This is a genomic window from Methylococcus sp. S1M (genome assembly GCF_051295855.1).
GTDB classification, from domain to species: domain Bacteria; phylum Pseudomonadota; class Gammaproteobacteria; order Methylococcales; family Methylococcaceae; genus Methylococcus; species Methylococcus capsulatus.
This window is the reverse complement of sequence record NZ_JBPDXO010000006.1, coordinates 1-113455: the sequence shown is the minus strand read 5'-3', so window position 1 is coordinate 113455 and position 113455 is coordinate 1. Positions and strand designations below refer to the sequence as shown.

The window sequence follows — 113455 nt, the reverse complement described above, 5'->3', positions numbered from 1 at the left end:
CGCGTTCTAGGCGGGCGGAGCCGCCCATGCCCGGCACCGTGCCGTACTGGCGGCTCTCCGGCCTGTACCTCTGGTATTTCGCGGCACTGGGCACCTTTCTGCCATATTGGCCGCTTTATCTGCAGGCGCGGGGGTTCGGCCCGCAGGACATCGGCGTCATCATGGCCGTCATGGCGGCTACCCGCATCGTGGCGCCCAACGGCTGGGGCTGGCTGGCCGACCATACCGGGCGCGACCTGTTCCTCATCCGCCTGGCTTGTCTGCTCACTTTCCTTGGATTCGGCCTGATCTTCGTGCTGCCGGGCTACTGGGGGCTGTTCGTCGCGGTGGCGCTGTCGGGTTTCTTCTGGAATGCCTTCCTGCCCACCCTGGAGTCGCTGAATCTGGCTTTGCTCAGGGGCGATGCCCGGGGCTACAGCCGGATCCGGCTGTGGGGTTCGGTCGGGTTCATCCTGGGCGTGCTCGCCGTGGGCGCGGCGCTCGAAGCGCGGCTTGCGATCGGCTGTCTGCCGCAGGTGCTGGCCTTTCTGTTCGCGCTGATGGGGCTGTCCAGTCTCGCCATTCCGGGCGGCGCGCGGGTGATACACGTGCCTGCCCAGGATACCTTGTGGCGGGTCGTCAGGCGGCCCGAGGTCATCGGCCTGTTGCTCACCTGTTTGCTGATTCAGATGGCCCACGGCCCCTATTACAGCTTCTATTCCGTACATCTGGAGAACCACGGCTTCGACCGCTCCCGCACCGGCCAGTTCTGGGCCTTGGGGGTCTTGTCGGAGATCGTCCTGTTCCTGGTCCTGCCAGCGATCCAGGCCAGGATTTCACTGCGTCCCATCCTGCTCGCGAGCATCGCTTTGACGGTCTTGCGCTGGCTGCTGATCGGGCGCTACGCCGATCGGCCGGGAATCCTGGTGTTCGCCCAGACGCTGCATGCCGCCAGCTTCGGCGCGTTTCACGCCGTCTCGATCGCCCTGGTGCACCGCTATTTCCAGGGACGCAACCGCAATCGCGGCCAGGCGCTGTTCACCAGCCTGAGCTATGGTGCGGGCGGTGCGCTGGGAAGTTTCGCCAGCGGCTACGCCTGGGCCGATTTCGGCGCCGAGACGGTTTATGCCGGCGCGGCGGTCGTATCCTTCATCGCCCTGATCATCGCCTGGCGGCTGGTGGATCGGCGGCGCTAGTGTTCGGTTGCTGCGGAAGTACTTCCCAATCCGCCACCGGTCCCGGAACGATGCGGAACGACGGGTGCGGTTCCGGCCGCTTCAGCGTCTCCATGGGTTCAAGCCAGGCGGGTGCGCGTATCCGCAGCTTCGCCTTGAGATGCGCCCATTCGTAGGTGAGTTGGCCGTCCGTGGCCGTCATTGGGGTCGGTACCGGGCAGGGGGCGATCTTGCCCGCGTCGAAGCGGTAGCCTCGGCGCTCGGCTTCGGCGTGGACGGCCCGCAGGTAGTGCGCGATCGCCGCTTCGGGGTCGGGCAATTCCCGGAACCGGCTCAACTGGGGATGATGGGTATAGCCGCGCGTCTGCCCTCGCAGCACGGCTTGTGCCAGCAGGGCTTCGCGCCAGAGCGCGACCAGGCCTTTGGCGTCCAGGTAGCAGGGATGCAGGGTCCAAAGCCGCATGACCGGACTCGTCTCAATCCCGCTGCAGCCGCAGGGCGTTCAGCACCACGCCGACCGAGCTTGCCGCCATCGCGGCGGAGGCGGCCATCGGGTGCAGCTTGCCGAAGGCGGCCAGCGGAATGGCGACGAGGTTGTAACCGAAGGCCCAGGACAGGTTCTGGCGGATCACCCGCAGAGTGCGGGCACTGAGTTCCATGGCCTCCGCCGCCTTGGAAATGTCGCCGGTGAGCAAGGTCAGATCGGCGCTCTGTTTGGCGATGTCGGTGCCGTGACCGACCGCCAGTCCGACGTCGGCCGCGGCCAGGGCCGGGGCGTCGTTGATGCCGTCGCCGATCATGCCGACCCGCTCGCCGCGGTTCTGCAACTGGCGGATGATTTCCAGCTTGCGGCCCGGACGGGCGCCGGCCTCGATCCGGTCGATGCCGACCAGGGCGGCGATGTGCTCGGCGGCGGGCGCGACGTCGCCCGTCACCATGAGCGTATGCACGCCCCGCCGGTGCAGGCTGGCCACGGCCTCCGCGGCATCGGGTCGGGGCGGGTCGGCGACGCCGAGCACGGCGGCGGCGTGCCCGTCCAGTGCGACGAATACCGGCGTCTTGCCCTGCGCGCCCAGCTTCCGCGCCGCGTCGCCCAGGTTCCGGCCGCTCTCGATCTTGTGCCTGTCGAGCCAGCGCTGGTTGCCGATCAGCACTTCGTGACCCTCGACGATGGCGGCGATGCCCAGGCCGGGTTCGAGCCGGAACTCGGCCGGTTCGGGCCAGGCCAGACCCAATGTGGCGGCGTGCGCGAGGATGGCCTTGCCGATGAAGTGCTCGGAATGCGACTCCGCGGACGCAGCCAGCCGCAGCAGTCCGGCATCGTCCAGATCCGAGACGTTGGCGATGTCGGTGATTCTCGGCCTGCCCTCGGTGAGGGTGCCGGTCTTGTCGAACACGATGACGGTCAGGCCCGCTGCGGTTTCCAGGCTCTCGGCGTTACGGATGAAGATGCCGCGCCGCGCCGCTTGCCCGGTGCCGACCATCACGGCGGCCGGTGTCGCCAGCCCCAGCGCGCAAGGACAGGCCACCAGCAGCACGGTGACGGCATGGATGAGCGCGGTGCCGAATCCCGCGCCTGCCGCCATCCAGCCGAAGAAGGTGGCGCCGGATACCGCCATCACGGCGGGCACGAAAAAGGCCGACAGACGGTCGACCATGCGCTGAACGGGCAGCCGGCCGGTCTGCGCCTCGTCCAGGGTGTGCAGGAGACCCGCCAGGACGGTGTCCGCGCCCACCGCGCTGACCCGGATCTGCAGGGCTCCATCGCCATTGATGCTGCCGCCGGTGACGCGATGGCCGGTCCCTTTCACCACCGGCAGGCTCTCGCCCGTCACCATCGATTCGTCCACCGCCGACAGGCCGTGAACGACTTCGCCGTCGGCGGGGATGCGCTCGCCGGGTCGCACCAGCAGCCGGTCGCCGACCCGGATCTCCTCGATGGGGAGGCTCACCGGCCGCCCGCTCTGCAGCACCGTCGCCGTCAGCGGTTGCAGTTCCACCAGCTGGCGGATGGCCTGACCCGCTTGGCTGCGGGCCTTCTCTTCCAGATAGCGGCCCATGAGTACGAAGGACATCACACCTGCCGCGGCTTCGAAGTAATAGCCGCCGCGTCCGCTCGCCAGGGAGAAAAAGCTGTACGCGTAGGCCGCACCGACGCCGGCGGCGACCAGCGTGTCTGTGCTGACGGAACGGCGCCTCGCCGTTTGCCAGGCCCGGTCGAAGAACCCCCTTCCGCCTCCCAGCAGCAGCGGCGCCGACACCGCGAGCTGCACCCAGCCCATCAGCCGCGAGCGCGGTGCGAACAGGCCGATCAGGAAGGTCGGCAGGCTGAACACCAGAGACCAGAAGCAGTGCTGCCAGGTCTTGCCGATGCGGGTCGTCTCCCGCGCCAGCCAAACCCGGCGTTGCGCGACGCTGTCCATCGGCCGGGCCTGGTAGCCCCGCCGGCGCAAGGTCCCGGACAGTTCGTCCCAGCTCATCGACGTCAGCACCTGGGCGGTTTCCGTCGCGAAATTGACGCTGGCCGAAGCCACTCGCGGGTCACGGCGGAGCAGCATCTCGATCAGCAGCGCGCACGATACGCAAGTCATGCCTTCGACCGCAACATGGAATTCGTGCAGCGGCGCCGCAGGATTCGTCCCGGACCGGACGGCGGAGGGAAGCGTCGGCGACGATCCCAGGTTGTCCAGCAGCTTGCCGAAAAAGGACTGGAGATCGGCCGTCGTCACCGCCGTGGGATCGAAATGCACCGTCACCGATCCCAATGCCGGTACCACCCGGACCCGCCTCACCGCCGGGTGTTTCTGCAGCAGCACGCCGAAAATCCGGGTCCGCTCGACCTGCTTGCGCAGCGCGGGGACCACGATGCGCAGGCGGGAACGGGTCCGGTGGGCGACCTGGAAGCATTCGGGCGTCTTCGGTTCGGCGGCCATGCGTTGCGGGACCGAGGGCTGGAAGGGGAACCATTATAGCCCGGCAATACCTGAATCCGGCCACGCCACCATGAGGGCCGGGGGTATCCCCGCCGCTTGACACCCTCCCATCCGCCGCTATCATTTGGCACTCACTTCAAGTGAGTGCTAACAGCCTCGTCGTGGGCACCCTTGAGGGTTTCAGCCGATTTCATTTGGAAATTCAGGAGATTACCGTGAAAATTCGTCCTTTGCACGACCGAGTCATCATCAAACGTCTGGAAGAGGAACGCACCAGCGCAGGCGGAATCGTGATTCCCGACAGCGCTGCGGAAAAGCCCATGCGCGGCGAGATCCTGGCCGTTGGCAACGGCAAGGTGCTCGACAACGGTGAGGTGCGCGCACTGCAGGTCAAGGTGGGCGACAAGGTCCTGTTCGGCAAGTATGCCGGTACCGAGGTCAAGGTCGATGGCGAAGACGTGGTGGTGATGCGGGAGGACGACATCCTGGCCGTCCTCGAGAGCTGATCTCAAAGCTCCGCCCGCCCATTCCCAAGCCCTCATCAATCATCAATCGCAGGTAAATCCAAATGGCAGCTAAAGAAGTAAAGTTCAGCGACGATGCACGCACCCGCATGCTGCGCGGTGTCAACATTCTGGCGCACGCGGTGAAAGTCACCCTGGGTCCGAAAGGCCGTAACGTGGTGCTGGAAAAGAGCTTCGGTGCGCCCACCGTCACCAAGGACGGCGTGTCCGTGGCGAAGGAAATCGAGCTGTCCGACAAGTTCGAGAACATGGGGGCGCAGATGGTGAAAGAAGTCGCTTCGCAGACTTCTGACGTGGCCGGTGACGGCACCACCACGGCCACCGTGCTGGCGCAGTCGATCCTGACCGAGGGCCTGAAAGCCGTCGCCGCCGGCATGAATCCGATGGACCTCAAGCGCGGCATCGACAAGGCCGTCGCTGCGGCGGTCGACGAAATCCACGCCATGTCCGTGCCCTGCACCGACAGCAACGCGATCGCCCAGGTCGGCACCATTTCCGCCAACGCCGACGAATCCATCGGCAAGATCATCGCCGAGGCGATGGACAAGGTGGGCAAGGAAGGCGTCATCACGGTCGAGGATGGATCGGGGCTGGAGAACCAGCTCGACATCGTCGAGGGTATGCAGTTCGACCGCGGCTACCTGTCCCCCTATTTCATCAACAATCAGCAGAGCATGAGTGCCGAGCTGGAGAATCCCTTCATTCTCATCAACGAGAAGAAGATCTCCAATATCCGCGAACTGCTGCCGGTGCTGGAAGGGGTGGCGAAGGCCGGGCGCCCGTTGGTGATCGTCGCCGAGGACGTCGAAGGCGAGGCCCTGGCCACCCTGGTGGTCAACAACATGCGCGGCATCCTGAAGGTCGCAGCGGTGAAAGCGCCGGGCTTCGGTGACCGTCGTAAAGCCATGCTGGAAGACATCGCCGTACTGACCGGCGGCACCGTCATCTCCGAAGACATCGGCCTCAGCCTGGAGAAGGCGACCCTGGCCGATCTGGGTACCGCGAAGAAGGTCCAGATCACGAAGGAAAACACCACCATCATCGACGGCGCGGGTTCCAGCGAGGCCATCCAGGGCCGCGTGGCGCAGATCCGCAAGCAGATCGAGGACACCACCTCCGACTATGACCGTGAAAAACTGCAGGAACGTCTGGCCAAGCTGGCCGGCGGCGTCGCGGTCATCAAGGTCGGTGCGGCCACCGAAGTCGAAATGAAGGAAAAGAAGGCGCGCGTGGAAGATGCGCTGCACGCGACCCGGGCCGCCGTCGAAGAAGGCATCGTACCGGGCGGCGGCGTGGCCCTGATCCGGGCGCTGGCCAAGCTGCGCGACCTCAAGGGCGCGAACCACGACCAGGACGTCGGTATCAGCATCGCCCGCCGCGCGATGGAGGAACCGCTGCGGCAGATCGTCGCCAATGCGGGTGACGAGCCGTCGGTGGTGTTGAACAAGGTCGCGGAAGGTGCTGGCAACTTCGGTTACAACGCCGCGACTGGGGAGTATGGCGACATGGTGGCCATGGGCATTCTCGACCCGGCCAAGGTGACCCGTTCCGCGCTGCAGAACGCAGCCTCCGTCGCCTCCCTGATGATCACCACCGAGGCCATGGTCGCCGAGGAGCCGAAGGAGGAGGCGCCGATGCCGGGCGGCATGGGCGGCATGGGCGGCATGGGCGACATGATGTAGGACAAGCCCCGCCACCCTCGTTCCAAGGCTGATGGAAAAGGCCCCACCCCGCCGGGTGGGGCCTTTTCCTTTTTGGGGAACGGGCATTGAGCTTCCGGCCCCGGCGGTTCTGCCTTACTATCACGACGGGCCGCATTGCCGGGCCGATCTTTACTGCGAGGCAAGAGGATGGGTCACGATTTGGACAGGTTCGATGATAGAGGGGTGCCCGAGCCGCTGCCTCTGTCGCCGTGGCGTGAGTCGCTCTACCAATACCTGGCGACCCTCGCCCTTGTTCTTGGCGCCTGGTATCTGGGCTGGCGCTGGACGGCATCCCTGAACCAGCACGCGTTGTGGTTCTCGGTGCCGGTGGTTGTCGCCGAAAGCTGCGCTTATCTCGCCTGGGCCTTGTTCGCCTACAATCTGTGGCGGACCGCCGCCCGGCCCTCGCGGTCTGCGCCTCACTGGATCTCCGAGTGCGTTTCCGAACTCGCTGCACCCCACCGGCCGCTGGCCGTGGACGTGTGTGTCGTGACCTGTGACGAGGAGGCGGCGCTGGTCCGCCAAAGCTTGGAATGTGCGAAGAGGCTGGTCTATCCCTATCGGATCGAGATAAGGCTGCACCTTTACGATGCCGGCCACCGCCCGGCCATGAAACAGCTCGCAGACTCATTGGATGTCGCCTACCTCGTGCCGGAGGAGCAGGATGGCCTGGGGACGCACAATCTGCGCCGCATCGTCGAGGAGATGCAAGGGGATTTCATCGTATTCTGCGATGCCGATACCCGGATGTTTCCATCCTTCCTGGAGCATACCCTGGGGTATTTCCGCGACCCGGCCGTGGCCTGGGTGCAGACCCCGCAGTGGTATGACGACGTCCCCCAGGGCATCCCGCTGGGCGATGTCCTGGGATACCGTTTCGGCCCCACGGGCAGGGCCGTGGCAAAGGTGTGCGAAGCCGTGGCAGGACCGGTATGGATCGGCAGAGACCCGTACGGCAGCGACCCGGCGCTGTTTTTCGATGTGATCCAGCGACGGCGCGACCGGGCCGATGCGGCCTGTTCGTGCGGAGCGGGCGCGGTGTACCGCAGTGACGCGCTCGCGGAGGCCGTGGATCTGGTGTGCGTCAGACGGGTCGGCAAAGCGGTTGGCCGGTTCGCAAAGGGGATCCGCGACCAGGAATGCCGCGCCGATTTCGTCGAATCGGTGACGCGCCAAGCGGCCGCGGATGCCGGGGTGGCGCCGTATCACTTGCGCGAATCCGAACATTTTTATGCGTCCATGGTGCTCCACGGTTGCCGTGGCCGACGTTGGCGGTCGGTGCTGCATCCCCGCGTCGAGTGTAGGATGTCATCGCCGCAGACTCCGCGGGAAGCGGTCGTCCGGCGTTTCCGCCGTACCCTGGGTCTCATGGAGATCGCGCTACGCGACAATCCAGTTTTTTCCCGCGGGTTGAGCCTGCCCCAGCGGCTCCTGTACGTCCAGACGCTGTGGTCCAGCTTCGGCTGCCTGTGGCACTCGGTGTTCCTCTTGGCGCCGATCGTGTTTCTCTACACCGGTATCGCACCGGTCGCCGCTTATTCGCCGCAGTTTTTCATCCATCTCCTGCCGTTTCTTCTGACTGCGGAGCTGGCCATGATGACGGGTACCTGGGGCGTGTCTTGTTTCCGGCACCGGGCCGCCTCGCTGGCCCTGTTGCCGGTGGATCTGCACGCCTTGTGGGCGGTGATGCGGGGACGGCGGTTTCCCATGGTTGCGAAAAGCAAGCGGGCGCGCGACCTGTCCCGGCTGGCCGAATTCCGCATCGCGGCCACCGCCTTGACGCTGGGCGGAATGTTTTTCGCCGTGGCCCGCTTCGCCTTCGGCAGCCACCCGGATCCGTCTGGTCTGCTCGTCAACGGTCTGTGGGGACTTTACAACGTCGTTCTGCTGTCGGGCACCGTCAGTCTCTCGGCGCGGAACGTTTCCGTCGAATCCCCTTCTGCGCAAGAGGTCCAGGCATGAGCTATCCGAAGGCGTTACTCGCTGCCCGCCAGCATCTGGTGGTGATCCTCGGGCTCCTGAGCGCGGCCGCACTGGTGTCATGGTTGGAGATGCCTTCCTGTCCCGTGCCGCCGCCGTTGCCCGCCGGGGAGATACCCGGTGCCCTCCACGGCGCCCTGTCCGAGGAAGAGACCCGTTGGGCCCAGGCTGCCTGGCGCTATTTCCAGCGCAATTCCCAGGAGGAGACGGGGTTGGTCAATGCGGCCGACGGCCGTTCCGTCACCACCTTGTGGGATACGGGTTCCCATCTGCTCGCCATGATTGCCGCCCACCGCCTTGGCGTCATCGACCGCAGCGAGTTCGACCAGCGCCTGGGCCGGGTTCTAAACGCTCTCGCAAGGATCCCTTTGTTCCAGGGCGAACTCCCCAACCGGTTCTATCTCACCGAAACGCTCGGGATGGCGGATGCGGAGGGGCTGCCTTCGGATCGGGGCGTCGGCTGGTCCGCGGTCGATATCGCCCGGGTGCTGGTACCGCTCGATGTCATCGTCTGGAACTATCCAGCCCATGCCGCCGAGGCGAGCGCCGTGGTGCGGCGTTGGCGGCTCGACCGGCTGGTGCGGGAAGGCGTGCTGACCGGCGCGGTCGTCGATGCGCAGGGGCAGGTCGAGTATTCCCAGGAAGGACGCGGAGCCTATGAGGCCTACGCGGCGAAGGCCCTTGCGCTGATGGGAATCGCCGCGCCGGCGGTCGCTGTGTCCCATGGCTATGCCAAGGTCCAAGGCGTTGAGGTACCATTCGATCCGCGGCCGCCAGAACGATTTTCCACCCGCAACTACACCGTCGGCGAGCCCTATGTCATCGAAGGGCTGGAATTCGGCTGGGACCGTGACGGTCGGGAGGAAGCATGGCGGGTGTTCCGCGCCCAGGAAAACCGGTTCAAGGCGACCGGCAGGCTGACGGCGGCCAGTTCCGGCCCCGTCGACGAGGCGCCGTATTTCGTCTACAACGCCGTTTATGCCGGGACCCGGTCGTGGCAGACGCTGGCGACGGATGGGAGGGAGGTTTCGGACTTCCGTTTCCTTAACGCCGGTGATGCCGTCGGCTGGCATGTCCTGTACGATACGGAGTATGGCCGGCAACTGGCGGAAAAGGCCGCGGGCTTGTTCGATCCGGAACGGGGGTGGTACGCCGGCTGGTATGAGACCAAGGACCGAGTCAACCGGGCGATGAGCGCCGGCACCAATGCCATGGTATTGGAGGCCATGCATTTCCGGCAGTTCGGCGCACTGGTGGCGGTTCAGCCGCCGCTGGAACTCGCCGAGCCAGCGCCTTCCACCCGGCCGCAAGCGGCCCAGCCGCCCGATGGCCGCGGGGCGGCGGCCCGGGCCAAGCCGGCGGCCAAATCCGGGCCGGTCCTCAGGGCCAAGACCGGGATGGCCGGCTCACGGAAAGGGAAGGGCGCCTCCGCCGCCCCCAAGACTTCCACCGGGCACGGCGCGAAGACCCGGAAAACGGACGCCAGATCGGCAGGGAAACACCGCTGACGGGCGGCTCCCGGCGGCTTCGGTCCGGATCCCATGAAGAAGACATTCGTGCTGGGTTTGCTGCTCCTGGCGGGCTGCGCCGCCGCGCCACCCCGTAATCCCGCCGACATCTGCGCCATCTTTACCGAAAAGGACGACTGGTATGAAGGGGCCCGCCAGGCAGAGCTGAAATGGGGGCTGCCCATTCCGGTGCAGATGGCGATCATCAGGCATGAGTCGGATTTCGTGGAAGACGCGCGGCCGCCGAAGGTCCGGTTCCTGGGCATACCGCTTTGGCATCCGACCTCGGCTTATGGCTACGGCCAGGTGTTGGATGGAACCTGGGAGCTTTACACCGAAAGGAGCGGCAACGCCGGCGGCGATCGGGACGATCTGGCGGATGTGGCCGATTTCCTCGGCTGGTATGCGCATCAGTCGCAGAACCGGCTGGGCGTCTCCAAGCGCGACGCCTACAACCTGTATCTCGCCTACCATGAGGGCTGGGGCGGGTGGCAGCGCCGCAGCTATCTGTCCAAGCCTTGGCTGATGAACATCGCCAGAAAAGTGGCGGCCACCGCCCAAACGTACGAACGGCAACTGTACCGCTGTCGGCCCGATCGGGAGGCGGCGGATTGAGACATTCGACTTTTTTGCAATGAACCTCCCCTACCGGCGACCGGTCCGCGACATGTACGAGCCGGTACGCCGCGGCTTGACCCTCGTTCTGCGCTGCGCGGTCGCGCTGGCGGGCGAAATCCGCGCCGGCGGGCTGGATTACCGTGCCATGAGTTTGGTTTACACCAGCCTGCTGGCGCTGATTCCTTTGCTCGCCGTGGCGTTTTCCGTGCTCAAGGCGTTCGGTGCGCACACCGGGCTCGAGCCTTTGTTGTCGGAACTGCTCGATCCGTTGGGAGCCAACGCGGAGCAGGTGAAGGATGCCATCATCGACTCGGTCAAGCGGATGAAGGTTGGGGTGCTCGGTTTTCTGGGCTTCCTGTTTTTGTTTTACGTCAGCATCACCATGCTGGACAAGATCGAGGAGTCCTTCAACCATGTCTGGCGTACCCGCACTTCCCGCAACCTCTGGCGCCGGCTCGGCGATTACCTGAGCTTCACCCTGGTCGGCCCGCTGCTGCTGCTCTCGGCCTTCGGCAGCATGACCGGACTCCTGGGTCGCCATTCCGGTCGAGGTACGGCCGGCTGGGCCTGGAGTCTTGCGGAACATGTGCTGCCCTATGCGGCGATCATCCTGGCCTTCACCTTGTTCTACTGGGTCATTCCCAGCGCTCGGGTCAAGCTGCGTTCGGCCCTGTTCGGCGGTGTGGTCGCGGGTGCGATGTGGGAATTGGCCGGCTGGGTGTTCGGGGAGTTCGTCGCGGGGTCGTCGCAATATCACGCGGTGTATTCCAGCTTCGCCATCCTGGTGCTGTTCATGGTATGGCTGTACGTGAGCTGGCTGATCGTCCTGCTGGGCGCGCAGTGCAGTTTTTTCTTCCAGAATCCCCAATGCATCGGCCAGTCGACGGGGAGGACGAGGGCGGACAACCGGTTGTGGGAGCACGGAGGGCTGGCGCTCATGTACCTGATCGTCCGGCGTTTCATGGCCGGACAATCTCCGCCCGGTCTCCCGGATCTGGCCGAATCGCTCAACCTTCCGGAAGTCCTCACCGGGGAATTGCTGTCGCTGCTGCAGCAGACCGGCCTCATCGTTGCCATCGACCACGGCCGTCCGGGTTTCCTCCCCGCCCGTGATCCGGGGACGATCGCTGTGCTCGAGGTGTTCGAAGCCTTGCGCGGAAAGGCAGACGGTCTGCCGGTTCCGGAGCCGGTCGCCCTGGGGCTGGCCGCTGCGGAGACTTCCCTGTCAGCCGCCCTGGCCGGCGTGAGCCTGCGCGACTGGGCCGGCCCGGCCCCTTCCTGCTAATTCGATCGATTCATCATGCCCATGACCCGAGATTTCTTCGCTACGGCTCCCAAGGGCCTGGAACCTTTGCTCGTCCGTGAACTGGACGGGCTGGGGGCCGAATCCATCAAGGAAACCCGCGCCGGGGTGGAATTCCGCGGTACGCTGGAAACGGCTTATCGCGTCTGTCTGTGGTCGCGGCTGGCCAACCGGATACTGATGTCCTTGGACCGCTTCGCCGCCGCGACGCCGGAGGCGCTCTACGACGGCGTGCAGCGCACCGACTGGGGCCGGCATTTCGGGCCCGGTGCTACGCTCGCCGTCGATTTTTCCTCGCGCCGTTCGGCTATCACCCACACCTTGTTCGGTGCCCAGAAGGTCAAGGATGCGATCGCCGATCAGTTTCTCGAACACTGCGGACGGCGGCCCTCGGTCCGGCTCGAACGGCCGGACATTCGCATCAATGTGCACCTGGATGCCGATCAGGCGGTCATCGGTCTGGATCTTTCGGGCGACAGCTTGCACCGGCGCGGCTATCGCACCGAGGCCGGGCCGGCGCCACTCAAGGAGAACCTGGCGGCGGCGGTCCTGATCCGTGCCGGCTGGCCGGACATCGCGGCCCGGGGCGGCAGTCTGATCGATCCCATGTGCGGTTCCGCCACCCTGCTGATCGAAGGTGCGTTGCTCGCGGCAGACATCGCTCCCGGCTCGTTCCGCGAGTATTTCGGTTTTCTCGCCTGGAAGGGCCACGACCTCGAACTCTGGCGGAAGCTGTTGACCGAGGCCCGTGAGCGGGCCGAGGCCGGGCTCGCGCGGTTGCCACCCATCCTCGGCTACGACCTGGACCGCCGCGCCATCCATCTGGCGCTCGACAACATCGATCGGGCCGGCCTGCGCGGCAGGATCCACGTCGAACGCAAGGTCGCCGCCGATGTACGCCCGAAAGGACGGCCGGGGCTGGTCGTGGTCAATCCGCCGTACGGCGAAAGGCTGGGCGACGTTGAGAGTCTGATCCCGGTCTACCGCGAATTCGGCGAAACCCTGCAGCGGCATTTCCGGGGTTGGAACGCTGCCCTCTTGACCGGCAACTTTGAACTGGCGTTCCAGATCGGGATAAGGGCGGGGCGCTACCATACCCTCTACAACGGCGCGCTGGAGTGCCGGCTGTTCCTGTTCGACATCGCGCCCGAACGGTTCTTCACCCCGCGCTCCGGCGTTCCCGAGACCGAAGGCCAGAAGAAGTTGCGGCAGATCGTGGAAAAAGCCAGGCGCGGCGCCATCCCTGCGGAACAGTCCGAAATGTTCGCCAACCGCCTGCGCAAGAACCTGCGCAACCTGGGGACCTGGGCGCGCAGGAACGGCGTGAGTTGCTACCGGCTGTACGACGCCGACCTGCCCGAATTCGCCGTGGCGGTGGATATCTACCAGGGTGAGAAGCTCTGGGTCCATGTGCAGGAATACGAGGCGCCTGCCAGCGTCGATCCGGCGAAGGCGCAAAGCCGCTTGGCCGGCGCGGTCGCCATGATTCCGGAGGTGCTGGAAGTGCCGCGTGAGCAGATTTTCCTCAAGGTGCGGCGGCGTCAGAAGGGCGATGCGCAGTACGTCAAACAGGGCCAGACCGCACATTTCCATGTGGTGGAGGAGGGGGGCTGGCGCTTCTGGGTCAACTTCGAGGACTACTTGGACACCGGCTTGTTCCTCGACCACCGCATCACCCGCGGTCTGATCCAGCAGGTGGCACGCAATCGCCATTTCCTCAACCTGTTCGCCTATACCGGGACGGCGACGGTGTACGCGGCCGGTGGCGGCGCGGCCTCGACCACCACGGTCGACATGTCGCACACCTATCTCGACTGGGCGGGTCGCAACCTGGCCCTGAACGGCTTCGGCGAGCGCGATCACCTGCGCATCCAGGCCGATTGCCTGGACTGGCTGGAGCAGGCGGTTGACCGCAGACGCCGCTATGGCCTGATTTTCCTCGATCCGCCGACGTTCTCCAATTCCAAGCGGATGACGGGCAGCTTCGACATTCAGCGCGACCAAGGGCCGCTGCTGAAAAAGGTCGTGTCCCTGCTCGAACCCGGCGGTCTGCTGATTTTTTCCACCAACCGCCGCCGGTTCAGACTCGACGAGACGGCCCTGGCGGGCTGCGCGGTCGAGGACGTCAGCCGCCTCACCTTGCCGAAGGATTTCGAGCGTAACCCCAGAATCCATGCATGCTGGCGTATCCTCGCGCCGGACCGTCAGCGGTGAAAGATCAGGAGCGAGTGGAAAGATGAAGCGGGTTCATGTCCTCGTCGCAGGACGGGTGCAAGGCGTCTGGTACCGAGCGTCGGCGGCCCGGAAGGCCTCGGAGCTGGGGCTGACCGGGTGGGTGCGCAACCTGCCGGATGGGCGGGTGGAGCTGGTCGCCGAGGGCGATGCGGAAAGCGTAGACGCCTTGTTGGCCTGGTGCCGGCGCGGTCCGCCCCTGGCGCGAGTCACGGGGCTCGATGTCCGGGAAATGGCGGTCACCGGCGAGTTCACCGAGTTCGCGGTGTTGCGCGACGTCTGAGACCCGTCAGGATGCTGAGGACAAGTCCCGCAGCAGCTTGACGAACGGTTCGGGCCGCACCCCCAGTTCGCCCGCCAGGGGGTTGTTCATGGACAACACCAGGATCAGTACCAACGACAGCATGCTCGTCACGATGCCGGTCAGCAGGAGCTGGACCTTCTGGTTTTCGGCACCGAAGAACCAGAGGAAAGCGATGGTGAAAGCAGCCCCCACCCATAGCACGAACCGGAGTAAGTCGCTCAGATTGTCGTTCGCTACGGAGATCCGCTCGTAGCGGGCTTCCGCCAGGTTTTCCAGCATCGACACCGTGGTGTCGTAAAGAGCCTGGCCGCGCGGCCCGTTCGGGTCGATCGCCTTGCTGATCCGCCACAACTGTTCCAGCGGCGCGCGTTTGATCCGCCCGCCCTGGTGTTCGGCCAGCAGTGGCCATTCTTCATCGATGACGGCGCTCGCATAGCCGATCGCAGCGGTGTGCACGGCGCGCCCAACCTCGTCGTCATAGGCTTGCGCCACATTGACCAGGTCCATGAGGATGGCGGCTTCATGCACGGCGGCCGAGGAAATGTCCCCCCGCCGCTCTTCCCCCTGGCCGATCAGGATTCCCAGGATCAGGCTGAACAGCACGCCGAAATTGGTATACACGGCCGCCGCCACGTCGTTGAGGTTGCGCAGTCTGCGGTGGTCCACCCATCGCTGGATCAGGCCGTGGATGCCCATGCTCGCCAGGCCGGTAACGAGGGTGATCAGTGTGATGCCGAGGATGGTCATGGCGGGCGTTCCGGTCGATGAGTGTGTCGGACTCGGGCAAGGCCGCGCCATTTTGCCATCGAGCGACTGCGGTAGCGTAGAGGAGACCGCGGGAAAGACCGGACTGGAGGCATCCTTGCCTCCGGGAGAAGGGCGGCCCCGCCGGAGCGGGGCCGGGAGGAACGCTCTCGTTATGCGCTCAGGCAGGGGCCGTACAGTTTGTCGACTTTGGGGATGTGGTTGACCAGCCAGTCCCGTACGAAGCGCGTGGTGTCCTGGTTCACCTCGGCCTCCCCGGCGTGGAACTTCTTCTGCAGATCGGCGCAGACGCCAACGAGCTTGTCGTGTTCGGCCTTGTGCGCGGCGAAGTCGGCGTAGCCTTTCTTCTGCATCTCGGTTTCTTCGGATTTGAAGTGCATCACGACGTAATCGATCAGCGCGTCCAGTTGCTTACCGATTTCGCTGCGATTGCCCGTAGCGGCGGTGTCATGCAGCTTGTTGACCATGTCGAAGATGGTCTTGTGCTGGTCGTCGGCGAAGCCTACGTTGGTGCCGAATTCTGCTGCGGTCCACGTCATTAATGCCATGGATTTTTTCCTCCTCGTTTTAGTGTGTGATACTGGACGCGGTCTCGTGGGCCAGATTGGGGCATGAGACCCGGAGCAGGACTATACGGATTCTGGTGCGGCGAAATTTGATCCAGATCAAAACTTTAACGGTTTGGCTGCAAGTGATGCCTGCCTTTTCCGGCGGCCTGCGCCGCCCTGTCCCTGCCAGGATCGGGGCGGATGGGTCCGCGGCCGGTGGCGCCGTGTCTTGAATGGGCGGGGGGCGATGTTTTCAAGGTTGTGGTGTCTCGTGGTCGTGGTGGTGAGTGTCGCTGGAATACCGGGCGAGGCGCCGGCGGCTGAGGTTCCCGGTGTGCCGCGGTGTGAGTCCACGGACTCCGGCGCTTCGATCCGGGTCTCGCCGCGCATTCCCGTGCCGGGCGAGCCACTGAAGATAATGGCGGTTTCCGCCGATGTGCCGATCCAGAACCTGTCGGTGCGCGCTCCCGATGGAACCAGCCTGCCGCTCGAGCCGGAGCGCCGGGGCGGTCCGCCCTGGAGCCTGGCGGCAGAGATCGGCCGGGCTGAGCCGGGTAACTATCGGATGGAGGCGCGCGGCGCGGAGGGGACCGTGGCATGCCTGGACCTGAACGTGGACGGCGGTACGGCGGCCATCCGCCCGGGCCGGTGGGATCGCGCCACCGAGGCTTTTTTTTCCGCCTGGGTCGAAACACTGTTCGACTATCCGCTCGAGGACAGCGTCAACCTCCCCTCGCTCAAGCCGGTGCTGACGGACCCGTCCCGCAATTTTCTGTACGACCATTTCGGCGCGGGTGAGGACCGGCACATTCCGACCGATCCCGATTGCGCCGATCTGCCGTATTACCTGCGCGCCTATTTCGCCTGGAAAACCGGTCTGCCCATGGCCTACCGCGCCTGCAGCCGGGGTACGGCCAGCCAGCCGCCGCGCTGCGGTGCGGCCACCGTCGCCGATGGCTTCGCGCGGGGCCCTGTGTCGGCGGGTATGTTCACGGCGGTCGTTCGCAAGGTGATGGATACGGTGCATTCGGGCAGCGCCCGCACCGGCCTCCGGGACGGTGCCACGGATTTCTACCCGGTGCCGCTCAAGCGGGAGTATCTGTGGCCGGGGACGGTCTACGCCGACCCCTACGGTCACGTGCTCATGATCGCCCAATGGGTCCCGCAGTCGGCGGACCGGAGCGGCATGTTGCTCGCCGTGGACGCCCAGCCCGACAATTCCATCAGCCGCAAGCGGTTCTGGGAAGGGACGTTTCTCTTCGCCGACGATGTGGCTGGCGCGGGGCCGGGCTTCAAGGCCTTCCGGCCGCTCCTGTCTGCGGGTGCGGCCGTCCGGATTCCCGGCAACGCGGAACTGACGCACTCCGCCTTGATTGCACCGTTTTCGGACCAACAGGGCGATCTGTCGCCCGAGGACTTTTATGCCGACATGGGGCGGCTGATCAACCCGCAAGGGCTGGATCCGCGGCAGGCCTACGAGGCCATGTTCGAGGCATTGATGGAACAACTGGAGACGCGGGTGGCTTCGGTGGAAAATGGCGAGGCGTACTTCCGCAAGCATCCCCGTGCCGTCATCCCCATGCCCGCCGGCGGCGCGGTTTTCGAGACCATCGGTCCATGGGAGGACTACTCCACGCCGTCGCGCGACATGCGCCTGCTCATCGCACTCAAGGTCATGTCGCAGCTTCCCGACCAGGTGGTGCGCTATCCGGAACTGTTCGTCCTGCATGGTCAGTCGCCGTCGGAGGTCAAGACGCAACTGGAGCGGTTGGATGCCGAGCGCCTACGCGATGCGTCCATCGTCTACCACCGCAGCGACGGCAGTCCCTGGCGGCTTTCGCTCGCCGAGCTGTTTGCGCGCCGGAAAGCCCTGGAAGTTGCGTATAATCCGAACGACTGCGTGGAAGTGCGCTGGGGAGCCGAACGCGGAACCGAAGAGTACTCCACCTGCACCCGGCATGCGCCGGCGGATCAGGCTGCGCGCATGGAGCAGTACCGGGTCTGGTTCCGGGAGACCCGGCGCCCGCCGCGTTGAGGTGAAACGGCGCGAAGCGGTGACTTAGGGGCCGGTCTGGAAAAAGCGGGTCCATCGGGAAACCTTGTTGTAACATCGGGATGAATCGCTTGAATCAGGGATATCGTCGGTGGCGTACCGGGCGGTGGGACCTCGGCGTTTTGGCGTTGTGCATCGCCCTCGCCGGTTGCAGTGGCGCGAAGAAGGCACCGACCCAGCCCGAGCCCGCTGCTGGGCCGGTGGCGTCGGCCGAAAAGCCCGCCGCGAGGGAACCGACCCTGTCGGCGATCAAGCGCCGGATACTGGCGCTAGCCAACGCCGAGTGGGAATTCTTCGGTTCCCAGCGGGTCGTCTACGACGGCGGGGAGGAAAGCATTCCGCATGTGGGCTACTGGGAGGACGAGGACGCACCCCATATCCAGCGCATCAGCCGCTACTGGCAGGCGGTGAACAAGCCGGGGTTGTCCGGGCTCAATTGTTCCCAGCCCTGGTCGGCCGCCTTCGTGAGTTGGGTGATGGAAATGGCAGGCGTGCCGGAAAGCCAGTTCCCCCCCGCCAGCGCCCATTGGGTCTATCTGAGCCAGATCATCCGCAAGTCCGACGGGCCATATTCCTCCTTCGTTCCTCATGCGATCAAGGAATACAGTCCCCGGCCGGGCGACCTCATCTGCGCCAGCCGGGAGCGCTATGGGCTGCCCAGCGTGACCCGGCCGCTGGAAACCTACATGCTGGAAGATACCAAACTGCACTGCGACATCGTGGTGCAACGCAATAGTGGAAGCGTGGAAGCGATCGGGGGCAACGTTCGTAACTCGGTTTCGCGCAGCACGGTCGCGCTGAACAAGGACGGCATGCTCGTCCCCACCCGCCAGCGTCCATGGTTTCTGGTGTTGGAAAACCGGTTGTGACCGTCCGGCACCGCGCCATGGGCTCTTCTCTTGCTCGTTTCAGGTGAATTAGGAGTCATGCCGTCGCCAGACAGAGGGCCACAGGAGCTTAGGCGTGTCCTGGGCTGGACCAGCGCGGGCGCGATCATGGCGGGTTCCGTGATCGGTACTGCCATATTCCTGGTACCTTCGACCATCGTCCGCGAACTCGACTCGGTGGGCTGGACATTTTTCGTCTGGGTGTTGGGTGGCTTGTTGTCGCTGGGCGGGGCGCTCAGCTACGCCGAATTGGGCGCCGCCTTCCCCGAAGCAGGGGGCGAGTACGCCTTTCTCCGCCGCGCCTATGGCCCGTTGTGGGGCTTTCTGTTCGGCTGGCAGCAGGTCGTCATCGGCAAGACCGGTTCCATCGCCACCATCGCGACCGGCTTCGCCCTGTTCCTCGGGTTTTTCGTCGACGGCTTGCAGCGGGAATGGCTGCATCTGTCCTGGGGCGAGGTCGGCTGGGGCGTGACGGGCCTCCAATTCGTCGCGATGACGGCGGTTGCATCGTTCTCCCTGATCAACTGTTTCGGTGTCGGCCGCGGCGGTGCGGTGCAGAGTTTCCTGACGGTACTGAAGGTCGCGGCCATTGTGGCTTTGGCCGTGCTGGTGCTCGGCGCCGGCGGGGGTTCCTGGGACCATTTCCGGCAGGCTCCGGAACACCCTGCATGGACCGGCTGGGGTGCTTTCGCTGCCGCATTGGCCGCAGTGCTTTGGGCCTACGACGGCTGGAACAACCTGACCCTGGTGGGCTCGGAAATCCGCGACCCTGATCGCACCATTCCGAAGGTGTTCCTGTTGGGCTTGCTGGGCGTGATGGGGGTTTATCTGCTGGCCAATTTGGCCTATTTCTATGCCCTACCGCCGGAAGCCTTGAAGCGCTCGGAGCGGGTGGCGCAGGACGTGGCGCAGCTGGTGTTCGGTGACTTCGGGGGCGCCGCGATCACCGCCGCCGCCGTCGTATCGACCCTGGCGGCGCTCAACGGCTCGATCCTGTCGGGCGCCCGGGTGTCTTACGCGATGGCGCGGGACGGGCTGTTCTTCAGCCCGCTGGCGCGCCTCCATCCGGTCCACCGGACGCCGGTCAATGCCCTGATCGTCCAGGCGTCGTTCGCGAGTTTCCTGATTCTGCTGTTCGGGCAGGACCGTGCCGGTTTCGACCGGCTGTTCAACTATGCAGTGTTCGGGCTCTGGGCGTTTTATGGCATCACCGCGCTCGCCGTCATCGTACTAAGGCGCACCTCGCCGGAGGTGGTTCGGCCTTACCGTGTGGCGGGATATCCGTGGGTCCCGCTGATTTTCTTTGCGGTGGCCGGTTTGTTCTGCCTCGGCATGATCTTCCAGAATCCCTCAGAAACCGCCATCGGCCTGGTTTTCCTGCTGCTGGGCATCCCTTTCTATCTTTACTGGTGCTCCGGCGGCAAGGCCGAGGCTCATCGTAAGTCGAGTCCAGGGGAATGAGTGAAACCGAACCGACCGTATACGCCTATACCGATGGCGCCTGTCGCGGCAATCCCGGACCCGGCGGCTGGGGCGTGCTGCTGCGCTATGGCAGCAAGACCCGCGAGATCTACGGCGGCGAGCGCGAGACCACCAACAATCGTATGGAACTGATGGCCGCCATCCGGGCGCTGGAGACCCTCAGCCGGCCCTGCAAGGTGAAAATCGTCACCGACTCGCAGTATGTGAAGAAAGGCATCACCGAATGGGTCGCCCAGTGGGAGAAGCGTGGCTGGAAAACCGCAGGGCGCTCCCCGGTCAAGAACATCGATCTATGGCAGCGTCTGATCCAGGCGGAGCAGCGCCACCAGGTGAGCTGGGGCTGGATCAAGGGTCATTCCGGCCATCCCGAAAACGAAGCGGCGGACCGCCTCGCCAACCGCGGTATCGACGAACTGCTGCAATCCGACAAAATACCGGCCTGAAGGGCAGACCATGCGTCAAATCGTACTGGACACCGAAACCACCGGCCTCGATCCCAAAGCCGGCCACCGTATCATCGAAATCGGCTGCGTGGAGCTGCTCGACCGGCGGATCACCCAGAACCGCTTCCACGTCTATATCAACCCCGAACGGGAAATCGATGCCGGCGCGATCGAAGTACACGGCCTGACCAATGAGTTCCTGGCCGGTATGCCGGTGTTCAGGAACATCGCGGACGATTTCCTGAACTTCATCAGCGGCGCCGAACTCATCATCCATAACGCAGCTTTCGACGTCGGCTTCCTCGACCACGAACTCTCGCTCCTGGGCGAAAACCGGGGTCGGATCGCGGACTATTGCGGCATCTGCGACACCCTGGCGATGGCGCGCAAGAACCACCCGGGCCAGCGCAACAGCCTGGATGCCCTGTGCAAACGCTACAATGTCGACAACAGCCGCCGGGAACTGCACGGTGCCTTGCTCGACGCAGAAATCCTCGCCGACGTCTACCTGGCGATGACCGGCGGACAGATCACCATGCTGCTGGAGGCTGACGCCGAGTCCGGGGGGGCTCGCGGGTCCGATGGAGGGTTCGAACGGCTTGTGGTGACCCCCTCTGCTGGCTCCGTTCATGCTCAGCCCGGGCCGCTCGGGGCAAATTCCGTCGAACGGGAGCAAGCCGCGCCTCGGTCGGTCGACACCGCCCGCCCGCGGCTGCGGGTCATCCGCAGCACGCCCGAGGAGGCCGAAGCCCACGCCGCTCGCCTGGATGCCATCGCCAAGGCGAGCTCCGGCAACTGCCTGTGGTCCCGCTAGCATGTGGCCCCTGCATCGGGTATCCTACGCCGCTTGATCGGGCTGGCGGCTGGACCCGCAAACTCCGATTCTCGTCTTTCACGGAAGCGTGGCCGAGTGGTTGAAGGCACCGGTCTTGAAAACCGGCAACGGGAAACCGTTCGTGAGTTCGAATCTCACCGCTTCCGCCAATCGAGCTCCTGATGAAGCCCCGGGGCGCCCATGAGCAATATGGCCCGGCGGGTTTTTGTCGACCAAAGAAATCCATCGATCGCTACACACAGGCGCCAGTAACGTCATCGGTTCTATCACCGGCTTCTCCCGCGAGACGTCGGGGGCGCCATCGGTCGAGTCACATTGCCGATGTCGCGCCTGTCATGTTGCCGCTTGGAAAACGACCGTGTTGAATACAGAGACGGCCACAGATTTATCGGGGACTCCGCAACACTTGGTCGAAGTAGGGCTCAAGACCGTCGAGACGGCTGCCTGTCCCTCGCGCGGCGATGACTTGATCGGGACGGACGAGAACCCATCCAGAACCATCGAGATGAAACCGGTCGCGTGCTGCGCCGCCGGGATCGGATCGTTCGTCGAGGCGAACGATCCTTAGCCGATCGCCGGTTCCTTCCATGATGCCATCGACGGGGATCGGATGGCGCGAATCCTCGAAAAGCAAGAGACTGTGGTGAGGTTCCGAAAGCAGTGACCATAGCCGGCGCGGGGGATCCGCCAGGGCGGCGTCTCGTGCCCGCGCGCCGACGCCGGTGCGCCTGGGCTTGTGCGGCGGCGATCCTAGGGCGACCAGCGGGCCTTCGCGATAGACGATCTCGGTTTCCGACAATTCAACCTGCAGCATTTTTTGCACGGCGGACATATTGCCGAAGACGGTGACAGCCACGTCTCTGAGTATGGTGTCGAGCCTGCCGCCTCCGAATGCCAGATGAAGTTTCCGTGCTGCCGCCTTGACCACACTGCGGGCGATCGGCCGGCGTTCGGCCTCGTAGCTGTCAAGCAGAAGATCGGCATTGCCGATGCCATTCGCTGCATAGGCGAGTTTCCAGCCGAGATTGACGGCATCCTGGATGCCCGTATTCATGCCCTGCCCGCCGGCGGGACTGTGGATGTGTGCGGCATCGCCGACGAGAAAGCACCGTCCGGCGCGATAGCGCTCGGCGAGGCGCTCGTTGATGCGGAACGCCGATAGCCAGCTTGCATCGTGCAGGCGCAAGCCACTCGGGCCATGGCGGTCTATGTGCTCTTGCAATTCGGCGATCGTCGTCGCCTCGTCGCCCGCTCCAGGCTTTCGCACGGCGAAAACTCGCCAGGTCGCTTCCTCAAAGGGGAACAGTGCGACGGTGCCGCCGTTGTGCCACCAGAGATAGATGCTGTTGTGGTCTAGCCCGCCACCGTCGATCAGGACGTCGCCGAGCAGATAGGTCTGAGGTTCCGTATAGCCCTGGAACTCGATGCCGAGAGCTTGGCGCACGGTGCTGCGGGCGCCGTCGCAGCCCGCAAGATAAGGGGTACGCTGGATTTCCACCCGGCCATTGGGATGTTTTAGCTCGGCGGTGACGCCTTCCTGATCCTGGGAAAGCTGTGTCAGCTCGACGCCGCGCTCGATTTCAACGCCCAGCTCAGCGAGCTTGGCGGCCAGAATCCGTTCGGTGCGGGCCTGCGACAGCAACAGAGGAAAGGGATAGGGGCTATCGATACCGTCGCCGATGGCCATTGCCGCAAGTTCGCGGGGACCGCTGCCGATGCGCAGTGAATGCAGCCTCGCGCCTTCGGCGAGCAGTGCGTCCATGACCCCCATGCCTTCCAGTACTTCCATGCTCGCGCTCCAGACCGCCAGCGCCTTGGACACACCGGCAGGTTCTGGTTTGCGCTCGACAAGGCGCACGGGGACGCCATAGCGGCGAAGGGTGATGGCAAGCGACAACCCGGTCGGTCCTGCACCGACCACCAAAATCTCGCGGTTCATGATTGACTCCGACGTTGGCTTGAGTGGGTTAGAGAGCGAGACCTAGCGCGTCCAAGCGCTCGAGCTGCATGTAGTCTTCATAGACTCCGATCATACTGCCGGGAACGACCTCGATCAGAGTGCGGTTTTCGACCCAGACTTCAATGACGTTGAATGCCGGTGGCAGGCCCGGCGCGGCGCGGCCGAACAGCTTGGTGCGCCAACCGGCTCGAATGCCGATTGCCTCGATTTCGGCGTGCTCGAGAGGCGTCGACAGCATGACGTGAAACGGCACGAATTGGCGGTCCGCCGGACTCTGGGCGTAGCTGACGGGCGCGTCACCTTCACCCGGCATCATGATTACCGTGTCGGGATAGACCTCGATCATGGTACCGTGGGGGTCGCCGCTGACGGCCATCGCTGCGTCAGCCAAGGGGCCGGGAAAGCGGAAAGCCCGCCCGCCAAGCATTTCGGCCAGAATCCCGGCGACGTGGAGGGGATCGCGCGCGGGGAGGGAGACATGGTGAATCATGGCTTGAACTCGTCGTCCGGATCGGGGGATGGAAGTGTGTTCGAGGGCGACCCGTCCAGGCTGGACGGGTCCTTCTTCAAGGCATCTATCAGTACGCGGATCGCCCACCCGGCGACCAGGCGTGTCTCCTCGGGCGTGAAACCGCAGGTATCCCTCAGCCAGCGCCACAGCGCGGGTGTCCAGAAGGCGGCGACGACAAGGCCGCCCCTGCGGAGCTGTTCGGGCGTGTGATCGGGGAGCTCAGCACTGATCGCATCCAGCCACCCGCCATGTCGGCGGTCCCGGTCGGCCAGACGCTGACGGTCCCAGGAAGGCTTGTTCATGAGATTTCTCAAGAGAGGGCCGTACTCCTCGTAACGCGGGAATAGGCGGTCAGGCAGGGTCGCCAGTTCTCTGAGGGAGGGTAAGGGTTGATCCAGCCCCAATCGAGGTTTCAGCCACTGAAAAAAAGCCGCGATCAGGTCGTCCATGGTCGGAAAGTGGGCGTAGACCGTCGGCGGCGACACGCCGGAAAGTTCGGCAACGCGTCGCAAAGTCAGTCTCTCGATGTCATTTTTTTCCAGGTAATCCTTCGCTGCCATCAGGATGCGTTCACGCGTCATGGCCGATTGGGCTTCGCGCAACGGGCTTTGATACGGTCGGGATGTCGACATTGTGCTATTTGGTGTGTCTGACGATAATTGATATTTTTAATGTAAATACAATTGGTCAAGACGTGTTGAAATGTGACGACATTCTTCGGTCCGGTTGTAAGCCTTCCCGTCAAGCGGATTGAGTCCGTAAACTGCTGTAAATCGGGTGGGGAGGTAGTCACCGCTTCGGATCGGTAAATTGACGGTGTCGAATCGTTGATCAACCGAAGGAGCAGAGGCGGTGGCCGGGGTTGATGTTAGAGCCTGTTCACGATCTTCCATCCATCCGAGAATGCTGGGCTGTGCGGAAGAAAAACGACCCCAGCGACATCAGGCGGGAACGGTTCGAACAGAACAGGGGTTTGCTGGAGGGGCCTTGAAAAAATCAGGTTGGCGCGGTCCTTACCGGCCGGGGGCGCTTGGCTGGCCTGCCCAGATTCTTCGTGCCACTCATTCCTGGAGAATGGCCTCGGTTTCAGCGGTCTTCCCTCCCAATAACCTGAACGCCGTCGGCGTCAGATTCCCCAGACTCGAATGCGGGCGCACTTCGTTGTAATGACGCCGCCAGCTTTCGATCACCACCTTGGCTTCCGCCCGTGAGCGGAACCATTCCATCGACAGGCATTCATCGCGGAACTTGCCGTTGAAGCTTTCCGCCACACCGTTCTGCCATGGCTTGCCCGGCTCGATCAGCGCCATGTCCAGACCGTGATTCGTGGCCCAGCGCAACAGCGCATTGGAAACGAACTCCGGGCCGTTGTCCGAGCGCAGGATCTTCGGTACGCCGCGCACGCTCATCAACTGCGACAGCACTTCAATCACGCGGCTGGAGCGGATCGATCCGGCGACGTCGATTGCCAACGATTCGCGCGTGTATTCATCCACGACCGTCAGGCACTTCAACTGCTGTCCGCTGGCCGTGGTGTCGAACACAAAATCATAGGCCCATACCTGGTTCGCCATCGCGGGTGTCTGTGGGCGTGGCCGGCTTCCTGCAATCCTGCGCCGCGGTCGTTTCCTCGGTACTTGCAGCCCGGACTGGCTCCATAGCCGCCAGGCACGTCCGACGCTCATCTGATGCCCTTGGCGATCCAGGAATACATGAATGCGCCGGTAACCGAAGCGCGGGTACTGGGCAGACAGGATGGCCATGCTGGCCAGCGCCGGTGCATCCTTGACCGCCTTCACCGATTCATAATGCAGCGCGGAACGCGCGACATTCAGCAGCGTACACGCTCGCCGCTCGGACAGGCCGCGCATCCTGGCGTAGGCCACCTGTTTGCGGCGGGCGGGTACGCTCACCATTTTTTTACGGCGATCTCCTTCATCACTTCGATTTCGAGATCGCGATCCGCCAGCAACTTGCGTAGCTGGGTATTCTCCCGCTCCAACTGGCGCAGTCGCTTCACGTCACTGGCACCCTGCCGCCGAACCGTTGGCGCCACGTGTACAACGTCTGCTCGCTGACGCCGTGGGCCTTGGCCACGGCAGCCACCGAGGTCCGGTCGGCCTCCCGCAGCATGCCGACCATCTGTTCTTCCGTAAATCTGCTCTTCTTCATGACTTCCTTCTTTCCAAGGAAGCCATTCTCTCAAGTTTTATCTGGTCCGAAAAACCGGAAGCAGGTAATGCCTCTCCATTTCTCGCAACACATCGCCCAGCCGGTCCAGCCTGGCTTCACGTTCCTCGGCGGCGAATAGGCTCTCTTCGATCATGGCGCTTCAGCCAGGAAATTCAGGTCCGGTATTCTCACATGACCCCGGTTTTTCGATGTGCCCTTCAAGGGGTGACCAAACACTTCCCGGAGAACGCTCCAGGCTTCGAACAGAGCATAACTCCTTGCAGGAATATTACCACTCGGGACGTACCAGTTATGCTGAAGCATAACAATTATTTTTTAACTGTTATAAAGCTAGCCGCATCCTGAGTAACATATAGTTTTCATGCTATTACAATCCAGGCTTGATGATATTGTGTTTATGCTGGCCTGAACAATTCCTGGCATATATTTGTTTATTCCTGCGTACATTGTTTGTCTTGTGCCCTGCACTAATGCCGATGCCTGGCATGTATTGTATCTTGAATCACATTGCGATTTACAGTCACGAAGTCTTTCATTGCGGGCTTCTATAGCTGACGCAGTACGTTTCTCTTGTTCCTGGAGCGCCTCCTTCTTCTCCTTGGTCTGATTTTTTCTATCTTCTTCGGTTGTTAACATCATCTGTTTTTGCATCTGTGACAGATGATTTCTGGCCAGCTCCGAGAAAAACCCATTTGGATATATTCGCAAATATGATGAATAGTCCTCGGCATGACCGGCCTGCAATACAGCCTGCCAATAATCTTTTTCTTTGGATAGTAATTGAGACCCCCTAGCCGACCTGTGCGGGGGGGCATCCTCAGAATTATAAGGATCTGCAGGGGAAAAAATTGAAGCAAGCGGCTTCGTGATGTCCTTCTTTATGAAACCGCCTGTTATTTCATTCTCGGCAGCGACATTAATTGTTATTTCATTGTATTCGTTATTAAGCTCTTTATTGGATAGCTCCTTGGATATATCTAATATGGCTGCTCCGTCTTTTGTGGATGTGGTGCAACCACTGGCGCACACAATATCTGAATACCAAACTATTTTTGTGCCGTCTCTGACTGGAACATCAATCCACTCGGCACCGATCTTTGTTGTCAGTCTATCTTGATAGGTGCTGGTGCTGTGCTTACCCGTTAACATCTTATAGGCTAAGGGCCCGTCGCTGATCCAAACAATTGGGTTCCAGACGCCCAGCAGAAGCCATAATAATGGGTCTCGACAACATGTCGTAGTTTCGCTAACATTGTTTATCTTTATTTGATTTACTGGGATCAAATGCTTTTCATGAAACGTTGCCTTGATAATGCCATCAGATGTGCTGGCGAGGTTGAGTTCTTGTTGAATTTGTTCCGGCCGATCGAAACTTTTTTCGGTTACAGTTTCACCTGGAGTAACCTTTTTTTCTGTCTTTGTCGGCAGGCTGCAGCCAGCACATGTAAATAACAAAGATATTGCTATTAAAGCGACTATAGTTTTCATGCGGTTATCCAGTAATAATATTAATTATCAGTGCTGTAGTTACTTGTCTATCACAAAATAAACCGTCGCGATGCGCTTAGTGTTTGTTCAAAAAGCATGCTTCGCTTTCATTACAAGTTCCTGTAATGCCACGCTACTCCGTCAGCATAAAATCTATTTATGCCGGGACACATCTGGTTCAAATCATAATTTGAATAGCAGCCTCCCCCAGGCGCTGCACTGCCGGGTTGCTGCGTACCCAAAACAAAGCATATTTGCGCATTATTGGCGCTCGTCACCCTTAAGAAAGAGCAACCAGAGTTCAGAGGCCTAACCAGCGTAATTTGTTTTCCCAAAGATGGCTGTGGCAGAACAATATTTGACGGACCTCCTCCTGTCTGAAATACAAACTCCTCCGTAGTGTCTGATTCTTGGATGGCGTAAGTCCCACCACTCGTAGGGAGAAGACTGTATGGATGGATATTCGTAATAGGCCCTGGCGCGCCAGCCGGACCGGGCGGACCCTGGGGACCGGTTTCCCCTACAGGCCCTTGGGGTCCCACTGAACCAGGGGCGCCGTCTTGGCCGGGAACGCCTTGTGGACCCGCTGGCCCCATAGGTCCCGTTGCCCCCACGGGGCCGACCGACCCCTGGGGCCCGGCGGGCCCTTGAGGACCGGCCGCGCCGTCCGCTCCGGCTGGACCCTGCGGCCCCGCGTCACCCTTGGCCGCCAGCACTTCCCACTCCGTGTTCAGACTGCTGGAAGGCGCCAATCCTGACGTGCACCCCGCATTGAGGGTACAGCGCCAACTGGAGCCCGATTCAGTCACCACATCATTTAGCATGTATTGCGCAAGCACCGAGTCGCTCCATGGTCCGCGAGCGACCAGTCCGGGTGTGCCTGCTGGTCCCTGCGGTCCGGTCGGGCCAACCGTGCCTGCCGGGCCTTGCGGTCCTTCGGCACCTTGAGGTCCCGCCGGACCGGTTGCTCCCATCGGTCCTACAGGGCCGGTCGGACCAGTAGGGCCACCAGGACCTTGCGGCCCGGCGGGGCCGTGGAGGGTGATCTGAAGCATCGCGGAATGGCTCGTGTCCTTCGATTCCTTGCTGTCGAAGGTGATCGACGTATCGGTGTTCGTAGCCGCCGGAGCAATCTGTATGCCGAAATTGCCGGCCGGTGCCGCTACCCAGCTTTGCACCATATCGGTCAAATCCACCGTGACAAACTGGTTAGCCATGCCAGCAGATACGGGAATCGAGGTGAAATTAGGGCCAATCGTTGGCGCGGCCTCAACGCCTGTATAGTTTTCGCTCCACGCCGATTGAACTGGCGCAATCGCTATGGCACCGGTTTTGCTGACCTTGTTGACGTAAAACACCAACGTCGCCTTGGCAATATCCGTGGCGACTACATTATCGGGCAATGAAGACAAATCGAACCGAAGCAGGCTCCGAGCTTTGCTGTTGACAAAGAGATTCGGATTGAACCCTGAAGCTTCGTCTTTATCATCTGATGACTTCTTGTCTGGTGATTGTTTGGTGGATATATCGGCCGTGACCACCGCTTCTGTCGCTGAAGCGCTCATGGATATGCTGGTAAATAATCCTGCAGCGATTCCATACAACCTGCTGGCAAGAGCTGATCGCCCGACCCTTCCGCATTCGTCTGCATTCATGGCATCTCTCCGATCGTCTTTATAGGTATGTTATTAATTAGCCTACTGGTGGTCTGGCGGTCGTTCCGCTTATTGTTATTTTAAGTGGCCTCCGCAGCATGGTGCTGGACTACGGTTGCACGAACAGGAGCTTCGTTGTTGCGATTTTTCACTGCCTCGACAAATACGATATTTTTGTCGGGGTCGAACGTTGTGATGAGACTTTCCACTTTGTTCTGGGGCAGCGAGTCAAAAAGTCGCAAGAGTTCGTCGGCGCTGCGAAAGATCAGGTGCCAATCCATGTAGCTCTCCATGTAGCCTATATCCGGTATTTGGGGCAGGAAATTAGCCACAAGCATCCGTCCGCCCGGCTTCAAGAAGCTGAACATGTGCTCGATGAGTCGCTGAGCGATATTGTCGGGTAGATAGTCGAATAGCCCGGCAGCATAGACGAGCGACAATCCATTGAATTTGATCTTTCCATTGAGAATTTGACGGACAGAGCCAACCGACGCGGACACGTTGTAACGACCGTACTCGCGCTGAATGAGGGCGACACTTTCCTTGTCCTGGTCGATCGCATAGAGACGGCCGATCTGTCCGTTCAGCGCCGCCTGACTCAATTCGATCTCACGCAGATGTCCTGCGGCTATGGAAAGGATCAAGGGCTCGTTTTCTTGGGCGGCTGTTTCATCAATATAACGGGCGAGCAACTCGCGCCGGTAACGCACCGCTCGTGCGGCTGGGGCGTTCAGTGTAAATTTGGCGATCTCTTCTGCTATTCCGTCGAGCTCGATGTTTCGCGCACTGATCCCGTGGTAAATAAGATCGATCAATCCAGCATCGCCCGCATACCCTCTGGGTTTGGTGAAGGAATGCCGGGTGAACGGGCAAGAGTGCACGGCCTCCTTGACCGGGTGGGTTAGCGCTTCTGCAGCGACGAACTTGCGCCAGTCCTCGGGAGGCATCGCCATGCGTTTTGCGAACAATCCCTTGAACACCGTAGCAATGCCATCCGTGATTTCGCCTTGAGAAATGAGTGAGTGGGCGTCATCCAAGAACGTGTCGATATTGACGTTAGCCATCATCGATTTGCCTCCTTCTCCGGTTCTTTTAAGTTCTTATCGTCGATCTCGCCAGGGCCACGGATTTAGCCTCAGCCACGGATCCGCGATTGACCGCTTGCGAACTGAATCTACAGTCCTCGGTACGACAAAAACATCACCCATCTTGATGATGTTTTTTCTGGCGATTTGTGGTAAGGGCCGCCCGAAATGCCGTATGCTTCGCGAGGACTTTCTTTCGGAGCATTCGTCGTGACGCGGGAAGAGGAGTTGGATGAGCAGATCGGAACGCTGTACGAAGCGGCGTTGGAGCCGGAATTGTGGCGAGAGGCGATCGAAGGCCTATTGCGGATGGTGGACGCGCAAATCGGGCATTTGTACTTCTTGGAACGGAAGAGCGGACGGGTCACCAGCTCGATCATACCGGGGCCGGGATATCAAAGGGAGGAGATCGAACAGATCGATGCGGATTATTCCGCCTACTATCGAACCATCGATCCGCGGCAGGCGGTCGCGGGGTAATCCCCCCGGCCAATGAAGGGGTTCAGAAGTGGAATTTTCTCGTTAACGGGGAGTTCTGCATGAAGAAGCCGAAGTTTTCGGACAGCCAGATCATCGAGGCGCTGAAGCGGGTTGAAGCTGGGCTGCCGGCGCCGGCGTCGTGCCGGGAATTGGGGATCAGCACGGCGACGTTTTACAAGTGGCGAGCGAAGCATGGCGGCCTGGACGTGTCGATGATGGCCCGGATGAAGGAACTGGAAGCCGAGAATGCCCGGCTGAAGAAGATGTACGCGGAGGAGCGCCTGAAGGCCGACATTCTTCAGGAGGCGATTTCAAAAAAGTGGTGAGGCCATCTCACCTCCGTGAGATGGCCAAGCGTGCCGTCAGCGGGCACAGGGTGTCAATCCGCCTTGCCTGCGCGACATTTCAGGTCAGCGAAACCTGTTATCGGTACAGCGCCAAGCGCAATGCCGAGAACGAAGAAATCGCCGACTGGCTGCTACGGCTGACGGATAATCACCGCAACTGAGGATTCGGGCTGTGCTTCCTGTATTTGCGCAACGTGAAAGGATTCGGATGGAACCACAAACGGGTGTACCGGATATACCGCGAACTGGAACTGAATCTTCGCATCAAGCCGAGGAAACGGCTGAAACGGGACAAGCCTGAACCGCTCACGGTGCCGACACGAATCAACCAAGTCTGGTCGATGGACTTCATGCATGATCAGCTCGCCGATGGAAGGAAGTTCAGGTTGTTCAATGTGATTGATGACTTCAACCGCGCGTCGCTAGGGATGGAGGTGGACTTCTCGCTGCCGTCCGAGCGCGTCATCCGCGCCCTGGAGCAAGTGATGGAATGGCGGGGGCGACCACGGGTGATCCGCTGCGACAACGGGCCGGAGAATATCAGTGCGAAGGTCCAGGCCTTGGGCGGCATCACGCCAAAACAGCGGTTGGCCAGGGCCGCATAGCTCTACTTCTGATCTCCCCTAATTCCGGGAGGATTACCTTGGAAAACTTATCGCACTGTCGGCGGGGCATAAAAAGATTATTCTGTATTCCGCTCCTGGCAAGGAACCTTTTTATCGCAGCCTGGGCTTCAAACGCATGACGACAGCAATGGCCATTTTCGAAAATCAGTCACAGGCTCTCGGATGGGGTTTGGTCAACGAAACCTAACATCCATCAGGCGGAGCGCTGGGCGAACGCGCTCCGCTCCTTATTGTGAGATGTCATGCTGTCTGTCACTAAGCGTAAATAAATGAATGCCGCATCGCTCGTCATTCCGGCATGGACTCACGGCTGGCCATCCTGCCTGCCGCCCTTCGGGGAAATGCAAATCCGCTCCCGGCGGATTTGTGCCGGAATCGAGAAGCCAGGGATGGCAAGGCTGATACATCCATGTAACCTGGATCTCGACACTCGTCAGAGCGCGTAGCGAATCCATGCCGAGGTGACGCATGACTTTTCTTTCTTAACGCTTAGTATGAGCTTGAGGATTTTTCGGCCATCCCGTTTGTTGGCGCCTTTTGTCTCGGCGTTTTGGGATTATGAGGATTTGCTGGGCGGCGATAACCTCGCGCTCTCTATTCTTCCGGATACCGCAACCTATTTGTGCTTTTTGTACGCCGATTTGCTCACTACGAAGCACAAGGGGCAAACTTATACGACACGTAGCGGACTCGCCGGTTTCCAGAGTTTTCGAAGCGACCTCGGTGCGTCAGGTAAGGTATCTGGGGTTTCGGCGCGGCTGACTCCTTGGGGGTTGAATGTGTTCTGCCGGGGTGTTGCGAGAGATTGCGCGGAAAGGCGGGTCGATTGCCGGGATATTTTTCCTAAATATTCGATAGAGGAAATCGAGGACCAGTTGGCTCTCAAGACGGCGGCGAGTGAACGCGTTCAATGCGTCGAGCAGTTCCTGCTCTCCCGTTTGAATGTCGGTAATGATGACGTGCTGGTTCAAACCGCATGCAAGGCGCTCGATGAATCCGGCGGAAGCTGTCGTATTTCTATGGTTGCCCGTACCCTGGGCTTGAGTGAGCGCACGCTCGAACGGCGGTTTCAGGCTCATATCGGCGCTACGCCTAAGAAATACGCCCGCATAGTCCGTCTGCGGAGCGCGATATTACAGACCGGAAAATATTCGAGTTGGGCCGATCTCGCGTACGCGGCAGGCTACTACGATCAAAGCCATATGATTCACGAGTTCCGGGAGTTTTACGGGATGCCGCCAGAGTCCATTTATCCTCAAGTGAAGGCGTCCGGGACTATACGATGCTCCGGATTGCTGAATTTAAATGTGGCCGGATATCACAGCGATTAGCCGGTTTTCCCATAAAAGTTATTTCCAGACGCAGTCCATGCGTCTTCTCGCCGGTCGGCGGATTGGCGCCGCGATGCGCGTCGCGCCGTTCTGCTCTGTCGGATTTTTCCAATACGGGTTCCAGGCGGTGCTGAGACAGTGTGCAGGGGGGGCCATAGGCGATCGGGATTCGACGGAGTCGGCGCCGCCAGTGCAATCGTTGTGTTGTCCAAATTGATCGAGGAGATATCTGTGCTTACCAAGCAACCCATTGCAAAAAAACTGAACGTATCCGCGGATGTGGTCTGGAAAGTGGTCCGAAACATAGGGCGGCTCGATGTCTGGTTTCCGATCATCGAGACGTGCAGGGTGGAGGGCGAGGGAGCCGGTGCATTGCGGTACATGACCGTGGCGGGCGGCGGTGAGATCAGGGACACCATCGAAGAGATCGACGATGTCACCATGAGGCTGACCTATCTCCGGCCCTTGTCTCCGTTTCCCGTCACCTACTACAAAGGCACGGTGGAAGTATTCAAGTCTTACGATGGCTTAGCGATCGTGGTTTGGACCATCGATTTCGAGTCGGAGCCGGAGGATGCCGCATCGGTGGCGGAACTGGTGCGCAGCGCCATAAGCGACGGCATCGATGGCATGGAAAGGGATCTGCGCGGCGCGTAACGACAAATACTCAGAGCACCAGGCGGTCCAGCGTCAGTTCGTAGCCGGGCACGAATACGGCCATGAAATAGTCGACTTCCGGCAACTCCAGTTGCCGGATTTTTTCCCGGATTTCTTGTTCCGCGTTGACGAATTCGGTGTTGCCGGCCCGCCGTTCGGCGCCGCATTTCAGGTAGGCGGCGATGCGGTCGGCGGCTTTGATGAGGACACGGAACTCTTCCGGGATGGCTTCGGGCAGCAGTATCCGGGCGAACGCCGGTTTCAGCGTTTCCGGCAGCAGGGCCAGCAGTTCCTGCGAGGCTTTTTGCTCCAGATCCTTGTAGGCGTCGCGGATGGCGGGGGAGTGGTATTTGATCGGGGTGGGCAGGTCGCCGGTGATGGCTTCGCTCACGTCGTGGTAAAGCGCGGCGGCTGCGACCCGGTCGGCGTCGATGGGCCGGTGGAAGATTTCGCTGCGGATCACCGCCAGGGCGTGGGCGATGACGGCCACTTCCCAGCCGTGCTCCATGACGTTTTCTTCGTAGGCGTTGCGCATGAGGCCCCAGCGCTTGATCCAGCGCAGGCGGCCCAGATGGGCGAAAAACGGGCTTTGCTTCATGGGGTTGCGGGTTCCATGGGGTCGTGAAGGAGGTCCGACGAAGTATCGGCGGCGGTCTGGCGGGAGATCGCGGCATGCAGAAAAATGCGCGGGCCGGTATGATCTTTGGCCTATGTTGCTCGTACCCTTCCAGATCGGCGGTGAGCATTATGCACTGCCCGCCGCCGATGTCTTCACGGTGACGCAGGTGCCCAGACTGCGTCCGCTGCCGCAGGCGCCGGCCTGGGTGGCGGGGGTGTTCCGTTATCGCGGTGCCGTTTTGCCGGCGGTCGATCTGACCCAGCTGATCGCGGGGCGGCCCTCCCGCCGCCTCCTCAGCACGCGTCTGCTTTTGGTCGGACATGCCAGAGGCGGGGAGGTCGGGCCCGAACTGGGTCTGCTGGCCGAGCGGGTGACCGGTACCGAGACAGTCGATCGGGACGCGCTCCGCGAGACCGGCGTCGGCATACCCGGCGCCGAGTGGCTGGGCGAGGTGGCGGGACTGGAGCAGGCTCTGCTGCAGCTTATCCGCTGGCAGCCGCTGGCGACGGAGGAACTGGCCCGGTTGTGCGCCGAGGTGGAGCGGTGCGGCTGAATGGCGACGTCGGCTGGTTGTGGGACTGGCTGGCGGCGGCCGGGCTCGAGCCGCGCGCCCTGGGCGAGGCCGCTGTCCTGTGCGCCCTGAAACGGCGGCTCGATGCCGCCGGCTGTACCGCCGCCGCCTACCCGGCGCGGCTGGCGGCGGATGCCGAGGAACGGGCACGTCTGCTGGACGCGGTCTTGGTGCCCGAGACCTGGTTTTTTCGGGAGCCGCCGGCTTTCGAAGCGCTGGCCGAGTCCGCCGCCCGGCACCGCCTGCAGCGGCGAAGCGTGCCGTTCCATGTGCTCAGCCTGGGCTGTTCGACGGGCGAGGAGCCCTGGTCCATCGTCATCGCTTTGCGGGAGGCCGGGATGAGGAAGGGAGACTTCCGGGTCGAAGCCCTGGATATCAGCGCCAGGGCCATCGAGGCGGCCAGGGCGGGAATCTACGGTGGACGCTCGTTCCGGAGCCCAGGTGACGGCACCTGGCGCAGCCGCTATTTCGACGAACTCGGGGATGGTCGCTATCGAGTGAAGGACGGACTGCGGGGCGACGTCGAGTACCGGGTCGCCCATCTGGGTGACCCCGGCTGGGGTCGCGGCCGCCGCTACCAGGCGGTGTTTTGCCGCAACGTGCTCATCTATTTGAGGGCCGAGCTGAGGGCTCGGATCATCGACCAGTGCCGTGACGCGCTCGATCCGGGCGGACTGCTGGTGCTGGGGCACGCCGACGGCATCGGGGGGCCAGACCGGGGTTTCCGGCGCCACGGCGTGGCGGGGGCATTTTCGTGGATACGGCAGGACGCGGCCGAAGCGGAGCCACCTCCCGCCCGTTCCTCCCGGCCGTTGGCCGCTGAGGCGGTCAGGCGCGATGCGCCGAGGGAGGCGAAGCCTTCGGGGCCGGATTTGCTCTCTGGTGGCAGGGAAACCGGGCGTGCCGCGCCGTTCGACGAGGGTGCGGTGCTGGGTACTGCGCGTGCCCTGGCGGACGGTGGGAACTACCAGGCGGCCGAGCGCCTCTGTCAGAGCCATCTGGCATCGCATCCCCATGATCCGGAGGTCCATGCCTTGCTCGGGATCGTCATGTCGGCCGCCAACCGGGATGACGAAGCGCTGAGATATTTCCGCCAGGCGCTTTATCTCGCTCCCTCGCACAATGAAAGCCTGTTGCACCTGGCCGCCCTTTACGAGCGGCGGGGGGATGAGGAGCGCGCCCGCCACTTCCGCAACCGCTCCGCCGCTGCCGAGGGTGAGCCATGACGGAGGCCGGAATCCAGGAGGGACAATGCTGGAACCGGATCGGCATCTATGGCAGCCGCGCATGCTCCCGCCTCACCGAGGTGATCCACTGCCGCAGTTGCGACGTTTATCAGGTTGCGGGCCGGGCGTTGTTCGACCGTCCGCCCGGCGAGGACAGCATCGATCGCTGGACCGAACAGCTCTCGGCCGTGCCGGACGACGACGCCGCGGAACGGACGCCGCTGGTGGTCTTCCGGTTGGGGGAGGAATGGTTCGCCCTGCCGGCGGAGTGGGTGCGGGAGGGCGCCGCGCCGGGCCCTTGGCGGCGCGTTCCGCATCGCAGCGGGACGGAATTTCTGGGCATCATGAGCGTGCGCGGAGAACTGATTCCGTATTTTTCCCTCGCCGCCGTCCTGGGTATCGAAAGCGAAGCCGATTCCGCTGCCGAACGGGTTCTTGTCTGCGGTGGAGAGGGGCACCGGCTGGTATTCCCGGTCGGCGCCATCCTGGGTTTGAGGCGTCTGGTCCTGGACGAGACGAGCCGGCCGCCGGCGACGGTCGGTAAGGCTGCCGACGCTTACACCCGCTGGCTGGTCAGGCATGCCGTGGGCAGCATAGCGGTGCTGGATGCCGAACGTCTGTCCAGTGCGCTGGAGGCCCTGCTGCGATGAGCGATTTCGCCTTGTTGGATTTGTTCCGGGAGGAAGTCGAGGCCCATACCGGCGTCCTGACCGCCGGCCTGATCGCGCTGGAAACAGGGCCGGCCGACTCCGGGCGGATCGAACCGCTCATGCGAGCGGCCCATTCGCTCAAGGGAGCGGCGCGGGTCCTGGGGCTGGATGCGGCGGTCGGTATCGCCCACGCCATGGAGGACGCCCTGCTGGCGGCCAAGGAAGGCAGGCTGGCGCTGACGCCGGCGCGGGTGGACGTCCTGCTCGAGGGCGTCGACTGGATCGTCGTCCTGGCGCAGGTGGATGAGCCGGACTTGCCGGCCTGGCTGGCAACGCAGGCGGACGCAGCGGAGAATCTGGAACGCCGCCTACGGCATCTCGACCAGGTGGCGGCCACGGCCGCCAGCAATTCCGCCACGGCGGCTGCGACGCCAGTTCCGGAGCCGACCGCCGAGTCGAAGGGCGGTGGAGCCGAAGCTGCCCTGTCCGATGCCGAAACAGAGGCTGCGGCGGTGCCCGCGCCGGGACCGGAAGCCGCGGCTGCCGCGGCGCCGGACCGCGCCGTCAAGATCAGTGCCGAGGTACTCAACCGCATCATCAGCTTGGCCTCCGAATCACTGGTCGATACCCACCGCATGGAGGACACCCTCGACGGCCTGGAGGCCACCCGCCGGGGACTGGACCGGCTGGCGGCCGTGCTGGCCAAGGAGGGACCGAGCGGCAGCGCGCTCCGGCTACTGGAAGAGATACGCGGCAGACTGGGGCGAACCCTCGAGGCGCTGGATGCCCATCTGCGCCGCGCGGCGTCGACCGCCGAATCCCAGTTCAGGGAGGTGGTGGCCGGCCGGATGCGTCCTTTCGAGGAGGGGGCGCGTTCGTTTCCCCGCCAGGTTCGCGATCTGGCCAGGGAACTCGGCAAGCAGGTGCATTTCGAGATCGGCGGCGGCGCCACTCTGGTCGACCGCGACATTCTCGCCAAGCTCGAGGCTCCGCTCGGTCACCTGCTCCGTAACGCGCTGGATCACGGTCTGGAACAGCCGGAAGAACGGCGGGCGGCGGGGAAGCCGGAACGCGGCAGCCTGCGTCTGGAAGCGCGTCATCACGCGGGCCTTTTGCTGATCACGGTGAGCGACGACGGCCGCGGCGTGGACCGCGAGCGGCTCCGGCGGAAGATCGTCGAACGCAATCTGACGACGGCGGCGCTGGCGATGCAGATGACCGACACCGAGCTGTTCGACTTTCTGTTTCTGCCCGGACTGTCGACGCGCGACGTGACCAGCCGGGTGTCGGGTCGCGGCGTGGGGCTGGACGTCGTGCAGTCCATGGTGCATGCCGAAGGCGGCTCGGTGTCGGTCGAGTCGCGCTCCGGTCGCGGCACGGTGTTCCGGCTCCAGCTTCCGGTGACCCGCTCGGTGGTCCGTGCCCTGCTTGTTCGGCTCGGCGGCGAACCCTACGCCTTTCCGCTGGCGCGCATCGGCCGGCTGGTGGCGCTGGACCCGGCCGAACTCAAGGCCATCGAGGGCCGAAGCTATTTCATCGCCGATGGCGCGAACATTGCCCTCGTCGCCGCCCGCGAGCTGCTCGGAATGGATCCGCCGGATGCGGTGGCGGATCGCGTCCCCGCCGTGGTTCTGACGAACCAGGGAGAGTCCTATGCCATCGAGGTCGACGGCTTTCTCGGTGAGTCCGAGCTGGTGGTCCGGCCCATGGACGCCCGATTCGGCAAGGTGCCGCACGTCAGTGCCGTTTCAGTCGCGGAAGACGGCATGCCGGTCCTGATTCTCGACGTGGATGACTTGTTCCGCTCCATCGCCTCGATGCTGTCGGGCGGTCTGGCAGTCGGGCGGCGGAACCGGGCGGCGCCGGAACGTCGGCGGGTCCGCAGGATCCTGGTGGTCGACGATTCCATCACCGTACGTGAGCTGGAACGGCGGCTGCTCGAAAATCACGGCTACGAGGTGGACGTGGCGGTCGACGGCATGGAGGGCTGGAATGCGCTGGCGCCGGGCCGCTATGATCTGGTCGTGAGCGACATCGACATGCCCCGCATGAACGGCATCGAGCTGGTGCGGCGAATACGGGCCGATGCTCGTTTCGAGCGGCTGCCCGTGATGATCGTTTCGTACAAGGACAGGGAGGAAGACCGAATGGCGGGATTGGAGGCGGGCGCGGACCATTACCTCGCCAAAAGCGGATTCCGCGATGACACGCTGATCCGGGCAGTGCAGGAACTGATCGGGGAGGCCACGGTTTGAGGATCGCAATCGTCAACGCCGACCGCCAGGCCATCGAAATCCTGCGCGGCGTGATAGAAGGGGAGGCGGGCCTGGATGTCTGCTGGACCGCCCGTGATGGAAAGGAGGCCGTGGCCCGCTGTGCCGCCGATCGGCCGGATCTGATCCTGATGGCGATGCATCTGCCGGCGATGGACGGTGTCGAGGCCACGCGTCACATCATGGGCACGATGCCCTGTCCCATCTTGGTGGTCACGGCGACCATCGCCGGCGCCTTCACCCGCGTCTACGAAGCCATGGCGGCCGGGGCCTTGGATGCGGTCGAGACGCCGAGAAGGGTGGGTGACGGCGAGGAGATTGCTGGTGCCGGCGAGCTGTTACGCAAGATAGCGACGCTGGGTGCATTGATGGCTGCGCCGCTTCAAGGGGCATCCGCGGGAAAGCCAGCGCCTCGGTCGCTTCGTCCGTCGAACGGCGGGGCGGTGCCGGTGGTGGCAATCGGTTCCTCGACCGGCGGTCCTCATGCGCTCGGCGTAGTTCTCTCCGGGCTTCCGGCCGATTTTCCCGCTGCCGTGCTGGTGGTGCAGCATCTGGACGCGCGTTTCGCCGACAATCTGGCGCATTGGCTGTCGCGCCAGACGCCGCTGGATATCCGGCTGCTGGAACGGCCGGAGCGGATCAGGTCGGCCACGGTCTACCTTGCCGCCCGTGAGGCACACATGGTGCTGGACGGCCGGATGCGGCTCCACTACGTCGAGGCCGGGGACGGGACCAACCACTGCCCGTCGGTGGACCGGCTGTTCGAAAGCCTCGCCGTTCTCCCCGGACTGACCGGGTGCGGGGTTCTGTTGACGGGAATGGGCCGGGATGGGGCGGCGGGTCTGCTGGCCATGCGGCGCGCAGGCCTGATGACAGTCGCACAGGACGAGGATACCAGCGTCATCTGGGGCATGCCGGGGGCCGCGGTCCGGCAGCAGGCGGCCAGCGCCGTGCTGCCGTTGGACCGGATCGCGCCCGCCGTCGTGCGGTACATACGTTCTTTGCCGGAACCGGCACGCGTTTCCCGGGGAGCTTCTGATGCGTGAAGAGAACAGGGCGGCGTCGCTCGCGGTCGCCCACCCCATCGTCGTGCTGCTGATCGACGATCAGAGGATCATCGGCGAAGCGGTCCGCCGTCTGCTGAAAGACGAAACGGACATCGAGTTCCATTTCCTGAGCGATCCGACTCAGGCGCTGGCGGAAGCGGAGCGGGTCCGGCCCACACTCATCCTCCAGGACCTGGTGATGCCGGATGTGGACGGCCTCGATCTGGTGGTGCGGTTCCGGGAGCATCCGGTTTCCCGCAACGTCCCGCTGATCGTGCTGTCGAGCAAGGAGGAGCCGGCGGTGAAAGCAGAAGCCTTCGCGCGTGGCGCGAATGACTATCTGGTCAAACTTCCCGACCGCGTCGAGCTGATAGCCCGCCTGCGTTATCACTCCAACGCCTACATCGCCCAGCTGCAGCGTGACGAAGCCTATGGGGCGCTGGCAGCGGACCTGCACGAGGCCGCGAGCTACGTGCGTTCGCAGTTGCCAGCGCCGATTGCATCGGGTCCCATCCGCAGTGCCTGGGAGTTCGTGCCTTCCGCCACGCTGGGAGGGGACTCCTTCGGTTACTTCGACGTCGATCCCGGCCATTTCGCGTTTTTCCTGCTCGACGTTTGCGGCCACGGCGTGGGGCCCGCCCTGCTCTCGGTGTCCGCCATGGCGGCCATCAGCCGGCGTACGCTGCCGGAAGTGGATTTCCTGGACCCGACGTCCGTGCTCGGCGCGCTCAACGAAGCCTTCGCCATGGAAAAGCACAATCTGCTGTATTTCACGCTCTGGTACGGGGTGTTCGAACGGGCGACCCGCACGGTGCGCTATGCCAGCGCAGGGCATCCCCCGGCGATCGTTGTCGCCGCAGGCAGCGCGCCCGCGGAGCTGCGTCAGCAGGCCATGCCCATCGGTGTCATGAGTGATGCCGTCTTTGCTTCGGCAGAATTCCGCTTGCCGCCGGCTTCTGCTGTTTATCTGTTCAGCGATGGGATTTACGAGGTCACGCGCCCTGGCGGTAACGAGTTCACCTTCGGCGAATTCGTGGACCAGCTGGCGTCGGTTGCTTCGGCCGGGGGCGGGCCACGGGAGCTTCTGGCGGCGATGCGGGGTGTGCAGGACTGCGCCGAGTTCGAAGACGACGTTTCCGTCCTGGAATTGAAGTTCGATTGATCCCGAGGGCTCCGGAGCTGGATCGGCGGGGGCGGTGTCGACGTTGCAGCGGCCTCCATTCAATCGGCTCTGGCCAAAGGCCCCCGCTGGCTGGCGATGCTGGGATCAGGAGAAGCGAAGTCCTTGAGGAAAATCGCCGCGCGGGAAGGAATCGACAACGGCTGTGTGAGCCGGATGGTCAACCTGACGACGCTGGTGCCCGATATCGTGGTGGCCGTCCTGGAAGACGCATTGTCGAACTCCATCACATTGTTCGATCTGGCGATGTCGATCCGCCGGCACCATCTGTGGCTGGCCGATCCGCTGGCGCTCTATGGCGTCGAGAACGCCAGGCTTGATCTTTTTGAAATACATCTCCGACGCCTTCGAGGCCAGGCATGCCGCGCTCATGAGGGAAGACCCGGCCGCCGCCGAGGACCGCGACGAATATCTCGCCGACAACGTGTTCTGGGTGCCCAAGGAGGCCCGTTGGTCGCATCTGCAGGCCCATGCCAAGCAGCCCGAGATCGGCACCCTGATCGACGACGCCATGCGCGCCATCGAGAAGGACAACGAATCCTTGAAAGGCGTGCTGCCCAAGGACTACGCCCGCCCCGCGCTCAACAAGGTGATGCTGGGTGAGCTGATCGACCTCATCTCCGGCATTGCCTTGCTGAAACCCTCACCCCTAGCCCCTCTCCCTGAGGGAGAGGGTGGCCGAAGGCCGGGTGAGGGCAGGTCTTATGACATCCTCGGGCGCGTGTACGAATACTTCCTCGGCCAGTTCGCCGGTGCCGAGGGCAAGCGCGGCGGCGAGTTCTACACGCCGCGCTCGGTGGTGCGCGTGCTGGTGGAGATGCTGGAGCCATACTCGGGGCGCGTCTACGACCCCTGCTGCGGCTCGGGCGGCATGTTCGTGCAGAGCGAAAAGTTCGTCGAGGAGCACGGCGGGCGCATCGGCGACATCGCCATCTACGGGCAGGAGAGCAACTACACTACCTGGCGGCTCGCCAAGATGAACCTGGCCGTGCGTGGCATCGACGCCGACATCCGCTGGAACAATGAAGGCAGCTTCCACAAAGACGAATTTCCCCACCTTAAATTTGACTACATCCTCGCCAACCCGCCGTTCAACATCTCCGACTGGGGCGGCGAGCGCCTGCGCGAAGACGCGCGCTGGAAATTCGGCGTGCCGCCCGTGGGCAATGCCAACTACGCCTGGCTGCAACATATCTACCACCACCTCGCGCCCAACGGCACCGCGGGCGTGGTGCTGGCCAACGGCTCGATGTCCTCGCAGCAGTCCGGCGAGGGCGAGATCCGCAAGGCGATGCTGGAGGCCGACGTGGTGGACTGCATGGTGGCGCTGCCCGGCCAGCTTTTCTACTCCACCCAGATTCCGGCCTGCCTGTGGTTCCTTGCCCGCGACAAGAGCGGAAAACACCCCTCTCCCTCCGGGAGAGGGGTTGGGGGTGAGGGTAGAGCGGGCCGCGACCGGCGCGGCCAAGTGCTCTTCATCGACGCCCGCAAGCTTGGCGTGCTGGCGGACCGCACCCGGCGCGAACTCACCGGCGAGGAAATCCAGAAGATCGCCGACACCTACCACGCCTGGCGCGGCACACTCCCCTCTCCCTCTGGGAGAGGGGCAGGGGGAGAGGGCGGATACCGCGACATTCCCGGCTTCTGCAAGAGCGCCACGCTGGAGGAGAGCCGCAAGCACGGCTACGTGCTCACGCCCGGGCGCTATGTGGGTGCGGCGGAACAGGAAGGCGACGGCGAAACCGTTCGAGGAGAAGATGGCGCGGCTCTCCCGGCAATGGCGCGAGCAGCGGGAGGAGGCGGCGCGGCTCGATGCCGCCATCGAGGCCAACCTGAAGGCGCTGGGGTTTTGAGGTTGGTTATTTTTGTTTCGAGTCTTAAGTTAAAATAGCCTGCGCCGCTATTTTCACTGGCGCACACAGGGAGGCTCCTCATGCAACGTGGCTCGACCGGCACATGGCAGATGGTCAGCGCAGGCGGCGAAGCCGTGCGCGCCTTCGTCCCCGCCGCGCTGCCGCCCGTGCCGCCGCTCGACATGCCCGCCGCACGCCAGCAAAAGCTGGAACAGGCACTGCTGGCTCTGGGAAGGCTCGATGCCATCGCCGCGCTCCTGCCCGAGCCGGACATCTTCCTCTATGCCTACGTGCGGCGCGAGGCGGTGCTTTCCAGCCAGATCGAAGGCACGCAGTCCTCGTTGTCGGACCTTCTCATCTTCGAACTCGATGAGGCCCCCGGCGTGCCCTTCGACGACGTGGTGGAGGTCTCCAACTACGTCGCCGCGCTGGAACACGGCATGGCGCGTCTCAAGGAGGGCTTTCCGCTGTGCAACCGGCTCATCCGCGAGCTGCACGCCAAACTGCTCGCCCGCGGCCGCGGCGCCGGCAAGGCGCCGGGGGAATTCCGCGCCACGCAGAACTGGATCGGCGGCACCCGCCCCGGCAACGCCATCTTCGTGCCGCCCCCGCCGCAGGAGGTCGAACCCTGCATGGGCGAGCTGGAGCGCTTCCTGCACGACGCCGACAGCCCCGGCGCGCTCGTCAAGGCGGCGCTGGCCCACGTGCAGTTCGAGACCATCCACCCCTTCCTCGACGGCAACGGCCGCGTCGGGCGCTTGCTCATCGCCTTCATCCTCCATCACGAAGGCGTGCTGCGCCAGCCGCTGCTCTACCTCTCGCTCTACTTCAAGCAGCACCGCGGCGAGTACTACCGCCTGCTCGATACTGTGCGCCAGACCGGCGACTGGGAGGCGTGGCTCGACTTCTTCCTCGAAGGCGTGGCCGCCCCGCCCAGGACGCGGTGGACACCGCCCACCGCCTGCTCGCCCTGTTTGCCGCCGACCGTGAACGGCTGCTTAAGCTGGGGCGCGCCGCGCCCAACGCCCTGCGCGTCTTTGACGTGCTGCGCCACCGCCCGGTGGTCAACATCAAGCTCTTGGCCGAACGGGCCGGGGTGAGCTTCGCCACCGCCGCGCGCATGGTCGAGGCGCTGCAAAAGCTGGGCATCGTGCGCGAAGTGACCGGCCGCGCCCGCGAGCGGGTGTTCGTCTATGGCGGCTATCTCGATCTGTTGGCGCAGGTGGGGGGGGGAATGAAAAGGTCGGCGTGGGTGGGGCGGTGGAAAGCGGCGATCGAGGCCAAGCTGAAGGAGGTAGGGTATGGCGGGTGAGTGGACGAAATGTCGGATCGAAGAGGTTGCCGAGCGCGTGGCCATGGGACCGTTCGGCTCTTCGATCAAGGTCGAGACGTTTGTCCCCGAGGGCGTGCCCGTGATCAGTGGACAGCATTTGCACGGTTTTCGCCTGGACGATGCGCCGGGGTTCAACTTCATAACCCGCGAACATGCAGAACGACTGCGCAATGCAAACGTGCAGCGGGGTGATGTTGTGTTCACTCACGCTGGCAACATTGGTCAAGTTGCTTACATACCGAGCACATCTGCTTTTGACAGGTACGTCATTTCCCAGCGCCAGTTTTACCTCCGCCCCGATCCAACCAAGGTGCTGCCGGAGTTTCTGGTTGCCTACTTCCGCTCGCCGGAAGGCCAGCACAAGCTTTTAGCCAATACCTCGCAAGTTGGCGTGCCGTCGATTGCGCAGCCGGTGACTTATCTGCGCTCGCTGGAGATTCCGCTGCCGCCCCTTCCCGAACAACGTGCAATCGCCCACATCCTCAGCACGCTGGACGACAAGATCGAACTCAACCGCCGCCAGAACGAAACGCTGGAGGCGATGGCCCGCGCCTTGTTCCGAGCGTGGTTCGTGGACTTCGAGCCGGTACGCGCCAAGATGAATCTCCCCTCTCCCTTTGGGAGAGGGGCAGGGGGTGAGGGCAAAAAGCCCAAACTTCCCGCCGACATCCTTGACTTCGCACGCGAGCTGCGCCACCGCATGACCGATGCCGAAGCGCTGCTGTGGCGCCTGCTACGCAACCGTCAGCTTGCGGGCGTGAAGTTTCGCCGTCAGCATCCCTTTCCGCCGTATGTGCTCGACTTCTATTGCCACGATCACAAGCTGGTCGTGGAGATCGACGGAGGGCAGCACAACGAAGAGGCCGGGCAGCGGCACGACGCTCGCCGGGATGCCTTCTAGCCGAGCATGGCCTGCGCGTCTTGCGTTTTTGGAATCACGATGTCTTGCAGCAAACCGAGGCGGTGCTGGAGGCGATTTTTCAGGCGATCGTGGAGCAACGTTCGCCTTCTTCGCCCTCACCCCCGGCCCCTCTCCCAGAGGGAGAGGGGGAGCTTTGGGGCACGCTCGATGCGGACGGGGTATGGCATTGGCCGCAACATATCCTCGACCTCTTCCCCGACCGCCTCGTCGAATCCGAATTGGGGGAGATTCCGGAGGGGTGGCGTCATTCGACGATTGGCGAAGAAGTGACGGTCTGTGTCGGATCGACACCCAGCACCAAGGAACCGGAGTTTTGGGAAGGTGGGCAACACTGCTGGGCAACACCCAAAGATTTATCCGCTCTGAAGTTTCCCGTTTTGCTGGACACGGATCGAAAGATTACGGATGCCGGTCTTGCAAAGATCAGTTCTTGCCTCCTGTCCGTCGGCACGGTGTTATTCTCTTCACGGGCACCAATCGGCTATTTGGCGATTGCCGAAGTTCCTACGGCAATCAACCAAGGCTTCATCGCGATGAAATGTGATGGCACCCTGCCGAACGTCTTCGTGCTGTTGTGGTGCAAGGAAAATATGGATGCGATTGTCGGTAACGCCAACGGCTCGACGTTTCTTGAGATCAGCAAAAGCAACTTTCGGCCTCTTCGGATTGTGGTTCTTTCCGACCAGGTGCTGACAAATTTCACGAAGATGGTTGGCCCCCTTTATCGACAGCTGGTGGAAAACGAACGCGAATCCCGCACCCTCGCCCACCTCCGCGACACCCTGCTGCCCAAGCTCATCTTCGGCAAGCTGCGCGTGAAGGATGCCGAGGATTTTGTTACGGAGCGTGGGCTGTGAGCAACGAACGCTACCCGCAGGATTTGGCCGTTTCGCTTCAAGACTTTGAGGCGTCAGGTTGGAAAGACGCGATTGCCCAAGCCACCCGAGAAGGCTACTCGGCGATGTGGCTGGCACTGTCGAGTGCCGCACGCACAGCCATAGAGCAAGGTCGTGTTGCGCACGGCAAGGTCCTATGGCTGCTTGCCGATGCCTGTTCGATGATGCTCGTACCATCAAGTACGAACGAACCCTTCAAGCCCTTTGCTGTTTTCCATGACCGGCGGTCAGTCATACCGGATGATCTGCTCGATACCGACATTGCGTTCTTTGCCGAAATCGTCGATGCGGTCGACGACAACTGGCTGAAGGCACGGCTCAGCGACTTGCTCTGGTTGAAGGGCGAGCCTCGCAACACTGCATTCGCCCTGAAAGCCATTGACGCTTACCGCCGCCTTCCACTCGACGCAGATACCTGGGTACACGGAGGCTGCGAATGCTGGTCACGTGCGATTAGTCTGGCACGGATGCTCAAGACGGCGGCCGGAGATAGGCTTCAGCAAATGGAGGCCTCCATAGTTACTGCGTTTAACGCAGCCAAGCGGGACGACGGATTCCTCGGACTTTGGCTGGCCGACCTTCTGAAATCGAATGGTTTGGGGCGAGATCACCGAGTGGGTGTGGCGAGAAAGCTAGAAGCGCTAGCCCGAGAATTTGATGGTGCCGGTGATCTGCACAGGGCGCGGGAGTATTTTTCTTCGGCTGCCGAATGGTACAGGACCATTCCTGACGCGGCTAAAGCGGCAGAAATGACGGTTGCGGTAGCCGAAGGCTGGGTCAAGGAAGCGGTTGCACAAACCGCATCAGAGAGCCCCAGTCACATGGTGGCTGCGAGCATATTTGAAAACGTCATCCAGACGTATCGAACAGTACCCAGAGCCGAGCGCTCCACGCATCAAGTCGATGCAAGGATTGCTGAACTGCGTGATCACTTGAACGATTCTGGCGAGCGAGCTCTGGGAGAGATGGTGCTTATTCAGACGCCAGGCGTCGATATTACTCAACTCATCGAGAGCGCCAGGAAGTCCGTCACCGGTAAATCGGCGCAACTCGCCTTGCTGGCATTTGCGAACCTGCATCGCGGAGCCAATACGGAAGAACTCCGAAAAAACGCGATTGAAAGGATGCGTCGGTACCCCTTGCAATCGCTTTTTGCTGCGATGGGGATGAGCCGTGATGGCCGGGTAATTGCGAAGTGCCCGCCGATGAGCTTGGGCGCAGCGCTGACGGCAGACGATGAAATTGCGATCCGCGCTGAGATGATCCGTGACTACGGCATCCTGGTTAGCATTGTGGTGCAAGGTGATATTTTGCCAGCCTTGGAAGTGCTCCTGCTTGAGCATAGGTTACGGGAAATCGATTTCATTGCATTGGCAAGAAGTTCCCCCATCGTACCCAAAGATCGGGCGGGCCTTTTCGGCAAAGCGCTGTTTGCCGGTTATGAACGTGATTTCGTTACCGCACTGCATTTACTGATTCCACAGATCGAGCATTTGGTGCGGGTGCATCTCAAGCAGGCGGGTGCCAGGACTACGAACATTGACAAGAACGGCATCCAGAATGAAAACGGGATGAGCACCTTGCTCGAATTGCCGGAGGCCGTGCAGGTGTTTGGCAAGGATCTGACTTTCGAACTCAAATCGCTGTTCTGCGATGCCTTCGGCCCCAATTTGCGCAACGAGTTGGCCCATGGACTGCTTGACGAGGATGGATGTAACTCGCCCTTCGCGATCTATGCGTGGTGGTTGGCATTGCAGCTCATTTTCAATACATGGTGGAACTCCGCGAACCCTGCCGCTGGACAGCAGGAAGTCAATGACGGGCAAATCCCTCCTGCTGAGCCCGTCGAAGAACAAGGAGAACCGTAATGGCGTTTCTGTCGGAGGCCGAAGTCGAAAGCGCCCTCTTGGATCAGCTGCACGCGCTCGGGTACTGCATCGAACGCGAGGAGGACAGGAGCAACTAAATGCAGCCGTTTTCCATCACACTGGTTGCCACCACCGGTGACCCCGAAGGGAATTCGGCAGGTCGCCAAATCGAACCGGTCGGGCTCCGGCGTCGTCTTCACCAAGGGGTTGTTCCATCGGTTGAAGCAGGAGACGGCCTTCTCGAGCAGCTCGGAAAGCTTGCATCCTGTCTTCGGTCATCGAGTACTCCTCGGTGGAGAGGTTTGAGGGTAGGAATCCCACCCTCACCGGAGCCTTCGATGACCTCCCCGTCGCCGCCGTCGAGGAGATCCCCCGCGGCGCCTTCTCGGCAAAACCCCCGCAGCCTCGACTCTTGTACACCGCTTTCGGGAACACATCCCGCTTGAAGTACGAAACTCCAGCGCAGGCGTGAAGTATGGCCGCCGGGGCGAAGCATGAATCGTTCGGAGACTCCAACGTCTCGATTTCGGCGCCGACTCCTTCTACACTTCGGGACCGGGCCGACCGGCTGCGTTTTCCGTCCGCCGCCGGCATTGCGCCACCGACGAATTTTCATCGAGGAGGGAGTCCCGAGATGTCGAAACTGCCGAAGCTGAGCCTGACCGCCTTGCTGCTGTTCTTTGCCCTGGCCGGCAGGACCGAGCAATTGCGGATGGTGGCGGACGAGTGGCCACCCTATGTCGATCCGACCGCCGCGGGGGGAGGTCTGGCCATCGACCTGGTGTCCGCGGTGTTTTCCCGTGCCGGCTACACCACCCAGCTCACCGTGGACGACTGGTCACGCGATTTGGAAGGTGCCAACATCGGCGTCTACGACGTGGTCGCGAACATCTGGTACACCGACGAACGTGCCCGGTATCTCGACTACAGCGATCCTTACCTCGTCAACGATGTCCGCTTCGTCAAGCGCAAATGGACCGACATCGAATTCGAGGACTACGGCGACATCCGGGGCCTCCGGATCGGCATGGTAAAGAACTACGGCTACCCTTCGGGTTTTCTCCGCGCCGGTGGGCTGCTGAAGATCGCCAACGATACCCTGGTCGAGGCCCTGACCGAACTGGTGGAGGGCCAATGCGATCTGGTGATCGACGACAAGCACGTACTGGAATACACGGCGAAGAGATACCTGCCCGAGAGCGAGAGCCGCCTGGAGTTCCTGCCGCGGCCGGTCGGCCTGGAGCAGCTGCACATCGCCGTCAGCCGCGCCAACCCCAATCACGCCCGGATCGTCGACGACTTCAACCGGGCGCTCAAGGCGATGAAGAATGACGGCACCTACGGCCGGATTCTGGATGCCCACAACTACAGGCCCTAGCCCCCGCTCCCAACCGTGAGCAGCGGCAGGAGGTCGGGTTCGATGCTTTCCGGCGTGGCGGTCGGGGCGTAGCGTTTCACGACCTCGCCGTTGCGGCCGACCAGGAACTTGGTGAAATTCCACTTGATGGCTTCGCTGCCGAGCAGTCCCGGCTGCGCGGATTTGAGATAGGCATAGAGGGGGTGGGTATGCTCGCCGTTCACCTCGATCTTGGCGAACAGCGGGAAGCTCACTTCGTACCGGCTCGAACAGAACCGCCTGATTTCCGTTTCGCTGCCGGGTTCCTGGCCGCCGAACTGGTTGCAGGGAAAGCCGAGGATCACCAGGCCGGCGTCACGATGGCGCCGGTACAGTGCCTCCAGGCCGGCGTACTGCGGAGTGAAGCCGCAGCGGCTGGCGACGTTGACGATCAGAAGGACCTTCCCGCGGTAGCCGTCCAGGCGAACGGTTTCGCCCTCCAGGGTGCGGACTTCGAATTCGTAGATGTTCATGTCTTTGAATCCCGTCGCAAGATGAGAGACGAGCGGTATCAGCTGATGACCAGACGGTTGCGCCCGTCTGATTTCGCGGCGTAGAGCGCCTTGTCGGCCCGATCGACCAGGGCGGTTTCGTCTTCCACGTCGGTGTCCGGGTACGCGGCCGCCCCGATGCTTACGGTTACATGCATCGACTGGTCGCCGTCCATCAGCACGAGGTCGTCCACCAGGTGGCGTAGCCGCTCGCCCACGTATTCGAGGTCGTGCAGGGATGCGGCGGGCAGGACCGCGATGAATTCCTCGCCACCGTAACGGACCAGGACGTCCCCCTCGCGCAGCACCGAACGCGCAGTCTTGGCGACGCGGGAGAGCACCCGGTCCCCGGCGAGGTGGCCGTAGGTGTCGTTGATCCGCTTGAAATAATCGATGTCGAACATCAGGAGGCCGAGGGGAAGGTTCAGCCGGACCGCACGCCGGAACTCCTCCCGCAGCCGGGCCATGCCGAACCGGCGGTTGTAGGCGCCGGTGAGGGGATCCAGTGCCGCCAGCGTCTGCAAACGGTCGTACAGGAGCGCGTTGTGCAACGCCAACGCGAGTCCTCTCTCGAACACGTCCAGGCGATTCCGGTCTTCGGCGCTGAAGCCTTGGCCGCTGGCCAACACGACCGCTCCCAGCACCACTTCCTTGTGCCGCACGGGATCGATGATGACCTCCTTCGGCCGGAACTGCGCCAGCATGCCGTCTACCACGAGATCCTGGGGCAGTTGCACCCTGTGGCGGCGCTCGGTGCGCAGCGCGCTGCGGACGCGGTCGTTGTTCGCCAGCATGTGGGCGCTGCCGATGCCCTGCGACGCCGCAACCCGGATTTCGCCGTCCACTTCGATCAGGATCGCCCCGCCGTCGGCACCGGTGTGTTGCAGCAGGAGCGCCAAAGCCCGCTCGGTGAGCTGATGCACGTCGAGTTCGCTGACCAGCATCTCGGTGAACGTGCGGACCGCCGTTTCGGTTTCGATCGAAAGTGACAATGCCTGGATCAGTTGGTTGAAGGCTCGGGCGCCGTCGCCGATTTCATCGTCGGAATCGACTTGGATAGCGCAATGTTCCGGGGTGCATCTTCCTGGCGTGTCGTCCTGCGACATGTCTTGCAGGCGCTTCGCGACCAGGCCCATCCGTTCCGCCAGCAGCCGCAACCGTTCACCGACGACCGAGCGCGCCAGGGCGATGTTCATCGCTCCCACGGCGAATCCGGCGGCGATGCAGGTAGCGAAGAACCAGGGCGTCAGCACATACGAGGACGGTATCCCCAGGCTCAATGCGAAGAACGGAAAGATGAGGCCGATCAACAGACCGAAGCCGATCATCCAGATCGACAGGTCGACGAAGACTTTGCGGGTCAGTCTGAGCATCGTGGCATTTCGGAAGTGGCGCAGCGGCGGCCGGACCGGTTTGTCGCGGCTCCTGAAGTTTAGCCGGCTTCGCGGCGGTCGGACAGCACCGTCGAATTCGAGCCCCGCGCGCGGCGGCGCAGCAGGACGATCACCCGGAACCCCAGCAGTGCGGTGAGCAGGACGGTGAACCTGAGAGGATCGGAGATGTCCTTCTTCACCAGCCACAGGTAGTGGATCACCCCGCCGATGGCCGAGACATAGACCAGCCGGTGCAGGCGCTGCCAGCACTTGCCGCCGAGCCGGCGCATCATCGCGTCGGTGGAGGTGACCGCCAGCGGAATGAGCAACACGAAAGAAGGAAAACCCACCGTGATGAACGGGCGTTGCGCGATATCCTTCAGGATCGCCGGCCAGTCGAAGAACTGGTCCAGCACCACATAGCCGGTGAAATGCAGCAGTCCATAGAAGAATGCGAACAGGCCCAGCATTCGCCGCAAGCGTACCAGCCAGGGCTGCTTCAACACGATGCGCAGAGGTGTGACGGCGAGGGTGATGAGCAGGAAACTCAAGGTCCAGTAGCCCGTCGTCCGGATGATCTTTTCGATGGGATTGGCGCCCAGGGTGCCGAGTGCGGCGCCGGCGGCAAGTCTTGCCAGCGGAATGAGGGCCGCGACGAACACGACGGCCTTCGCGGCCCTCGGTGCATTTTCCTCGTGCCGTATCCGCTTCCTTCCCCTAGAAGAACTTCTTGAGGTCCATGCCGGCATAGAGGTGGGCGACCTGTTCGGCGTAACCGTTGAACATCAGCGTGGGCCGCTTGAAGAATTCCCCGAGCCGGCGTTCCTTCGCCTGGCTCCAGCGCGGATGGTCCACTTGCGGATTGACGTTGGCATAGAAGCCATATTCGCTGGGCACGGCCCGGGTCCAGGTCGAAACCGGCTGTTGTTCGACGAAGCGGATGCGGACGATGGATTTGGCGCTCTTGAACCCGTATTTCCAAGGCACCACCACCCGCACCGGGGCGCCGTTCTGGTTCGGCAGCACTTCGCCGTAAAGCCCGAAGACCAGAAGCGTCAAGGGGTGCATGGCCTCGTCCAGGCGCAGCGCCTCCCGGTAGGGCCAATCCAGCACCGACGACTTCTGGCCGGGCATCCGGGCCGGGTCGTACAGTGTGATGAACTCGACGAATTTGGCGTTCCCGGTGGGCTCGACGCGCTTGATGAGTTCGGCCAGCGGAAACCCCACCCAAGGCACCACCATCGACCAGCCTTCGACGCAGCGCAGGCGGTAGATGCGTTCTTCCAGAGGAGCGAGTTTCAGCAGGTCGTCGACGTCGAACAGCTTGGGTTTTTGCACCTCGCCTTCCACGGATACCGTCCAGGGACGGGTTTTGAGGCTGCCTGCGGTCCGGGACGGCGTTTCCTTGTCCGTTCCGAACTCATAGAAGTTGTTGTAATGGGCGACGTCTTCGAAGGGTGTCAGTGCATCCGGCAGGACGTGATCGGTTTTTCGGACCCCCGGCAGTTTCTCGCCCGCACTGAGCCAATGGGGCCAGAGGGCGGCGGCCGCAGCGCCGGCGGCCGCCTGCATGAAGCGGCGGCGGTCGTGGTACAGGTCCCGCGGCGTGATTTCGGAAGGGGCGATTCTGGGTGAGCTGGTTTTACGCATGGCAGTCTCCCGGCTCCAGGGGCGAGTGGTGCCCCGATGGTACTGCATGGCTTTTGCGCTGGATGCCGTCTGGGCTGGTTAGGGGCTCCAGGGGCGAGTGGTGCCCCGATGGTACTGCATGAGTCACCACGGCTGCGATAACCCGATTCATTCGTTCGAGCCGCCGTCCTGCCGGTCTTTGTCCCAAGCCCGCCGGAAGGAGGAAAACGCGTCGGAAAACCCTTTCCGGATATGGCTCCAGGCATCCTGCGAGCCGCTCTTGAGGCGTTCCGCCTGCGTCGCGGTCTGATCGAGCGCCTCCTTCGACGTGTCCCGTGCCGCCTCCTCGACCCGCTGCCATTGTTCGCCGGTCCTGGATTTCAGTTCGCTGAATCCGTATTTCAGGGCGTCGGCGGCTTCGTTCCCTTTCCGTGAAGAGTAGTCGCCGATCGCCCGGGCGGTTTCCTTCATTTTCTCTCCGATGTCCTCGATCGACGGTGATTCCTCAGGGACATCGGCGCCGAAAGCGGGAAAGGACGGCTGCAACGGTAGGATGGCAAGGGCCAGACAGGCGAAACGGAGAGGGGTTTTCATGAACGTGCGTTCCTCATGGCAGATGTATCGGAATCCTCTTGTCGACAGGCCGAGTCTCATTCGCAGCCTGCCGGCCAGAATGGGGAAGGCCGGCACAGAGACCATTCCTGAGCTGTCCACGGCGGTCGCACGTTCCGGCGACACGAGGTCCGCGGGCGACGGGCTGCGGCGATGAACGAACGAGGGAAAGCCGCGCACCAGGACGAGCAATGCCGGCAGAATCATGATCTGGAGCGGTGCGAGCGGACTCGTCCACAGGGCGTCGAGATCGAAATGAATGCCGGCCGTGACGAAGAATATCGGGAACCAGAAAGCCATACCCGATGATTTCCGGCTTGGACCTCCGCACATCACCGCCCGGTCCTTTGCTGGTGAGACCAACGACCATGCCCGAGGCAAGTGCGCCCATGACGATGTCCAGCCGAATTTGCCGGCGAAGGTTCCACCAGGTGCGGTGCCTTCGGCCCGACGAGGACGCCCGGAATGACCTCCGCGACGACGATGGGTATCCGAGAGCGCCGCCACGGGCGCGAGCATCACCATGAGTGCAATCGGCAAAAGGTCGGTCCCGATGCTTCCCACCCGTTTCCTCCTGGTGTCTCGTTCGTCGGTCAAGACGGGCCGCGGTGTCCGGCTCCCGGCGATGTCCGTAAGCGCTCGACGGGGCGCGGCGGTCCGTAACCCTAACCGATGAAGTCCAGTACGCGCAAAAGGAATGTTAAGATCACGCCAAGTGCGTCCGCTTCCCGGACAAGATACAGTCACCGCACGGTGAGCAGTAGCGGTGTGCGCAGCAGCGGCGGAAGAGGTTTTTCCAGGCCCCGGCGCTAAGAACAGAGTCTGAATAGCTATCCCAAAACATGGATTCCTTATGTCGAATTTTGCCAAACTTGAACTGAACGAAAGCGTCGTGGAAGTCCCGGTGATCGAGGGCACCGAGGGAGAGAAAGCGATCGACATCACGAAGCTGCGTGCCCAGACCGGCTATATCACGCTCGATCCCGGCTACGGCAATACCGGCTCCTGTCTGTCGGCCATCACCTTCATCGACGGCGAGCAAGGCATCCTGCGCTACCGTGGCATCGACATCGCCGAACTCTGCGAGAAGTCGACCTTCGTCGAGGTGAGCTATCTCTTGATCTACGGCCAGCTGCCCACGGTGGAGCAGTATGCAAGGTTCAAGGAGAAGATTCATCACCACTCGCTGATCCACGAGGACATGAAGAGCTTCTTCACCTCGTATCCCGGCCATGCCCACCCGATGGCGATCCTCTCCTCCATGGTCTGCTCGCTCTCGGTCTATCACCCCGAGTTGCTGAAACCGGACCAGACCATCGACGAGCGCGACGAAACCATTTCGAGGCTCCTGTCCAAGGTGCGGGTGCTGGCCGCCTTCGCCTACAAGCGATCGGTGGGCGAGGCCTTCGTTTATACCCGGCCGGAGCTGGATTACATCTCCAATTTCCTGCATATGATGTTCACCCGGCCGATGCGCGGCTATGTACCGGACGAGCTGATCCGCAAGGTGCTGGACGTGCTGTTCATCCTCCATGCCGATCACGAGCAGAACTGTTCCACCTCCACGGTACGCATGGTGGGGTCGTCCAAGGCCAATCTGTTCGCGGCGATCTCCGCCGGCATCTGTGCGCTGTGGGGGCCGCTCCACGGCGGGGCCAACCAGGCCGTCATCGAGATGCTGGAGGAAATCCACCGTGCCGGCGGCTGCTACAAGAAATACATCGAACGGGCCAAGGACAAGAACGATCCGTACCGGCTGATGGGATTCGGTCACCGGGTATACAAGAGCTACGACCCCCGTGCCCAGATTCTCAAGAAGTATTGTGATGAAGTGCTCAATTATTTGGGTATCGACGATCCCATCCTGGAAATCGCCAAGGGGTTGGAAGAGGTGGCGCTGACCGATCCCTATTTCATCGAACGCAAGCTCTATCCGAACGTCGACTTCTATTCCGGCATCATCTACCGGGCGTTGAAGATCCCGACCAACATGTTCACGGTGATGTTCGCGCTCGGCCGGCTGCCGGGCTGGATCGCGCACTGGAAGGAGATGCTGGAGGATCCGGGCATGCGGATCGCCCGGCCCCGCCAGATCTACATCGGCGAAAGACAACGTCCCTACGTGCCCATCGCCCAGCGTTGAAGGGGGGCCCCGCTCCTTCGGCGTTCGCCGCAGGGCGGGGGAGGACGGGATTTCAGAGCAGGCTTTGCAACAGACCGTTCAGCTTGTGCACGAACTCTGCCGGGTCGTCGAGCTGGCCGCCCTCGGCCAGCACGGCCTGGTCGAGCAGCAGCGAGGCGAGATCCTGGAAACGCGTTTCGTCGGCTTCCGTGTTCAGACGCGCGATCAGGCCGTGGTGGGGATTGATCTCCAGGATCGGCTTGCTGCCGGGAACGTTCTGGCCCGCGGATTTCATGATCCGTTCCATGGTCCGGCTCATGCCGTAGGATTCGGAAATCAGACAGGCCGGTGAATCGGTCAGACGATGGCTGAGGCGGACGTCGTTCACCTTGGCTTCCAGCGCCTTTTTCAGTCGTTCGGTCAGCGGCGCGAATGCCTCCTTCTCGGCGGCGGCTTCGGCTTTCTCTTCCTCGCCTTCCAGCTTGCCGAGGTCCAGGTCGCCCCGCGCCACCGACTGCAGCGGCTTGCCTTCGTATTCGGTGAGGTAGCTGACCAGCCATTCGTCGATGCGGTCGCTCAACAGCAGCACCTCGATGTCCTTCTTGCGGAAGATTTCCAGGTGCGGACTGTTCCTGGCGGCTCCGAAACTCTCGGCCGAGACGAAATAGATCTTGTCCTGGCCTTCCTTCATGCGGGAGACGTATTCGTCCAGGGTGACGGTCTGTTCCTCGCTGTCGGTGTGGGTGGAACTGAAGCGCAGCAACTTGGCGAGGCGGTCTTTGTTGGCGAAGTCCTCGATCAGGCCCTCCTTCAGCACCTGACCGAATTCCTTCCAGAACGCCTGGTACTTTTCGGGCTCGTTGTTCGCCAGGTCTTCCAGGAGTCCCAGCACCTTCTTTACCGCGCCGCCGCGGATTTTCTCCAGTTGTTTGTTTTCCTGGAGGATTTCACGCGAAACGTTGAGCGGCAGGCTGTCGGAATCGATCACGCCGCGGACGAAGCGCAGGTACCGCGGCATCAGCTTGTCCGAATCCTCCATGATGAAGACTTTACGGACGTACAGCTTGACCCCGCGCTTGGAATCGCGGTCCCACAGATCGAACGGCGCGTGCTTGGGGATATAGAGCAGCAGGGTGTACTCGTTGGTGCCCTCGACCCGGCTGTGGACGCGGGCCAGCGGTTCCTGGAAGTCGTGCGAGACGTGCTTGTAGAACTCGTTGTAGGCTTCGTCGGTGATTTCGTCGCGGTTCTTGGCCCACAATGCGGAGGCGCTGTTGACCGTTTCCCAGACCTCGGCGGGCGCTTCCTCGCCCTCCTTCGGCTCACCGGTTTCCCGCTTCATTTCGATGGGCAGAGAGATGTGGTCGGAGAACTTGCGGACGATGGCACGGAGTTTCCAGCCGTCCAGGAACTCGTCCTCGCCTTCGCGCAGGTGCAGGGTCACGCGGGTGCCGCGTTCGGGTCGCGTCAGGGTTTCCAGGGTGTAACTGCCTTCGCCGGACGATTCCCAGCGCACGCCTTCCTCGGCCGGAACGCCGGCCTTGCGGGTTTCCAGCACCACTTTGTCGGCCACGATGAATGCGGAATAGAAGCCCACGCCGAACTGGCCGATCAACTGGCTGTCCTTGGCTTCGTCGCCGGTCAGCGACTCGAAGAAATGCCGGGTGCCGGAACGGGCGATCGTGCCGATGTTGTGCTGCACTTCCTCGCGCGTCATGCCGATACCGTTATCGCTGATGCTCAGCGTGCGGGCGGCTTTGTCGAACTCGATCCGCACCCGCAGCCGGCTGTCGCCTTCGTACAGCGCATCGTTGCCCAGCGCACTGAAGCGCAGCTTGTCGGCGGCGTCGGAGGCGTTGGAGATCAGCTCGCGCAGGAAAATTTCCTTGTTGCCGTACAGGGAGTGGATCATGAGGTGAAGCAGTTGTTTGACTTCTGCTTCGAAGCCCAAAGTGACACGGTTTTCGGCTTCGGTCATGGCGGTGTGCTTCCTTCTGCGGAAATAGGGATGGATGTTTTTGCGCTCACCGAAGTGGAGGCGCCCGATCAGGATTTCAATACCATGACCTTCCCTGGAAAATGGTCTTCCGGCGGTGACGTAGAATCACGCTCACACTTCCGGGAGCGAGCGGATTGACGGTGAGCGCCCTGCGACACGCGCAGCCGTGAAGGCGATGGCGTTCTACCTCCGCGAGCGCCGGCACTCGACTTCGGGTCACGAATCGCCGGAGCGGTTCATGCGGGACGGGTCCGCAGCCCGGGCTCAGGAAAAACAGGTGGCACGAACCCCACCGCTCGGAAGACGAAAGACCGAGGGAAGGTCAGTCGGAAGCAGATCACTTGTCGTAAAGGTAAAGTATGTAGGCATTGCCCAGGTATACCAGCAGCAGGGCGATGCTGACCCAGCCGACGGTTTTGAACAGCCGGGTGCCGGCGCGGTAGAGGAGACCCACGATGAATATGCCGGTCATGACCATGGCCGAGAAGGCCGAGAGGGCGTGGACCGACGACACATGCGACAGCAGCGGTCCGGGCAGGTAGACCAGGTCGTCAATGGCAAGGATACACAGGTCGAACAGATTGCTGCCCAGCAGATTGGCGATGGCCATGTCGACAGCCCGGATGCGCACTGCCCCGATCGTGACGCTCAGTTCCGGCATCGAAGTGGCGGCTGCGACGAACAGGGTGCCGACGAAGCTCTTGTTCCAGCCCATGACTTCGGCCAGCGTCGTGCCGATGGAAGGCAGCCAGACACCCCCGCCGACGACCACGGCAGCCGCGGCAACATACCACGTCACCGCCCGGCGCAGACGGATGCCGGGATACTGTTCGGTCATGTCTTCCGTGAAGGCCGCCATTTGCTCGCGTTCATAAAGGAACACGGCACGCATCGAAAACAGGTACAGCAGGCCGAGCAGCGGGGAGTAAAGTCCGACCCAGCCCAGCGTCGGAACGATGTGCTTGTCGGCCAGCAGCAGGTTGAGCCCCACCAGGCCGAGCAGGATGATACCGAAGCCCGCCGAGAGCAAATGGCCCTGACTGGCGCGGCGGTAGACCGATTCGTGGCGGTGCAGGAAATCCAGGGCGACGAGGATGACGAGGTTGAAGACACAGCTTCCCAGCACGTCGCCCGCGGCGATGTCGGGCGCCCCGGCGGCGGTCACGGCGCTGGCACCGGTGATCAGTTCCGGCAGGGATGTCGCCGTCGCCAGCAGGATGAGACCGATCCAGCTCCCGGACAGACCGGTTTTTTCTGCGATCACATCGCCGTAACGGGAGAGCCGGTTTCCCGCGACGGCGATGAGCGCGACGCAGAGCAGGAAGTCCGCCCAGGGAATCAGCAGTTCCGGTGCAGCCACTCGGCGGCCTTGTTCGCTAGGATGCCGCTTCGCGGATCACCGCTTTGACGTCTTCCCCGCTCACGACTTCCTTTTCCCGGAGCAGGGCGGCGAGCCTGTCCAGTGTGACGCGGTGGTGGGTGAGGATTTCGCGCACGCGCTGCAAGCCTTCCTCGATCAGTTTCCGAACCTCGTTGTCGATCAGCCGTGCCGTTTCCTCGCTGAAGTTGCGTTCCTCGGCGCCTTCGACGCTGAGGTAGGCGAGCTGCTGACGCCGGCCGTAGGTGAGGGGACCGAGCACCTTGCTCATTCCGAGGCTGCAAACCATGGTGCGGGCGATCTCGGAAGCCTTTTCCAGGTCGTTCTGGGCGCCGCTGGAGGATTCGCCGAACACCAGCTCCTCCGCAGTGCGGCCGCCCAGGAGGATGGCGATCTGATCCTTCAGTTCCTGCTCGGTCGACAAAAATTTCTCTTCCACCGGAAGCTGCAGGGTGAATCCCAGGGCAGCGGCGCCGCGGGGAATGATCGACACCTTGTGCACGGGTTGGCCGGTCGGCACGATTTCGGCGACCAGGGCGTGGCCGGATTCGTGGACGGCCACGCGGTGCTTCTCTGCATCGTTGAGCAGCCGGCTCTTCTTCTCCGGACCCGCCAGGATACGGTCGATGGCAGCCTCGAAGTCCGCCATGCCGATGGCGGCCTTGTTCGCGCGTACGGCGATGATGGCGGCCTCGTTGGCGGCGTTTGCCAGATCGGCGCCGACGAAGCCGGGTGTGCGCTGGGCGACCACACGTAGATCGACATCCGCTGCCAGTTTCATCTTCCGGGTATGCAGTTTGAGGATCGAAACCCGGTCCTCCAGCCCCGGCTTGTCCACAACGATCTGGCGGTCGAAGCGACCGGAGCGGAGCAGAGCCTTGTCCAGGATTTCCGGACGGTTGGTGGCGGCCATCACGGCGACGCCGACCGAGGGGTCGAAGCCGTCCATCTCGGTCAGCAGCTGGTTGAGGGTCTGCTCGCGCTCGTCGTGGCCACCCATCACCACCGGACCGCCGCGGGATCGGCCGATGGCATCCAGCTCGTCGATGAAGATGATGCACGGGGCATTCTGACGGGCCTGTTCGAACAAGTCGCGGACACGTGCGGCACCGACCCCCACGAACAGTTCGATAAACTCCGAGCCGCTGATGTTGAAGAACGGGACCCCGGCTTCGCCGGCGACGGCGCGGGCCAGGAGAGTCTTGCCGGTGCCGGGTGGGCCGACCAGCAGCACGCCCTTGGGCATGCGTCCGCCCAGGCTCTGGATGCGGGTGGGGTTCTGCAGGAACTCGATGGTCTCCCGCAGCTCCTGCTTGGCTTCGTCGGCGCCGGCCACGTCGCCGAACGTGACTTTGGCGGCGGTGTCGGCCTGGATCCGGGTCTTCTTGCCGATGCTCAGGAATCCCCTCCCCCCGGTCATGCGCCGCGCCATCCAGGTCCAGAACAGGGTGAGCAGAACGATGGGGACGATCCAGTTGAAGATCAGGCTGCTGAACCAGTTACTGCCATAGCGGACCGTGTATTTCACGCCCTTTTTTTCCAGTTCCGCGGCGAGTTCGTGGTTCCACAGTGGCACAGTGATGAAGGGCCGGGTCGATTCACCCTCGGCTTCGGGCTTGAGGGTGCCCGAAATGGTCTGCTCGGTGACCACGGCCTGTTCCACTCTGCCTTCGGCCACCGCTTTCAGGAATTCGCTGTAGGGAATTTCCTCGTTGCGCAGAGTCTGATACCCGTTCAGCAGGTACAGGGTGGACAGCACCAGCAACAGATACAGAATCAGGTTGTTGCGGCGGCGGGTGCCCTCGGGACCTTCGGCCGAGAGGCCGGCCTCGCTTTTCGCCCGCTGCCAGAGATCGTTCAAAGTATCGAACAGCTTGCGGGGAGGGGAGGAATGCTGGGAGTGTTTGGCCATGGGGAGTCTCCGGTTAAGGCTGCATGACGGCCGGGACGGTGAGTTCCGGTGGGGAAATTCTAGTGCTTGTATGATCGGATTGCTGCCAGGGCCGATCGCCCCCGGCTACGCCGGTTTTCCGCCATGGCCATTTTGGGTAGGGTCTCTCGCATCAGCCGCCGGGCACCAGCAGCGGATTGAAACCCAGCCGCCGGTAACCCTCCTCGGCCATGAGCAGGTCCACAGCCAGGCTGGCGATGTCGTCGGCGAAGGGATCGACGGCGGCGTCCTTGTCGCGATCCATGATCTTCACGTAGGTCATGCAGTCGCCGCAGCCTTCCGCCTTCACGGCATCGCTCCCGCCCTCGATCGCGAAGTAGGCCACTTCCTTGCTGGAGCCGCAGTGGGTGCACTGGATGCGCAGCCGGTGCCATTCGCACCCGCACAGGCCGCAGACCAGGTAGCGCAGGCCGTGGACCGCCCCGCCCGTCTGCCGGACGGAGGCGACCGGCAGGGAGCCGCAAACCGGGCAGGTGGCGTCGTTTCGCGTCGGGCCGAGTCCTTCTTTCTCCTGGCGGGAAGCAAACGAAGTCATGTGGATCTGCAGGGCCGCGGCTACGAGAGGCGTGATCCCGGCATCGGTGCGGTCGAAATCGCCGGCCAGGACGCCGTTCCCCCAGGTTGCCAGCTCCTGGTCCGTCGCCTGCCGGATCTTGTTCAGCAATGAGGCGAGCCCAGGCTCCCCCGGAGTCAGCCGGTCGGCGATCGACCGCAGCGTGGCGCGCCATGCCGGATTTTCCGGCAGCCCGGCCATGTCCAGCGGCAGCGCGGCGGCTGCATCGTTCCAGAGGCCGGCCTGAATCTCGGCCAGGTCGGCCATGAGGTTCAGGTAGCCGGCCAGCGAGGACCGGGACCGGGCCAGATCGCGGAAGCGGGCTGCGCGATGGCGGAACGGGCCGTCGGTGGATGGGACGAGGACGGCGGGGATTTCGGCGCCGCTGCCGGTGAAACGGTTGCTTTCCATGGAAGGAGGTATTGCGTGCGATTCGAAACACCGTCAGATGATCGCAGGAAATCGTCCGGCCGGCGCAGTCAATGTTTCTCCCCGCCCGTCTCTTCGCCGCTCTTCTGCAGGCTGCGCAGCACCGCGGCGAAGTCCTTGAGCCGTTCTTCCACCTTCCTGTTCAGCGAACCTTCCGGGAACACGCCGGTTTCGTCACGCCGACCCACCGGGATGCCGGTGAGGAGTTCCAGCGCCTCGTCGACTTGAGACACCGCATAGACGTGGAATTTCCCTTCGGCCGCGGCCTGCACCACGTCCCGCCGCAGCATCAGGTGCACGACGTTGGCCGCCGGGATGATCACGCCGTGGTCGCCGGTCAGGCCGCGCGCCGCGCAGACGTCGAAGAAGCCTTCGATCTTCTCGTTCACGCCGCCTATGGGCTGCACCCGGCCGTGCTGGTCGACCGAACCGGTGATGGCCAGACTCTGCCGGATCGGCACTTCGGCGATCGAGGACAGCACCGCGCACAGCTCGGCCAGCGAAGCGCTGTCGCCGTCCACGCCGCCGTAAGACTGCTCGAACACCAGGCTGGCGGCGACCGAGAAGCCCTGGGCGCCGGAATAGCGCGAAGCGAGGAAATTGCCGAGGATCAGCACGCCTTTGCTGTGCAGGGCGCCGCCGAGCTCGGTTTCTTTTTCGATGTCCAGGATGCGTCCGCTGCCGGGACGGGTGGTGGCGGTGATCCGCGAGGGCTGGCCGAAGGCGAAATCATTGAGCTGGAATACGGAGAGGCCGTTGATCTGGCCCGCTACCGCACCTTCGGTGTCAACGAAGATCAGCCCCCGCCGTATCGCTTCCTGGACCCGGTTGCGGAGGCGGTCGGAGCGGTAGATCCGGCGGTTGATGGCGTGTTCGACGTCGGCTGCGGTGATGAGGTTGCGTCCGTCGCTGCCTGCATAGAAATCGGCCTCCCTCATCAGGTCGGCCAGACTGCGCAGATGCGCGCTCAGCTTCTCGCTGTCGCCGGTCCTCCGCGAGGCATGCTCGACGATGCGGGCCACCGCCTCCCGGTGCAACGGCCGCAGTTTCTCGCGGCGGGCCAGGGTGGCAACCATCCGCGCGTACAGTTCGATCGAATCCGCGTCGCGTGGCAGGACCTCTTCGAAGTCGGCGGCGATCTTGAAGAACTCGGGGAATTCCGGGTCATAGATGTCCAGCAGGAAATAGAGCATGCGCTCGCCGAACAGGATGACCTTGAGATCCAGCGGGATCGGCTCCGGTTCCAGGCTGGTGGTACTGATGAGGCTGAGGCTGCGTTCCAGCGCTTCGATGCGGATCTCGCCGGCATGCAGGGCGCGCTTCAGCGTCTCCCAGGCGAACGGCTGGCTCAGGAGTTTGCGCGCATCGAGCAGCAGGTAGCCACCGTTGGCTTTGTGCAGGGCGCCCGGCCGGATCATGGTGAAATCGGTCACCAGCGCTCCCATGTGGGCCTGGTGCTCGATCCGCCCGATCAGGTTGCCGTGGGTGGGCAGATCTTCCTGCACCACCGGTGCGGCGGTGAGTTCGCTGTGATCGACCACCAGGTTGATCCGGTAGCGCTGTGCCGGCGCTTTCTGCGGCCCTTCGAACAGGCTGATGACGCCTTCGGCCTTGGGGAGAAACGACTCTGTGTGTTCGATGATGTCGGCCTGGGCCAGGTTCAGGTACTCGATCACGCCGGGCAGGCTGGCATAGCGTGCTTTGAGGTCGGCGAACTGATGGGACACCGTGAATTCGGCGATTTCGCGGTTGAGCGCCTTGAGTTTTCCGCGCGCCTCTTTGCGCCAGGCCGGAAACTGGCGGAGGATCTTCTGCAGTTGCTGCTGCAGGTCGGCGACGGTGGTTTCGATGGCCTGGCGTTCCTGGTCCGACAGGTTCTGGAACTGGTCCGGGCTGATGATCTCGTCCTGGTCCCGCTGCATCGGAGCGAAGGCAAAGCCGGTCGGGGTCTCGATCAGTGCGATGCGGCTCCGCAATGCCTCCGCCCGTAGCCGGTTGACCGCCTCGGCTTCGCGCTCGCGCGCCTGCTGTTCGATCTTTTCGGCGCGGCTGCGGTATTCCTCGCCTTCGAAGGCTGCCGGGAGGGCGGAAACCAGATCCTCGACCACCACTTCCATGTCGTGCGCCAGGTGCCGTCCCCAGCCGGCCGGCAGGCGCAGTGCCTTGGGCTGGGCGGGATTGGCGAAGTTGTTGACGTAGCACCAGTCGCTCGGCGGTGGCTGGGTGGCGGCGATGCGTTCTGCGAGTTCGCGCGCCGCGGTCAGTTTGCCGCTGCCGGGCGGTCCCAGCACGAACACGTTGAACCCTTTCTGAGCGACTTTGAGGCCCAGTTGGATGGCTTCCAGGGCGCGGGGCTGGCCGATGATGATGTCGGTATCCGCCAGTTCGGCGGTGGTTTCGAACCAGAAGCTGGCGGGATCGCAGGGGGTAAGGAGACGGTCGGGGGGGAGCGCAGCGGGATGGCCGTTCATGATTCCTTGTTGTCGACGAACTGCGGGAGGGCTCATGATCCGCCAAACCGGCGGCGGCTGCAATCGGGCCCATCGTCCGTGACAGCCGGTCCGATTGCGCCGATAATCCCGCACTTTTTGAACGATTGGCCATGTGGTTCAAGAACCTCGTCCTCTACCGATTCACCGAAGCCTGCACCCTCACCGCTGAACGACTCGAACACGCCCTCGTGGCCCGCCGCTTCGCACCCTGCGGCAGCATGGAGCTGGCCGCCGCCGGCTGGCATCCGCCACTGCGCCGTGACGATCTGCCGTTGGTGCATGCTGCCAACGGCTACCTGATGGTCTCTCTGCTCAAAGAAGAAAAAATACTTCCGGCCTCGGTGGTGAACGAAGCGCTGGAGGAGCGGGCCGAGGAGATCGAAGCACGACGCGGGACGCCGGTCGGGCGCAAGGAGCGCCGCGATCTGCGCGACGAGGTGTTTAACAGCCTGTTGCCGCGCGCGTTCAGCCATACGCGCCGGACCTATGCCTATGTCGATCCGCGCGGCGGATGGCTGGTGGTGGACAGCGCCAGCGTCAAGAAGGCGGAGGAACTGGTCAGCCTGCTGCGGCAGACCCTCGGTTCCTTGCCGGTGGCGCCGGTCGCGACGCAAGGCCGTCCGCCGGCGGTGATGACCACCTGGCTGCTGGAGCAGGATCTGCCGCCGGACCTCGTCATCGAAGACGAGTGCGAGCTGCGCTCGCCGGAGGAAGAGGGTGGCATCGTCCGCTGTCGCCGCCAGGACCTGTCGGCGCCGGAAATCCGCAACCACATCGATGCGGGCAAGGAAGTCGTGCGGCTGGCGGTGAGCTGGAACGACCGACTGAGCTTTACCCTGGACGATGCGCTGGGAATCAAGAAGCTGCGTTTCCTGGATGTGATCCAGGAACAGGCGGCGGAAATCGACGCGGCCGACGAAGTGGAGCGTTTCGATGCGGACTTTGCCATCATGACGCTGGAACTGTCACAATTTCTGGCACGGCTCGTCGAACTCTTCGGCGGTGAGGCCGTCCAACGAACCGTGATGGCGGACAATAAAAGCTGAGAGTGCGCATGAGTGCGAATCGGATGACCCCGTCGGCGCAACGGTGCGCCTGGATTGCCCTGGGCGGACTGCTGTCTTCCGCGGTCTGCGCCGAGGTGTTGCCGCTGCCGGCCGACGGCTCGGACCTGGTCGGGCAGATCGAATACGTTCCGGCCAGGCAGGAAGACACCTTGATCGACATCGCCAGGGAATACAGCGTGGGCCAGGATGAAATCGTGATGGCCAATCCCAAGGTCGATCGCTGGCTGCCGGGCGCGGGGACCCGGGTCACGGTGCCGCGGCAGTTCATCCTGCCCGATGCGCCGCGCAACGGTATCGTCGTCAACATCCCCGAGATGCGCTTGTATTTCTATCCCAGTGCCGGCAAGGGCGCCAAACCGACCAAGGTCGTGACCTATCCCATCAGCATCGGCCGGATGGACTGGCGGTCGCCACTGGGTCTGACCAAGGTGGTGGCCAAGGTCAAGGATCCCGTATGGCGCCCGCCGGCGTCGATCAAGGCCGAGCATGCCAAGAACGGCGAGATCCTGCCCGACGTCGTCCCGGCCGGCCCCAACAATCCCCTTGGCCAGTTCGCCATGCGCCTGGGCGTGCCCGGTTATCTCATCCATGGGACCGATCAGGACAAGTCCTACGGCATCGGCATGCGAGTGACCCACGGCTGTATCCGCATGTACCCGGAAGACGTCGCCAAGCTGTTTCCCGAGGTTGCCGTCGGCACCCCGGTCAACCTCGTGAACCAGCCGGTCAAGCTGGGCTGGCAGGGTGAAACGCTCTACATCGAAGTGAGTGAATCGCTGGACGAGGACCGCCTGAGCTCCGCCGACCTCATGGCCAAAGCGGTGAGCTTGATCCAAAAGGAAACCGCGACCCATCCCGTCGCCATCGACGAGGCGGCGTTGAGGAAGGCCGTCGAAGAACCCACCGGCATTCCCACCGTCATCAGCCTTTCCGGTGCCGCGCCGCTCGAGGCCGCAGCCCCGCATTCACCGGCGGGCGGGGTGGAACCGGGCGCGCGTGACCAAAGCCAGATCGAAGCCCCGACCATGGGTGGTCCCGCCGGCCCTTACGGCGCCGAGGAACGTCCATCGACCGAAAGCCTTTTCTGAATGGTTTTCGTCCAGCGGATACATGAAAAGGGCCGTCTTCCGACGGCCCTTTTCATGCCCGTCGTATCGAAAAGAAACGTCAGGACCTGGGCGGCACGTAGCCTTGGGGAGTGGAGGTACCCCCGCCGAACAGGAATTTCTCCCTCTCCTGTTCCAGAAACTTCCGGGCGCTGGCTTCGAACGGCGTCAGCCGGTGTTCGTTGATCAGCATGGTCTGCAGCTTGAGCCAGTCCTGCCAGGCCTCTTTGGACACGTGCTCGAAGATTCGCTGACCTTGGGGGCCGGGAAACGGTGGGGCATCCAGCCCATCGGCTTCGATGCCGAGTTTCGCGCAAATGATTCGTCTCGCCATGGTGTTCTCCAGTGTTCAGATGACTCGTTCGAGTTCATGCAGCAGTCGGCGGACCGGGGCCGGGACGCCGAACCCGATCTCGGCGCCCAGAGGGTGCCAAAGACCTTGCGCCGCTTCTTCGACGCCCGTGTGGCCCACACCGCAGTGAACGATGACTGGCGTATAGTCCAGATGGAAATGGCTGAAAGTATGACGGCGCGGCGGCAGGGGCTCAAGCCGGTGGGCGTGAATGCCGTGTAGCGCAAACCAGGCATTCAGTTCCTCTAGACCGTCGAATTCCGGAAAGGCCCACAGGTTCGCCCAGATTCCGGCGGGCGGGCGTTTTTGCAGCCTCACCCGCCTGTCGGGATCGACCATCAGCAGCATGAGGGTCGATCGTACCGGCGCCGGACCGGTCCGGCGGGGCGCCGGCAGTTCGGTTTGCCGGCCTTGCCGTCGCGCGACGCAGGTTCCGGCCAGGGGGCAGTCGGCGCAGGCCGGTCTGCTACGCGTGCACACCGTCGCGCCCAGATCCATCATCGCCTGGTTGTAATCTGCGCACCGTGTCGAAGGCGTCAGTTCCTCACTCAGTCGCCACAGATCCTTTTCCACTTTGGATGCCCCCGGCCAGCCTTCGACGCCATGGCAGCGCGCCAGCACCCGGCGGACGTTCCCGTCGAGGATCGCCGCCCGGCGGTCGAATCCCAGACTCGAGATCGCGCCGGCCGTGGAACGGCCGATACCGGGCAGGGTTGTCAGCACCGCGGGATCGGCGGGCAGTTCGCCGGCATGACGCTCGGTGACGATGCGGGCGGTACGGTGGAGATTGCGGGCGCGGCTGTAATAGCCCAGGCCGGACCACAGCGCCAGGACCTCATCGAGATCGGCTTCGGCCAGAACCGCAAGACGGGGGAAGTGCCGCATGAACCGCTCGAAATAGCCGATGACGGTGGTGACCTGGGTCTGCTGCAGCATGACCTCGGATATCCATACCCGATAGGGCGTGCGGGGACGCTGCCAGGGCAGGTCGTGGCGTCCCTCGAGATCGAACCAGTCGAGTACGGCTTGCTGGAAGGCGGAGAAAGGGGGGGAAGCCACGAATCGTTACAGGGGGCGGTGTTTGCATTAGAATGCCGGCCTTGCATGAGGTCTTTCAACCCCATTTCCCCCATTTCCGCAGGACCACCCGGTATGAGCAAGAATCATCCCGCCCTCTGGCTGACCGTGGCGCTGACTTTGCTGTCGAGCGCCTGCGGGCAGAAAGGTCCGCTGTATCTCCCAGACCGCGAGCCGGCGCGGACCGAAAAGCAGAAATCCTGAAGGTTCCATGGATCATTTCAATTATCGTGACGGCATCCTCCACGTCGAGGACGTCCCGCTGTCTGCCATCGCCGAACAGCATGGAACGCCCTGCTACGTTTACTCCCGCGCCACGCTGGAGCGGCACTGGCATGCCTTCGACGCTGCGCTGGGCGACTGCCCGCATCTGGTCTGCTATGCCGTCAAGGCCAACTCCAACATCGCCATCCTGAATCTCCTGGCGCGGCTGGGGTCGGGCTTCGACATCGTCTCGGTCGGCGAGCTGGAACGGGTATTGGCGGCAGGTGGCGACCCTTCCAGAGTGGTGTTCTCCGGCGTCGGCAAGCGCGAGGACGAGTTGGCGCGCGCTCTGGATACCGGCATCCGCTGCTTCAATGTCGAGGTGGCCGAAGAGCTCGACCGGCTCGACCGGCTGGCCGGCGAGCGCGGCGTCAAGGCGCCGGTGTCGCTGCGGGTGAATCCGGACGTCGATGCCGGCACCCACCCTTACATCTCGACCGGCCTGCGCGAGAACAAGTTCGGCATCGAAGTGGAAGAGGCGCTCGTGCAGTACCGCCGTGCGGCGCGGATGCCCAACCTGGAAGTCGTCGGCATCGATTGCCACATCGGTTCGCAGCTGACCAGTTCCATGCCGTTCATCGACGCGCTGGAACGGGTGCTGGCGCTGGTCGCTCGGCTGCGCGGCGAAGGCATCGCGATCCGTCACCTGGACCTGGGCGGCGGCCTGGGTATCCGTTACCGCGACGAGGATCCGCCGCATCCGACGGAATACGCCGAGCAGCTTTTCCGCCGGCTCGGCCGCCACGATTTCGAAATCCTGATCGAGCCGGGCCGTGCCGTCGCCGGTAACGCCGGCATCTTGCTGACCCGGGTGGAATATCTCAAAGCCAATCAGACCAAGCATTTCGCGATCGTCGACGCGGCGATGAACGATCTCCTGCGCCCGGCGCTGTACGGTGCCTGGCAGGAGATCGTCCCGGTCGCACCACGTGACGATGTGGAGTCGCACAGCTACGATGTCGTGGGACCGGTCTGCGAGACCGGCGATTTCCTGGGCAAGTCGCGCGAGCTGAGACTGGTCCCGGGCGACCTGTTGGCGGTGCGCTCTGCCGGAGCCTACGGTTTCAGCATGAGTTCGAATTACAACTCCCGGCCACGGCCGGCCGAAATCCTGGTGGATGGCAGCGCCGTGTACCTGATCCGGGAGCGGGAGAACGTGGCTCGACTTTTCGCCGGTGAGCGGCTGCTGCCGTAGGAGCCTGTCATGCTGCGTTTCACCAAGATGCAGGGGCTGGGCAACGACTTCGTCGTGATCGATGCCATTCATCAGACAGTGAACCTGGATGAGGCGGCATTGCGCCGGCTGGCCGACCGGCATTACGGCATAGGCTGCGACCAGATCCTGCTGGTGGAGCCGCCGGCTTCCGACGAGGTGGATTTCCGCTATCGGATTTTCAACGCTGACGGCGGAGAGGTCTCGCAGTGTGGCAATGGCGCGCGCTGCTTTGCCCGCTTCGTGCGCGAGAAGGGGCTCATCGACCGCGACGAGATCCGGGTGGAAACCGCGGCCGGCCGCATGGTCCTGTGGCTGGAGGCGGGCGGTGAAGTCAGGGTCGAAATGGGAGTGCCTCGCCATGCGCCTGCCGAGGTCCCGCTGCTGGCGGATCGGGAGCGGTTGGTCTACACGGTGAACGTCGAGGGCGTGGACTGGCGGTTCGGCGCGGTCTCCGTGGGCAATCCCCATGCGGTGATCACGGTAGCCGATGTCGACGAGGCGCCGGTGGCGCGCGTCGGCACGGTGCTGGAACGGCACGAGCTATTCCCCGAACGCGCCAACATCGGTTTCATGCAGGTCCTGGACCTGCATCATGCGCGCCTCAGGGTCTATGAGCGTGGGACGGGGGAAACCCTGGCCTGTGGCAGTGGCGCCTGTGCCGCCGCGGTGGTCGGCATATTGCAGGGGACGCTGGAAAGTCCCGTGCGCATCGACCTGCCGGGCGGCACACTGCGGATCGGCTGGCAGGGAAGGGGGACGCCGGTTTACCTGAGTGGCCCGGCAGTTACCGTGTTCGAGGGGAGGATGGCAACATGAACTTCGGGAAGGCCAGGCGCACGGAGCGCGCGGAACTCTCGGCGTCCCAGGTGGCGGACTATCTGTGGAAGCATCCGGACTTTTTCCACGACCAGCTGGATCTGCTGGAGTCCATGCATGTGCCCCATCCCTGTGGTGAAGCGGTTTCGCTGGTGGCGCGCCAGATCGAGCTGCTGCGCGGGAAGAACAGGAAGCAGCAGGGACAGTTGAACGACATTCTCAGGATCGCGCGGGAGAACGACGCGCTGTTTGCCCGTTTCCATCGCCTCACGCTGACTCTGCTGGATGCCGCTTCGGTGGATGACATGCTGGCGGGACTGAAATGGAGCCTGCACGAAGGATTTCAGGCCGACTTCGTTTCCGTCAGGGTTTTCCGCACCGTCGCCCATCCTGCGGTCGGTGATCTGCACGTGATGCCGGATCCGGCCGTGAGCATCCTGCTCGAACCCCTCCTGGCCTCCTGCGAGCCGGTGTGCGGCTCCCCCCCCGAACCTTTGCTGGAGTTTCTCTTCGGTGCCGATGCGCCCGACGTGGCGTCGTGCGCCCTGGTGCCCCTCTGTCATGCCGGGATCAAGGGGCTGTTGGCGATCGGCAGCTTCGACGCCGGGCGGTTCACTCCGGAGATGGGCAATCTGTTCCTGGTGCAAATGGGGGAAATCGTCGCCGCCCGTCTCGTCGCCCTGATCGACCGCGAACGCTGAATGCACCGTGGCGCCGGATTCCCTCGAGCAGCTCGACGATTATCTGGACCGGCTGGCGCGGCGGGCGTCCAGACATACGCACGCGGCCTACCGGCGGGACCTTTGCGCCTTCCATGCGTACTGCGATTCGGTGAACCTCGCTGGCTGGGCGGACGTCGACGCAGCCAGGATCCGGGCCTATGTCGGCACCCGGCATCATCGGGGTGAGTTGTCGGCCCGGAGCCTTCGGCGGCTTCTGTCCGCCATTCGCGGGTTTTTCGACGATCTGCTGAAAAAACGGCTGTTGGATGTCAACCCGGCGCGGGCCGTGCGCCCGCCTAGGAGCGGACGCCGGCTGCCGCGTCTGCTCGATGTGGATGCGGTCGCCGGGCTGCTCGACGCGCCCGCCGACGATGGGCTGGAGACCCGTGATCGGGCGATGTGGGAGTTGTTTTATTCTTCCGGCCTGCGCTTGAGCGAACTGGTGGGGTTGGATGTCGTCGACGTCGATTTCGGCGCCGGCAGCGTGTTCGTCCGTAAGGGCAAAGGCGGCAAGGCACGCTACTTGCCGGTCGGCGCCAAGGCGCTCGAAGCCATCGGTGTCTGGCTGGAGGCCCGTCGCGTCCTGACCGGCGCGGGGCAGCCAGCGCTGTTTCTCAGCCGGCAGGGCCGGCGCATCGCCCCGCGCACGGTGGAAATGCGGCTGGAACGCTGGCGTGCGAAGTTGGGGCTGTCCGAACGGGTCCATCCCCATATGCTGCGGCATTCCTTCGCCAGCCACATGCTGGAGGCCAGCGGCGATCTGCGGGCCGTGCAGGAGCTGCTCGGTCATGCCACGTTGGCCACGACCCAGATCTATACGCACGTCGATTTCCAGAGGCTGGCCGCCGTCTACGATCAGAGTCACCCGCGTGCGCGGCGCGACCGCCCCCGGAAAGCCTGAGTATCCCCTGGGTTTTTTTGGATATAATCGGCACTTCCCACGACGGGCAACCCCTACAGGATTCCTCATGGCTGCGTCACCCAAACGTCCAGGTCTGCTGAAGTCTTTCTTCGGCGCCATCCTACGCGCGTACCATCCGCGCACCATGCGCGAGAAGGGTCTGCTCTGGACCGTGACGATGCTGACCATTCTGGTGCTGGGGATTTTCCTGGCGATCGCGGAGTACTGGGGTGAAGAGCCGGAAGAATTCGACGTGCTCGCTTCGGCGATCCAGGATGCCGGTGTCAAGAATTCCCGCGAGCTGCCGCTGGGTTATACCTATGCGACGACGCTGATCGACATCGGCGAAACCCTCCTTTACAAGCCGGGCGGATTCCTGGTCAACGACATGTTCCCCCCGGGCGTCTTCGAGGACAACATGCCGATGTGGGAGTATGGAGCGCTGACCGCGCTGCGCGATGCCACCTCGGCGCTGCGCAACCACATCGCCCGGGCCCAGTCGCAATCCAAGGAAGATCCCGACCTCGCCCAGGCAGAACCTTTCTTCTATTTCGACCATACTTCCTGGCAGTTGCCCTCGTCCGAATCGGAATACCAGAAAGGCATCGAGGCGATGATGCGTTACCGCGCCAGGCTGATGAAGCGCGAGGCCAGTTTCTTCTCCCGCGCGGACAATCTGCGGCAGTACCTGGAGATCCTCGAAAAGCGTCTGGGCAGTCTGTCCAACCGTCTGAGCGCGAGTGCTGGGGACATGAGCCAGGTGAGCACGGAGGAGAAAAGGGGCGTGGCCACCAAGACCTCCTGGTGGAACGTCGACGACATCTTCTTCGAGGCCCGGGGCTACAGCTGGGCGGCGATCCACATCCTCAAGGCCATCGAATTCGACTTCCGCGACATCCTCGGCAACAAGACCGCGCTGGTCTCGCTGCAGTCCATCATCCACGAACTGGAGGACGGCCAGGCACCGTTCCTGAGCCCGATCATCCTGAACGGCGACGGCTTCGGCATTTTCGCCAATTATTCACTGACCCTCGCCAATTACATCGCCCGCGCCAACGCGGCAACGATCGATCTGCGCAACCTGCTCCAGCAAGGCTGATCCGGCGGCCGCCAAGGGGGACTCATGTCTGACGAGACTTTCGAACGTCCTGCGATCACCGGCATCGGCCGGCGGCTGGTCTTCATGGTGTTTTTCATGGTGGTGCTCGGCGCGGTCCGGTTCGTGTTCTGGGCCATCGTCGCGTTCCAGTTCCTGAGCCACCTGCTCACCGGTGGCGTGAATCCCAACGCCGTCCAGAGCGGCGCCCGGCTAGCCGAATACATCTATCGCATCATGCTGTTCCTGACCTACGAGACCGAGGCCATGCCATTCCCCTTCGGCGAACGGACGGGCCGGCCGGACCCTCGGGGCCGCTGAATCACTCGGAGCATTCCTCGACCTCTGCCAGCAGCCGGCGGATTTCCTGGAACAGTTGACGGGCGTGGCGCGGCGGTTTGGCGCGCGCCCGCTCCTCGCGGGCGCCGCGGACCAGCTTCCGGAGCAACTGGCGGTCCGCGCTGGGGAACTCCTCCATCAGCGCGTCGACGGCTTCGTCGCCTTCGGCGATCAGCCGGTTGCGCCATCGTTCGATGCGGTGTTGCCGCCTGGCAGCCGCGGCGCCGTGATTTCTCATGGCGTCGAGGGCGTCGCGGATCGGTCCGGCGTCGATCTGGCGCAGCAGTTTGCCGATGTATTTGATCTGCCGCTTCAGCGCCCCGTGCGCATCGATGCGCCTTCCCAGCCGCACGGCCTCCGCTACCGGCTCGGGCAGCGCCAGCCGGTCCAGTCCTTCCTGTGGCAGCAGCACCAGTTCCCGACCGAGTTCCAGCAGCTCTGCGCTCGTGCGCTTCATTTTCGCATGGTTACGGCGGCGGCCGGAGCCTTCTTCCTCGGCGGCGGCGTCCAGGTCGTCGAATTCGTCTTGCATTGGGGTCTTCTCGTAGGCTCGATATGGGGTGGCACCCAACCTCCGGACAGGTATGGGGTACGCTCGGCGGGTGCCCGGCGTGAATCCTACCCCAGGGCGGGGGTGCGCTGCAGCGGGTCGGTCCGGTAAAACTGGCACATCTGGGCGTAAACTGCGGGGAATTCGTCGTGCACCAAGGCGGGCCGTTCGAAGAAATATTCGCTCAGCACCGCGAAGAACTCCGAGGGCGATTCGCCCGCGTAAGGGTCGACGGGGGTGTATTCGGCGCGGTCCAACCGGGCATTGAAATCTTCGAATGCGGAAGTGAAGTCCTGTGCCCAGGCCGAGGGCCTCATGCCCCGGTGCAAGGGAGGGAAACCGTCGCAGGGGCCGTTCAGCATGTCCAGCTTGTGCGCCATTTCGTGGATGACGACGTTGTAGCCGTCGCCCTGTCCCGAAGCTTCCACGTCGGCCCAGGAAAGGATGACGGGCCCCCGATCCCAGGCTTCGCCGCCGAGGATTTCCTCCCATTCGTGCATGACGCCGACGTCGTCCATGGCCTCCCGCGGCCGCACGAATTCGGTGGGAAACACCACTACTGTGCGCCAGCCGGCGTACCAGTCGAGATCCAGATGGAGTATGGGGAGGCAGGCCAGTGCGGCGATGCGGATCTTCATGGCTTCGGTCAAAGCCAGATTGCCGGACGATTCGAAAATCTTTTCATGGAGGAATAGGGTCGCCAGGCGCCGCAGTTTCTCCCGTTCCGGTTCGGGCAGACGGGCCAGCAGAGGAACGTTGGCAATGGCGGCGCGGAATGCCGTCGGACCGATCGGACATTCGTCGAGAATCCGCCGCCGGCGCAGGTGCCGGAAGAATTTCAAGATCGGCAAGGTCTGTCCTGTCGCTGTGTCATCCATGCGGAGCCGCCGCTTCCGCCTGTATTAAAATGCCGGCTCCGTAAGTCAGGGATCCCCAAAGCCGTGCCGGCCATCGTATTGTCCACCCTCAACGCGCGCTTCATCCACACATCCCTCGGCCTGCGCTGTCTGCTGGCCAACCTGGGTGAGTTGCGGGCCGATGCCGCGCTGGCCGAATTCGTCATCACCGACCGCCCTGCCGATGTCGCAGAAAAAGTGCTGGCCTTGCATCCGCGCATCCTGGGGTTGGGCGTTTACGTCTGGAACGTGGAAGAGACCGCCCGGCTGGTCGCGCTGCTCAAGTCGGTGAGACCGGAGCTGATCGTCGTGCTCGGCGGGCCGGAGGTCAGCCATGAATGGGAACAGCAGCCGATCACCCGGCTGGCGGATTATATCGTCGGGGGACCGGGCGAGCTGGTGTTTTCCCGCCTGTGCCGGGACATCCTGAACGGCACGCCGCCGGCCGGGCGCTTCCTCCGCGCCGAACTGCCGGACCTCGACGCCCTGGAACTGCCCTATGCCTGTTACGGCGATCAGGACATCGCCAACCGGCTGATCTATGTCGAGGCCTCGCGGGGGTGTCCATTCAAGTGTGAATTCTGTCTGTCGGCATTGGACCGGACCGCCAGGCCGTTCGAGACCGGTCGTTTCCTGGCCGCCATGGAAGATCTCTACCGGCGCGGTGTGCGGCATTTCAAGTTCGTCGACCGCACCTTCAATCTCAACATCGGCACCAGCCTACGTATCCTCGAATTCTTCCTGGACAAGGCAGACCCGTCCTTGTTCCTGCATTTCGAGGTGATTCCTGATCATCTGCCGGATCGTTTGAAGGAGGCGCTGGCGCGCTTTCCGCCGGGATGCCTGCAGCTCGAAATCGGGGTGCAGAGTTTCGACCCGGAGGTGCAGGCGCGCATCAGCCGCCGCCAGGACAATGCTGCGACCGAAGCCAATCTGGGCTGGCTGAGGCGGCATACCCACGCGCATTTGCACGTCGATCTGATCGCCGGTCTGCCGGGCGAGACGCTGGAGGGATTCGCCCGCGGCTTCGACCGCCTGATTGCTCTCGATCCCCATGAAATCCAGGTTGGCATTCTGAAGCGCCTGCGCGGCGCGCCGATCGACCGCCACACCCGATCCTGCGGTATGCGCTACAACCCTCATCCCCCTTACAATGTGGTGCGGACCGACGTCCTGGATTTCATGGCCCTGCAGCGCCTGAACCGCTTTGCCCGCTATTGGGATCTGGTCGGGAACTCCGGACGCTTCAGGGAACTCCGGACGGTCTTGCTGCGGGATCAGCCTTTTGCGCGGTTCATGGCATTTTCCGACTGGCTGTACCTTCGGACGGGCAAGACCCACGAGATCGCGCTCGACCGCTTGTACGATTTCGTCTTTGAATTTCTGACCATGGAATGCAGCGAAGACGATGTCCGGGTCCGGCATGCCCTGGCGGCGGATTTCCGGGCCAGCGGCGCCAGGCGCCCCCCACGTTGCCTGCTCGATGCGGGGACGGCTGAAGCGCCGCGTCGGCCCGAAAAGCCGGCCACCCGGCGTCAGACGCGCCATGGCCGTGGCTGATGGAACTTCCGGGCGGATGGGCGGTCGTTCTTTCGTGGCGCTCGATGAAGTGGAAAGATTGTCCCGATGAATACTGACGACAAAGAACTGTTCCGGCGTGAGATGGAAGACGTGACGCCGCTCAAACCCTCGGATCGGGCATTCTTGCGTCCGCAGGAGGCGCCGACGCCGGGTCAGCTCTATCGACGGTCGGCGGCGCAGCGGGCGACGGGGCGCGATGCCAATTTCCTCACCACTGATTTCGTTGAATTCGTCGATCGCGAGTCGGTGCTGAGTTTTCGCCGTCAGGGGATTCAGCGCGCGGTGTTTCGTAAACTGGAGGAGGGCGCCTATGAGATCGAAGCCGTGCTCGACCTGCATCTCCTGAGCGTGGAAGAGGCCAGGACGGCGGTGTTCGAGTTTATCCGTGATTGCATGAAGCATGACGTGCGGACCGTGCTGATCAATCATGGCAAGGGCGGGCGGGAGGCCGGTAAGCCGACCTATCTCAAGAGTTACGTGGCGCGCTGGCTTCCCCAGCTCGACGAAGTGCTCGCCTTCCACAGTGCCCGGCGCTGGCACGGCGGCACCGGCGCCGTGTACGTGATGCTGCGGAAGAGTGAGCGACAGAAGCAGATCACCCGTCAGAAGCTGGGCCTGACCTCGGTCAAGCCAAAATGAGCGCAGAACCGGAGTTCGTCGCGGCGCGCTTTCTGCCGGAAGGCGAGGGCTTCCTCGTCGAACCTCTGGGCGGCGGGTTGATCAACCGGACCTGGCTGGTGTCTCCCGCCGCATCGCCGCGCTTCGTGTTGCAGCGCCTCAATACCCGGGTGTTTGCGCATCCCGGGCGCATCACCGTCAACCTCTGCCGCATCCAGGGCAGGGTCAAGCAAGGTCGTTCCGGACTCGGCGAGCATTGGCCGGATCTGGTCGCGCCGCGGGCAGGCGGCGACGCGTTCATCGATGCCGAAGGCGGCTACTGGCGGGCGCAGCGCTACCTCGAAGGCAGCCGGGTGCTGGAGCGTATCGCGACGGAACGTCAGGCACTGGAGGTCGGTCGGGTGCTGGGAACGTTTCACGCCGCACTGGGCGAGATCGATTGCACAGAGTTGGAAGACACGTTGCCGGATTTCCACATCGCACCCGCCTACCTCGCACGGCTGGACGCGGTTCGGGCATCGGCCGGGGCGGCCGATCCTTCGGTCCGCCAGGCGCTGGATTTCGTCGAGGCGCGGCGGGATTTCGTGCCGGTGCTGGAAAGGGCGAAGGCGGCTGGCCGTTTGGCTCTGCGCATCATCCATGGCGACCCCAAGCTGGCCAATATCCTGTTCGACCGCGACGGCGAGCGCGCCCTCACTCTCATCGACCTCGATACCGTCAAGCCTGGACTGGTGCATTACGACATCGGCGACTGTCTGCGCTCCTGTTGCAACCGTTCCGGTGAATCTTCCGACGATCCGGGAGCGGCCCGCTTCGATCTGGCCCTGTGCGAGGCCATCCTCCGGGGGTATCTCGCGGCGGCGGGAGACATGCTGACGGCCGAGGACCGTGACCACCTCTACGACGCCATCCGGCTGATCCCGCTCGAACTTGGCATCCGTTTCCTGGCCGACCATCTGGCCGGCGACGTGTACTTCCGGGTCGAAAGCCGTGGCCAGAATCTCCGGCGGGCGCGGGTGCAGTTCAGGTTGGTGGAATGCATCGAAGCGGACGAGACGGCGATACGGCGGATCGTAGCCGCGCCGTCGCCTTCGATGGAAACCGGAGAAGGTTGATTGCGCAGCGTGCTCGCCCTCACTGTCCTGCTTTCAGTCGCTCCCAGTATTCCGTGTAGAGTCCGATCGCCTCACCCAGGTCCACCTGGTACTCCCCGCGTTCCAGGACGTCCGCCGGTGGGTAGATCAAGGGGTCGTTCCTGATCTCGGGCGGCAGGATGGCGATGGCGGCGGCATTCGGCGTGGCGTAGCCCACGGTCTCGCTTATCAGCCGGGCTACTTCCGGCCGCAGCAGGTAGTCGATGAGTGCGTGCGCTTCGTCCGGGTTTGTGGCGTTCCTGAGGATCGCCAAGTTGTCCATCCACAGCATCGGCCCTCCCGGGGGCTGAACGAAGCGGATCGCCGGGGTCTCCCGCGCGGCCAGGTAGGCCACGCCGTTCCAGATCATCCCCGCATCCACTTCGCCGGTGATGAACAGGATCTGAGGCGCGTCGGAGCTGAACAGGCGCACATTGGGCATCAGTGCGCGCAGCTTGCGGTAGGCCGCGTCGATGTGGGCGGGGTCGGTCGAATTGACCGGCAGCCCCAGCACCTTCATGGCCATGTGGAACACCTCCCGCATGTCGTTGGGCAGCAGTAGGGCGCGGCGGAACCGTGGCTGCCAGAGGTCGGCCCAGTCGTGCAGACTGGCAGGGTCTATCCGTTCGGCGTTGACCCCGATTCCGGTCATTCCCCACAGATAGGGCACGCTGTAGCGATTCTCTGGGTCGAACGGCAAGTCGAGGTGATGCGGATCGAGATTGCCGAAATGGGGCAGCAGCGAGCGATCCAGCGGTCGCAGCAGGCCTTGTTTGCGCATCCGGTCGACCATATAGGTGGACGGCACCACCAAGTCGTAGCCGCCGCCTTTGAGCAGCTTGACCTTGGCATACATTGCCTCGTTGCTGTCGTAGGTGGCGTAGTGCACCTGGATGCCGGTCTCGCGGGTGAAGTTCTCCAGCACCGCCGGCGGCAGATAATCCGACCAGTTGAAGAAGTGCAGTTCCCGCTGCCCGGCCGCGACAGGGACCAGGAATGCCACGAGCAAGAACGCGGCCCGCCGGATCAGTGCCGGTCTTTGTGCAGCAGCCATTGGGCGAGAACCACGAAGCTCAGCGAGACCGCGAACAGCAGCGAGGCGAGGGCATTCACTTCCGGTTTCACCCCGAGCCGGACCATGGAATAGATGCGCAGCGGCAGGACCTCGAAATCCGGACCGGTGACGAAGAAACTGACGACCGCATCGTCCAGCGACAGGGTGAAGCTCATCAGCCAGCCCGCGGCGATGGCCGGCAGCGCCAATGGCAGCACGACGCGGCGGATGGCGGTCCATTCCCCGGCGCCCAGATCGCGCGCCGCTTCGACCAGGGCGTTGTCGAACCCTTGCAGCCGCGCATGCACGGTGAGGGTGACGAAAGGCAGGCAGAAGCCGGTGTGCGCCAGCCACAGCGTGAACAGGCCCAGCTCCAGGTGCAAGCCGATGAACAGGACCAGCAGCGACACCGCCATGACGATGTCCGGCGACATCAGGGTGACGAACAGCAGGCCCATCAGGAATTTTCTCCCCCGGAACCGGTAGCGGTGCAGGCCGACCGCGCCCAGGGTGCCCACGACGGTCGCAAGGCTGGCGGACAGCGCGGCCACGGCCAGAGAATTGCGGGCCGCGGTGAGGATTTCGGCATCGTTCGCCAGGCTTTCATACCAATCCAGGGTAAAGCCCTGCCAGCCGATGCCGTATTTCGAGGCGTTGAACGAACCCAGGATCAGCACGGCCATAGGCAGGTAAAGGAGGGCGTAGATCAAGACGCCGTACAGCCGGCCGGGCGGAATCGCCGCTGCAATGCCCTTCCCCGGCTCAAAACGGGCGGTATTTTTCATTCGCAGACTCATTGTTCTTCACATGAGCGAATACGTTGTTCGTCGCGGCGGCCGCAGCTGGGAGGCGAGCGCGGCTGAACTCGCCCATCCGTCGCGGGACTAACCGTCGTCCGGGGCGATGCGTTTCGCCGCATACGCATAGAGCGCCAGGAAGGCCAGGAGCAGTCCGATCAGCACCAGGCTGGCGGCGGCGCCGAAGGGCCAGTCCTGGGCCTCCAGGAACTGGTCCTTGAGCAGGTTGCCGACCAGCAGATGGCGCGAACCGCCCAGTACGTCGCCTACGTAGAACAGGCCCAGGGCCGGCAGGAACACCAGCAGGCAGCCGGCGACGATGCCGGGCAGGGTCAGCGGCAGGACCACGTGCCGGAATCTCCGGAAGGGGCCGGCGCCGAGGTCCCGGGCCGCTTCCAGCAGGCGGGGATCGAGCTTTTCCAGGCTGGCGTACAGCGGCAGGATCATGAACGGCAGCAGCACGTGGACCAGGCCGACGATCTCGGCGGTCTGGGTGTAGAGCAGCCGCACCGGCTGATCGATCAGCCCCGCGGCCAGCAGCAGGTTGTTCAGCGCTCCCTTGGCCGCGAGCAGGCCGCGGATGGCATAGATGCGCACCAGCGAGCTGGTCCAGAAAGGCACGATCACCAGGGTCAGCAGCAGTGGGCGCAGCCCTGGCCGGGCGCGGGCCAGGCCATAGGCGAAGGGATAGCCCAGCAGCAGGCAGAGCAGGGTGGCGATGAACGCCGTGGCGAAAGACTCGGCGAAGACATGCAGATAGATCGGGTCGGCCAGCCGGCGGTAGTTGTCGAGCGTCACGGGCCCGCCGGCGAAGCCCGCCGGGCTCCGGCTGAGGAGGCTCAGCCCCACCACCAGCAGGGTGGGTGCCAGCACGAACGACAACAGCCAGCCGGCCAGAAGGCCGACCGTCACGGTTTTGAGGATCTCAGGTCTCTGGCTCATGGGGAAGCACGATTTCCCAGCCCGGCGTCCAGCTCACCCGTACCCGCTGGCCGGGCGGATGATCCAGAGCCGGCGTGTCCTCGCGGAAGAATTCGCTGGTCTTGATCCGCGGTCCGGCATCCAGGGCGATCACTGTGTCCAGGGTCACGCCGCGGTAGGTTCGTTCCAGCACGTGCCCGGCGAGGCCGCCTTCGGCGGCGGCATCATCGTGCACGTGCAGGTCCTCCGGCCGGAGCACCAGGACGAGCCTGGCGCCGACGCGGAATCGCCGGTCGGTTCGCACGGTCAGCGGCGTCCCTGCCAGCTCGACGATCAGGCTGTCCGGAGCCGTGATCGCTGTGACGGTCGCTTCCAGAACGTTGCTCTCACCCGCGAACTGCGCCACGAACAGGTTCGCCGGCCGCTCGTAGATGTCGCGGGGCGGTCCCAGTTGTTCGATCCGTCCCGTCCGCATCACGGCGATACGGTCCGACATCGACAAAGCTTCTTCCCGGTCGTGGGTCACGAAGACGAAGGTGATGCCGGTCTGCCTCTGCAGACCCTTGAGTTCCAGCTGCATCTCGCGCCGCAGTTGATAGTCCAGGGCGCTCAAGCATTCATCCAGCAGCAGGACCCGCGGACGGTTGACCAGAGCGCGGGCCAGCGCCACGCGCTGCTGCTGGCCGCCCGACAGCTGTAGCGGCCGGTGCCCGCCCAGCCCGTCCAGACGCACCATGCGCAATGCCTCCGCGGTTCTCGCCCGGATTTCCGCGCCGCCGAGCTTTTTCATCCGCAGGCCGAAGGCGACATTCTCGGCCACGCTCAGATGGGGGAAAAGGGCATAGCTCTGGAATACCGTGTTGACGTTACGCGCTTCCGGCGGCACGCCGGCGAGTGTTCGCCCGTCCAGGAAGATTTCGCCCGAATCGGGAGTCTCCAGACCGGCCAGAAGGCGCAGCACCGTGGTCTTGCCGCAGCCCGACGGGCCGAGGAGGGTGAGCAGCTCGCCTTCCCGGAGTTCCAGGTTGAAGTCGCGGAGGGCGCAGTGACTGCCGTAGTGCTTGGAAACGGCGCGGAAACTGGCGATGGTGGATCGGGTCATGGCCGCTATTGTCCGATTTTCCAGGATGTTCCGGAACCTGGGCCGTCGGGATGGGCGCATCCGGAGCCGGCTGTTGGCATAATAGGGTCCTTGGATCGGACTCGAGACCTTACCCACCCGGCTGGCCGCGGTGGGGCCGAATCGTAAAACGCATGAGCCACTCCTTCACGCCGCCGTTCTCCCTCCTTCCAGCCAGCCTGCCGGTCTTTCCGCTGCCCGGAGCGGTGGTGATGCCGGGTTGCCAGCTGCCTCTCAACATTTTTGAGCCACGCTATCTCAACATGGTGTTCGATGCTCTGGGAGCAGACCGGATGATCGGCATGGTGCAGCCCGACCCTGCCATGACGGACGAGGACACCGATGCCTTGAGCCGGACGGGGACCGCCGGCCGCATCACTTCCTTCAGCGAGACTCAGGATGGCCGCCTGATCATCGTGCTCACCGGCGTCTGCCGTTTCGACGTCGGTGAGGAGTTGGCAGGCACGCGGGGTTACCGGCGGGTGATGGCCCGCTGGGAGCGTTTCGCCGTCGATTACGAGACCGATGCTGGCAAGCACGAAGAATGTCACCGTCTTTATTCGCTGCTCCGGGCCTACTTCGTCCGCAAGTCGATGGAAGTCGACGATCTGCTGATGGAGAAAATGCCGGTCACGTCCCTGGTCAACCTCATGATTGGCCAGCTGCCCTTCGAAACGGCCGAGCGGCAGGCGCTGGTGGAGGCGGTGTCCCTCGGCGAACGGCTGGAGAGTCTGGCGCGCCTCATCGAATTCAAGCTTGCGGAGCCGCAGATCCAGAGTGCTGCGAGACGCCACTGAGGGGCTGCCGGTGCCGAACGGGCCTACTTGTGCAGCCCGGCGGGCTCGGGCAAGATCGGCGTTGGTGGGCGGCGAGGGATTTCGGATGGAGTGGAGCGGAAAACGGGTTTCGGATGGGAGCGCAACGCGTCCTACGGTGGCCGCTTGGGTGTCAGGCGGATTCGGGAGCGGCGAGTCCGTGGCGGCCTTCAAGGCGTTGGCAACGGAGGCCGAGGCCGGGGATGCTTCGGCCCAGCGGCGCCTCGGCCTGTGTTTCCGTGACGGGCTCGGCACGGACCGGGACATCCACCGGGCGAAGGCGTGGTACCAGCGCTCCGCGGCTCAAAACGACCCGATGGCGGCGCTCGAGCTGGGGCTCATGCTCGAATCGGGCCTTGGAATCTCCTCCGATCACGGCGAGGCGGGGAAATGGTACCGCGTGGCGCTGGACCTGTGGCGGGACCGTGCGGAAGGCGGTGATGCCCTGGGGCAGTTCGTTCTCGGTCTTTGCCATGAGGTGGGAGCGGGCGTCCCCGCCGCCCACCGGGAGGCACTCAAATGGTACGGCCGTTCGGCGGAGCGAGGTTGCGCCCATGCCCAGTGGGCCTTGGGGCGTTTGCACGAGGACGGATTGGGTGTCGTCCGCGATTATTCCGAAGCGGTTCGTTGCTATCGGGCCGCTGCATTCCAGGGACATGCCCGTGCCTGCTTCAATCTGGGCCTGATGGCCGAATTGGGGCTGGGGATGGTGCGGGATGCAGACTGCTCCGCCAGTTGGTACGGCAAGGCGCTGGAAGTCTGGCGGCGGTGGGCGGAGCTAGGCGATCCTGCGGCTGCAACGGCGCTCGCGGCCATGTATGAGGCCGGCCATGGCGTGGCAAAGGACTATGCCGTGGCGGTATGCTGGTACCGGCGGGCCGCCAGGCAGGGTAATCCGCTGGCCCAGTTCGAACTGGGGCGGTTGAGCATGGAAGGCCGGGGGGTGGAACGCAACGATGTCGAAGCGGTAGGCTGGTTCCGGCTCGCGGCCGGGCGCGGCCATGCGGACGCGCAGTTCCACCTGGGGCTGATGCACGAGCATGGCCGGGGAGTGACGCGCCGATTCGAAGAGGCGTTCCGCTGGTATGACAAGGCAGCCGATGAAGGGCCGGCGAGACGTTGGGACGCGTTCCACCGTCTCGTCCCCGCAGCGGGCGAGGTTCCGGAAGGTTGCGGTCTGGGCGCGTGGTGACAGGGCCGGAGTCCTTGGCGTCATCGAGCGTTCTTGGCTGCTTATTCGAGAACGTGTACACGGCTTCCCGGTGTATTGGCGGGACCCGAATTTTCCAGAAGCAGGCAGAGGGGTGGGCAATGAGCAAGGAACGGGAACGGTTCGTCAACCAGCGTGTCGCGATGTCTTTGATTTTGGCCGCCGGACTGTCGGCTGCCTCGTTCGGGGAGGCCGAGGCGGGTACGTTCCTGCGCGCCGCCCGGCCCATTCCCGGGCAATACATCGTGATCTTCCGAAGCGAAGCGGAGAGCGCTGCGGGTTTTGACGGGCTGCTGGGCCGGGTGAGCCGGCTGTACAACACCGTGCCGGCGCAAGTGTGGCGGCATGCCGTCAAAGGGTTCGTGGGCCGGATGTCGCCGGTGGAAGCCGCGGCACTGGCCAACGATCCTTCCGTCGCGCTGGTGGAGGAGGATGGCATTATCTCGATCCACGCCACCCAGTCCGGTGCAACCTGGGGACTGGACCGGATCGACCAGGCCAGTCTGCCGCTGAACGGCACCTACACCTACAACACGACGGGGCAGGGCGTCACGGTCTACGTGATCGACACCGGCATCCGGACCAGCCATTCGCAGTTCGGTGGCCGGGCCAGCGAGGGTTACACGGCGATCAATGACGGCCGGGGCGCCCGCGACTGCGATGGCCACGGCACGCATGTCGCCGGAACCATCGGCGGCTCGACTTACGGCGTCGCCAAGGGTGTCAAACTGGTTTCGGTACGGGTCCTGGATTGCAATGGTTCGGGAACGACGTCCGGTGTGATCGCCGGGGTGAACTGGGTGACCGCCAACGCGCAGGTCCCCGCCGTCGCCAACGTCAGCCTGGGCGGCAGCGCTTCCCAGGCGCTCGATACCGCGGTGCAGAATTCGATCAACGCGGGCGTGACCTATGTGATCGCCGCCGGCAATTCCAACAGGAATGCCTGCGACGAGTCGCCCGGCCGCACCGCCGCCGCTTTGACCGTGGGAGCCACCACTTCTACCGACGCCCGCGCGAGCTATTCCAACTATGGAACCTGCCTGGATATTTTCGCGCCGGGCAGCAGCATCACTTCCGCGAGCAACGCGGGCGACAACGCGACCGAGGTCATGAGCGGTACCTCGATGGCGACGCCGCACGTCGCCGGAGCCGCGGCCTTGTATCTGTCTGCTTTCCCGGGCGCGGCACCGGCTCAGGTCGCATCGGCACTGACCTCCAACGCGACCCCCGGCAAGGTCGGCGGAGCCGGCACGGGGTCGCCCAATCGCCTGTTGTACACGGGGTTCATCGCGGCGCCCGCCGTCGACACCACGCCGCCTCAAGTGACGCTCACCGCGCCGGCGGCTTCGGCCACCTTGACCGGCGCGGTGAATCTCGCCGCCAATGCCGTGGACGAAAGCGGCGGAAGCGGCATCGCCAAGGTCGAATTCCGCGTCGATGGCAAGGTCGTGGGGACTGATACCTCGGCGCCATACGGCGTGGTGTGGGATTCTGCATCCGTGGCGGACGGATCGCACGCTTTCGACGCGATGGCCACCGACAGTGCCGGGAATTCGGCCCTGTCCAATTCGGTCAGTGCCGATACCGCCAATGGCGGCCAGTCCTCCCCCGCGTGTTCGACGACCAGCCAACTGTTGGCGAATCCCGGTTTTGAAAGCGGGACGGTGGCATGGACGGCGTCCGCGGGGGTCATAGACAATTCCAACTCGGCACCGGCGCGCAGCGGAAACTGGAAGGCCTGGCTGAACGGCTATGGCACGATCCATACCGATGACCTGTACCAGCAGGTGACGGTGCCAGTCGATGCCTGCAGCGCCAATTTCAGCTTCTGGCTGCGGATCGCCACCAGCGAATTCACCGGCGCGCCGGCGCGCGACACGCTGACGGTGACGGTGCGCAATACCGCAGGGACTGTGCTGCAGACGCTGGCAACCTATTCGAACAGGGACCGCTCTTCGGGGTATGTCCAACGGCGCTTCGATCTGTCCGCGTACAAGGGGCAGACCATCCGGCTCCAGTTCCGGGGTGTCGAGAATTCGTCCCGGGCCACCAGCTTCCTGGTCGATGATGCGGAGCTGGCGGTGACGCGATAGTGACTTCCGAATCGGGGAGGGGCTGTCCCTTCCCCGGCATGAGGCTGCCGATGAAAGGTTCCTTTTCGAGGTGGCGGGGCGTGGTGTTCGCGGCGGCCATGACCGCGTCTTCCGGTTCCGGCGCCGGCCCCGTCCAGTTCACGCTGCTGGCACAGGGGGCTCAAAGCGGCATCGAGGACGAGCGGAACGTGGTCATTCTCGATGAAGCGGCGCTCCGCTCGCTGTGGACCTCGCACGGTGCGGGCGCTAATCCCGTCCCCCCGCCGCCGCAAGTGGACTTTTCCAGCGAGATGGTGATCGCCGCTTTTGCCGGCACCAGGAACAGCAGAGGTTACCGGCTCACCATCGCCGGTATCGAAGAGATGGATCGCCGCCTGCAAGTGGATCTCTTGCTCGAGCGGCCGGGAGCCGGTTGCATGACGGCGCAAGTTCTGACCCAGCCGCATGTCTGGGCAAAGCTCAGGCGCAGCGCTCTGCCGGTGGAGTTCCGGATGTCCACCGTCGACATCCCATGTGCTGCCGGTGGATGAACCGTTTTCCCGATCGTTCACTCGCTTTTGATGCCCAGGTTTTCCCGCAGCATGGCGATGAAGAGATCGCCCTGCTCGCGGGCGTCGTCGAGGGCGATGTGGGTGTGTGGATGGGGTGAACTCCAGCGTTTGGGCAGATAGTTCTTGCCCGATTTTCCGAAAGTCTGGCGGCGCATCCCCATGGCATAGGAGCGGACGTCGATGCCATGTTCCGAAAAAGGCCGGCGTCCGGTAAAGCGGATCAGATACCAGTAGATCCACATGAAATCCCAGGTGGCTGGCCAGGCAAGAAATATCGGCTTGCCCGGCAGTTCCTCCAGCCAGTCCGCAAAGGCGTTCATAGCCTCTGCCGGCGGCCGCGTGTTCCGGCGGTGGGCATTCCATGCCTCCGGGAACTGCCGCCACCATTCCGCCATGGCCGGATGAGGGGCCGCCCCGGGGAGCGTTTCGAGGTTGACGGTGAATTCACCGAGAAGATCCCCCTGGGCCCCATAGGCCACGGCACCGATGCTGAGCATCGAGTGGGGGCCGGGTATCGGGCCGTCCGCTTCGATGTCTACGCTGACATAAATTTCCCCTGCTTTGATCTTGGTCATGGGCTTGCTCCTGAATGACGGTCACTATTCCCGAATACGGGGCGGGCCGTCAAACATCGGGCCGATGCCGGGCCCATTGCTTCCTTGCGTTGCCCAGACGGTTACGTTAAAGTTCTGCGGATTTTATGCCGTGAGTGAATTCCCACAGAAAACTGGGGGTAATGACCGAATGCTGCATGAGCGGAGCTTCGAAACGGAGTCTCCTGCGGGCGCTTGAGGTGCGGAACGGGCCGGTTCCATGATTGAGTCCGAGCGGGATCCACAGACAGGCGGCAAGCGAATCGTCCTGAAACCCAATGCATCGCTGACGCGCGTGCAGGCCCGTCTGCTGCTCTGCGGGTTCGCTCTGGTGCTGGTTTCCATCGGGTCGGCGTTCGCCTTCCTTGGCTGCTGGTTCGTTCTGCCGTTTGCCGGTGCAGAATGGCTGGTACTGGCTTATTGTTTCAGCCTGGCTTTCCGGCAGTCGGCGGTGCGCGAAGTGATCACGGTAACGGACGCGGACGTCATGCTGGAGCGTGGAATCCGCGGTCCGGACGAGACTTACCGGTTCCGCCGCGCCTGGCTCGGTGTCAGCCTGGACGGGCCGGCGGCGGCAGGGCATCCCAGCCGGCTATGCCTGAAGCGTCATGGCAGGAAGATAGAGATCGGTCGTTTTCTGGTGGAGTCGGAGCGCGAGGCGCTGTACCGGGAATTGAAAAAAGAACTGACGAATGGCTAGTGGTTCGATCCGCAAAACATTGACCTGAGATACCGAGGAGAGGGCTCCGTGAAAAAACTTAAGCTACTGATCACCGGGCTGGGGATCGCAACGTTCGGGGAGGCGAGTGCCGACTATGCGCTGAATCTCTCGCCCGGCGTCACCCAGTTGAGCCGGGATATCTATGATCTGCATATGTATATCCTGTGGATTTGCGTGGCGATCGGTGTGGGCGTGTATGGCATGATGGTCTATTCCATCATGCACCATCGCAAGTCGAAGGGAGCGGTGCCGGCTCATTTCCATGAGAACACCAAACTGGAAGTCGTCTGGACCATCATTCCCTTCATCATCCTGCTGGCCATGGCGATTCCTGCGACCAAGGTGATGATCGAGGCTTATGATACGAGCGCATCCGACATGACCGTCAAGGTCACCGGCTACCAGTGGAAGTGGCGTTACACCTACCTCGACAACGGCATTGACTTTTTCAGTACACTCGATGCGAAGAGCAACGAAGCGCGTCAGTTGGGCGTTCGGTCCAATCCCGAAGCGGTGCCGAACTATCTCCTGGAAGTCGACAAGCCCTTGGTGATTCCGGCCGGCAAGAAGGTCCGCTTCCTGTTCACCGCCGCCGATGTGATCCATTCCTGGTGGGTGCCGCAGTTCGGCTGGAAGAAGGACGCCATCCCGGGCTATGTGACCGATGCCTGGACCAGGGTCGAGCAGCCCGGCATCTATCGGGGCCAGTGCGCCGAGCTGTGCGGCCGCGACCATGGATTCATGCCGATCGTCGTCGATGTCAAGAGCGAAGCCGACTACAACAAGTGGGTGGAGGAGCAGAAGGCTCAGGCGCAAAAGGCCGTCGCCGATGCTGCCAAGACCTACTCGATGGCGGAGCTGATGGCCAAGGGTGAAGAGGTGTATAACGCAAACTGTGCGGGATGCCACATGACCAACGGCGAAGGCATGCAGGGCATGTTCCCTGCCATCAAGGGCAGCCCCGTCGCCACGGGTGATTTGAATACCCATCTCGATGTGGTCGTAAAGGGCAAGGGTCAGATGATGCCATCCTTCGGCGATTCGCTGAGTCCTGTGGAGATCGCCGCCGTCGTGACCTACCAGCGCAACGGCTTCGGCAACAACATGGGCGATCTGGTTCAACCGTCGGACGTTTCCGCGCGGAACTGATTTTTCAACGCTTTCGATGAGGTCATAGAGCCATGACAGAGGCAACTCACGAAGAATACGCCATCCATGACGAGCACTTCGCCCACGGCCATCACGATGAACACGATCATCACGGTCCGGCCAAGGGCTTCATGCGCTGGGTATTCACGACCAACCACAAGGATATCGGCACGCTTTACCTGGTGACCGCCCTGATCATGTTCCTGGTCGGCGGTGCGATGGCGCTGGTGATTCGCGCCGAACTGTTCGAGCCGGGCATGCAGTACGTCGATCCTGCGTTCTTCAACCAGATGACCACGCTGCACGCCCTGATCATGGTGTTCGGCGCCGTGATGCCGGCGTTTGTCGGCTTCGCCAACTGGATGATCCCGATGATGATCGGTGCGCCCGATATGGCCCTGCCGCGCATGAACAACTGGAGCTTCTGGATCCTGCCGTTCGCGTTTACCCTGTTGGCCAGTACGCTGTTCATGGAAGGCGGCGCACCAGCGGCAGGTTGGACGCTCTATCCGCCGCTGGTACTCCAGGGCGGCGCCCACCTGCCGTTCGCCATCTTCTCGGTTCATCTGCTGGGCATGTCGTCGATCATGGGCGCGATCAACATCATCGTGACCGTGTTCAACATGCGCGCTCCCGGCATGACCCTGATGAAGCTGCCGCTGTTCGTGTGGACCTGGGTCATCACGGCCTTCCTGCTGATCGCCGTCATGCCGGTGTTCGCGGGTGCCGTGACCATGCTGCTCACCGACAAGTTCTTCGGCACCAGCTTCTTCAATGCGGCCGGCGGCGGCGATCCCGTCCTCTACCAGCATTTGTTCTGGTTTTTCGGGCATCCGGAAGTCTACATCATGATCCTGCCGTCCTTCGGCGTGATCTCGACCATCATTCCGACTTTCGCGCGCAAGCCTTTGTTCGGCTATTCCTCGATGGTGTATGCGACCGCGTCGATCGGTTTCCTGTCTTTCATCGTATGGGCACATCACCAGTACACCGTGGGTATGCCGCTGGCGGGCGAGCTGTACTTCACCTACGCCACCATGCTGATCGCCGTGCCGACCGGGGTGAAGGTGTTCAACTGGGTCGCCACGATGTGGAAGGGCGCGATGACTTTCGAAACACCGATGTTGTTCGCCATCGCGTTCGTGGTTCTGTTCACCATGGGTGGTTTCACCGGCCTGATGATGTCCATTTCGCCGGCCGACCTGCAGTATCACGACACCTATTTCATCGTGGCGCACTTCCACTACGTGCTGGTGCCGGGTGCGGTGTTCGCGCTGTTCGCGGGAACCTACTACTGGTTGCCGAAGTGGACCGGCCACATGTATGACGAAAAGCTCGGCAAGCTGCACTTCTGGTTGTCGACCGTGTCGGTCAACGTCCTGTTCTTCCCGCAGCATTTCCTGGGCTTGGCCGGCATGCCGCGCCGTATCCCCGACTACGCGGTACAGTTCGCCGAGTTCAACGCGATGTCGAGCGTGGGAGCCTTCATCTTCGGGTTCTCCCAGTTGATCTTCGTGTGGGTCGTCATCAAGGCGATCCGCGGGGGCGAGAAGGCGACGGACGAGGTGTGGGAGGGCGCGAGCGAGCACGGTCTGGAATGGACTCTGCCCTCGCCGCCGCCGTATCACACCTGGACCACCGCTCCGGACATCAAATGACCGGTATTAAACACGGGCCCGCCTTCGGGCGGGCCCAAAACGGCAAGGTCCATGGACTTACGTAAGAAAAACCTGATCCTGACGGGGGTCATCGTCCTCATCGTGATCGGGCTGTATCTTTTCTCCATCTATAAAGTGATTTCGTCGTCTTCGCCGTCGTGAGCCACCAGGAAACCGACAAGAGGAAACACGGGCGCCTCGTCTGGGGCATCGTCTTCGTCGCATTGGCGATGTTCGGTTTCGGATTCGCCTTGGCCCCTTTTTACAGCCTGTTCTGCGAAATCACCGGCCTGAATGGAAAGGTGCGCACCGAAGCGGTCGATGAGGTTGCCTATGACGTCGATGTTTCACGCGAGATTACGATCGAATTCGTCACCGAGCTGAACGAACGTATGCCGTTGGCCTTCAGCGTGGAGACGCCCAAGATGAAGATTCATCCGGGGCAGTATTACACCGTGAAGTTTTACGGCGAGAACCTGACGGACAGGCCGATGTTGGGTCGGGCCATACCGAGCATCACGCCGGGGACTGCCACGGCGTACCTGAAAAAGACCGAGTGCTTCTGTTTTTCGGAACAGAGGTTTGAACCGCACCAGCGCCGGGAGATGCCGGTCCGTTTCGTCATCGATCCGGGTCTGCCGAAGGACATCAAGGAATTGGCGCTTTCGTACACCTTTTTCGATATTTCCGATACCCAGAAAGACTAAAGCTGAACCTTCTTCGAATTTCATCAGGGGATTTACATGGCGACTAGCGCAGCTTCCTACTACATTCCGCACAAGGCGACCTGGCCTATCGTCGGTTCCATCGGTTTGACCAGCCTGCTGGCGGGCTTTGCGAACTACCTGAACGGTCTCTCCATCGGGCCGACCATGATGATTCTCGGCGCCGGCATCCTCGTGACCATGCTGGTGGGCTGGTTCGGTACGGTGATTCACGAAAGCGTCGCCGGCATCTACAGCGACCAGGTCGACCATTCGTTTCGCTGGGGGATGATCTGGTTCATCACCTCGGAAGTGTTCTTTTTCTCCGCTTTCTTCGGCGCGTTGTATTACGCCCGGATCTACGCGTTGCCGTGGCTCGGCGGCGAGGGAGAGCTGGGCGTGACCAACGAAATCCTCTGGAAGGGATTCGACGCCGTCTGGCCGAGCAACGGTCCAGGCAAGGTCGGCGGCGAATTCGAGCCGATGGAGGCCTGGGGCATTCCCGCGCTGAATACCCTGATCCTCCTGACCAGCGGCGGCACCGTCACCTGGGCCCACTGGGGTTTGTTGGCGGGCAATCGGGGGCAACTCGTCAAGGGGCTGATCGCCACCGTGGCGCTGGGCTTTCTCTTCGTCATCCTGCAGGCCTTCGAGTACCACGAAGCCTACACGGCGATGGGCCTGACCCTCGGTTCGGGGATTTACGGCTCGACGTTTTTCATGCTGACCGGGTTTCACGGCCTGCACGTCACGATCGGCGCGATCATCCTGACGGTCGTGCTGTTCCGCAGCATCCGCGGTCATTTCAGCGCAGAGCACCATTTCGCTTTCGAAGCCGCCGCGTGGTATTGGCACTTCGTCGACGTAGTCTGGCTCGGACTGTTCGTCTTCGTGTACTGGCTCTGAGCGGGCCGACTCTATAAAAAACGCTGCTTCGGCAGCGTTTTTTTGGACTTCTGCGACCAAGTGTCGGGAGCCGGGTAGCCCGAAGGATGCGCCGTGGTCGATATGGGCGACCGGTTCCGATGGAGTTGAGCGCGGCTGGAGCGGTATCTCGGGTGATGTGCGACCAGGGATGTATGCATCCCCCCACCTTGGACACTCGGCGTACCGCCCGCAGTTTTTTTTGGACGCGGATTTGCGGCTCATGCGGCCTTTTGGCCATTTTTTTGCCTCCGTGAGGTGGTTTTTCCGTGGATCGCTTTGATCGGGGGTGGGGTGAACCGCCCCGCTTCGTTGCCATGCGGGCCGATGAGGTCGGATTGGTGTGACATGGGCGTGATCAAAAGTCGCGGAGCGAATGCCGAATCACCCTCTCCCTTGGAGAGAGGGCCGGGGTGAGGGAAACCGTCATTGCCATCGGAATCTGCAACGGCATGGGGCACCGACGGTCAGAAATACCCTTCCTTCTTCTTTTCTTCCATGGACCCGGCCTGGTCGTGGTCGATGAGCCGGCCCTGGCGCTCGGAGGTCCTGGTCAGCAGCATTTCCTGGATGATCTCCGGCAACGTGGCGGCGTCGGATTCGATGGCGCCGGGATTAAGTCCGTAAACTGCTGTAAATCGGGCGGGGGGTAGCCACCGCTTCGGATCGGTAAATTGACGGTGTCGAATCGTTGATCGACCGATAGGAGGAAGCGATGTTAGCGTAAGCAAGGAATTGCTGCCTGGGGTGCCGGGCAGCCCAGACGGACCGGCGAAACTGGTGGAGGCGGTGCTGAACCAGATTCTGGAGGCGCAGGTCAGCGAGGCGCTGGGCGCGGAGCGCCACGAGCGGTCGGAGGAGCGCACGGGCTACCGCAACGGTCATCGGCCACGCACGCTTTACACGCGGGTGGGGGCGGTGACGCTCCTGGTGCCGCAGACGCGGGACGGCAGCTTCTCGACCGACATTTTCAAGTGCTACCAGCGGAGCGAACAGGCCTTCGTCCTGGCGCTGATGGAAAGGGTCGTGCAGGGCGTTTCGACGCGTAAGGTGGCGGCGATCACGGAAGAGCTGTGCGGGGCGAGTTTCTCGAAATCGACGGTCAGCAGCCTGTGTGCCGGACTCGATGTCCGAGTCCGGGCCTTCAACGAACGGCGGCTGGAAAGCGAGTACCCGTTCGTGCTGGTCGATGCCCTGTTAATCCAGAGCCGGCAGGAAGACCGCGTTCTGATGCGCACCGTGCTGGTCGTCAGCGGAGTGAGGAGCGACGGCTACCGGGAAATCCTCGGCGTGAGGATCGGTGACAGCGAGAGCTTTGCCACCTGGGACGAGACCTTCCGCCGGCTGAGGGGGCGCGGTCTCAAGGGTGTGGCCTTCGTGATCCCGGATCAGCATGGCGGCCTGCGGAAGGCGGTGGCCAGGCGCTTCCATGACGCCACCTGGCAGCGCTGCCAGGTACATCTGATGCGCAATATCCTGGGGTAGCTGTGGCTCGAAGATTCGCGCCGAGGTATCGGCGGCCGCCAGACCGGTCTTTCAGGCCGCCGATCTGCCCGAAGCACGGCGCCGGCTGGCCGAGTTCGGTGATCGCTTTGCCAAGAGCGCGCCCAAGGCGGTCGCCTGCCTGGAAGCCGGGTTCGAGGACACCATGGCGATCATGGCGCTGCCGGAAAGGTATCGCAGGCGGCTCAGGACGACCAACATGCAGGAACGGCTCAACGAAGAGATCCGTCGCCGCGAACGCGTCATCCGCATCTTCCCGAACGACGAATCGGCCCTGCGGCTGATCGGCGCCTTGGTGGCCAAGCAGAACGAGACCTGGCCGGAACGAAGGTGTCTGGACATGCGGGAGTATCACGAGTGGACGGCCGCCTGCGCCGCCGCCCGGGAAGGCAAGGACGTCGTTGCCCTCCCGGGCTGAAACCCAATCGTCATCAACCGGCTCGGAGTAGATTTACAGCAAGTATTGGACTTGACCGAAGACGCAAGGGCTGAGGTATTCGAGTACATCGAGGCCTACTACAACCGCCAACGGCGCCATTCGACCCTCAACTACCTGTCACCCTGTGACTTCGAAGTCCGAATGGCCGCTTAGTGAGGTCAGACGTCCACGAAAGGGTTCCAAGATCATCGGGCGGCGGTCTTGCCTGCCGCGTTACCGGAACAGATTTGACGGAGCTCTGCTAGAAACCCATCGGCCCTACTGAAGGGGGTAGGTCAAGGTTCTATGTCCTCCAAAAGAATTACGCTTAGGTTTGACAGGGAGCGATTTCTAGACTAGAAATACAACCTAAGGAACCTCTGAACAAACCCGATTTGGCTGGCGAAAACATATCCCGCTGATAATCAGGCTTTGAAAATGGGTGAAGGGCACCGAAATTCCTTACTTGCCGTGGCGATTCCCGCCCGGATGCGCCCGTCGGGGCGGATTCCGGACGCACCTCGCCCGTCAGGTCATCAATGCGTACCGCTTCAGGTAGAGATGGGTCAACCCTATCAGGGTAAACACCTGGGCGGCGTTCTTGGCCAGGCCCCGGTAGCGCGTCTTGGTGTAGCCGAACTGCCGCTTCATCACCCGAAAGAGGTGCTCGACGCGGCTGCGCAGCGAGGACAGCTTTCGATTGCGGCGTTTCTGCGCCGACCCCAGCCGCCGTTTCGGACGGGCCTTCAGGGCCACGCCCCACACGACCCCGGCCTGCCGCGCCGCGCGCTTGTAGGTGTCGTTGACGTAGCCGGCATCGCCGAGGATCAGCCGGTCGTCCTCGCGCAGCAGGTTCGGCAACTGGCTGATGTCCGAGGCGTGGGCCGGTGTGACCGAGACCGTGTGGGCGACACCGGTGTGAACATCCGCTCCCACGTGCACCTTCATGCCGAAGAACCACGGATTGCCCTTCTTGGTCTGATGCATCTCGGGATCGCGGGTCTTGGCTTTGTTCTTCGTCGATGGCGCGGCGTGGATGATCGTCGCATCCACCATCGTGCCCCCCTTGAGCAGCAGCCCTCGCGCTTCCAGCACGTCATTGATCGTGTTCATCAGCTTCGCCGTCAGCGCGTGACGTTCCAGCAGGCGCCGGAAGTTGAGGATCGTGGTTTCATCCGGCAGCGCATCATCGGCCAACTCCAGACCCGCAAAACGCCGCATCGATTCGATCTCGTACAGGGCATCTTCCAGGCCCGGGTCGGACAAGGCATACCAGTGCTGGAGGAAGTAAAGCCTGAGCATCGTCGCCAACGGGTACGGTTGACGACCGCGCCGACCCGCTTTCGGGTAATGCGGTTCGATCACCGCCAGCAGTTCCGGCCACGGCACCGCCCGCTCCATCTCGGCCAGGAACTTCTCGCGCCGGGTCTGCTTCTTCTTCCGGTCAAAGGCCAAGGAGGCGAAGGTGGTCTGTTTCATGGGGGCTCCGCGTTCAGGGGTTCTGGGCAGGGATTAGCTTATCACCAGGGTTTGTTCAGAGGTTCCCTAAGCTTGTTCAAGGTGTTGCCTTAAAATAGGGTTGGAGGACCTTAGCCGGGGGGTAGAGATGCGCTGTACGAAACGCGTGCAACGATTTCTGTCGCTGTCAGCGATGGAACGCAGTCTTTTCATTCAGGCCCTGTTTTTAATATTGCTATTCCGCGTGGCGTTACCCGTGGTTCGTTTTCGGAGAGCGTGGGCCTGCCTGGCCGGAATGGCTTCAATTCGACCTGAGGACATGAAGCGGCGCATTGTAATTCAGCCAGAAAAAACGGGAGCAGCGCTCGTTCGCGCTAGTCGATATGTTCCAGGCGCTACCTGTCTGATGCAGGCTTTAGCGGGGGTTTTGATGCTGAGGCGACAAGGTCACATTGCCGAACTCTGTATTGGAGTAGCAAAGCCAAATGGCGAATTTGGCGCTCATGCCTGGGTAGAGTGCGGCGGTCGCCAAGTGGTAGGAACTAAAGCGGATTTCACTACCTTATACGTATTGAAATGACAAGGATGGCCTGATGAGCGGGATCATAGGGATTTGTTATCAGAATGGGCGCTCGATCGACCGCACTGAGCTGGAGCGTATAACGGATTCGATCGCTCATCGGGGCCCGGATGGCTCCGGCATCTGGCTGGAGGGTGGCGTCGGTCTGGGGCATCGAATGCTCTGGACTACTCCAGAGTCGCTGAAGGAACAACTGCCTCTCGTCAGTTCGAGGGGCGATTTTGTCATTACCGCGGATGCTCGAATCGACAACCGCGACGATCTTGCCCGTCAGCTCAATCTTACCCTATCTGTAGATATACCTGACAGCGCGCTGATCCTGGCAGCCTACGAGGCTTGGGGCGAAAACTGTCCGACGAAACTCGTCGGAGATTTCTCGTTCGCTATCTGGGACAAGAGAAAACGCGCAATCTTCGCAGCCCGTGATCGGATCGGTATCAAGCCGTTCTATTATCACTATAGGGAAGGCCGTGTGTTCGCCTTCGCTTCAGAAATCGCCCCGCTGTTTCAGGCGGCCGACCTGGAAAAACAGCCCGAGCAGGATGCCATTCGGGAAATTCTCGCCACCTTCGCGATAGCCCACGGCCGCACTTTGTTCAAGGGTGTCCAGCGCCTGCCGCCGGCTTCCACCCTGATGCTGTGCGACGGCAACCTGGACGTGCGCCGGTATTGGGAACCCATCGCGGGACAGGGACGGCGCAAACCGGATCTGGCGGGACATATCGAGGAATTCCGCCATCTCTTCGGCGAAGCCGTCAGGGCGCAGATCCGCAGCGCCTATCCCATTGGTTGCCTGCTGGGCGGCGGGCTGGATGCCGCCTCCGTGCTCTGTGTCGCTGCCCGCCTGGTCCCGGACAGGACCCGGCTGAGCAGTTATTCCATGGTGTTTGACCTCCTACCGTGCGATGAGCGAGAATTCATCGAACAGACGGTTCAGCAAACCGGCGTAGAGAGTGTTATCACCGTGGCCGACGAGGCCCCCGCCGAGGGTTGGGAAGGTTTGCAGGCATGTAATAGATTGCAACCGGATTGGCCGATTCAGGGTCTGCCGAGACAGTCCTTCTGGCCCTTGCTGGACGAAGCCGGGGCTCGCGGGGTGAGGGTCATGCTCACCGGGATCGGTGGTGACGAAGTGACCCAGGGCAGCCCCTATTACTTGGCTGCCCTGTTGACCTCGGGGCGCTGGCTTGGATTAGCAAAAGAATTGAAACGTTATCGTTTCTCGCGCCATGTCCTGTGGTTCTGGATAATGGAAGCCATCCTGCCCGAGTGGGCCTGCAAACTGGGAAGGCAGTTCATTGATTGGGCGCGAGGGCCGTCGGAGGCTTCATTCTTCTTCGGCAGCAAGGAGCAGGTCGCCTGGATCAAAGGCCATCAGCTGCCGCGTCGGGGTTTCCCCTCGGCCAGCGCCTGGCATGAAGCAAGCGTCTTGACCCATCCAACGATCAGCCTGGCTTTTGAAGGTGGATGGGACGCGTTGGGTCGGCACGGTGTGCTGGAGTTTCGCCATCCTTTCTATGATGCCAGACTGGTGGAATTTCTTCTTTCGGTTCCGTCCGAGGAAAAAAGGCGGCAGGGTACGACCAAATTAATTTTGCGCGAAGCGATGAAAAACGTGTTGCCGGAAGCGTTACGGCTACGGACCGGCAAGGCGGAATTCTCGCCCATGATCGCATCAAGACTCGATTCTATGACTTTCGACCCGGGTTCCCTCACCCTTACCCGGAGCGGATTGCTTTCACCAAACAGGGTGGCAAACATGAACGCGCGCCGCGCCGCCCAGCCTTCACCGCTGAGTGCGCTAGTATTGTGGCATCTGGCGGCGTTGGAAATCTGGCATCGTCTTCACTTCAAACCTCCTATAGGAGATTATTCATGAACGCATCCGAACAGCAGAAAGAAGCCACTCTCGGCGGCAAGATGCCGAAAAAAAAGCCATATCCATATATGGCGCCGGTGCTGAGCGATTATGGGAAGTTGACAGAGGTTACGCAGATGGCAACTGTAAGCGCCTCGGTCAGTACAATAAACCTTTCTGCGGCCGACGTAATAACGTAAACAAACACCGGTTAACGCACCCGTAACGCCAGCTAACGCATTTTTATGCTTTTTTCCGCCTACGGAATTGGGATTGACTCCGAGTTACCCTTGACCGGCTTGCCCGCACCGCGAGGTAAGCAGTTGTTGACGTTGAAGCTGAAATCAGGCTGTTTTCACCGATTGGATATCACCGGCCGGTGTGAGGAGACAGTGGCAGAAGGCTACAGGTATTCGAAGCTTGTGTGGGGGGAACACCCACTACTTTATATTGAAGGGGTTGGCGACTTCCATTTACGTCCGCAGGAATCTAGTATCTGCTGCATGCTCGTGCCGGGAATCGACAGGGACATGGCTCGGTATTGGGTGATCAATTTTGTCCTTCCGGTTTTCCTTTTGCTGAATGGCCGATTCGAGATTTTCCATGGCTCGGCGGTGGATATCGGAAACGGCGGTGTGGCGTTTCTCGCCGAGTCGATGGGTGGGAAATCCACACTGGCTAATTTCTTCGTCCGGCAAGGCCACGCTCTGCTGTCTGATGAACATTTGGGTATTGTTCAACAACAGGGGTTTTGTGTGGTTCCAAGTGTGCCCTATATCCGTGCATTCCGTATGGCCGAGGTTCTCGGTGATCCGGTCGAGCGATTCGCTCCCCAACCTCTGCCCCTCCGGGCGATCTTTCTTCTTGACCTGGGCGAAGAGCCTGCTAGGGTGGTTCCGTTAACGGATGGCGGGGTGCTGGCGGCGCTGGCGGGAAAGTGCCACCTTTCAAGAAAATTAAATTTTTTGAACTTCACCAAAGAGCGGTTTTCGCGTCTTGCCGAGTTAGCTGAGGCAGTCCCGGTTGCTAAGCTCTGCGTACCACGGGATTTGTCGCGCTTACCGGAAGTATACGAAACAGTCCTGTCGCACCTTGGGGAACCGCATGATTCAATATGATACGATTGGTTTGGTGTACACGCGGGCTTGCCCCTTGTCCTGCGCTCATTGCATCACGGAATCCTCGCCAAAGGTCCGGGGACGTATGGGACTGGAGCAAGCCAGCGATTACCTTAAAACAATTTCCCTTTTCAGCCCTAGTGTTTGCTTCACTGGTGGTGAAGCCATGCTGTATTACCGGGACATCCTGGAACTCGTTTCCCAGGCGCGGGGTTTGGGGCTTAAAACCTCGCTTGTCAGCGGGGCCGGCTGGGTGCGTGGCGAGTCCTCGACGCGAGCGCGCATCAAGGCGCTGGCTGGGGCCGGGCTAAATCATGTCTGCATCTCCTGGGACCAGTATCACGAAGAGTTTTCAGCGCGGGAAAGGCCCTTGCTGCTAGCTCGTCTCGCGCTTGAGGCCGGGTTGGAAGTAGCTGTGCGCGTCGTGGCCATCAGTGATGCCCAGAAGGAAGCCTATCATGCAATGTTCGACGGCTTGCCCGTCTATTTGCAGGCTCAGACTCCAATTATGTTGGGACGGGCAGCGTCGCTGCCAGCGCAGCATTTCGCTTTCAGGGATGAACCTCCAGACGGCGTTTGTGCCGTTATTCTCAGTCCTACCATAGAGGCCGATGGCACTGTCTACGCTTGCTGCGGACCTTAGTATTATGCGAGTCACTCTTCACCCTTGCGGTTGGGTAATACCTTAGAGGAACCACTGGAAGACATTCTGGCGCGTAGCCGGCAGGATCCGTTTCTGGAGATGATTCATGTCGCCGGGCCTTATGGCCTGTATAAATTGTTGAAGGATCTTCCGGCGGGAGAGGCATGTTTAAAGACCCGCCCGGCCTACAGCAGCATCTGCGACTTGTGCCTGGACGTTACCAACGATCCCAAACTGGTAACTGCGGTGCGTGAGCGAATCGCGGATATTGACGCCCAGCGCTTGCGCGTGGCAGGCCGTTTGTGGATGAAAAATAAGCTATTGCCGGAACTGAAAAAGAGGAGAACTATCATGAAAGAAATGGAGCCAGAGGCATGACGGAGGAAGCAGGTTTGCCGAACGACATGATGATCACGATACCGGAGCCGGTGGTTTTCGAGAAAGTCGGCGAGGAAACCGTCTTGCTGAATCTCGATACCGGATTTTATTTTGGTCTCAACCCGGTGGGCAGCCATATCTGGGAACTGCTCGTTGCCACGAAGAACCCCGCCAGCGTTCTGGCCGCCCTGCGCGAGGAATACGACGTGGAGGGCGAGGTGCTCGAACGGGATTTGGCGAATCTGATCCGTGACTTGGCCGAAAAAAAGCTTATCGAACTCGGATAGGGTTTGCTCCGGTTACTGACGAGCTTTACGGCACCGAAGAAGGCGGCCATGCGAGATCCAGGGATTGGCGAGGTCGTGGATGGGGCTTCAACGTCACCGTTGCTTGGGTTTGCGATGAGAGTCTCCCCGCTACGACGGCAAGCCCCGACCGCCAGAGACGTGGCCGCTTCGATACTTTACGAGTACCAGCTGGGCGAGCTGGGCAGGCAGTTTGCGACGGTTGGGCTGGCGCCGGTTGTCGTCAAGGGACAGGCCATCGTCGATCTCGCTTTTCCGAAGGAAGAGATTCGTTTGGCGGGTGACGTGGACCTTTTGGTGGGCGACGAGGCTGAGGCCGTCGTTGATGTTTTGACGGGATTGGGTTATGAGGAAATCCCACCGCGTTCTACGCATTTCCGTTCCGAAGATCGCAGCTTTGTTCAGCAAGGAAAGCGATTGCCGAAGTTGGTCGAACTTCATCAATGCCTCGACAAGGTTCTCTTACGCCCGATTCCATACGATGAGATCCTTGCCCGCGCGAAACCTTCCGGACGACCCGGTTTCCGCTATCCAGAAATAGAAGACTTGTTCCTATTGGTCGTCCTGCACGCGAGCGCAGACATTTTCTTCGATCAGGCGAGGGTCGAGCGCGATTTGTGGTTTCTCTTGAATCACGGGAGGCCCGACATGGCTGCCGTCTGGTCACGAGCCCAGCAATGGGAATTGTCGCGTGCGCTTCGCCGGTTGTTGAAAGGACATTATCCGGCAGCCAAGAACAAGCCACCCGGTCCGTTTGTTTATCTGGCCAATCAAGCACTATGGCATGACAGCTTTCTTACCGTTTTGCGCGGAGTGGCGAAGTATTCGTACGCTCGCCTGCTGGATCGCCTGTACCCTTGAAATTTGATGTGAGTTCCGCTGACGCTTCGTTGGGTGAGACGGTGAGCACGTGGTTTCCGGTCAGAGATATCGCCGATGTTTGATCGCTCCCGCCTGCATCGGCTCTGGCAGGTCCGCCGGTCCGTGCAGCTCGTCTGGAAAAGCAGCCCGAAGTCGACGCTGATACACGGGGGATTGATGTTGGTCCTGGGGCTTCTGCCTGTGGCGGGCCTTTACTTGGTCAAGCTCATTATCGACACCGTAACCGCGCAGGAAGCGCCTGAGTGGGAAAGCATCGGGGGCTTGCTTGCCGCAGCTTTGAGCATTGCGGTACTCACCGACTGGCTCCGTGCCTTGGATGCGCATGTCAGTGAGATCCAGTCTCAGCAGGTCACCGATCATGTGCATGACTTGCTTCACAAGCAGGCGATTAGGTTGGACCTCGGCTATTATGAAAATCCCGAATTCCAGGACAATTTGCACCGTGCGCAGACCGAGGCGCCTTATCGACCGGCTTTGATCATCGACCGGCTCATCAGTCTTTTGCAGAATGCCGTTTCCTTGGGTGCAATCGCATTGCTGCTGCTGGCGTTTCATTGGGAGTTGACCCTTGGCCTGTTTCTTTTCATGTTGCCCATCCTTTTCGTCCGGATGCGCCATGCGCGACTTCAGCATCGGCATTGGCAGAGTTGGACCGCTCGGCAACGTCAGGCGTACTATTTGAGCCAATTGCTGAATTTCCAGGACCATGCCAAGGAGGTAAGGCTATTCGGGCTAGGGAACCATCTTCACCAACGGTTTATGGACTTGCGGAAGTCGATTCGTCAGGACCGCCTGGCGTTATCGCGCGATCGGACCAAAGGAGAGGCGCTTACTCAAGGCTGCGCATCCTTGGGTGTTTACGGCGCACTTGCTTTTCTCGCTTATCAAACCATGGTGCGAGCCATCAGCATCGGCGACATGGTGGTCTATTATCAGGCGTTGCAGCGAGGTCAAGCGTTATTGCGGGATTTATTCGCCAGCGCCGCCGGTCTTTACGAGAACGCGCTGTTCCTGGCGAATTTTTACGACTTTCTATTGCTGGAACCGCGGGTGAAAGAACCGGAAGTGCCCTGCGTGATTCCGCAGCCGCTGCGAGGTGAGATTCGCTTTGAATGCGTCAGGTTCGACTATCCGCACGGAACGCGTCCGGTATTGAAAGCGGTGGACATGACGATTTCTGCGGGGGAAAAAGTGGCTCTGGTCGGCAAGAACGGTGCCGGCAAGACTACACTGGTTAAACTGTTATGCCGGTTGTACGATCCTACGGAAGGTCGAATCACAGTAGATGGTATCGATCTTCGTAATTTCTCAAGCGAAGAGTGGCGAAAGCAAATCGGCGTGGTTTTCCAGGATTTCGGCCGTTATCAATTTACCGTCAGGGAGAACATTGGGTTTGGCGACCTTGTTGCTCGGAATCTACCTGGACAAATCGAACAAGCGGCCCGGCTTAGCGGAGCGGATGGATTCATAGCGGGTCTCCCTCACGGCTATGACTCGCTACTCGGTACATTGTTTGCCGGCGGAGAGGAACTGAGTATCGGCCAGTGGCAACAGATCGCGATCGCTCGGGCAGCCTTGCGATCGGCACCCATCATCATCTTGGACGAACCGACCAGCGCACTGGATCCGGAAGCCGAAGCCCAGGTGTTGGAGCGGTTCCGGCAGATAGCGGAGGGACGGACCGCGATTTTGATCAGTCACAGGTTGTCTACGGTGTGTATGGCGGACCGTATTTTCGTGCTCGATGACGGCAGGGTTTGCGAGTCTGGAACGCATACAGAACTGCTCAGTCTCAATGGCGTTTATGCGGGGATGTTCCATTCTCAGGCGCGACACTATCGAACCGTGCAAGAGTGAGATTCTTTGGCTTGCAGCCGCTGATTGGCAATTCAATGCAGCCGATTGGGGGTTCTCGTACCACGCCGGACATACTGATGAAATTGCGCTGAGTCTTGGAAAAATAGCGGTAGGCGACGTCGATGGTGATGCCCTGCTCGCGCTAGGCCTGCAGGCCGTCGACCAACCGGGCACCTCGAAAAACCGGGAATGAATCGGGTCAAACGAGCAATCCGACGTGATCAGTCGGTCGTCCCGCGATTTTTCCAGTGTCGCCCCTGCCTGGAGGGCTTTTTCCCGCCCGGAACCGCTCCTTCCGGCGTTGCCGGACGGTCGCTGTGCGCCAGAAGGCCACCACTCCGCACGCCTTGAGGCTGCACAGGCGACGTGGGTTGTAGGTCGCCGCTTTCCCCGTGAGCAGGAACCGGGGCCGGTCCAGGCCGACGCAGCGCAGCAGTTTGCCGCCCATCTGGTCGATGGCGGCGAACACGTGTCCGACCCTGGCCCGGACCCTGGCGATGCGGGTGTTACGGCGCTCCTGGCAGGCGGACAGGGGCCTGTCCTTCGCCGCCTTGTGCCGGATGTGGACCCCCAGCCCTGGGCCTTGCGCCCGCCATCGACATCGCCCTTGTCGCCGTAGAGGCCGCGTCCGGTGTTGGCGGTGTCCAGCACGTCCTCCAGGTGGAGCGAGTCGTTCTCGCCGGCGGTGCTGACCCTGAGCTTGCGGATCACCTCGTAGCGCCGGTCCCCGCTGACCGATGCCTTGTAGCCGAAGCAGGACTTGCCATGCTTCCGCGTCCAACTGGCGTCCACATCCCGCTGCCGCCGCTTGGCGGGCTTCCGGTCGGCGGGCGTGGCCTGTTCCTTGATCAGTTCCCGCGTTTCCCGCGTGACGTGCTGCCGGGGAACCGGGACCAGGCCGGCGTCCACGATCCGCCCGCCACGGGCGATGTAGCCGTGCCGCCCAGTGGCCGGGGGGATTACCGGGGCGATGGAAACCGTCATTGCCATCGGAATCTGCAACGGCATGGGGCACCGATGGTCAGAAATACCCTTCCTTCTTCTTTTCTTCCATGGACCCGGCCTGGTCGTGGTCGATGAGCCGGCCCTGGCGCTCGGAGGTCCTGGTCAGCAGCATTTCCTGGATGATCTCCGGCAACATGGCGGCGTCGGATTCGATGGCGCCGGTCAAGGGGTAGCAGCCCAGGGTGCGGAACCGCACTTTCTTCCGCATCGGCACTTCGCCGGGCAACAGCGGCATGCGCTCATCATCCACCATGATCGGCATGCCATCGCGCTCGACCACCGGCCGCTCGAACTCGCTCACTACTTCCCGAAATGTGTGGATGGCCTCCGATTCCAGCTGCTTCAGGTGGGCGAGCCGGCACTCGCCCGGCGGCCGAAGGAGGGCGGCTCGGAGGGATTTCCGGGAACGGGCCAGGCATTGCAGGCCGGGTGTGACGTATACCTCGGGTCGCCGACGGGGATCAAGCGATGGCGTAATCGGGTTCGCGTTCCCCGTATTCCAGCCGTTCGTAATAGCCGCCCTTGACCAGGTCGGCGCCGACGATCCGGGCCAGTGCGGCGTCGGCTTTCGTTTCGACGCCTTCCAGCAGAAACTGGGTATCCAGTCCACGCATGACGGCGGGTAGGCTCTGGCTCCTTTTCGCCCATTCCGGTCGTGTGTTCGGATGCGCGAAGAAGGCGGTGTCGAGCCGCACGAAATCCGGCGCGAAGCGATACAGGAATTCGATGCAGTAGCGCTCGAGGAAGGCGTGGTCGGCGTGCTCGTCGAACTTGATGGCCGTGCCGTAGCCGTGATCGCGGTAGCTCTTCAGCCCGTCCAGCAGGCGGACGAACTGGCGGTCGTAGACCGGCGTCACCTGTACGGTGATGACCACCCGGCGCGGCGACAGCCCGCAGCGGAAGATCACGTCTTCGAAGTAGGCGCCGTGGTTGCGTTTCACACCCAGGATGTGGCGCGGGTGGACATGCAGGAACAGACTGCCGTCGTCATGGGCGATAGGCAGGAAATTCAGCATGTGAATGGTGCGGCAGAGCCGGTCCAGGTTGACCACCGGCGGACCGTCGTCGGCGAGGGCGTAGACCTGTTCGGTGCTGTCACCGGATGTTGCGGTCTGGGCGGCCTTGAGCGATGCGTCGTAGCCGACCACCATGGAAGGCGCATGGGTCAACCGGATCGGGTGCAGTTCCGTGCTCAGGCGGACGTCGCCGAACCGGCCTTCGACGCGGTCGCCGTGGAGTTCCAGGGGATTTTCCGAGAGCAGTTGCTCTTCCTTGAGTTTTTGATTGAAGCAATTGACGAGTTCGAAAAGTGGCATAGTCGGTGTCCTCGCTAGACTGATTTCGTCAGGTGTCCGGTGGTTCGTATCGTTCCGACGGGTGCATTCGAGGCGCGGATGCGGGCTTCATCTGGATCTGACATCGGGTTGTGCGGTTCATCGCGTTGGCTCTTGTCCGGGGTTGAACGGGCGGCGGGAGAAAGGTGCGCTCCGGTGACGGGTGCCGAACTCCGGGGCGCCCGGTACTACGGCCGTCACTTGGCGCTGTAAATCTGGTCGAAGACGCCGCCGTCGGCGAAGTGGATCTTCTGCGCCTTGCCCCAGCCGCCGAACAATTCATCGATCGTGAACAGTTGGATGGGGGCGAAATCCTTGGCGTGTCTGGCCAGTACCGCCTGGTCGCGTGGCCGGTAGTGGTGCTTGGCCGCCAATTCCTGGCCTTCCGGGCTGTAAAGGTAGTCCAGGTAGGCTTTGGCGACGTCGCCGGTGCCGCGCTGGCGGACGATGTCGTCGACGACGGTGACCGTGGGTTCGGCCAGTATGCTGATGGAGGGTGCGACGATCTCGAAGTTGTCGGCGCCGTACTCTTTCAGGATGAGGTAAGCCTCGTTTTCCCAGGTGATCAGCACGTCGCCGATTTCCCGTTCGGCGAAGGTGATGGTCGAGCCGCGGGCGCCGGTGTCGAGCACGGCGGCGTTCTTGTAGATCTTCGCGACCAGGTCCCGCGCCGCCTGCTCGTTGCCGTACTTCTTCAGGGCGTAGCCCCACGCGGCCAGGTAGTTCCAGCGCGCGCCGCCCGAGGTCTTCGGGTTGGGCGTCACTACCGATACGCCGGTCTTGGCCAGATCGTCCCAGTCTTTGATGCCCAGAGGGTTGCCCTTGCGCACCAGGAATACCATGGTGGAGGTGTAGGGGGCGCTGTTGTGGGGCAGCTTGGCCTGCCAGTCCGCCGAGATCAGCTTGCGCTTCTCGTGCAACTGGTGCACGTCGTAGGCCAGAGCGAGGGTGACGACATCGGCGTCCAGTCCGTCGATCACCGCCCGCGCCTGCTTGCCCGAGCCGCCGTGCGACTGGCGGATCTCGAGCGTCTGGCCGGTTTTTTCCTTCCAGTGCTTGGCGAAGGCGGCGTTGTAATCCTGATAGAACTCGCGGGTCGGATCGTATGACACGTTGAGCAGGGTCAGGTCCGAGGCCGGGGCCGTGCCGGCGCCGAATAGTGCTGCGAGCGCGAGCAGGGATGCGGCTGCGCCTGCCTTGATCGAGAGTTTCATGTGGTATTCCCCGATTGAATGAACAAAGCTCCCAGACCCGGCATCGAGATGCCGGGTACGACGCCGAATCAGAACGAAACCTGGATACGGGTGTCGAAGACTTTTTCCGTCGCCCGGTCGACTACGTCGTTGGTGAGCGTGCCTTTGGAGTCGTAGACTCCGCCACCGCCCTGGAAGGACGTCTGGTTGTAGTCGGCCATGATCTTGACGTTCTGGTTGAGCCACCAGTTGATGCCGATCGACCAGTTGGTTGCGTTCCGGACCGCCTGGCGGGGATCGGCGAAGGCATAGATCGGCGTCGAGCTGCCCGGCTTGGCGACGTTCCGGAAGACGTCACTGTCAAAGGCGATTTCGGTCCAGCGCGCGGCGGCCTGCCAGGCGCCCCATTTCCCTTCGAAAGGGTTGAACGCATGCCGCGGCCGCACGCCCTGGAAGGTGTTGTCCTCGCCGGTCAGCACGTAGGATGCAGTGACGTTCCAGGCATAGTCGTTTTCGATGGTCGAGTACTTGGTTACGGTGTGTGGTCCCGTGCCGGTGTTCACCGTGCTTTGGTTGGCCACGCCGGCCTGCGAAAACGCATACTCGCCGATCAGGCCGAATGGTCCCCAATACCAGTAGGCCTGCGGATAGATACGGTACTGGGTGCCGTCGATACGCGCTGCCGATGCGTACTTGAACATGGTTTGCTGGCCGGCTGTGGCGTAGGTCGGCGTCGCCGAATCATTGGGGTGTCCCCAGGATCCGCCGATGCCGACGCCCAGTCCTTCCACGGCGTCAAGGCCGGCGCCCTTGAAAGGATGGGCGAAGATGCGGGCTTCCACCTGTTTTCCATCCGTGGTGGGGCTGTCGATGTTGCCATTGTTGACCGTGCCATCGAAGATGCCCACCTGATAGGCAAGAAACTCCGGAAACTGGTACAGGTTGTAACTGCGGGTGGATTCGGTCTCCCACGGGCCGTCGAATTCGCCATGCAGCATGGCGCCGATGTCGCGGTTGGGGGCGAGCTGGGTGGGGAAGCCGCGCTCCAGGAAGGTCAGGGCAGAGGCGCTCTGCAAGCGCTCCAGGCTGATGGGAGCCTTGAACTTGCCTGCCGCCAGGCTGGCCGAGCGGAAATAGCGCAGGTCGGCATACGCGTCGAACAGACGGGCCGCGCCCATGCCGAAGTCGGGCATGATGCGCCAGTCGATGTCTTTCCAGAGGGTGCCTGAGAAGATGGGGCGGACACGCCGCATGATGAAGCGGTTGACGAGACCGTCGCCGTTGACATTGTTCGGATCCTCGTCGTCTACGAAATAATAGCCGTCGGCCTGTACCAGTCCGCGGAAATTCAGCTTGAAATCGCCGTCCTTGCTTTCAACGTTGAGTCCTTGCGTGCCGACCTCGACGTTCGGCAGTTTGGCCCACTTGCCGTCGGAGACCTCTTTGTCCACTTCCAGCTTACGCTCGATGAGTTTGACTTTCTGGTCGATCTTTTTGATGTCGGGCACGGGAGCCGCGGCGGCCGCAGTCGTCTGTTTGGCCGAGGCTGTTTCCAGCGCATGCAAAGCCTTTTCCAGTTTCGATTCCAAGTCGTGGACACGCGCTTCCAGAACGTCCACGCGGTCGTGTTGGGTTTTGGCGTTCAGATTCGGAGCGTTGAGGCTCGTCAGCGTCGTCACTGCAAGCGTCAGGGCTTTTTTTCCGTACATCGGGAAGTTTCTCCGTTCGTCGGCTCGGAGAACTTCCGGTGTTCCGGTCAGTTCCGTAGCAAATTCATGTTTTAGTTATACTGATGTGCCTCCGGAAGGCCGGTGGGCAGGGCGATCGGAGTTCATTCAGACCGCGGTTTGGGGCCGGAATTTCTCCCGCCTTTCGATCTGCACGATGCGCCCGTCGTGCACGGTGATCTCCACCGAGCCGAAGCGGATGCCGCTCAGCGCCTCGACGATCTGGGCGGCCTGCGTGTCCGGCGTTGCGGAGGCTGGTTCGGATGGCGGTGTTTTCTGCGAATGCTGGGTCACGATGGATTCCTCCCTTCCTGTGTAGGAGCAGACGCTCGTTGTTCGGATGGCGCCAGTGTATGCACGTCTTTATATGAATAGAAAGAATAAAAATAAATATATATATATCTATATTTTTTAGTGTCTGCTGTCTTTCCGATTCCAGTTTGATTCGTTCTTCATGTCTGTTTCGTCCTCGATCGCCGGTTTCCTGGGCGTATTCGCCCTGTCCCTGGGGCTTACCGGAGCCGTTCTGCGATACGCGCGACGGCGCCTGCTGGATGTTCCCAACGCCCGCAGTTCCCACCGGGTGCCGACGCCGCGGGGTGGCGGTCTGGCCATCGTGTTGGCGCTGTTGGGGGGGGAGGTCTACTGGCGCTTGGTCGTCGGGGAGTTCGCCGTCGGCTTCGCTGTCTTGGCTGGCGGCGTCCTGGTCGCGGCGGTGGGCTTCTGGGACGACCATGGCCATCTGTCCGCCCGCTGGCGCCTGCTCGCCCATCTGGCGGCGGCGGCCCTTGCCGTGGCGAGCCTGCCGGGCGACATGCCTTTACGGTTGGGACCCGTTTCGCTCGGTTCCGGAGCCTTCGCCGATTTCATCGGCGTGCTGGTCATCGCCTGGATGCTGAACCTTTTCAATTTCATGGACGGCATCGACGGTCTGGCCGGGCTGGAAGTGGTCAGTGTGGGAGCCGGTGCCACCCTCTTGCTTTTGTTATCATTGCCTTCAGGCGGTGCGCTGCCCGTCGCGCCCGGTCTGTTGGCTGCCGCTACCCTGGGTTTTCTGGCGTGGAACTGGCCGCCGGCGAAGATTTTCATGGGCGACGTCGGCAGCGGCTTCGTAGGCTATCTGCTGGGCTGCGAAGCGATCGCGACAGCGAAGACCGGGACGCTGGGCCTCGCGGTGTGGCTGATTCTGGCGGGGGTGTTCGTAGTGGATGCCAGCTTCACGTTGGTTCGCCGCATGACCGGCGGCCAGCGCTGGTACGAGGCGCATCGCTCGCATGCCTATCAACACGCTGCGCGGAGACTGGGGGGGCACGCGCCGGTCGATCATCGCGTCCTGGCGATCAACCTGCTGTGGCTGCTGCCGATGGCTGGGTTCGTGGTCTGGAATCCGGCCTTGGAACTGCCCTTGCTGATACTGGCTTATCTGCCGCTGCTCTGTCTGGCGATCCGCCTGCGAGCCGGCCAACCCGAGCTTTGATCTGTGATTCGAGCACACCTTGACAAGTTGCGTTCGCGCACTGTCATTTTCCTGCACGACCTGCTGATGGTGCCGCTGGCATGGTTCGGCGCCTATTGGTTGCGCTTCAATCTGTCCGAAGTGCCGGAGCCGCACCTGAGCGTCGCGATCAAATGGTTCCCTCTCGTGGCCGTGATCCAGGGCGCGGTGTTCCGCCTGTTCGGCCTGTACCGGGGCATCTGGCGTTTTGCTTCCATGCCCGATCTCCTTCGGATCGCCAAAGCTTCCGCCAGCGGCATCGTCCTGATCGTCGCGGCGCTTTTCTTCCTGGAGCGGCTGGACGCCGTGCCACGTTCAGTCATCCCGCTCTACACGTTGCTGTTGGTTCTGTTTTTGTCGACGCCGCGCGCCTTGTACCGGATGTGGAAGGATCGCTCCGTGCACCTGATGAACGGACGCCGCGCCCTGATCGTGGGAGCCGGCAAGGCCGGCGAAACCCTGGTGAGGGACCTGCTGCGCAGCAGCGAATCGGCTTTCGCACCGGTGGCTTTCGTCGACGACGACCCGCACAAGCGTGGCTGGGAAATCCATGGTGTGCGGGTGCGCGGTTCCTGCGACCGTATCCCCGCGCTGGCCGAAGAACTGGACATCGAGGCCATCCTGATCGCGATGCCATCAGCCGGCGATCGGGACATGCGCCGCATCGTGGAGATCTGCGAGACGACCGGCCTGCCGTTTTTGACGCTGCCTTCGGTGCAGGAGATGTGGGGAGGGCGGGTGTCCGATGCCTTGCGGGACGTGTCCATCGAAGACCTGTTGGGTCGCGCCCCGGTGAGGCTGGATTCCGCCGAACTGGCCGGTTACCTCGATGGCAAGTGCATCATGGTGACGGGGGGAGGCGGGTCCATCGGCTCGGAGCTGTGCAAGCAGATCGCGCGATTCTCGCCGGGACGTCTGGTCGTCTTCGAACACTGCGAATTCAATCTGTATCGCGTCGAGCTCGAACTACGGCAGGCCTTTCCCGACATGGCGATACATGCCGTATTGGGAGACGTCACCGATGCCGCTTCGGTGAGACGGGCGATCGACGTCCACAAACCGGCCATCATCTTCCATGCCGCGGCTTACAAGCACGTGCCCTTGCTGCAGCAGCAGGTCCGGGAAGCGGTCTTCAACAACGTGATCGGGACGCGCACGGTGGCCGAAGTCGCGGTCGAGCACGGGGTCGGCGAATTCGTGCTGATCTCCACGGACAAAGCGGTCAATCCCACCAACGTGATGGGTGCCACCAAGCGTGCCGCCGAACTGGTGGTTCAGAGTTACAACGGTCACACGGCGACGCGGTTCATCACCGTGCGTTTCGGCAACGTGCTCGGCTCGGCAGGCAGCGTGGTGCCGCTGTTCCGCGAGCAGATCCGTAACGGCGGGCCGGTTACCGTGACGCATCCGGAAGTCACGCGGTTTTTCATGACCATTCCCGAAGCTTGTCAGCTCATCATGAAGGCGGCCGCGACCGGCCAGGGGGGGGAAGTGTTCGTGCTGGACATGGGGGAGGCCGTCCGCATCGGCTACCTGGCCGAACAGATGATCCGTCTCAGTGGCAAACGCCCAGGGACGGACATCGCCATCGAATACGTCGGCCTGCGGCCCGGCGAAAAAATGCATGAGGAGCTATTCCTCGGCTTCGAAAAGCTCCAGCCGACCAGTCATGCCAAGCTGATGCTGGCCCAGGCGCCGCCGTGTGACCGTTCTCTCGTCGCGGCCCGGATCGCCGCGATGGAGGCAGCCTGCCGCAGTTTCGACCAGGACGGGGTCTTTCGGGAACTGTGCCATCTGGTGCCGGAATACCGTGACGCAGGGTCCGGAAGCTGAAAATGTGCTTGTATTCCAGTGGCCGCTTGGATAGAATTACCCGCTTTGATTGGGGCGCCAGAACGGAGCGTACAAAAAAATGAAAACCTTTAGCGCAAAGCCGGCTGAGGTTAAACGCGACTGGTATGTCGTCGATGCCGAAGGCAAGACGCTGGGTCGTCTGAGCACGGAAATCGCGCGTCGCCTGCGCGGCAAGCACAAGCCCGAGTACACGCCGCATGTCGATACCGGCGACTACATCGTGGTCGTCAATGCCGAGAAAGTGCGCGTGACCGGCAACAAGGAACAGGATAAGATTTATTACAAACACACCGGTTACATCGGCAACATGAAGTCGATCAGCCTGGGCAAGCTGCGTGACCGCCGTCCCGAACTCATCATCGAAACCGCGGTGAAGGGCATGCTGCCGAAGAACCCCTTGGGCCGGGCGATGTTCCGTAAACTGAAGGTCTACGCCGGGCCGAGCCACCAGCACCAGGCGCAGCAACCGAAACCTCTCGAAATTTAACGAACGACTCAGGCACATGGCACAGACCCAGTACTACGGCACGGGCCGCCGCAAGAGCGCGATCGCCCGTGTCTACACCCGGACCGGCACCGGCCAGATCCGCATCAATGACAAATCGCTGGAAGAGTATTTCGGCCGCAAGACGGACCGTATGATCGTCATGCAGGCATTGGAAGCGGTCGAAATGACTGATAAGCTCGATGTCAACGTCAAAGTCATTGGCGGCGGACCTTCCGGTCAGGCCGGTGCCATTCGCCATGGTTTGGCTCGCGCACTCATCGAACTGGATGAGGCCATGCGTCCCGTGCTGCGTAAGGCGGGCTACGTGACCCGCGATGCGCGCGAGGTCGAACGTAAGAAAGTCGGCCTGCACAAGGCACGTCGCCGCCCGCAGTACTCCAAGCGTTAACCGAGTTCCGCTGGGGGATCGTCTAGCGGTAGGACAGCGGACTCTGACTCCGTCAACCGTGGTTCGAATCCACGTCCCCCAGCCAATGAAATCAAGCCCTTACGCAAATGCGAAGGGCTTTTTCATTGCCCGGTGTCAACCAAGTGTCAACGCACTTATGTAAGGCCGCGCGCGATTTGGCACAAATTTGCCCGACTATTGGCATAGCCCTAACCGCGGTTCCTGATGATCAACGCCTCGAATAGCGCTCGATCCTTGCCAAAGGAGTAGCGGATGCCGATGCGTCCCAGGGGCAGCCCTTCAAATGACCCTGCCCCTGCAAAGTGGAGTGCTTAGCCCTTGTTGAAAATGTCGACAAGGGGTGAAGCGATGAGTGACAAGCAGGTGCGTGCGCAGTACACGCGGGAGTTCAAGCTGGAGGCGGTGCGGCAGGTGCGCGC

The 113455-nt window shown here is 62.5% G+C and carries 102 protein-coding genes, 2 tRNA genes and 8 pseudogenes (1 of these 112 cut by a window edge); 71 read left to right on the top strand and 41 right to left on the bottom strand.

The features are described 5' to 3' along the window. Nucleotides 1-10 carry the final stretch of a chorismate synthase gene (gene aroC / locus ACSHWJ_RS11770; RefSeq protein WP_010960040.1) on the top strand. It extends 1091 nt beyond the left edge of the window, so only the last 10 of its 1101 coding nucleotides appear in the window; the start codon falls outside the window, past its left edge; its stop codon occupies nt 8-10. A gap of 16 nt (nt 11-26) precedes the next feature. Further along, the gene (locus ACSHWJ_RS11765) at nt 27-1175 is read left to right on the top strand and encodes an MFS transporter (RefSeq protein ID WP_017364888.1); all 1149 of its coding nucleotides are present in this window, start codon (nt 27-29) and stop codon (nt 1173-1175) included. Here the strand turns inward: ACSHWJ_RS11765 and ACSHWJ_RS11760 are convergent. Together ACSHWJ_RS11760 and ACSHWJ_RS11755 are read right to left on the bottom strand one after the other, a co-directional pair. Next, complete coding sequence (locus ACSHWJ_RS11760) at nt 1141-1617, bottom strand: pyrimidine dimer DNA glycosylase/endonuclease V (protein WP_017364887.1); 477 nt, start codon at nt 1615-1617, stop codon at nt 1141-1143. The two genes, ACSHWJ_RS11765 and ACSHWJ_RS11760, sit on opposite strands and share 35 nt — an antisense overlap. 13 nt (nt 1618-1630) lie before the next feature. After that, the gene (locus tag ACSHWJ_RS11755; protein ID WP_218797390.1) at nt 1631-4087 is read right to left on the bottom strand and encodes a heavy metal translocating P-type ATPase; all 2457 of its coding nucleotides are present in this window, start codon (nt 4085-4087) and stop codon (nt 1631-1633) included. A gap of 215 nt (nt 4088-4302) precedes the next feature. Here ACSHWJ_RS11755 and groES point away from each other — a divergent pair, with 215 nt between their 5' ends. The 8 genes from groES to ACSHWJ_RS11715 all read left to right on the top strand — a co-directional run bounded on the left by groES (nt 4303) and on the right by ACSHWJ_RS11715 (nt 14238). Next, entirely contained in the window at nt 4303-4593 is a 291-nt protein-coding gene (groES, locus tag ACSHWJ_RS11750; protein WP_010960044.1) for a co-chaperone GroES, read from the top strand. Between the two features lie 62 nt (nt 4594-4655). Beyond that, nucleotides 4656-6293 (top strand): chaperonin GroEL, encoded by a 1638-nt coding sequence (gene groL / locus ACSHWJ_RS11745; protein ID WP_010960045.1) that lies wholly within the window; start codon nt 4656-4658, stop codon nt 6291-6293. 204 nt (nt 6294-6497) lie between these two features. Further along, complete coding sequence (locus ACSHWJ_RS11740; RefSeq protein WP_228370268.1) at nt 6498-8276, top strand: glycosyltransferase; 1779 nt, start codon at nt 6498-6500, stop codon at nt 8274-8276. Further along, nucleotides 8273-9802 carry a DUF3131 domain-containing protein gene (locus ACSHWJ_RS11735; protein ID WP_218797392.1) on the top strand — a complete coding sequence of 510 codons (1530 nt, stop codon included), beginning with the start codon at nt 8273-8275 and terminating at the stop codon, nt 9800-9802. Before ACSHWJ_RS11740 ends, ACSHWJ_RS11735 begins: the two co-directional genes overlap by 4 nt. Before the next feature lie 33 nt (nt 9803-9835). Next, nucleotides 9836-10417: a hypothetical protein gene (locus ACSHWJ_RS11730; protein ID WP_218797393.1), complete on the top strand. Its 582-nt coding sequence runs from the start codon at nt 9836-9838 to the stop codon at nt 10415-10417. Between the two features lie 19 nt (nt 10418-10436). Continuing rightward, nucleotides 10437-11705 carry a YhjD/YihY/BrkB family envelope integrity protein gene (locus ACSHWJ_RS11725; protein ID WP_017364881.1) on the top strand — a complete coding sequence of 423 codons (1269 nt, stop codon included), beginning with the start codon at nt 10437-10439 and terminating at the stop codon, nt 11703-11705. 15 nt (nt 11706-11720) lie between these two features. Next, nucleotides 11721-13937, top strand: a complete 2217-nt coding sequence (rlmKL, locus tag ACSHWJ_RS11720) for a bifunctional 23S rRNA (guanine(2069)-N(7))-methyltransferase RlmK/23S rRNA (guanine(2445)-N(2))-methyltransferase RlmL (protein ID WP_432539839.1) — start codon at nt 11721-11723, stop codon at nt 13935-13937. A gap of 22 nt (nt 13938-13959) precedes the next feature. Further along, nucleotides 13960-14238: an acylphosphatase gene (locus tag ACSHWJ_RS11715; RefSeq protein WP_010960051.1), complete on the top strand. Its 279-nt coding sequence runs from the start codon at nt 13960-13962 to the stop codon at nt 14236-14238. A gap of 6 nt (nt 14239-14244) precedes the next feature. Here the strand turns inward: ACSHWJ_RS11715 and ACSHWJ_RS11710 are convergent, their stop codons facing one another. Both ACSHWJ_RS11710 and ACSHWJ_RS11705 read right to left on the bottom strand, forming a co-directional pair. Further along, on the bottom strand, nt 14245-15006 hold the full coding sequence (locus ACSHWJ_RS11710; RefSeq protein WP_041360773.1) for a DUF4239 domain-containing protein: 762 nt from the start codon (nt 15004-15006) through the stop codon (nt 14245-14247). A 170-nt stretch (nt 15007-15176) separates the two neighbouring features. Then, complete coding sequence (locus tag ACSHWJ_RS11705; protein WP_010960053.1) at nt 15177-15572, bottom strand: bacteriohemerythrin; 396 nt, start codon at nt 15570-15572, stop codon at nt 15177-15179. A 247-nt stretch (nt 15573-15819) separates the two neighbouring features. Between ACSHWJ_RS11705 and ACSHWJ_RS11700 the strand changes: the two genes are divergently transcribed. From ACSHWJ_RS11700 to ACSHWJ_RS11675, 6 genes are all read left to right on the top strand, one after another. Beyond that, nucleotides 15820-17607, top strand: coding sequence for a hypothetical protein (locus tag ACSHWJ_RS11700; RefSeq protein WP_218797395.1), 1788 nt, complete (start codon nt 15820-15822; stop codon nt 17605-17607). 80 nt (nt 17608-17687) lie between these two features. Next, the gene (locus ACSHWJ_RS11695; protein WP_026045881.1) at nt 17688-18494 is read left to right on the top strand and encodes a DUF2272 domain-containing protein; all 807 of its coding nucleotides are present in this window, start codon (nt 17688-17690) and stop codon (nt 18492-18494) included. A 57-nt stretch (nt 18495-18551) separates the two neighbouring features. Then, nucleotides 18552-19973 (top strand): APC family permease, encoded by a 1422-nt coding sequence (locus ACSHWJ_RS11690; RefSeq protein ID WP_218797396.1) that lies wholly within the window; start codon nt 18552-18554, stop codon nt 19971-19973. Next, nucleotides 19970-20437 carry a ribonuclease HI gene (rnhA, locus tag ACSHWJ_RS11685; protein WP_010960057.1) on the top strand — a complete coding sequence of 156 codons (468 nt, stop codon included), beginning with the start codon at nt 19970-19972 and terminating at the stop codon, nt 20435-20437. Before ACSHWJ_RS11690 ends, rnhA begins: the two co-directional genes overlap by 4 nt. 10 nt (nt 20438-20447) lie before the next feature. Continuing rightward, nucleotides 20448-21251 (top strand): DNA polymerase III subunit epsilon, encoded by an 804-nt coding sequence (gene dnaQ / locus ACSHWJ_RS11680; protein ID WP_218797397.1) that lies wholly within the window; start codon nt 20448-20450, stop codon nt 21249-21251. 82 nt (nt 21252-21333) lie between these two features. Continuing rightward, nucleotides 21334-21421: transfer RNA gene (locus tag ACSHWJ_RS11675), tRNA-Ser, on the top strand. A 236-nt stretch (nt 21422-21657) separates the two neighbouring features. Here the strand turns inward: ACSHWJ_RS11675 and ACSHWJ_RS11670 are convergent. From ACSHWJ_RS11670 to ACSHWJ_RS11640, 7 genes and pseudogenes are all read right to left on the bottom strand, one after another. Further along, entirely contained in the window at nt 21658-23211 is a 1554-nt protein-coding gene (locus tag ACSHWJ_RS11670) for an FAD-dependent oxidoreductase (protein ID WP_218797398.1), read from the bottom strand. Between the two features lie 28 nt (nt 23212-23239). After that, nucleotides 23240-23722, bottom strand: coding sequence for a hypothetical protein (locus tag ACSHWJ_RS11665; protein WP_017364873.1), 483 nt, complete (start codon nt 23720-23722; stop codon nt 23240-23242). Beyond that, on the bottom strand, nt 23719-24324 hold the full coding sequence (locus ACSHWJ_RS11660; protein WP_218797399.1) for a TetR/AcrR family transcriptional regulator: 606 nt from the start codon (nt 24322-24324) through the stop codon (nt 23719-23721). Before ACSHWJ_RS11660 ends, ACSHWJ_RS11665 begins: the two co-directional genes overlap by 4 nt. A 480-nt stretch (nt 24325-24804) precedes the next feature. Then, a pseudogene (locus ACSHWJ_RS11655) lies at nt 24805-25915 on the bottom strand (IS3 family transposase). 351 nt (nt 25916-26266) lie between these two features. Then, nucleotides 26267-27424, bottom strand: a complete 1158-nt coding sequence (locus tag ACSHWJ_RS11650; protein ID WP_432539840.1) for a hypothetical protein — start codon at nt 27422-27424, stop codon at nt 26267-26269. A 110-nt stretch (nt 27425-27534) separates the two neighbouring features. Beyond that, entirely contained in the window at nt 27535-28989 is a 1455-nt protein-coding gene (locus tag ACSHWJ_RS11645; RefSeq protein ID WP_435928740.1) for a DNRLRE domain-containing protein, read from the bottom strand. A gap of 170 nt (nt 28990-29159) precedes the next feature. Continuing rightward, nucleotides 29160-30146 carry a class I SAM-dependent methyltransferase gene (locus ACSHWJ_RS11640; RefSeq protein WP_218797402.1) on the bottom strand — a complete coding sequence of 329 codons (987 nt, stop codon included), beginning with the start codon at nt 30144-30146 and terminating at the stop codon, nt 29160-29162. A gap of 228 nt (nt 30147-30374) precedes the next feature. Here ACSHWJ_RS11640 and ACSHWJ_RS11635 point away from each other — a divergent pair, with 228 nt between their 5' ends. The 4 genes and pseudogenes from ACSHWJ_RS11635 to ACSHWJ_RS11620 all read left to right on the top strand — a co-directional run bounded on the left by ACSHWJ_RS11635 (nt 30375) and on the right by ACSHWJ_RS11620 (nt 33605). After that, nucleotides 30375-30644, top strand: coding sequence for a hypothetical protein (locus ACSHWJ_RS11635; RefSeq protein WP_218797403.1), 270 nt, complete (start codon nt 30375-30377; stop codon nt 30642-30644). 59 nt (nt 30645-30703) lie between these two features. Then, nucleotides 30704-31545: pseudogene (locus ACSHWJ_RS11630) on the top strand (IS3 family transposase); the annotation flags it as partial. Between the two features lie 566 nt (nt 31546-32111). Further along, nucleotides 32112-32948: a helix-turn-helix domain-containing protein gene (locus ACSHWJ_RS11625; RefSeq protein ID WP_432539841.1), complete on the top strand. Its 837-nt coding sequence runs from the start codon at nt 32112-32114 to the stop codon at nt 32946-32948. 231 nt (nt 32949-33179) lie between these two features. Beyond that, nucleotides 33180-33605 carry an SRPBCC family protein gene (locus tag ACSHWJ_RS11620; RefSeq protein ID WP_010960149.1) on the top strand — a complete coding sequence of 142 codons (426 nt, stop codon included), beginning with the start codon at nt 33180-33182 and terminating at the stop codon, nt 33603-33605. Nucleotides 33606-33615: 10 nt separating this feature from the next. Here ACSHWJ_RS11620 and yfbR read toward each other — a convergent pair whose 3' ends face one another. Then, complete coding sequence (yfbR, locus tag ACSHWJ_RS11615) at nt 33616-34203, bottom strand: 5'-deoxynucleotidase (RefSeq protein ID WP_010960150.1); 588 nt, start codon at nt 34201-34203, stop codon at nt 33616-33618. A 112-nt stretch (nt 34204-34315) separates the two neighbouring features. On the opposite strand from yfbR, the gene ACSHWJ_RS11610 reads away from it, so the two are divergent. Genes ACSHWJ_RS11610 through ACSHWJ_RS11585 form a run of 6 tightly spaced genes read left to right on the top strand, consistent with a single transcriptional unit; the run spans nt 34316 to nt 41152 of the window. Then, nucleotides 34316-34777 carry a chemotaxis protein CheW gene (locus ACSHWJ_RS11610; protein ID WP_282213540.1) on the top strand — a complete coding sequence of 154 codons (462 nt, stop codon included), beginning with the start codon at nt 34316-34318 and terminating at the stop codon, nt 34775-34777. Continuing rightward, complete coding sequence (locus tag ACSHWJ_RS11605; RefSeq protein ID WP_282213539.1) at nt 34768-36021, top strand: CheR family methyltransferase; 1254 nt, start codon at nt 34768-34770, stop codon at nt 36019-36021. The genes ACSHWJ_RS11610 and ACSHWJ_RS11605 overlap by 10 nt, the downstream gene beginning before the upstream one ends. Next, nucleotides 36018-36671 carry a chemotaxis protein CheW gene (locus tag ACSHWJ_RS11600; RefSeq protein ID WP_017364830.1) on the top strand — a complete coding sequence of 218 codons (654 nt, stop codon included), beginning with the start codon at nt 36018-36020 and terminating at the stop codon, nt 36669-36671. Before ACSHWJ_RS11605 ends, ACSHWJ_RS11600 begins: the two co-directional genes overlap by 4 nt. After that, nucleotides 36668-38926, top strand: coding sequence for a hybrid sensor histidine kinase/response regulator (locus tag ACSHWJ_RS11595; protein ID WP_282213538.1), 2259 nt, complete (start codon nt 36668-36670; stop codon nt 38924-38926). The genes ACSHWJ_RS11600 and ACSHWJ_RS11595 overlap by 4 nt, the downstream gene beginning before the upstream one ends. Next, nucleotides 38923-39990, top strand: a complete 1068-nt coding sequence (locus tag ACSHWJ_RS11590) for a chemotaxis response regulator protein-glutamate methylesterase (protein ID WP_432539842.1) — start codon at nt 38923-38925, stop codon at nt 39988-39990. The genes ACSHWJ_RS11595 and ACSHWJ_RS11590 overlap by 4 nt, the downstream gene beginning before the upstream one ends. Further along, nucleotides 39983-41152: a SpoIIE family protein phosphatase gene (locus ACSHWJ_RS11585; protein WP_432539843.1), complete on the top strand. Its 1170-nt coding sequence runs from the start codon at nt 39983-39985 to the stop codon at nt 41150-41152. The genes ACSHWJ_RS11590 and ACSHWJ_RS11585 overlap by 8 nt, the downstream gene beginning before the upstream one ends. Before the next feature lie 105 nt (nt 41153-41257). Here the strand turns inward: ACSHWJ_RS11585 and ACSHWJ_RS11580 are convergent, their stop codons facing one another. Continuing rightward, the gene (locus ACSHWJ_RS11580; RefSeq protein WP_162136871.1) at nt 41258-41506 is read right to left on the bottom strand and encodes a hypothetical protein; all 249 of its coding nucleotides are present in this window, start codon (nt 41504-41506) and stop codon (nt 41258-41260) included. Between ACSHWJ_RS11580 and ACSHWJ_RS11575 the strand changes: the two genes are divergently transcribed. From ACSHWJ_RS11575 to ACSHWJ_RS11545, 7 genes and pseudogenes are all read left to right on the top strand, one after another. After that, nucleotides 41496-43061 (top strand): type I restriction-modification system subunit M, encoded by a 1566-nt coding sequence (locus ACSHWJ_RS11575; protein WP_432539844.1) that lies wholly within the window; start codon nt 41496-41498, stop codon nt 43059-43061. The two genes, ACSHWJ_RS11580 and ACSHWJ_RS11575, sit on opposite strands and share 11 nt — an antisense overlap. A gap of 42 nt (nt 43062-43103) precedes the next feature. Further along, nucleotides 43104-44123, top strand: a complete 1020-nt coding sequence (locus tag ACSHWJ_RS11570) for a Fic family protein (protein WP_432539845.1) — start codon at nt 43104-43106, stop codon at nt 44121-44123. Then, on the top strand, nt 44066-44335 hold the full coding sequence (locus ACSHWJ_RS11565; protein WP_435928735.1) for a helix-turn-helix domain-containing protein: 270 nt from the start codon (nt 44066-44068) through the stop codon (nt 44333-44335). Before ACSHWJ_RS11570 ends, ACSHWJ_RS11565 begins: the two co-directional genes overlap by 58 nt. Then, nucleotides 44325-45286: pseudogene (locus ACSHWJ_RS11560) on the top strand (DUF559 domain-containing protein); the annotation flags it as partial. The gene ACSHWJ_RS11565 and the pseudogene ACSHWJ_RS11560, both read left to right, overlap by 11 nt. A 15-nt stretch (nt 45287-45301) precedes the next feature. Beyond that, on the top strand, nt 45302-46135 hold the full coding sequence (locus ACSHWJ_RS11555; protein ID WP_432539866.1) for a restriction endonuclease subunit S: 834 nt from the start codon (nt 45302-45304) through the stop codon (nt 46133-46135). After that, the gene (locus ACSHWJ_RS11550) at nt 46132-48042 is read left to right on the top strand and encodes a DUF4209 domain-containing protein (RefSeq protein ID WP_432539846.1); all 1911 of its coding nucleotides are present in this window, start codon (nt 46132-46134) and stop codon (nt 48040-48042) included. Before ACSHWJ_RS11555 ends, ACSHWJ_RS11550 begins: the two co-directional genes overlap by 4 nt. A gap of 634 nt (nt 48043-48676) precedes the next feature. Continuing rightward, a complete protein-coding gene (locus ACSHWJ_RS11545; protein ID WP_432539847.1) occupies nt 48677-49420 on the top strand; it encodes a substrate-binding periplasmic protein in 744 nt (247 codons plus the stop codon). Here ACSHWJ_RS11545 and ACSHWJ_RS11540 read toward each other — a convergent pair. The 5 genes from ACSHWJ_RS11540 to ACSHWJ_RS11520 form a co-directional block, all read right to left on the bottom strand. Beyond that, entirely contained in the window at nt 49417-49911 is a 495-nt protein-coding gene (locus ACSHWJ_RS11540; RefSeq protein WP_026045874.1) for a glutathione peroxidase, read from the bottom strand. The two genes, ACSHWJ_RS11545 and ACSHWJ_RS11540, sit on opposite strands and share 4 nt — an antisense overlap. 38 nt (nt 49912-49949) lie before the next feature. Next, nucleotides 49950-51302 carry a diguanylate cyclase gene (locus ACSHWJ_RS11535; RefSeq protein ID WP_432539848.1) on the bottom strand — a complete coding sequence of 451 codons (1353 nt, stop codon included), beginning with the start codon at nt 51300-51302 and terminating at the stop codon, nt 49950-49952. 59 nt (nt 51303-51361) lie between these two features. Further along, nucleotides 51362-51964, bottom strand: a complete 603-nt coding sequence (locus ACSHWJ_RS11530; RefSeq protein ID WP_432539849.1) for a sulfite oxidase heme-binding subunit YedZ — start codon at nt 51962-51964, stop codon at nt 51362-51364. A gap of 55 nt (nt 51965-52019) precedes the next feature. Further along, nucleotides 52020-52952: a protein-methionine-sulfoxide reductase catalytic subunit MsrP gene (gene msrP, locus ACSHWJ_RS11525; RefSeq protein WP_010960166.1), complete on the bottom strand. Its 933-nt coding sequence runs from the start codon at nt 52950-52952 to the stop codon at nt 52020-52022. A 147-nt stretch (nt 52953-53099) separates the two neighbouring features. Then, nucleotides 53100-53843 carry a hypothetical protein gene (locus ACSHWJ_RS11520; protein ID WP_432539850.1) on the bottom strand — a complete coding sequence of 248 codons (744 nt, stop codon included), beginning with the start codon at nt 53841-53843 and terminating at the stop codon, nt 53100-53102. Between the two features lie 553 nt (nt 53844-54396). On the opposite strand from ACSHWJ_RS11520, the gene ACSHWJ_RS11515 reads away from it, so the two are divergent. Beyond that, nucleotides 54397-55686 (top strand): citrate synthase, encoded by a 1290-nt coding sequence (locus ACSHWJ_RS11515; protein WP_010960169.1) that lies wholly within the window; start codon nt 54397-54399, stop codon nt 55684-55686. A gap of 52 nt (nt 55687-55738) precedes the next feature. On the opposite strand, the gene htpG is transcribed toward ACSHWJ_RS11515, so the two are convergent. The 5 genes from htpG to ACSHWJ_RS11490 all read right to left on the bottom strand — a co-directional run bounded on the left by htpG (nt 55739) and on the right by ACSHWJ_RS11490 (nt 64446). Then, nucleotides 55739-57643 carry a molecular chaperone HtpG gene (gene htpG / locus ACSHWJ_RS11510; protein WP_432539851.1) on the bottom strand — a complete coding sequence of 635 codons (1905 nt, stop codon included), beginning with the start codon at nt 57641-57643 and terminating at the stop codon, nt 55739-55741. Nucleotides 57644-58001: 358 nt separating this feature from the next. Next, nucleotides 58002-59024, bottom strand: coding sequence for a sodium:calcium antiporter (locus ACSHWJ_RS11505; protein ID WP_432539852.1), 1023 nt, complete (start codon nt 59022-59024; stop codon nt 58002-58004). Between the two features lie 16 nt (nt 59025-59040). After that, nucleotides 59041-60954: an ATP-dependent zinc metalloprotease FtsH gene (ftsH, locus tag ACSHWJ_RS11500; RefSeq protein ID WP_010960172.1), complete on the bottom strand. Its 1914-nt coding sequence runs from the start codon at nt 60952-60954 to the stop codon at nt 59041-59043. 151 nt (nt 60955-61105) lie between these two features. Beyond that, complete coding sequence (gene fdhE / locus ACSHWJ_RS11495; RefSeq protein WP_282213505.1) at nt 61106-61957, bottom strand: formate dehydrogenase accessory protein FdhE; 852 nt, start codon at nt 61955-61957, stop codon at nt 61106-61108. Nucleotides 61958-62025: 68 nt separating this feature from the next. Further along, the gene (locus ACSHWJ_RS11490) at nt 62026-64446 is read right to left on the bottom strand and encodes a Lon protease family protein (RefSeq protein WP_238536827.1); all 2421 of its coding nucleotides are present in this window, start codon (nt 64444-64446) and stop codon (nt 62026-62028) included. Between the two features lie 131 nt (nt 64447-64577). Between ACSHWJ_RS11490 and rdgC the strand changes: the two genes are divergently transcribed. Beyond that, nucleotides 64578-65513: a recombination-associated protein RdgC gene (gene rdgC / locus ACSHWJ_RS11485; RefSeq protein ID WP_432539853.1), complete on the top strand. Its 936-nt coding sequence runs from the start codon at nt 64578-64580 to the stop codon at nt 65511-65513. An 8-nt stretch (nt 65514-65521) separates the two neighbouring features. Then, a complete protein-coding gene (locus tag ACSHWJ_RS11480; RefSeq protein ID WP_282213503.1) occupies nt 65522-66622 on the top strand; it encodes a L,D-transpeptidase family protein in 1101 nt (366 codons plus the stop codon). 79 nt (nt 66623-66701) lie between these two features. Here ACSHWJ_RS11480 and ACSHWJ_RS11475 read toward each other — a convergent pair whose 3' ends face one another. Further along, the gene (locus ACSHWJ_RS11475; protein WP_010960176.1) at nt 66702-66974 is read right to left on the bottom strand and encodes an oxidative damage protection protein; all 273 of its coding nucleotides are present in this window, start codon (nt 66972-66974) and stop codon (nt 66702-66704) included. 15 nt (nt 66975-66989) lie between these two features. Beyond that, nucleotides 66990-68051: an A/G-specific adenine glycosylase gene (gene mutY, locus ACSHWJ_RS11470; protein ID WP_282213502.1), complete on the bottom strand. Its 1062-nt coding sequence runs from the start codon at nt 68049-68051 to the stop codon at nt 66990-66992. Between the two features lie 93 nt (nt 68052-68144). Between mutY and lptM the strand changes: the two genes are divergently transcribed. The 7 genes from lptM to ACSHWJ_RS11435 are packed head-to-tail and all read left to right on the top strand — an operon-like array spanning nt 68145 to nt 73405. Further along, nucleotides 68145-68273, top strand: coding sequence for an LPS translocon maturation chaperone LptM (gene lptM, locus ACSHWJ_RS11465; protein WP_017364852.1), 129 nt, complete (start codon nt 68145-68147; stop codon nt 68271-68273). A 7-nt stretch (nt 68274-68280) separates the two neighbouring features. Next, nucleotides 68281-69528, top strand: coding sequence for a diaminopimelate decarboxylase (lysA, locus tag ACSHWJ_RS11460; RefSeq protein WP_017364853.1), 1248 nt, complete (start codon nt 68281-68283; stop codon nt 69526-69528). 9 nt (nt 69529-69537) lie between these two features. Further along, complete coding sequence (dapF, locus tag ACSHWJ_RS11455; RefSeq protein ID WP_218797463.1) at nt 69538-70365, top strand: diaminopimelate epimerase; 828 nt, start codon at nt 69538-69540, stop codon at nt 70363-70365. Continuing rightward, nucleotides 70362-71066: a DUF484 family protein gene (locus ACSHWJ_RS11450; protein WP_017364855.1), complete on the top strand. Its 705-nt coding sequence runs from the start codon at nt 70362-70364 to the stop codon at nt 71064-71066. The genes dapF and ACSHWJ_RS11450 overlap by 4 nt, the downstream gene beginning before the upstream one ends. Nucleotides 71067-71073: 7 nt before the next feature. Continuing rightward, nucleotides 71074-71988, top strand: coding sequence for a tyrosine recombinase XerC (gene xerC / locus ACSHWJ_RS11445; protein WP_218801102.1), 915 nt, complete (start codon nt 71074-71076; stop codon nt 71986-71988). After that, on the top strand, nt 71957-73087 hold the full coding sequence (locus ACSHWJ_RS11440; protein ID WP_010960182.1) for a DUF2333 family protein: 1131 nt from the start codon (nt 71957-71959) through the stop codon (nt 73085-73087). Before xerC ends, ACSHWJ_RS11440 begins: the two co-directional genes overlap by 32 nt. A gap of 24 nt (nt 73088-73111) precedes the next feature. Then, the gene (locus ACSHWJ_RS11435) at nt 73112-73405 is read left to right on the top strand and encodes a DUF4389 domain-containing protein (protein ID WP_010960183.1); all 294 of its coding nucleotides are present in this window, start codon (nt 73112-73114) and stop codon (nt 73403-73405) included. A gap of 1 nt (nt 73406) precedes the next feature. Here ACSHWJ_RS11435 and yjgA read toward each other — a convergent pair whose 3' ends face one another. Beyond that, nucleotides 73407-73955 carry a ribosome biogenesis factor YjgA gene (gene yjgA, locus ACSHWJ_RS11430; protein ID WP_218801103.1) on the bottom strand — a complete coding sequence of 183 codons (549 nt, stop codon included), beginning with the start codon at nt 73953-73955 and terminating at the stop codon, nt 73407-73409. Nucleotides 73956-74041: 86 nt separating this feature from the next. After that, complete coding sequence (locus tag ACSHWJ_RS11425; protein WP_218801104.1) at nt 74042-74851, bottom strand: zinc-dependent peptidase; 810 nt, start codon at nt 74849-74851, stop codon at nt 74042-74044. 63 nt (nt 74852-74914) lie between these two features. Here ACSHWJ_RS11425 and ACSHWJ_RS11420 point away from each other — a divergent pair, with 63 nt between their 5' ends. The 3 genes from ACSHWJ_RS11420 (at nt 74915) to ACSHWJ_RS11410 (ending at nt 78183) form a co-directional block, all read left to right on the top strand. Continuing rightward, a complete protein-coding gene (locus ACSHWJ_RS11420; protein WP_432539854.1) occupies nt 74915-76429 on the top strand; it encodes a DUF4080 domain-containing protein in 1515 nt (504 codons plus the stop codon). 66 nt (nt 76430-76495) lie between these two features. Continuing rightward, on the top strand, nt 76496-77089 hold the full coding sequence (smrA, locus tag ACSHWJ_RS11415; RefSeq protein ID WP_218797466.1) for a DNA endonuclease SmrA: 594 nt from the start codon (nt 76496-76498) through the stop codon (nt 77087-77089). Further along, entirely contained in the window at nt 77086-78183 is a 1098-nt protein-coding gene (locus ACSHWJ_RS11410) for a phosphotransferase enzyme family protein (RefSeq protein ID WP_017364860.1), read from the top strand. Before smrA ends, ACSHWJ_RS11410 begins: the two co-directional genes overlap by 4 nt. Nucleotides 78184-78202: 19 nt before the next feature. On the opposite strand, the gene ACSHWJ_RS11405 is transcribed toward ACSHWJ_RS11410, so the two are convergent. The 4 genes from ACSHWJ_RS11405 to potA form a co-directional block, all read right to left on the bottom strand. Then, entirely contained in the window at nt 78203-79255 is a 1053-nt protein-coding gene (locus ACSHWJ_RS11405; RefSeq protein ID WP_432539855.1) for an extracellular solute-binding protein, read from the bottom strand. Next, a complete protein-coding gene (potC, locus tag ACSHWJ_RS11400) occupies nt 79228-80040 on the bottom strand; it encodes a spermidine/putrescine ABC transporter permease PotC (RefSeq protein ID WP_432539856.1) in 813 nt (270 codons plus the stop codon). Before potC ends, ACSHWJ_RS11405 begins: the two co-directional genes overlap by 28 nt. Before the next feature lie 99 nt (nt 80041-80139). Next, on the bottom strand, nt 80140-80994 hold the full coding sequence (gene potB, locus ACSHWJ_RS11395; RefSeq protein WP_218797470.1) for a spermidine/putrescine ABC transporter permease PotB: 855 nt from the start codon (nt 80992-80994) through the stop codon (nt 80140-80142). Further along, nucleotides 80978-82075 carry a spermidine/putrescine ABC transporter ATP-binding protein PotA gene (gene potA, locus ACSHWJ_RS11390; protein ID WP_432539857.1) on the bottom strand — a complete coding sequence of 366 codons (1098 nt, stop codon included), beginning with the start codon at nt 82073-82075 and terminating at the stop codon, nt 80978-80980. The genes potB and potA overlap by 17 nt, the downstream gene beginning before the upstream one ends. A gap of 152 nt (nt 82076-82227) precedes the next feature. Here potA and ACSHWJ_RS11385 point away from each other — a divergent pair, with 152 nt between their 5' ends. The 4 genes from ACSHWJ_RS11385 (at nt 82228) to ACSHWJ_RS11370 (ending at nt 86741) form a co-directional block, all read left to right on the top strand. Next, entirely contained in the window at nt 82228-82890 is a 663-nt protein-coding gene (locus ACSHWJ_RS11385) for an LON peptidase substrate-binding domain-containing protein (RefSeq protein ID WP_432539858.1), read from the top strand. A 178-nt stretch (nt 82891-83068) separates the two neighbouring features. Next, a complete protein-coding gene (locus ACSHWJ_RS11380; RefSeq protein WP_432539859.1) occupies nt 83069-84100 on the top strand; it encodes an SEL1-like repeat protein in 1032 nt (343 codons plus the stop codon). A 119-nt stretch (nt 84101-84219) separates the two neighbouring features. After that, entirely contained in the window at nt 84220-86211 is a 1992-nt protein-coding gene (locus ACSHWJ_RS11375; RefSeq protein ID WP_010960195.1) for a S8 family serine peptidase, read from the top strand. Between the two features lie 50 nt (nt 86212-86261). Then, nucleotides 86262-86741 carry a protease complex subunit PrcB family protein gene (locus tag ACSHWJ_RS11370; RefSeq protein ID WP_010960196.1) on the top strand — a complete coding sequence of 160 codons (480 nt, stop codon included), beginning with the start codon at nt 86262-86264 and terminating at the stop codon, nt 86739-86741. A 17-nt stretch (nt 86742-86758) separates the two neighbouring features. On the opposite strand, the gene ACSHWJ_RS11365 is transcribed toward ACSHWJ_RS11370, so the two are convergent. Further along, a complete protein-coding gene (locus ACSHWJ_RS11365) occupies nt 86759-87337 on the bottom strand; it encodes an exonuclease (RefSeq protein ID WP_282213499.1) in 579 nt (192 codons plus the stop codon). A 238-nt stretch (nt 87338-87575) separates the two neighbouring features. Here ACSHWJ_RS11365 and ACSHWJ_RS11360 point away from each other — a divergent pair, with 238 nt between their 5' ends. The 5 genes from ACSHWJ_RS11360 (at nt 87576) to ACSHWJ_RS11340 (ending at nt 92493) form a co-directional block, all read left to right on the top strand. After that, nucleotides 87576-88055: a DUF2244 domain-containing protein gene (locus ACSHWJ_RS11360; protein WP_010960198.1), complete on the top strand. Its 480-nt coding sequence runs from the start codon at nt 87576-87578 to the stop codon at nt 88053-88055. Between the two features lie 48 nt (nt 88056-88103). Further along, entirely contained in the window at nt 88104-89225 is a 1122-nt protein-coding gene (gene coxB, locus ACSHWJ_RS11355) for a cytochrome c oxidase subunit II (RefSeq protein ID WP_010960199.1), read from the top strand. 32 nt (nt 89226-89257) lie between these two features. Next, entirely contained in the window at nt 89258-90883 is a 1626-nt protein-coding gene (ctaD, locus tag ACSHWJ_RS11350) for a cytochrome c oxidase subunit I (RefSeq protein WP_010960200.1), read from the top strand. Nucleotides 90884-91041: 158 nt separating this feature from the next. After that, nucleotides 91042-91590 carry a cytochrome c oxidase assembly protein gene (locus ACSHWJ_RS11345; protein WP_282213498.1) on the top strand — a complete coding sequence of 183 codons (549 nt, stop codon included), beginning with the start codon at nt 91042-91044 and terminating at the stop codon, nt 91588-91590. A 36-nt stretch (nt 91591-91626) separates the two neighbouring features. Continuing rightward, entirely contained in the window at nt 91627-92493 is an 867-nt protein-coding gene (locus ACSHWJ_RS11340; protein ID WP_010960203.1) for a cytochrome c oxidase subunit 3, read from the top strand. Between the two features lie 485 nt (nt 92494-92978). On the opposite strand, the pseudogene ACSHWJ_RS11335 reads toward ACSHWJ_RS11340, so the two are convergent. Continuing rightward, nucleotides 92979-93122: pseudogene (locus ACSHWJ_RS11335) on the bottom strand (sulfate adenylyltransferase subunit CysD); the annotation flags it as partial. A 91-nt stretch (nt 93123-93213) separates the two neighbouring features. On the opposite strand from ACSHWJ_RS11335, the pseudogene ACSHWJ_RS11330 reads away from it, so the two are divergent. Beyond that, a pseudogene (locus tag ACSHWJ_RS11330) lies at nt 93214-94432 on the top strand (IS256 family transposase). Between the two features lie 63 nt (nt 94433-94495). Next, nucleotides 94496-94606 (top strand): annotated as a pseudogene (locus ACSHWJ_RS11325) (IS3 family transposase); the annotation flags it as partial. A 354-nt stretch (nt 94607-94960) separates the two neighbouring features. Here the strand turns inward: ACSHWJ_RS11325 and ACSHWJ_RS11320 are convergent. Continuing rightward, nucleotides 94961-95911 carry an IS5-like element ISMca7 family transposase gene (locus ACSHWJ_RS11320; RefSeq protein WP_010960204.1) on the bottom strand — a complete coding sequence of 317 codons (951 nt, stop codon included), beginning with the start codon at nt 95909-95911 and terminating at the stop codon, nt 94961-94963. Between the two features lie 127 nt (nt 95912-96038). On the opposite strand from ACSHWJ_RS11320, the gene ACSHWJ_RS11315 reads away from it, so the two are divergent. The 9 genes from ACSHWJ_RS11315 (at nt 96039) to ACSHWJ_RS11275 (ending at nt 103511) form a co-directional block, all read left to right on the top strand. Continuing rightward, entirely contained in the window at nt 96039-96470 is a 432-nt protein-coding gene (locus tag ACSHWJ_RS11315; RefSeq protein ID WP_435928733.1) for a lasso peptide biosynthesis B2 protein, read from the top strand. 13 nt (nt 96471-96483) lie between these two features. Beyond that, entirely contained in the window at nt 96484-98349 is a 1866-nt protein-coding gene (locus ACSHWJ_RS11310) for an asparagine synthase-related protein (protein WP_432539860.1), read from the top strand. Then, the gene (locus tag ACSHWJ_RS11305; protein ID WP_282213495.1) at nt 98346-98528 is read left to right on the top strand and encodes a hypothetical protein; all 183 of its coding nucleotides are present in this window, start codon (nt 98346-98348) and stop codon (nt 98526-98528) included. Before ACSHWJ_RS11310 ends, ACSHWJ_RS11305 begins: the two co-directional genes overlap by 4 nt. Nucleotides 98529-98654: 126 nt before the next feature. Beyond that, nucleotides 98655-99446, top strand: a complete 792-nt coding sequence (locus tag ACSHWJ_RS11300; protein ID WP_282213494.1) for a hypothetical protein — start codon at nt 98655-98657, stop codon at nt 99444-99446. Beyond that, nucleotides 99433-100089 (top strand): radical SAM protein, encoded by a 657-nt coding sequence (locus ACSHWJ_RS11295; RefSeq protein ID WP_432539861.1) that lies wholly within the window; start codon nt 99433-99435, stop codon nt 100087-100089. Before ACSHWJ_RS11300 ends, ACSHWJ_RS11295 begins: the two co-directional genes overlap by 14 nt. A gap of 99 nt (nt 100090-100188) precedes the next feature. Next, a complete protein-coding gene (locus tag ACSHWJ_RS11290) occupies nt 100189-100467 on the top strand; it encodes a hypothetical protein (RefSeq protein WP_432539862.1) in 279 nt (92 codons plus the stop codon). Further along, nucleotides 100464-100754: a PqqD family protein gene (locus ACSHWJ_RS11285; protein WP_282213492.1), complete on the top strand. Its 291-nt coding sequence runs from the start codon at nt 100464-100466 to the stop codon at nt 100752-100754. Before ACSHWJ_RS11290 ends, ACSHWJ_RS11285 begins: the two co-directional genes overlap by 4 nt. A gap of 3 nt (nt 100755-100757) precedes the next feature. Continuing rightward, nucleotides 100758-101633 (top strand): nucleotidyltransferase family protein, encoded by an 876-nt coding sequence (locus ACSHWJ_RS11280; protein WP_017364132.1) that lies wholly within the window; start codon nt 100758-100760, stop codon nt 101631-101633. 75 nt (nt 101634-101708) lie between these two features. After that, complete coding sequence (locus ACSHWJ_RS11275; RefSeq protein ID WP_010960209.1) at nt 101709-103511, top strand: ABC transporter ATP-binding protein; 1803 nt, start codon at nt 101709-101711, stop codon at nt 103509-103511. Between the two features lie 199 nt (nt 103512-103710). On the opposite strand, the gene ACSHWJ_RS11270 is transcribed toward ACSHWJ_RS11275, so the two are convergent. The 7 genes and pseudogenes from ACSHWJ_RS11270 to ACSHWJ_RS11240 all read right to left on the bottom strand — a co-directional run bounded on the left by ACSHWJ_RS11270 (nt 103711) and on the right by ACSHWJ_RS11240 (nt 109064). Beyond that, nucleotides 103711-103980: a hypothetical protein gene (locus ACSHWJ_RS11270; protein WP_050738169.1), complete on the bottom strand. Its 270-nt coding sequence runs from the start codon at nt 103978-103980 to the stop codon at nt 103711-103713. Between the two features lie 194 nt (nt 103981-104174). Then, a pseudogene (locus tag ACSHWJ_RS11265) lies at nt 104175-104495 on the bottom strand (hypothetical protein); the annotation flags it as partial. A gap of 37 nt (nt 104496-104532) precedes the next feature. After that, a pseudogene (locus ACSHWJ_RS11260) lies at nt 104533-104805 on the bottom strand (sulfate adenylyltransferase subunit CysD); the annotation flags it as partial. A 172-nt stretch (nt 104806-104977) separates the two neighbouring features. Then, nucleotides 104978-105832, bottom strand: coding sequence for an EAL domain-containing protein (locus ACSHWJ_RS11255; protein WP_010960210.1), 855 nt, complete (start codon nt 105830-105832; stop codon nt 104978-104980). A 215-nt stretch (nt 105833-106047) separates the two neighbouring features. Beyond that, nucleotides 106048-107064: a sulfate ABC transporter substrate-binding protein gene (locus ACSHWJ_RS11250; RefSeq protein ID WP_010960211.1), complete on the bottom strand. Its 1017-nt coding sequence runs from the start codon at nt 107062-107064 to the stop codon at nt 106048-106050. Between the two features lie 68 nt (nt 107065-107132). Continuing rightward, on the bottom strand, nt 107133-108752 hold the full coding sequence (locus ACSHWJ_RS11245) for an OprO/OprP family phosphate-selective porin (protein WP_432539863.1): 1620 nt from the start codon (nt 108750-108752) through the stop codon (nt 107133-107135). A gap of 126 nt (nt 108753-108878) precedes the next feature. Next, complete coding sequence (locus tag ACSHWJ_RS11240) at nt 108879-109064, bottom strand: YezD family protein (RefSeq protein ID WP_017364326.1); 186 nt, start codon at nt 109062-109064, stop codon at nt 108879-108881. A gap of 160 nt (nt 109065-109224) precedes the next feature. Here ACSHWJ_RS11240 and ACSHWJ_RS11235 point away from each other — a divergent pair, with 160 nt between their 5' ends. The 5 genes from ACSHWJ_RS11235 (at nt 109225) to ACSHWJ_RS11215 (ending at nt 113100) form a co-directional block, all read left to right on the top strand. After that, complete coding sequence (locus ACSHWJ_RS11235) at nt 109225-110247, top strand: MraY family glycosyltransferase (RefSeq protein WP_432539864.1); 1023 nt, start codon at nt 109225-109227, stop codon at nt 110245-110247. A 27-nt stretch (nt 110248-110274) separates the two neighbouring features. Next, nucleotides 110275-112098: a polysaccharide biosynthesis protein gene (locus tag ACSHWJ_RS11230; RefSeq protein ID WP_333688487.1), complete on the top strand. Its 1824-nt coding sequence runs from the start codon at nt 110275-110277 to the stop codon at nt 112096-112098. Between the two features lie 79 nt (nt 112099-112177). Beyond that, nucleotides 112178-112606 (top strand): 50S ribosomal protein L13, encoded by a 429-nt coding sequence (gene rplM / locus ACSHWJ_RS11225; RefSeq protein ID WP_010960215.1) that lies wholly within the window; start codon nt 112178-112180, stop codon nt 112604-112606. A gap of 16 nt (nt 112607-112622) precedes the next feature. Continuing rightward, nucleotides 112623-113015: a 30S ribosomal protein S9 gene (gene rpsI / locus ACSHWJ_RS11220; RefSeq protein ID WP_010960216.1), complete on the top strand. Its 393-nt coding sequence runs from the start codon at nt 112623-112625 to the stop codon at nt 113013-113015. A gap of 11 nt (nt 113016-113026) precedes the next feature. Beyond that, nucleotides 113027-113100: transfer RNA gene (locus tag ACSHWJ_RS11215), tRNA-Gln, on the top strand. Nucleotides 113101-113455 lie beyond the last annotated feature (355 nt).

Coding starts and splice junctions, on each gene's coding strand:
- ACSHWJ_RS11765 (WP_017364888.1), top strand. CDS start 27: ATGCCCGGCACCGTGCCGTACTGGCGGCTCTCCGGCCTGTACCTCTGG.
- ACSHWJ_RS11760 (WP_017364887.1), bottom strand. CDS start 1,617: ATGCGGCTTTGGACCCTGCATCCCTGCTACCTGGACGCCAAAGGCCTG.
- ACSHWJ_RS11755 (WP_218797390.1), bottom strand. CDS start 4,087: ATGGCCGCCGAACCGAAGACGCCCGAATGCTTCCAGGTCGCCCACCGG.
- groL (WP_010960045.1), top strand. CDS start 4,656: ATGGCAGCTAAAGAAGTAAAGTTCAGCGACGATGCACGCACCCGCATG.
- ACSHWJ_RS11735 (WP_218797392.1), top strand. CDS start 8,273: ATGAGCTATCCGAAGGCGTTACTCGCTGCCCGCCAGCATCTGGTGGTG.
- ACSHWJ_RS11730 (WP_218797393.1), top strand. CDS start 9,836: ATGAAGAAGACATTCGTGCTGGGTTTGCTGCTCCTGGCGGGCTGCGCC.
- ACSHWJ_RS11725 (WP_017364881.1), top strand. CDS start 10,437: ATGAACCTCCCCTACCGGCGACCGGTCCGCGACATGTACGAGCCGGTA.
- rlmKL (WP_432539839.1), top strand. CDS start 11,721: ATGCCCATGACCCGAGATTTCTTCGCTACGGCTCCCAAGGGCCTGGAA.
- ACSHWJ_RS11715 (WP_010960051.1), top strand. CDS start 13,960: ATGAAGCGGGTTCATGTCCTCGTCGCAGGACGGGTGCAAGGCGTCTGG.
- ACSHWJ_RS11710 (WP_041360773.1), bottom strand. CDS start 15,006: ATGACCATCCTCGGCATCACACTGATCACCCTCGTTACCGGCCTGGCG.
- ACSHWJ_RS11705 (WP_010960053.1), bottom strand. CDS start 15,572: ATGGCATTAATGACGTGGACCGCAGCAGAATTCGGCACCAACGTAGGC.
- ACSHWJ_RS11700 (WP_218797395.1), top strand. CDS start 15,820: ATGTTTTCAAGGTTGTGGTGTCTCGTGGTCGTGGTGGTGAGTGTCGCT.
- ACSHWJ_RS11695 (WP_026045881.1), top strand. CDS start 17,688: ATGAATCGCTTGAATCAGGGATATCGTCGGTGGCGTACCGGGCGGTGG.
- ACSHWJ_RS11690 (WP_218797396.1), top strand. CDS start 18,552: ATGCCGTCGCCAGACAGAGGGCCACAGGAGCTTAGGCGTGTCCTGGGC.
- rnhA (WP_010960057.1), top strand. CDS start 19,970: ATGAGTGAAACCGAACCGACCGTATACGCCTATACCGATGGCGCCTGT.
- dnaQ (WP_218797397.1), top strand. CDS start 20,448: ATGCGTCAAATCGTACTGGACACCGAAACCACCGGCCTCGATCCCAAA.
- ACSHWJ_RS11670 (WP_218797398.1), bottom strand. CDS start 23,211: ATGAACCGCGAGATTTTGGTGGTCGGTGCAGGACCGACCGGGTTGTCG.
- ACSHWJ_RS11665 (WP_017364873.1), bottom strand. CDS start 23,722: ATGATTCACCATGTCTCCCTCCCCGCGCGCGATCCCCTCCACGTCGCC.
- ACSHWJ_RS11660 (WP_218797399.1), bottom strand. CDS start 24,324: ATGACGCGTGAACGCATCCTGATGGCAGCGAAGGATTACCTGGAAAAA.
- ACSHWJ_RS11650 (WP_432539840.1), bottom strand. CDS start 27,424: ATGAAAACTATAGTCGCTTTAATAGCAATATCTTTGTTATTTACATGT.
- ACSHWJ_RS11645 (WP_435928740.1), bottom strand. CDS start 28,989: ATGAGCGCTTCAGCGACAGAAGCGGTGGTCACGGCCGATATATCCACC.
- ACSHWJ_RS11640 (WP_218797402.1), bottom strand. CDS start 30,146: ATGATGGCTAACGTCAATATCGACACGTTCTTGGATGACGCCCACTCA.
- ACSHWJ_RS11625 (WP_432539841.1), top strand. CDS start 32,112: ATGAGCTTGAGGATTTTTCGGCCATCCCGTTTGTTGGCGCCTTTTGTC.
- yfbR (WP_010960150.1), bottom strand. CDS start 34,203: ATGAAGCAAAGCCCGTTTTTCGCCCATCTGGGCCGCCTGCGCTGGATC.
- ACSHWJ_RS11610 (WP_282213540.1), top strand. CDS start 34,316: ATGTTGCTCGTACCCTTCCAGATCGGCGGTGAGCATTATGCACTGCCC.
- ACSHWJ_RS11600 (WP_017364830.1), top strand. CDS start 36,018: ATGACGGAGGCCGGAATCCAGGAGGGACAATGCTGGAACCGGATCGGC.
- ACSHWJ_RS11595 (WP_282213538.1), top strand. CDS start 36,668: ATGAGCGATTTCGCCTTGTTGGATTTGTTCCGGGAGGAAGTCGAGGCC.
- ACSHWJ_RS11585 (WP_432539843.1), top strand. CDS start 39,983: ATGCGTGAAGAGAACAGGGCGGCGTCGCTCGCGGTCGCCCACCCCATC.
- ACSHWJ_RS11580 (WP_162136871.1), bottom strand. CDS start 41,506: ATGTATTTCAAAAAGATCAAGCCTGGCGTTCTCGACGCCATAGAGCGC.
- ACSHWJ_RS11570 (WP_432539845.1), top strand. CDS start 43,104: ATGCAACGTGGCTCGACCGGCACATGGCAGATGGTCAGCGCAGGCGGC.
- ACSHWJ_RS11545 (WP_432539847.1), top strand. CDS start 48,677: ATGTCGAAACTGCCGAAGCTGAGCCTGACCGCCTTGCTGCTGTTCTTT.
- ACSHWJ_RS11540 (WP_026045874.1), bottom strand. CDS start 49,911: ATGAACATCTACGAATTCGAAGTCCGCACCCTGGAGGGCGAAACCGTT.
- ACSHWJ_RS11535 (WP_432539848.1), bottom strand. CDS start 51,302: ATGCTCAGACTGACCCGCAAAGTCTTCGTCGACCTGTCGATCTGGATG.
- msrP (WP_010960166.1), bottom strand. CDS start 52,952: ATGCGTAAAACCAGCTCACCCAGAATCGCCCCTTCCGAAATCACGCCG.
- ACSHWJ_RS11520 (WP_432539850.1), bottom strand. CDS start 53,843: ATGGCTTTCTGGTTCCCGATATTCTTCGTCACGGCCGGCATTCATTTC.
- ACSHWJ_RS11515 (WP_010960169.1), top strand. CDS start 54,397: ATGTCGAATTTTGCCAAACTTGAACTGAACGAAAGCGTCGTGGAAGTC.
- htpG (WP_432539851.1), bottom strand. CDS start 57,643: ATGACCGAAGCCGAAAACCGTGTCACTTTGGGCTTCGAAGCAGAAGTC.
- ftsH (WP_010960172.1), bottom strand. CDS start 60,954: ATGGCCAAACACTCCCAGCATTCCTCCCCTCCCCGCAAGCTGTTCGAT.
- fdhE (WP_282213505.1), bottom strand. CDS start 61,957: ATGGAAAGCAACCGTTTCACCGGCAGCGGCGCCGAAATCCCCGCCGTC.
- ACSHWJ_RS11490 (WP_238536827.1), bottom strand. CDS start 64,446: ATGAACGGCCATCCCGCTGCGCTCCCCCCCGACCGTCTCCTTACCCCC.
- rdgC (WP_432539853.1), top strand. CDS start 64,578: ATGTGGTTCAAGAACCTCGTCCTCTACCGATTCACCGAAGCCTGCACC.
- ACSHWJ_RS11480 (WP_282213503.1), top strand. CDS start 65,522: ATGAGTGCGAATCGGATGACCCCGTCGGCGCAACGGTGCGCCTGGATT.
- ACSHWJ_RS11475 (WP_010960176.1), bottom strand. CDS start 66,974: ATGGCGAGACGAATCATTTGCGCGAAACTCGGCATCGAAGCCGATGGG.
- lptM (WP_017364852.1), top strand. CDS start 68,145: ATGAGCAAGAATCATCCCGCCCTCTGGCTGACCGTGGCGCTGACTTTG.
- lysA (WP_017364853.1), top strand. CDS start 68,281: ATGGATCATTTCAATTATCGTGACGGCATCCTCCACGTCGAGGACGTC.
- dapF (WP_218797463.1), top strand. CDS start 69,538: ATGCTGCGTTTCACCAAGATGCAGGGGCTGGGCAACGACTTCGTCGTG.
- ACSHWJ_RS11450 (WP_017364855.1), top strand. CDS start 70,362: ATGAACTTCGGGAAGGCCAGGCGCACGGAGCGCGCGGAACTCTCGGCG.
- ACSHWJ_RS11435 (WP_010960183.1), top strand. CDS start 73,112: ATGTCTGACGAGACTTTCGAACGTCCTGCGATCACCGGCATCGGCCGG.
- yjgA (WP_218801103.1), bottom strand. CDS start 73,955: ATGCAAGACGAATTCGACGACCTGGACGCCGCCGCCGAGGAAGAAGGC.
- ACSHWJ_RS11425 (WP_218801104.1), bottom strand. CDS start 74,851: ATGGATGACACAGCGACAGGACAGACCTTGCCGATCTTGAAATTCTTC.
- smrA (WP_218797466.1), top strand. CDS start 76,496: ATGAATACTGACGACAAAGAACTGTTCCGGCGTGAGATGGAAGACGTG.
- ACSHWJ_RS11410 (WP_017364860.1), top strand. CDS start 77,086: ATGAGCGCAGAACCGGAGTTCGTCGCGGCGCGCTTTCTGCCGGAAGGC.
- ACSHWJ_RS11405 (WP_432539855.1), bottom strand. CDS start 79,255: ATGGCTGCTGCACAAAGACCGGCACTGATCCGGCGGGCCGCGTTCTTG.
- potC (WP_432539856.1), bottom strand. CDS start 80,040: ATGAAAAATACCGCCCGTTTTGAGCCGGGGAAGGGCATTGCAGCGGCG.
- potB (WP_218797470.1), bottom strand. CDS start 80,994: ATGAGCCAGAGACCTGAGATCCTCAAAACCGTGACGGTCGGCCTTCTG.
- potA (WP_432539857.1), bottom strand. CDS start 82,075: ATGACCCGATCCACCATCGCCAGTTTCCGCGCCGTTTCCAAGCACTAC.
- ACSHWJ_RS11385 (WP_432539858.1), top strand. CDS start 82,228: ATGAGCCACTCCTTCACGCCGCCGTTCTCCCTCCTTCCAGCCAGCCTG.
- ACSHWJ_RS11375 (WP_010960195.1), top strand. CDS start 84,220: ATGAGCAAGGAACGGGAACGGTTCGTCAACCAGCGTGTCGCGATGTCT.
- ACSHWJ_RS11370 (WP_010960196.1), top strand. CDS start 86,262: ATGAAAGGTTCCTTTTCGAGGTGGCGGGGCGTGGTGTTCGCGGCGGCC.
- ACSHWJ_RS11365 (WP_282213499.1), bottom strand. CDS start 87,337: ATGACCAAGATCAAAGCAGGGGAAATTTATGTCAGCGTAGACATCGAA.
- ACSHWJ_RS11360 (WP_010960198.1), top strand. CDS start 87,576: ATGATTGAGTCCGAGCGGGATCCACAGACAGGCGGCAAGCGAATCGTC.
- ctaD (WP_010960200.1), top strand. CDS start 89,258: ATGACAGAGGCAACTCACGAAGAATACGCCATCCATGACGAGCACTTC.
- ACSHWJ_RS11340 (WP_010960203.1), top strand. CDS start 91,627: ATGGCGACTAGCGCAGCTTCCTACTACATTCCGCACAAGGCGACCTGG.
- ACSHWJ_RS11320 (WP_010960204.1), bottom strand. CDS start 95,911: ATGAAACAGACCACCTTCGCCTCCTTGGCCTTTGACCGGAAGAAGAAG.
- ACSHWJ_RS11315 (WP_435928733.1), top strand. CDS start 96,039: ATGCGCTGTACGAAACGCGTGCAACGATTTCTGTCGCTGTCAGCGATG.
- ACSHWJ_RS11310 (WP_432539860.1), top strand. CDS start 96,484: ATGAGCGGGATCATAGGGATTTGTTATCAGAATGGGCGCTCGATCGAC.
- ACSHWJ_RS11305 (WP_282213495.1), top strand. CDS start 98,346: ATGAACGCATCCGAACAGCAGAAAGAAGCCACTCTCGGCGGCAAGATG.
- ACSHWJ_RS11295 (WP_432539861.1), top strand. CDS start 99,433: ATGATTCAATATGATACGATTGGTTTGGTGTACACGCGGGCTTGCCCC.
- ACSHWJ_RS11290 (WP_432539862.1), top strand. CDS start 100,189: ATGATTCATGTCGCCGGGCCTTATGGCCTGTATAAATTGTTGAAGGAT.
- ACSHWJ_RS11285 (WP_282213492.1), top strand. CDS start 100,464: ATGACGGAGGAAGCAGGTTTGCCGAACGACATGATGATCACGATACCG.
- ACSHWJ_RS11275 (WP_010960209.1), top strand. CDS start 101,709: ATGTTTGATCGCTCCCGCCTGCATCGGCTCTGGCAGGTCCGCCGGTCC.
- ACSHWJ_RS11255 (WP_010960210.1), bottom strand. CDS start 105,832: ATGCCACTTTTCGAACTCGTCAATTGCTTCAATCAAAAACTCAAGGAA.
- ACSHWJ_RS11250 (WP_010960211.1), bottom strand. CDS start 107,064: ATGAAACTCTCGATCAAGGCAGGCGCAGCCGCATCCCTGCTCGCGCTC.
- ACSHWJ_RS11245 (WP_432539863.1), bottom strand. CDS start 108,752: ATGTACGGAAAAAAAGCCCTGACGCTTGCAGTGACGACGCTGACGAGC.
- ACSHWJ_RS11235 (WP_432539864.1), top strand. CDS start 109,225: ATGTCTGTTTCGTCCTCGATCGCCGGTTTCCTGGGCGTATTCGCCCTG.
- rplM (WP_010960215.1), top strand. CDS start 112,178: ATGAAAACCTTTAGCGCAAAGCCGGCTGAGGTTAAACGCGACTGGTAT.
- rpsI (WP_010960216.1), top strand. CDS start 112,623: ATGGCACAGACCCAGTACTACGGCACGGGCCGCCGCAAGAGCGCGATC.